Genomic DNA, 115,343 nt, shown 5'->3' on the forward strand with positions numbered 1-115,343 from the left:
TCAATGCCCTTGGCCTCGCGGATCATGTCCTGCATTTTCTTTTCAGTTTCCTGAATGTCCTTGAGGCGCTGATCCATCTGCTGGCGCAGCACAAGAATATCCTGCTGCTGGCGCGCCAGTTCCTGAGCCTTGGTATTGGGGTCGTTGGAATACGCGCCTTGCGGCTGCTGCACAGTGGGGACGGGCAGCGTGCCCGAGCTTTGCCCCTGCGGCAAGGGGGGCAAAAAGCCGTCGTTGTTGCCTGCCGCGCCGCGCGGCGGCAAAGGTGCGCCGTCCGTGCCCTGACCGCGCGGAATGTTTGCCGGGATGGGCGGTGCGCCGGGTATGGTCAGCGGGGCCGTCTGCTCCGCAGGAGCAAAGGGCGATTGCCCGCCAGTGGGCGTCTGGGGAACAGGCATGTCCAGCGCTGCCGCGTGCGCGGCCTGCACGCTGCCAAGGCCGGGGATGGGCAGATTGCTCAGGCCCAGGGCGTCCAGCCATTCGGATTCGCTGGCGCGGTTGGGGCTGGCAGAAACAATCAGGCTACCGGAGGGGGCGGATGTGCCCGGTTCCGCCTGTGGGGCAGGCAGGGCCTGCGGTTCGGGAAAACTTGGAGAAAATGTCTGGCCGGGAGCCTTGGAAGCCGCCGCAGTTTCAGGTGCGCCGCCTGAGGTCGCTGTACGGATAAGCGGGGCGGGCAGGGCGGCATCGGTCACGCTGGTGGTTTGATCTGCATGGGGTTTGACCGCTGCGGCCATGCGGGCGGCGGCAGAACCTTGCGGGTCGCTCTGGCTCTTTTCAGTTTTGTCCTTGATGTTGTCTACTACGGAATCAAGGGCCGAACCCATGGACGAAAGTGTAGAGCTGACGCTTTGCGCCAGACCAGAGGGGGCCGCATCAGCAACAGGAGCCACGGTTTCAGTCCGCTCCTGTCCATTGCGCGGCTCGTTCACGGCTACCGTGGCATCCTTGGGCGATCCGCCAAGCCAGGAGGGCACGGGCACATCCAGCAGCAACAGGCCGAGGATGGTAAGCTTCATAAAGCAGAGCACCGCCAGCCAGCGGAATAGCTTAGAGAGCCGGAGCTTTGTAGCGGAGTGTGGCTGTTTCGTCATTGACGCGTTGCTCCTTCAGTTGTTCCTCACGAATATACTGCTGGTTTTGGCGCTCCTTGAGCTTTTCCAGCAGTTTTCTTTCAATGGCGCGCGCGGCCAGCAGTTTGCGGGCTTCGTCAACAAGCTGTTCGTGCATGCGGGCCTGCAAGGCTGCATTTGCTACATCGCCGCGCAATCCTTTTACATATTGTTCCAGCAGCCAGCGTTCCGCCTGCGGCACAAGGGCTGATTCAAACAAGCGGTCTTCGGTTTGGCGCAGTTCAGCCTTCAGGCGTTCAAAAAGTGCGCGCGCTTCTTCCAGGAGTTTTTGCTTGTTGGCCAGATCAACCTTGGCTTCTTCTTCAAGCTGTTCCCGGTAGTCGAGTATTTTCTGTAACTTGAAACGAAAAGGCACGCCGCACCGCCTTGATTTTGACGCCCTGAATATCCACAGGGAGAAACTGCAAACAGCGGGCCAATCCGCCTGCCATGCGGCAGCGGAAAAGGGCCGTGCGGCTGACAGGCGGGCAAATGCCTATTTGATGTTTAAATCCGCAGCGTGGTTCACAGGGCCGCAGCCCTTGCCGGGGGCGTAGCTTTTACGCAGGGCAAGATTAAGAAATTCCTGCGCCCGGGTTACAGCAACCTGCAGGGGCAAACCGCGCCCAAGCCCTGTGGCGATGGCGGCAGAAAGCGTGCAGCCCGTGCCGTGGTTGTTTTCCGTCTCCACCTTGGCCTGCGGGAGGTGCTTGGGTTGTTCGCCGGGCACGCAAAGGCAGTCTGTAACAACAATGGAGCTTTCCATGTGCCCGCCCTTGATGAGCACGGCGCGCGCACCCATGGCAAGCAGCTTCTGGCCTGCGGCCTCTGCGTCTTCAAGGCTGTTGATGCTCATGCCGGTGAGCATTTCCGCCTCGGGGCGGTTGGGGGTCAGCAGGTCGCAGCCAGGCAGCATTTTTTCCACAAGGGCAGTCACGGCGTCTTCCTGCAACAGGCGGCTGCCGCTCTGGCTCACAGAAACAGGGTCAACCACGAGAGGAAAGTCGCGGTTGCGCAATTCGTCCGCAACAGCACGGATGATGGGCGCGGAAAAGAGCATGCCCGTTTTGGCGGCCTTGACGGAAAAGCCCTCAAGCACCGTGCGCAGTTGCAAGCGCACAAAATCGGCATCCGGCGCATGAATGCCCGTAACGCCCAATCCGTTCTGCGCGGTCAGGGCGGTGATAACGCTCATGCCGTAACCGCCGAGCGCCATGATTGTTTTCAGGTCGGCCTGAATGCCCGCGCCGCCGCCGGAATCAGAACCGGCAATGGTGAGGATGTTGGCAGGAGTATGCATAAAAAGCCTCTCATAAAATACTGCGTACGAACTTTGTTACTATACCCCGCCGCCCGCCGGGGTGCAATGCGGGCACTACCAGCCCCGTATCCAGAAACTCTCTGGAAAATGTCTTCACAGCGCAGGGAAGCAATGCTAGCATTTACGCGCAATAAACGGAAATAATGGCTTGGTATGCCGTTTTTGCGGCGCTCAGGGCTGTACCCGTTGTGCCACAGCCCCATGCCTGCCGCAGTAGGAGAATTTTATGAAATTGGAAAAAAAGCCTCTGGACGTGCCGGACATAGTGAATATGCCCAAGCCCCGTCCTGCCCGCGCTGGCGCGCGCAAGGCCGTGGTGCTGGCGTTGCTGGCGGTTCTGGCCCTGGGCGGCGCGACCTACTGGCTTACACGCGATAAATCAACCCGCGACCAGTGGAAGGATAAAGCCGCCGACATCATAAACAACGCCACCAGCGGCACACCGCTGGCCGGTGTAGGTGATGTGCTGCGCGATGCGCCGCCGCCCCCGCCCATTTCTGTTGTCAGCCCGCCCACCTCCCCCGGCACTCTGGCCGGGCAAACAGTGCAGGGCAGCGTGGGCGCGCCTGTGGACGGCTCTACGCCTGCCGGTTTGTATCCGCAGCAGAACGGGGCGCAGATGCCCCAAAAGGTGACGGAAGACAGCCACATCCGCATGGAATTTGTGGAAGATCTGGCGGCCTTTGTTGTGGCCCGTTTCAAGCCCGGCCCGCAGAGCGGTACGCTGAACGTCAGTGTGCAGGCGCTCAATCAGCGCTATGGCGCAAAGTTTGCCAATGTTACTGACGGCAAGGGCGGTCGCGAGGCCCTGCTGCGCTATGCTTTTCATCCCACCATGCTGCGCGGGCTGTACACTCTGTATGCGGACCGCTTTCTGGATGCCATTAACCGCGATGCGGCCTCAAAGGGCTTTACGCCAGAGCATATCCGCCAGTTGCACATGGCGCTGGCCGGGCGTCTTGTGATTCTGGCTGGCGCGCTTGAGGGCGTGGCCTCTGTTCCCAATCTTGATGCCCGCCTGCGCGAGCAGGACAAATCCGCGCAGGGTGTTGTGGACATCAACGCCCAGATGGCCGAAGCCGTGTTCGCGGTAGACCAGCTGCGGGAGAACAATGCTTCCGAAGCGCAGATATCTACAGCGCAACTGCGGGTGGACGGCCTGAGCGCCCGGTACCGCCGTGCGCTTGAGGAACGCGCCGCCTTGCAGCGCACCTTGGTTGCGGCCATACGCCAGAACGGCGGGCAGACGCTGGACGATGATTCCCTGCTGTTTGTGGCCCAGTGGGTTGACCGCCGCCTGCGCGCGGACGCTCAGGCCCTTGCCTCGGTGCAGGCCTCGGCGGGCGTGTTGCGCGATCTGGCGCGGCGCAGCGCGCAGGCCGGAACAGGCGCGCCGTTTCAGCCGCAGAGTCCTGCACAGGGCGCGGCTCCCACTGCCGCACAAAACGCTGGTCATGTGCAAACCTCCCCACAGCTGACCCCGCCGCAGGGGCATGCGGCCCCCGCACTGCCTGCGGAAAACGCGCATGGCGGTGCAGAACGTGCGCCAGCCCCCCGCATGGGCGGTCAGCAGTAATGGGCGCAGCAGTTTTTTTTGTTGGCGGCACACGCAGCGGCAAAAGCGGTCTGGCCCAGCGCTGGGCCGAGGCGCAAGCCCCGCAGCGGCTGTATCTGGCCACGGGCCGGGCGGACGATGAAGAGATGGCGGCGCGCATTGCCCGGCACAAGCAGGAGCGCGGTCAGGGCTGGCATTGCCTTGAAGAGCCGCTTGACCCGGCTGGCGCTCTGGCATCGCTGATGCCTGCGGCCCAACCCGGCGGCAAGGGGCCGGGGGTTGTGCTGTTTGACTGCGTGAGCCTGTGGGTAGCCAATCTTATGGCTGCGGACATGACGGAAAGGGATATTCTTGACCGCGTGGAGGCTCTGGCCGCCAGCATTGCGGCCTATCCACTGCCGCTGGCGCTGGTGAGTGTGGAGGCGGGCCTTGGCATGGTTGCCATGTCGAGCCTCGGAAGACGTTTTCAGGATACGCTGGGTCTTGCCAATCAGGCGCTGGCCCGCGTGTGCGGCACGGTACTTTTTGTAAGCTGCGGTCTGCCCCTTGTGCTCAAGGGCCAGTTGCCGGAGGAAATATGCTGAATTTTGTTGGGCTGACTGCCAGTGTGGAAGCGGGCGCAAAATCGGGCGGCAGGGTCTTGGCTCGTGTGCCTTATTATTTCGCAGCGGCCCTGCTGTTGTGGGCAGCGGTTGTGGTGCAGGCCGGCTTTGCCTTTGCGGCAAATGATCCGCGCCAGTGCATTCTGGAAGCTGGCGGCGCTGTGGACAAATCTGACGTGGCCGCTTTTGAGCGGCAGGTGGATGTGGACGCCATTCTTGAACAGGCGCTGAATCTTTTTGTGCGCCGCGCGCAGGATCCGGAGGCGGCAAAGGATCTGCCGCCCATGGTTGCACTGCTCTTCACGCAGGCGGCGTCCAAGGAGGGCAACGTGCGCTCCCTGCTGCTGAACGAAACGCGGGCCTTTGTGATCAATGGTATTTCTTCCGGCGCATTTGCTGGCCGCAAGCCCTCGGGCAATACCGCGCAGGGGTTGCTTGCCCCTTTGTTTGCCGATGCCTCAACCGGGCGCAAGGAAATCAAAAACGTGGGGCAGGCCCGACGCGATGGCGATGGCTGGCTTGTGCCTTTTGTGGTGCATGACGGCGGCAACGGCGAATCCTATGACGTGACGGGCCGGGTGACATCCGCTAACGGCGAGATGCGTCTGACCTCTGTAGCCAATATGGAATCCCTGCTGCGCAAGGTGGCGGCAGAAAGCCGCGCCGTGGAGCCGTAGCAGAATCTGCTGACTGGCGCCGATCAAGCACCAGCTAGGAATAAAAAAAGGGAGCCAGATGGCTCCCTTTTTTTATCGCTGATTTTTTATCACTGTCGCCGTGCGCTACTGCGCAGGCTGATTCTTGTCGTCATCATGTTTTTCGGGTCGCAAGATGCGGCTGATGGGCAGCGCCGTAGCCCGACCGGAGAAGATTTCTTCCGCCGTGGCGGCAAGGGCCTGGGGCAGCACTTCATCCACATGATCAACAAAAACGATCTCCAGGTCGCGCAGCACTTCGTCCGGCACTTCCTTGAGGTCTTTTTCATTATCGCGGGGCATGATCACTTTTTTGATGCCGCTGCGGCGCGCTGCCAGCAGCTTTTCTCGCAGGCCGCCGATGGGCAGCACCCTGCCGCGCAAGGAGATTTCGCCGGTCATGGCTACATCATTGCGCACGGGAATGCCCAGCAGGGCGGAGGTGATGGACGTCGCCAGGGTGATGCCAGCCGAAGGGCCATCCTTGGGCGTTGCGCCAGCAGGCACATGCACGTGGATATCTATCTTGCGGTGGAAGCGGGGATCAAGGCCCAGCACTTCGGCCCGCGAACGCACATACGAAAGGGCCGCCTTGGCCGATTCCGTCATGACTTCGCCAAGCTGACCCGTGGTCACCACATGTCCTGAACCGCCCATGAGGCTGGTTTCCACCAGCAGGATTTCGCCGCCGCGCTGATTATAGGCAAGACCAGCGCACACCCCGACCTGAGGTTCGCTTTCGCGTTCGTCATGACGGTATTTTTTCACGCCCAGCATGGAGGGCAGGCTCTGTCGCGAGATATTGACGCACTTTTCGGTATCGTCGTCTTCCACAAGCTTGATGGCGGTTTTGCGGCACAGGGCGGCAATTTCGCGCTCAAGGTTACGCACCCCGGCCTCGCGCGTGTAGGAGCGGATGATTTCGAGAATGGCGTTGTCCGACACGCGGATGTTGCCTTCCTTGAGGCCGTGCTCCTCCAGCTGTCGGGGCAGCAGGAAGCGGCGGGCAATGTGGCGTTTTTCCGTTTCAAGGTAGCTGTTGAGCTCGATGATCTCCATGCGGTCAAGCAGCGGCACAGGGATGGAGTGCAGCGAGTTGGCCGTGGTGATAAAGAAAACCTTGGAAAGATCATACTCCAGATCAAGGTAGTGATCCATGAAGGTATTGTTCTGTTCCGGGTCGAGCACTTCCAGCAGGGCCGAGGCGGGGTCGCCACGGTAGTCGGAGGTCATCTTGTCCACTTCGTCCAGGCAGAAGAGGGGATTGTTGAACTTCACCCGCTTGAGGGACTGGATGATCTTGCCCGGCAGCGCGCCCACATAGGTGCGGCGGTGGCCGCGGATTTCGGCTTCATCGCGCACGCCGCCAAGTGAGAGGCGCACAAAATCGCGCCCGGTGGCGCGGGCCACGGACTTGGCAAGCGAGGTCTTACCCACGCCGGGGGGGCCGACAAAGCAGAGGATGGGGCCTTTGAGCCCCTGGGACAGCTTCTGCACTGCAAGGTATTCCAGAATGCGTTCCTTGGGCTTTTCAAGGCCAAAGTGGTCGCCGTCAAGAATTGCGCGCGCTTTTTCAAGGTTGATGTCTATCTGCTTGAGGTCGTTCCAGGGCAGATCCAGAATCCAGTCCACATAGTTGCGCACAACAGTGTATTCCGCCGCAGAGGGCGGCATGCTGCGCAGCTTTCTGGCTTCGGAGAGCGCCTTTTCGCGCGCTTCTTCCGGCATGTCGCGGGTCTTGAGTTTTTGCTCTATTTCGTCAACTTCGGCCTGGGGGTCGTCATCGCGCCCCATTTCCTTGTTGATGGCCTTGATCTGCTCGTTGAGGTAATATTCACGCTGGTTGCGCTCCATCTGCACCTTGACGCGGTTCTTGATGCGCTTTTCAACCGTGGCAAGGGCCACCTCGCCCTGCAAAAGCTCATAGGCCAGCTCCAGGCGCTGGGTGGCATCGTCGATCTCAAGGGCTTCCTGCTTTTTGCGGTAATCAACCTTGAGATGCGGGATGATGGCATCGGCCAGGGGGCCGATTTCCTGCAAGGCAAGAATGGAGAGCACAGCCTCCTGCGAAATTTTTTTGTTGTTCTTGCCGTATTCTTCAAGCGCCTCGTGCACGGCGCGCACCAGAGCCTCGCGCTCTTCGGGGCGGCTCAGCTTTTCGGCGCGGCGGCGCACGCCAACCATGGCGCACTGCTCTTCTTCGTGCAGGTTTTCCCACGTGGCGCGGTACACGCCTTCAAACAGCACCTTGATGGTGCCGTCGGGCAGGCGCAGCATCTGAAGCACCTTGCTGACCACGCCCACAGGCGAAAGATCCTGAGCATCGGGCTTTTCCAGCTCCGGCTCGCGCTGGGCCACAAGAAATATCTGCTTGCTGTAGGTGGCCTGTGCGGCTTCGATGGCCTTGATGGAGGCCTCGCGCCCTACAAAGAGCGGCATGATGGAGCGGGGGAACATGACCACCTCGCGCAAAGGCATGATGGGCAGTTCAATATAAGCGTCAGAGCCGCGCATTTCGTCTGTCATAATTCTCCCCTGAAAAAAAGCCGGACGGCGGCTTGCGCCGCCCGGCGGAACTTAGAGCTTTTTTGCCGTGAAATGCCTTGCGTCAGGCGGGGTGCTTGCTGTTGCTCTGCGGCAGGGCTGGCCGCAACCTGGCTCAGGGTTCGCCGTGCAATCATTTCGCAGCGCGGATTTCAGGAAACCCGCACGGCGCACCGCAACAGTCGTACTGCCGGGCGCGCCATGTTTGCCTGCGGGGCCAACCGCTTGGCTGCCCCCTGTGCGCCCTGCTGCAATGGCAGACCGCGCGCAATTCAGGCGGTTGGCTAAGAGGCCTTGTCGCCCCCGGCCTGGGCCTTGGGCGTATCGGCGTTTTCAGCCTTGTCGCCAAACAGCAGCACCGGCTCCTTGCCCTTGTCGATAACAGCCTGATTGATCAGGCATTCGCGCACATTGGGCAGGGAGGGCAGCTTGAACATGATGTCGAGCATGGTGCGTTCCATCACGTTGCGCAGGCCGCGCGCGCCCGTTTTGCGCTCAATGGCCTTGGTGGCAATGGACTTGAGGGCATTGGGCGTAAAGCGCAGGTCAACATTCTCAAGCTCAAAGAGCTTCTGGTACTGGCGCACCAGAGCGTTTTTGGGCTCGGTAAGAATGCGCACCAGGTCGGGTTCGTCCAGCTCGTCCACATGGGTGATGATGGGGATGCGGCCCACAAATTCGGGGATAAGGCCGAACTTCACCAGATCCTGCGGATGCACCTTGTCGAGCAGTTCGCCAAGGGGCATTTCCTTGCTGGCGCGCACCTTGGCGCCAAAACCCATTGCGCCGCCGCTCATGCGACCGCCCACGATCTTGTCCAGGCCCACAAAAGCGCCGCCCACAATGAACAGGATGTTGCTCGTGTTCATGCGGATAAATTCCTGCTGGGGGTGCTTGCGCCCGCCCTTGGGAGGAATATTGGCCTCGGTGCCTTCAATGATCTTGAGCAGGGCCTGCTGCACGCCTTCGCCGGAGACGTCGCGCGTGATGGACGGGCCATCGCCCTTACGGGAAATCTTGTCGATTTCGTCAATATAGATAATGCCCTTGCTGGCGGCTTCCAGATCGTAGTCCGCATTCTGGAGCAGCTGCACCAGGATGTTTTCCACGTCTTCGCCCACATAGCCCGCTTCCGTGAGGGTTGTGGCGTCAGCAATGGCAAAGGGCACGCGCAGTACACGGGCCAAAGTTTTGGCAAGCAGGGTTTTACCGCTGCCCGAGGGGCCAACAAGGAGGATGTTGCTTTTTTCAAGCTCAACCTCGTCGCCCAGAGCGCTGGCGTAAAACACACGCTTGTAGTGGTTGTGCACCGCTACAGAAAGGATTTTCTTGGCATCGTTCTGTCCGATGACATACTGGTCAAGACGATCCTTGATTTCCTGGGGCGAAAGAAGGCGTTCTTCGCTCTGGGGGCTTTCCATCTGGTCGCGGGCGATAATTTCGTTGCAGGCCTTGATGCACTTGTCGCAAATGCTGGCGCCGTCCTGCACGATGAGATTGCGAACCTCAAGCTCAGTGCGCCCGCAAAAGGAGCAGCGCAGGGGTTCGCTCACTGTAGGTTTATCGTTCTTGGCCATATTACTCGCTCTTTTCCTGAGCCATTTCATTGCGCGATACAAGCACGCGGTCAATGATGCCGAGTTCCTTGGCTTCCTCAGGAGTCAAAAAGTTATCGCGTTCGGTAGCTTTGACAATATCCTTGTAGGGACGGCCCGTGTTGTCGGCCAGCATGCGGTTGAGGCGTTCCTTGAGGCGCAGCACCTCGCGCGCGTGGATTTCAATATCCGTGGCCTGACCCTGAAAACCGCCCGAAGGCTGGTGGATCATGATCTGACTGTTAGGCAAAGCAAAACGCATGCCAGGCTTGCCAGCGGCCAGCAAAAATGCGCCCATGCTGGCGGCGCGGCCCATGCACACAGTCGCCACCGGCGAAGAGATAAAGCGCATGGTGTCATAAACGGCAAGCCCGGCGGTAACAGAGCCGCCGGGGGAATTTATGTAGAGATAGATTTCTTTTTCGGGGTCTTGCGATTCAAGGAACAGCAACTGGGCGCAGATGAGGGAAGCAACGGTATCGTTGACCTCCGAGCCAAGCAAAACAATGCGGTCCTTGAGCAGACGCGAATAGATGTCATAGGCCCGTTCAGAGCGGCCTGTGGTTTCAATAACCATGGGGACAAGCGACATATGAGCCTCTTGGCACGGCGTGTGGGCCGGTTGGGTGCGGTGTTGCCGCAAAATAAAACCAAAAGGCGGCCTTAAGGCCGCCTCCCTTATACTTCAGTTAGTCCTGAGCGCTGGCGGGTGCGCCCGGCGCGGCTTCGCCCTCGGCTGGCGCCTTGGGCTCCACTTCGGTCACCTTGGACTTGGCGTAGATCAGATCCATGGCCTTGTCGGCCAGCATGCGGTCACGCAGCACAAAGATCATGCCCGAGCGTTCATAGCTTTCACGCAGGGTCTTGAAATCTTCGCCAGTGCGCATGCTCATCTGGTAGATCTGAGTGTTGACCTCATTGTCGGTAACGTCAAGTGCTTCTTTCTTGGCAACGGAGAGCAGCAGAACCTGCGAGCGGGCCAATTCGTCAGCCTGGGGCTGCACTTCAGCGCGCAGTTCGTCCATGCTCTTGCCAAGCGAATCAAGGCTGCGGCCCTGACGTTCGAGGCGGGAGGCCATGTCGCCCAGCAGGGTGCGCACCTGGGTGTCAACAAGGCTGGGCGGCAGTTCAAATTCAACCATCTTCAGCAGACGGTCAAGCAGGGTCTTCTGCGCGGCGCTCTTGTTGAGGTTGGCGCGGCTCTGGGTATAGCTGCCGGTGATGGCTTCGCGCAACTTTTCCACGCTTTCAAGGCCAACGGTCTTGGCGAGGTCGTCGTTCAGTTCAGGAAGCTTGCGCTCCTTGATGGCGTGCACGCGCACCTTCATGGTGACGGTTTTGCCTGCCAGATCCTTGGCAAGAAAATCTTCTGGGAAGGTGATCTGGCCTTCGCCTTCTTCGCCGTAGCGGATGGTCTTCACCAGGGCTTCAAAATCTTCAAGGGCCTGACGTTCGCCAAGGGCGAGGTCAAAGCTTTCGGCCTTCACGCCTTCCAGGGGCTCGCCGTTTTCAAAGGCGGCAAAGTCGATGGTGGCAACCTGGCCGTCCACAGCGGGGCCAGCGCCTTCAACGGGCACAAGCTCGCCACGGTCGCGGCGGATGCGGTCGATAACTTCCTGCACTTCCTTTTCGTCCACGACCACTTTTTCCTGCTCCACTTCCATACCTTCATAAGGAGGAAGGGTGAAGGAGGGCAGCATTTCAAATTCAACGCTGTATTCGTAGCCCTGGCCACGTTCAAAGGTGCCCTTGGCGTCCACGTCAACGCCGGCGAGGGGCGAAACGTCGAGCTTCTGCATCACGTCGTTGATGTGGACGTTGATCAGATCCTGGCGGGCTTCTTCATAAATCTTGTCGCGGAAGCGCTGTTCGATGACCGACGCCGGAACCTTGCCCTTGCGGAAACCGTCCAGCTGCACTGATGTTTTGTACAGCGCCACGGCGCCCATGATGGCTGCTTCCACTTCCTGGGCTTCGGTGGTGATGACGACCTTTTTTCTGACCGGCGAGATGTCTTCTGCGCTATATTCCACGAGGGACTCCTTTTCTTGGTGAGGTAGTTGGTGCGAGAGGGGGGACTTGAACCCCCATACCAATGGTGCTGGATTCTAAGTCCAGTGCGTCTACCAATTCCGCCACTCTCGCAAAGCGTGTTTCCATAGCACACTTGCCGGTGGGCTGCAAGCCGTGAGCAGCGCGTCTGTTGCCGTGGGCTGTGCCGGGCGGGAGGGCGTTAACCGAAAATCTCCGTCATAAATAAGTCGCAATGGCGGTACGGCAAGCAATTTTTTAAAAAAAACTGGCCGAAATCACCAACCCGGTGCGGAGCGCGCGGCGTGGGGACGGCATGCGCCGTATGCTCAGCCCTGCCTCCGGCCGTGCACGTGGGGCATCAGCGCAGCACCAGGGCTGCGCCGTCAGGCCGTGGCGCAACAACCTCGCCCACCACGCAGGCCAGATCGCCGCCAGCCAGCAGTATTTCGCGCGCCTGCGGCACCAGCTCTGGCGGCACGGCCAGCAGCAGCCCGCCTGAGGTCTGCGCGTCAAAGGCGAGGCTCGTGAGCGCTTCGTCCACGCCGTCTTCCACAAGGGTGGAGCAGGCCCAGTATTTTCTGTTCAGGTGGCTGCCTGCGGGTATAAGCCCATCGCGCGCATATTCAAGGGCGCGCGGCATGAGGGGCAGGGCCTCGGCATTCAGCACCACGGTAACGCCTGAGGCCAGGGCCATTTCAAGCGCGTGCCCGCCAAGGCCAAAGCCTGTTATGTCTGTGGCGGCGGCGATTTTGAGGTCGCGCACAACGCCCCCGGCAACGCTGTTAAGGCGGGAGCACCAGCGTGTGACCTCGGCCTCGCTTTCTTCGGCTCCGTCCCAGCGGGCCTTGACCGCAGTGGCGAGTACTCCCGTGCCCAGCGGCTTGGTCAGCAGCAGGGTCTGGCCTGCTTTCAGGCCATCGTTGCGGGCCATGTGGGAGGGATCTATGATGCCCGTGACCGCCAGGCCGTATTTGAGTTCCTCGTCCTGCACCGTGTGACCGCCAGCCAGCACGGCCCCGGCTTCGTTCATGGCGTCGAGGCCGCCGCGTAGGATGTTTTCCAGTATGTGCTGCGGGTCGTCCTCTGCCAGAGCCTGCGGGAAAAAGGCCACGTTCATTGCGCTCCACGGCTGGCCGCCCATGGCATATACATCCGAAAGCGCGTTGGCGGCGGCAATGCGGCCAAAGGCAAAGGCATCATTGACAATGGGCGCAAGTATATCCACGGTCTGCACCAGAGCGCAGCCAGGGGGAACGGTCAGCACAACGGCGTCTTCGTTCCGGGCGCGACCAGCCAGAACCCTGGCCTCAAGGTCAGGGCGCGTATCAGACGGCAGACCGCGTAAAAGTCGCTCCAGGGCCCCTGGAGCCAGCTTGGCGGCTCAACCGGCCGCGCGGGCTTTTTCCAGCAGTTTCATGCTGCGCTCCCTGGTATTTTTGTGTCCATCTGCCAAGTATGCCTTCTTGAAGGTAAAAGGTCAAAATATGACATATTGACGACCGAACCATTATAATGTGCAATACCGAACTGGTGTACTGGGTTTTGCCGTCAGCGCAGGGTGCTGAAAAAATTGAGGAGACGACCATGATTGCGCGCCGTAAATGCGATCCGCTTCTTTTTTTGCAGATGTTGGTGCTGGCCTTGGGGATGCTGTTTCCTTGGCACGCGCAGGCGGCCATGCACGATGGCTTTGTGCATGTAAGCGACCAATGCCAGAATATTATTCAGGAAATACGCTATTTTTCCTCCTACAACTTTGTGGGAGAGCGCATCAATGGATATCTTGCACCCCAGGCAATCTTGACCGAACCAGCGGCGAATGCCCTGTGCAAGGCCGCAGCGGCGGCGGAAGAGAAGGGCTATACCCTGAAAATTTATGACGCCTACCGCCCGCAATCGGCAGTGGATCATTTTGTGCGCTGGGGCATGAACGCCGCCGACACGCGCATGAAGGCGATTTTCTACCCGCAGGTGGACAAGGCGCGGGTGTTTGATCTGGGCTATGTTGCCACGCGCTCCGGGCACTCGCGCGGCAGCACGGTAGACCTCACCCTCGTTGACAGGCTGAGCGGCAAAGAGGCGGACATGGGCACCCCCTTTGACTTTTTTGGCGCGGCCTCGCACCACGGGGCCAAGGGGCTGAGCCCGCAGCAGGAGGCCAATCGGGCTGTGCTTCTGGGCCTTATGGAAAATGCCGGGTTCAAGCGTTATGAAGAAGAGTGGTGGCACTACACGCTTAAAAATGAGCCTTACACGGATACCTATTTCAATTTTGCGGTGGAATAAAATGAGGTGCCGCGCATAACCACGGTAGATTTCTTCTTTTCATGCAGGACCTTGCGGCGTAGCATGCTGGGCAATGTTCCACGAAAGGATAAGCCGTGAAAGTTGTCGTTTGCGCCAAGAAGGATCTTGCAGGATGTGTCGCCCTTAACAGACTGCTGGCAGCCATTGCCCCCAGGCACGATGTTTTTGTGGTTCTTTCAGATTACGTGCTGGACGCGGAGTGCAGCAATGCCTACGCGGCAAGCCTTGTGGCCCACGAGCGGAACATGGTGCTTGAGCACATTCTGCCCTGGCTGGAAGCCCGCTTTCCCGAGGGCAATGCGGCGCGGTGCCAGACCTACGCGGGCCTGAAAAAGAGTTACGGCATTGATATGGAGATGTGGGGGCCCATGCGGTCGCCAGCCTCCAGGCAAGCCATGCGCGACCTTGCGCCAGATGTTGTCATCTCCTGCCGGTACGACTACGTTATTCCCACGGAAGTCATTGATATGCCCCGGCTTGGCACCTATGGCATGCATCCAGGCGCGCTGCCTGATCTGCAAGGCCTGTGCAGCCCTTTTCGGGCTATGGAGCATGGCAATGAGCGCTCTGGCTGCACGCTCTTCCACCTTGATGCAGGGCTGGATACCGGCCCCATAGTGGAGATCGGCTGGTGGCCCATCAACTACGACCGCTCCTTGCTGTGGAACTTTGTGCATACCTATTTTGCGGGTATAGACGCCCTGTTGCGGCACCTGCCGGAACTGGAGGCGGGGCGCGAGCTGACAACCCATATGCAGAGCAGCGAAGGGCGAAAATACTTCAGCTATCCTACCGAAGACGAATTCCGCAGTTTTATCCAGAAGGGCGGGCATATCGTTCTGCCCGAAGATTATTACGAAGTCCTGTCCTGGTTTCTGCCCGGCGGCCTGAGTGATCCCGCCATGCCCGAGCTGCGGGCGCTGGTCAGTTCGCTGGAGTCCTGAGCCGCCACATCAGGTGGAACAGCAAGGAAAGCGCGCAGACGATGCCGCCCATGAGCAACAGCGCGCTGGCAGGAGCCATGACGGTTATGGCAATGCCAAATACCACAGGCCCCGCCACCTGCCCCATGCGCTCCAGGCCACGGTAAATCGAAGCTGTCTTTTCGCGGCCCAGAGTTTGCGCCGAAGCAAGAGTGAGAACGCAGATCATTGATGCCGGGGCAGCCAGGCACTGGGCCAGCCCAAGAGAGATGACCGCAGCGGCCGCTCCAGCCATGTTTGTGGCCGTAGACGCAATGAGCAGCGTAATGCCGGAGAGCAGGCCCGTGAGCGTCAGAAACAGGGATTTGTCTTTTCTGCGATCTATCCACTTGCCGAGCAGCGGCCCCGCCGTAATAAAACACAGGCCGTACAGCATGAATATGCGGCCAATATCCGATTGATCCACATGGGCATTTGCCAGCCTCAGCGGCAGCAGGTAGTGCAAAAATCCGGTCAGGCACATGGCGGCGGGTATGCCCACCAGCCAGAGTATCATGTGCATGCGCGGGTCTTGCAGCAATTGCATGCAGCCTGAAAACATATGCCCCTGCGCGGCGGTCTGCGCACCAGAGCCTTGACAGGCCGCGTTATCGGAACTGCTTGCTGCGTCCTCCGCGGGTTCTTTGCCAAGCATCACGGTGAACAGCGCCAGCAATATGGTGCAGGCCCCGGTCGCCAGCACCGCCTGAAACGAAACATGATCCGCCAGCATGGCCCCCGCCGCAGAGCCGCAGATGCTGCCGGAAAAAATGCCCGCGAATACACTGGTGAGCCCCGCCCCGGCATTAGCCTTGCCCAGTGTGCCGATCTGCCCTGCCATGAGCACAAGGCCAAAGCCGAAGCCTGTGGCAACGCGCCCCAGAATGAGCAGGGGCAGGCTGTTGGCCATGCCGCCCATCATCAGCCCCACAGCCGCAGCCAGAGTGCCTGCGGCAAAGACCTTTCGCCAGCCGTAACGTAATGAAAATCCCCCAGAAAACAGCAGGGCAAAGCCCGCGCTGACCATCTCTGCCGAAATGGGCAGGCCGATGGCCACATCGCGGCTCAGGCCCATGAAAGGCTCATACAACTGGCGGGCCAGCAGGGGAATGAACGATATGCCCATGTCGTAGCCCAAAAAGAACACAAAGCCCGCTGCCCGCAATGCCTGCACGGCGAGGGAATGATGGCTGCCCATAAGGGCGTTCGCCGCAGCATCTGGCGGCAGGTTGCGTTGCGCGATAAGGCCCAGCAGTTTTGAAAGCTCCAGCAGCAGCAAAAAGCTGATGAGCAGCGAGGCTCCAAGGTCAAGGGCCAGCGCCGATATGCGGGCTGTGATGGCCTGGGGCTGCACGGCCAGTTGCAGACGCAGCACTTCCTGCTTTTGGCGGAAGCGGCTGGGCCAGTAGGTGCTCAGTGATTTTTCGACAGTGAGCGATGGGTCGGGCACGTTACCGGCAGAGGCCACAGCCTTGCCTTCAGGCGTCAGCAGCTGCGCGCCCGCAAGCTCGCTGTTGGCTGCAAGCAACTGTTCAAGGGCCTGATCCTTGCCGCGCAGGCTGGCGATATCCACGCCTTTGTGGATGAGGTATTCAAAATCGCGCCCTGTGCCTTCGGCGAGGATGTCGGCCTTGGTGCGTATGGCCTGCTTGACGAAGGTATCGAACAGCACCAGCGTGCCGCAGGCGTAGAGCAATTGTGATGTGCCAATGATGACGAGCAGCATTCTGGTCATGCCCGAAAGGCTTGTGCCAACCGCGCGTTGCCCGGTCAGCAGGCCAAGACGCCCGGCCAGAATCAGACCCGCCACAAGGCAGGCCGCTGCCAGCAGCAAGCATGACAGCCGCAGAAAATCTTCTGTAGCCGCATTGATGGGTTTGCCGTCAATGTCCACCAGCAGGTGCCCCACAGGCGTCTTGTAGCTCAGGGGAATGTTCAGGCGGTAGCCATCGGCGGTTTTGATTGCGCCTTGCGGGCCGTCTTTGCCCGCGGTGGTCTGGGAGGCTGCACCGGCAGGCAACATGCTTTCCGCTGCTGAGCCCTGGGCTGGCTGCGCATAGAGCGTGGAACCCCTGGCATCAATAATGGCCACACGTTTGATGCCCGCCGCGCTCTGACCCAGTTCCGCCAGCATTTCGTCCATTCCGGCGAACGAAGCCAGCGGCTTGCCAAAGCGCATGCCGCGTTCAATATCGCGGGCCAGACGTTCAGCACCGCTGCGATAGCCGGAAAGCACCATGTCGGTTGCCAGCGTATTCAGCGTGGAAACCGAGAGCAGCACGTTGAAGCCCAGAGTAACCAGCAGAACTCCAAGCCCGAGCAGCAGGGCATTGATGCGCAGTTTGCGCGTGGCGCGGATAAGCACGGGAAATCCTTAGGGTGTACCGGGGTGCGGCTGGCTGATGGTTTCGTGCAGTTCGTCCGCCGTTACCAGCACGTCAAAGGGAAAATCAAAGCCGATGGCCTTGGCGGTGGCAAGGTTCAGGGCAATGGAAGGCTCTGACTGGTCAAGCATGGGCAATGTGCGCGGCTGCGTGCCGCCCAGTATGGCGTGGGCCTGCCCGGCCAGAGCTATGCCGCTGGGGCCGAAATTCCATGTGGAAAAGCCCATGAGCGCTCCGGCCTTGACATATTCCGACCCATCACGCGCAAAGGTGGGGATCTTCCACTGATTCAGTTTTTGCAGCAGCGGGGCCATGCCTTCGCCGCCGATATCAAAGCAGTTCAGCGGGCCGATAAAGAAGGCGTCCATGCCCTGTTTGCGCAGTTCGTCCAGCCCCTTGCGGCATTCCTCCGTACTTTCGGCAGAGGAGAGGCCATCGTAGAGCACAAGAGAAAATCCCAGCTCCGAGGCAATGGCCTGGGCATCGCCAAGTGCCGCGTAGACGCGGCCTTCCTGATTGTTCTGGAACATGATGCCCATTTTGTGAAAGCGCACCACATCGTAAAAAACGCGGAACATGGAGGACCAGCGGTCAACTTCCACCCGGCAGGTGAAGTTGTCCACGCCGGAATCCTGTGAGCTTTTGACAACGCCGGCAGCCACAGGGTCAGCCATGCCCATGCCCAGAATGGGCAAACGGCCATCGTTGACCGCCAGCAGCGCCTTGACCGCCGCCGTGCCCATGCCCACCACAAGGTCAAGGTCCTTGCGCTGCAAAAGCTGTTTTGCCATTTCAGGCAGGCGGCGCATCTGTGCTGGTTCCCAGCCGGGGCTGAAGCGCGCATCGGCAGGGTATTCGCAACGGATGTCGTCATACTTGCCCATACCGTCGCGAAAGGCGCTCCAGGTATTGTCAAACAGCCAGAACGGCCCGGCCTCAAGATAGCCGATGCGTTTTACAGGCGGATTGGCGCAGGCGGGCTGGCAGAAGACGAAAAACAGGCCGCCCAGACAGAGCATGACCAGAGTCAGCGTGCGCAAGTGTGGCAAAAGTGCGGCTGCATGGGGGCGTTGCCCCTGGTTTTGCTGCGGGCGCATCAAGAGGCTGGAGCCAGGGGCTGTAATTGGAAAAAACATGCCTACTGCGCCGCGTGAAAGAGAGCGTTCATCAAAATAGTATCCGTCTGCAGCCTAGCAGCGAGTGGGCTTTTTGGGGTTTGAGGCGATGACAAGCAGCAGACCCACCAAGGGAGTCAGCAGAACACTGGCAAAAAAGTTGCCCCAGAATCCCAGCCGGGAATTGATGCCCAAAAGCCCGATCAGCAGGCTCATGCCCAGTATGAGAGCGAACAATAGCACAGCGGGCCTCCCTTACTGTCTGACAGCGCCGCCACGGTGCGGTTGCAGCAGTGTTTTATTCAACCTCTGGATGTAATCCGATACATTTTCTCCGGGGGCGATCCAGCCTACCCCGGCGGGCGCTTGGGCTTCGGCAGACGCGGCAGAATCCTGCCTTGCGGAGTCGTTACGCGACCCGTACTTCGGCGCATACTGCGCTCCGGATTGGGATTCGTGCTGGATTTGAGGGCGCAGGCCGGAATGTGAATTGGGGCGGACCGGGGGCGTTTTGCCGGGTTCGGGCCGCATCTGCCCTGGCTGAACTTGGCCAGGCCGTACGCCATCGGGCCGCTTCTGGTCTGGGCTTTCCGCATCTGTTCCCGACATATCCGGCTTGGCAGGCGTCTGCTGGCTTCCCTGCGCGGGAGTCTTGGAGGCAGCCCCCTGATTGGGCGTTTTTGCTGTATTGGCGGCATCAGGCGCGCTTGCGCCAGTGGGCGAATCTGCATTGAGAATAACAGGCAGGCCATCCTTGCCGCCGATCACAACCACCTTGGCGTTGGACGAACCCGCAAGCTCCTTGGTGGCCTGAATGCCTTCGTAGCGCAAAAAGTTCTGCGTCATGTGCTCGTTGACAAGCGCCTGGTAGGCCTTGATGCCTTCGCCTTCAATGGTCTTGCGGCGGGCTTCCTGCTGGGCTTCAAGCAGAATGTACTTGTAGCGCAGGTAATCCTGCTCCGCTATGAGCTTGCGTTCAATGGCCTCGCGCAGCACTTCGGGCAGGGTGATGCTTTTGACCACAAAACCCTGAATAAGAACGGGGATGCGCCCCATTTCTTCCACTGCGTCCACCAGCATCTGGTCTTGCAGTTCCTGCCGCGCCGTGGAGTAGAGGTCGTCTGGCCGGTAACTGCCGATGGTTTGCCGCACGGCGGAATTCATGATGGGGATGACGACCTTGTCGCGGTAGTGCGGCCCGATTTCCTGATGCAGGTTGGGCAGGCGGTCGCGGATGATCTGAAAACGCAGCGAAATCTGCACGTTGATGGTCAGACCGTCCACGGTCAGCACATCGATGTTTTGGGTTTCTTCCTGCACGCGCACATCATAGATGTACATGATGTTCCACGGCTGGATGAAATGTATGCCTTCCTCGTAGGTGTGCTGCAACTGTGTGCCGCCGCGAAAGCGCGCATACAGAACGCCCAGCTCACCAGGCTTGATGGAAATAACGATGCTCGGCCAGAGAAAGATGAGCAGCAGCGTTGCAACAGCACCCATGATTATCAACCGCAGGCGATTGCGGCGCAACATTTCCCGTATATTTGCACAGACGCTTTTCATTGGTCCAACCGATAGGTTTGCTGTGTATATTGCGCGGAGCCGCGCCAGAACATATCAAGCGTATAGTCTATGCACTGCCTTTCAAACAGAATGCAGCGTTCTTTGTCGTCTTCCGTCTGACCCATGCAGATATTGTAAAGAATGGGGCACATATCAACATTGAGCACAAATTCGCCAAGATTGGGGCGCGAATGGATTCCCTTGCGGGCGTGGTGCACGAGGCTCTTGACGTATTTGTTATTGCAAACCTGAATGCGCTGCCCGTAATCGTGGTTTTCTTCGTAGCATTTCAACCTGTTCTGAATGGTCTGCATGTTCTCCGCAGCATTCACTTCAGAGGGCAGGGTATCGCGCACATTATTGTACAGTTCGCGCACAAACTGGATGTTTGTATTGCCTGTAAGGTCTTTGGCCTCTGCCTTGGGCGTGGCGCACAGGCACAGCAGGGCCGTCAGGAAGAGGGCAGGCCGCAGAAAATGGCTGCTCATGCCTGTGCCCCTTCGCCAAAGGGTTCTTCCACAAAGCCGCCTTCGCGCATGGTCAGTACTCTGTCGGCTACATGGAAGTAGCGGTCGTCATGCGATATGGCCAGGATTGTGCCGCCCTGGCGGATGATGTCGGGCAGCAGCTCCTCGTAAAAATAGCGGCGGAAAACAGGGTCGAAATCCGCGGCCACTTCGTCAAACAGGTAGATGTGGCGCTTTTCAAGCAGCGCGCAGGCCAGGGCAAGACGTTTGCGCTGCCCGGCAGAGAGATCAAGCGTGGAGAACGTGCCGTCTTCAAGCAGGCTCACCTTGGTTTCCATGTGCAGGGTGCGCAACACGTCCGTGAGCTGGGCCGGGGTGATGTTCAGGCCGAGGGGGCGGGAAAACAGGTGATAGTCTGTAGGCACAATGGTGAAGAGGTTGCGGTAGGATTCCATGTTAACGTCGGAAAGCATGACGTTGTTCAGGAACATTTCTCCGCTCTCGGGCGCGTACAGCCCGGCCAGCACCTTCATGAAGGTGGACTTGCCCGACCCGTTACCGCCGCGAATAAACACCAGTTCGCCCTTGCGCAGCTCAAAGTTGTCTACCGCAATGCCGAAAAGTCGCATGCCGTTGCGGTCGTGGTAGTCAAAACGCACATCGCGCAGGGCAATGGAATCAAAAGATGGCACTATGGGGTCGGCCTGCTGCCAGCGCGCCTTGACGCCTGCGTTTTCAAAGGGTTCCGTCACGGCGTCTATCTGCGCTTCCACCGCTGCAAGTTCCTGCAGGCTCATTTCTACCTTTGCCATCATGGGCACCGAGGTAATCAGGCTTATGAGCGGGCTCAGACTGAACATGCACAGCACCAGCAGCGAGGATGTTTCCGACGTTTCGAGGTTCAGAATCTTGGGCATGATAAAAAGTATCAGCCCCAGAATCAGCAGGTTGAACATGGCAAAAAATGATATGCCAAGGGCGTGTCTGTGCTCGGTAGCATCGCGGGCTTCTGATGCCACAGAAAGATCAGGGATGATCTGTTCGCCAAACAGCGCTGTAGTTTTGGGCTTGTGCATCTTGAGCTGCTGCAGACCGGCATAAAGGTCGCGCAGGCCTGCGCAAAAGCGTTGGTCGGCCTGCATGGCTGGCCCCATGTGCGCATGCACCTTGTTGATAAGGTGCAGAAAAATCCAGAACCCCATAGCAAGAAAAAGAAAAACACCCAGCGTACCGGGAATGGACACAGTTGCCATTTTGGCAAAAGAGAGCACCACCATCACCGTGTTGGCCGAGGCCGCCACCAGCATGCGGGCCGCTTCAACAACCATTTCGCGTCCGTCAAGCAAAGCGGACTGGATGCGGTTTTTGTCCAGTTTTTCATATTCCAGCAGGGAAACGCCGCGCAGCTTGGCGGCAATGCGCATGCGCCATTCCATGATGCCGCGCAGGGCAATCTGCGCCGAGCGCCCGGTTATGTAGCGGAAGAGAAAATAAAAGGAGGCGAGGCTCACCAGAAAAGCAAGAAAGGTGCTGAATTCCAGCCCGTCTTCAGAAAGCTGCTGCAAGCCCTGAAGCACCGAAAAAACGGCAAGTCCCTGCATGATGCCTGAGCCGAGGCACGCGGCGGCAATTTTTTTGCCTTCCTCGCCGGCCTGTTCCCACAGAAGTTTCAGAAAAAGCGATTCTTTCAGTTGCAGCATGTGGTTCTGTGGCCCCGGTGTTCAGGTGCGCCGCGCATTACAGCATGCCCGGCGGTCTTGTATGCGCCCCTTTGCAGTGCAGGGGCTCTGGTAAATCAATAGTCAGCGCTGCCGCAATGGCAGCCACGGCCTTTGCCAAGGCCTGGAATGTATGCTCTGACAGCCAGTTTCGACATACGCGCGGCTGGAAGCGGCGGGCGTAACAGCCAACACTTCCGTAAGGGCCAGTTACCCGGCCCATACGGAAGGTTCAGATTCCCGAAACCGTCAGAGATCGCCGGATATTAGGCCGCGTCTGTGCCCGCTTCTTTGGCGGGGGTTTCAGCTGCGGCTTCGTCCTTGGTTTCTTTTTTCATCTTGTTCTTGATCTTGCCGACGAAGGTTTTGCCTTCTTCAACTTTTTCCTTGAAGTAGGTCTTGGCTTCTTCGGCATTGAAATCAATCAGGTTGCCGCCCTTTCTGAAGTGGCGGTCAAAAACCCAGCCAAGGGCATAGGTGCTGGCGCCGCCCATGATACTGATGGTGGCCGCGCCCGCGGTGAAGCCAATGACCGGAATGCTTTTCAGCAGCGAGGCGGCCAGGGGCACGCTTGCCGTGGTCAGAAGGCCGCCGCACAGCGAAGAAATAATGGATTTGACGCGTTCCTTTTTGAATTCAACGCCGTGGGCCTTGGCCAGTGCGTGAATAAGTTCAATCTGGAGGGCGGAGAGGCCCAGAAAATCTACAAGAGGCACCGGCACAAAACCAAGGCCGATAGCGCCGTACACACGCTTGCGGATGATGGCGTCCACCACTTCTTCCGAAGGGCAGGCGCGTTCGCACGTTTCCGTTTCAGCAGCGGTTTCTGCCTGGGAGACCATCTGATCTTCAACGCCGTCGACTTTGTTTTCCAACGTATCTTTAGTCATGTGCAACCTCGTTGTGACCGGTTTCAGGGTTACGGGAATTCTATTGGGCAACGGTCGTTTTATCAACGCCCGCCAGTGTGACGTCAAAGAGTTCGTCTGCCGAAATGAGCAGAATCAGCGGCAGATCCATGCCCATCTTCTGGGCAGTCACCAGATTCAGCGCAATCTTGGGCGTGTAGGCCGCTGTTTCAAGCTGGGTATTGGGCGGCAACAGGCCAAGCTGTGCGGCAATATGGTCAGCATAAAATTTGCCAAGAGGAACATAATCAAGAGTTGAAAGCCCCATCAGCGCGCCTCTGCGCACATGTACGCTGCCGTCGCGCGCAAAGGTCTTGATGTGGTGGGCGTTGAGCGTGTCAAAGATGGCCTGAGGATTGGCCTGCGTCCAGTCAAAGCAGTTGAGGGCCGAAATGTAAAAGGCATCCACGCCCGCGCTCATCAGCTTGTCCACGCCCCTGGTGCACGATTCCATGCTCTCCGCCTTGTCCAGAAAGGGGTACTCCACAAGGGTAAAGCCGCGCTCGCGCGCAACCTCGCGCGCTTCCCGCACGTTGGAGTATGAAAGTCCCTCTGGGCTGTCGTGATACATGATGCCAAGGCGAAGAAAGGGCAGCGCCTCATGAAACAGGGCAAAGACCTTGAACCATTTGTCCTTGGTGTAGCGGATGGTCAGGTTGGCGGCGCCCTTGCCGGTGGCGCGATCCACAATACCAGCGCCTGCCGGGTCGGCCACGTCAACGCTCATGATGGGCGTTTTGCCGTTGTTTTCGGCAAGCAGGGCCTTGGTGGCCTCTGTTCCCATACTGATGATGACGTCGATATCCGGATTTTGCATCAGTTTGCGGGCCTCTGCGCGGTAGACGCTCTCAGAGGCATCCCAGCCGGGGCTGATGTACAGTTCGCCCGGCAGAGTAATGCGGTCGGCAACCCCGCGTTGCCGCAGGGCTTTGATGATTTCTTTTTGCAGCAGGGTAAATTCCCAGTACGGTCCGGCTTCAAAATAGGCCGCGACCTTGGGGCGCGAGGGTTTGGGCTGGGAGGGCGCCGGGGCTGACGCTGTCATCTGTTCCACAGGCTCGCGCTGGGGGGCCGCCTGTACGTTTGCGCACAGGCATACTGCGCAGCAAAGTGCTGCGGCAAGTGTGGCGAAGAACGATCCGAGGCGGCTGCTCATGGAACAAAATACCCTATGATGCGTTCTTGGTGACACAGTGTGTCCGCCGCTCGGCGGTTCTGCCCAAAAACTGGAGTGGATTTTTTCCAAAATCCGTGTGGAGCAGACAATCTTTTTTATGGCAATCTGTGCTATTGGCGGCGTTGGGCCACACGAATTTTTACGCGGGCGCAAAGCATGCGCGCAGGTTTTAACATATCAGAGGAAAAGCGGTATCGTCCACATGAATTTGGGGCGCGCATCGGCATTTCTGCATGTTTTTTGGCGGGTTGTAGGGATCAACAGGCAAGGCAGACCACGACGTCACGGCAGGGGCTTTGAGCCGCCACGCTGCACAGGTAGCCGTCTGTTGTTCTGATGTCGCGGCTTGTCCACTGCCCGCCCTCATCAAGCATTGTAGCTGTGCCTTGGGCAGGGTTTGCAGTGAAGGATGCTATCCAGCCGCTCTCTTGCGGCCCGGTGTGCACGCTAAAGCTTTGCAAGGGCATGCTCAGGCCCATGCCTACGGCCTTGATTACGGCCTCTTTGCGCGTCCAACAGCGGTAAAAGGCCGTTTGCAGCTCCGCCGGGGGCAGGGACAGCAGGTCTTTTTGCTCCTGCGGGTGCAGCTGGCTGGTCAGTTCCGCCGCATCGGGCAGAGGGCGTATTCTTTCAACATCAATGCCCACGCTTGCGCATCGGCAAAGGGCCACCCACACCATGCTGCCTGAATGGCTGATGGAAAAATCAGCGGGTATTCCGGGGCAAAAGGGCTTGCCGTAAGGGGAGCGGGCAAACTCTGCGGCACTGTCCTGCCCAAAGGCGGCGCGCAGCAGACGCCGCGCCAGCGCCCTGCCAGCCAGATGCCGCGCCGCATCTTCGATGTGCGCATAGCGCCCGGCCTCCTGCTGCTCCTGCGGGGTGGTGTGGGCTCCGCAATGGCGGGGCCATTCAGTAATATTATCAAGTTCCAAACCAACGCACAAAATGGACTTTTCTGGGGCGGAAGGCGCGCGCCAGTTGTAAAAATGTTGCGCCAGCACCGCCTAATCCGCAGGCTGGAGGGTGTGCGTCATGTGGTCTGCCAGTTCCTGCCAGTGATCCTGAACGTAAAAATGGCCGCCGCTGAAGGTGCGTACCGTGCATTGCGCATCTGTCAGGGTTTGCCAGTGCAGGGCGTCAGCCTCGGTAACGAGATCATGGCTGCCAATGGTTGTGTGGATGGGCAAGGGTAATGGGCTGTAGGGGGCGGGCTGCCATCCTTCTATGGCCATAAAATCAGCGCGGAGCATTGGTTCAAGGTAGTTTCTGAAATCCTGCGACTGCGCAATCTCGGGCGGAATGCCGCCCATGCGGGCCACGTAGTCCCACAGCGCGCCTTTGGGAAGCTGATCGACAGGGCATGAAATCCCGGTGCGCATCCGGCATGGCGTGGTGGCGGACGAAATGAACAGGGCCGAGGGCAAGGGCAGCGCCGCATCGCAGGCAAAGCGCGCGCAAAGAAAGGCCAGCAGCCCGCCCATGCTGTGGCCAAACAGGGCATAGGGGCCAGTGTGGGCGGCAGAGCGGATCTGCTCCAGCAGGTCGCGCCCCATGCTTTCCATGCTGGTAAGCAGCCGTTCCCGGCAGCGGCGGCCTTTGCCTGGCAGTTCGAGAGGTCTTATGGTGATCCATGCCGGAAAAAATTCGTTGAACCTTGCATAAAAGGCGGTATTGCCTCCGGCGTGGGGAATGCAGAAAAGAGTTGTAGCCGTGTGTTGCATGTGTTGCGCCTACAGTTCAACCCATCCGGCATCGTCATCAAGCTTTTGGATGATGATGCGCGAGGCCTGTTCTTCGTGTCCGATGCGGGCATGCATCTGCTTGAGAACAATGTTGCCCTCGCTGATGCCGCAGATTTCCAATTTACCGATGTCATGACCGATTATGTACTTGAAACGCTTGCCATAGCCGCTGAGTTGCGCCTTGGCCTTGTCCACAATGGCAATGCCCTGCTTGAGCGGCAGTTGAAAATGGTGCCTTACCCGCGAAACAGGCATGCACTGGTACAGATAATACGGGTTCACCCCAATGGAAAGCAGGCGGTTCATCAGTTCGACAATGTCTTCCGCACTGTCGTTGACGCCGCGCAGCAGCACCGCCTGATTGTTGATGGTGGCCCCGCACAGGCGCAGCCTCTTGATGGCCTCGGCCGAGGTAAGCGTGATCTCGCGCGCATGATTATAGTGCGTGGCAATGTACAGAGCCTTGCGCTCGGCAAAGGCGCGCAGGGCATCCATGAGGGCATCGTCAAAGATGCGCAGCGGGTAGGTGACGGGAATGCGCGTACCGATGCGCACAAAATCCACATGGTCGATCTCGGCCAGCCCCTCCAGCATTTTTTGCAGCACCGGGGTTGCCAGGGTCAGGGGGTCGCCACCGGAAAGAATGACGTTGTTGATCCTGGGATGGTCGGCAATGTATTGCAGCGCCCCGGCAAAGTTGCGCAAGGTCTGCTGGCTGGAGTGCCCTACAATGCGGCGGCGAAAGCAGTGGCGGCAGTGCATGGCGCAGCATTCTGTCGTGACCAGCAGCGCAGTGCAGTCGTATTTATGCAGTACGCCATTGCCCTTGTCGTGCTTGTCATCACCATAGGGGTCGGCAGTTGTCGCGCCCATGGATCCGGCAACCACCAGTTCTTCCGCATCAGGGAAGCACATACGGCGTATGGGGTCGCTGGGATCGTTTTTATCTATAAGGCTCAGATAATAGCGGGGAATGTTGACCGGGTGCACCTTGGCAACTTCACGAAGCGTTGCTTCCTCCTGAGGACTGAAGGTGGCGTATTGCTTCAACTGGTCGATGGTGACGACATTGTTGGCAAGTTCCTTTTTCCAATCAAGGCATTTCCAGCAAGGTTCAGCGTCCATTATCCCGGCCTCTGTTTGCGGATGGATTTTCTGTTGTTCAGGTGTTTTGGACATGCCTGATCACCCGGATACAGGTTATTGCTGAGGAAATGCATTCAATATCCGGGTTTCGGTCTGTTCGTGAATTTACGGCAAAAACTGTCCAAAGTATATGTAAAACTTGCTAATATGCAGGCTGTGAGCTATTTTGCCCACCATGTTGCACTAAGCGCATTAAAGCCGCAGTGGGGGACGGAATGGCAAAGATTGTGCCTTTAACCGGGTGTCAAAAAGAACTGTGGCTCTCTGCAAAAGCGGCGCTGTCCGACTATGCCGAAACCTCCATTCGGGGCTGTTATCGCATTGACGCCCTGCTCGATCCCGATCTGTTGCGTCAGGCCATCAAGCGCACGCTGCATTTCACGCCTCTGCCCGCCGCCTCCCTGTGCCAGGATGAAGCCGAACCGTATTTTCTTGTGGGCGAACCGCAGGAGCCTGATTTCAGGGTTCTGGACGCCGCTGCGCAGCCAAATCCCGCCGCCGCTGCCGACCGCATGATCGACGAGTTTTTTGAAGAACCGGTCGAAAATCCCCTTATGCGCTACGCCCTTGTCATCACTGGCGAGGCAAGCTGCATCGTAGCCATGAAGTGCTCGCACGTGGTGCTGGACGGGCTGGCGTTCTTTTTTCACATAGCTGTTATTGCGGACGTTTACACAGCCCTCGCGCGCGGTGAAACGCCAGACCTTGGCGAGCCGTGCTCCTGCGAAGAAGCCTACCTTGAAGATCAGGCGCACTGCGCCTCGCCGCGTTTTCAGAAAGACATGGCCTTTTGGCAAGAACACCTCTCCCGCCTGCCAGAAAAACGTTTGCTGCGCGCCCTGCCGGGGCGGCCCGATGTGCTTGGCGAGAGCCGTCACCAGAAGTTTGTGCTGTCAGAAAAAGCCTCGCGCGAAACATCTGCGCTCATTGCCGCCCACAAGGTCAGCCCCGCAGTGTTTTTTACGGGCATCTACGCACTCATTGTATCGTTCATGAGCGGAGAAAAGGACATTGTGGCTCTTGCCCCCGTGGCCTACGGGGAACGCAAGGTGCTGTACCGGCGGCAGGGGGCCATGATGTCGCTGCCGCCCCTGCTGGTGAACGTGGCCGCGCACGATACCTTTGCCGAACTGCTGGAAGCCGTCAGTGCGCAGAACGGCTCGTTTTACCGCCATGTGCGCACGCCTTACCAACTGGCTGCCCGCCAGCTTGAAGGCAAAAATTTTGCCTTTCTGGCAGACACCTTTGTCAATTTTCTGCCCAATACGCCTCCCGGCACACCGGAATTCCCCATTGTCGAGGCGGAGCAGAGGCACAGCGCCAAGGAGCCGATTCTTTTCGGCACACTGGTTATGCAGGAACTGCGCTCGGGCTGCTTTTCGCTTACGGTGCGCAACAGCCGCAACCACCTGAGCGACAGGGATGTGGAGCGTTTTGTCGCCCGCGTTGAGAGCGTAGTGGCCCAGCTTGCCGCTGGCATTGAGCCGCCGCAGCTTGACTACCTGCTGGATGAAGAAAAGCGGGAACTCGCGCAATGGCGCAGCGGCCCTGCCAGAATGTACGATATCCGTTCCTTGCCGGAACTTTTTGACGCGGCTGCGGATGCCTTTGCCGAGCGCGTTGCCGTCAGGGACGAATGGGGCAATGCCCTTTCGTACGCGCAGGTGCGGGAAAATTCCCTGCGTTGCGCCTCGTGGCTGGCTGGGCAGGGCGTTACCCGGGGCGGCATTGTGGCGGTGGCGGCGCAGCGCACAGCCAATCTGCCCGAAGTTGTGCTTGGCATACAGCGGCTTGGCGCAAGCTATCTGCCCATCGACCCCAAGGCCGCACCCGACCGCATGGCTTATATTGTGGAAGACGCCGGGGCAGACATCACTCTTGATCTGGCCGACCTTACCTACCGCCAATCCCCAATAACGCCCTTGCCGCAAGCGCCCCGGGTAGAGGATGGAGCCTACCTGATCTACACCTCCGGCTCCACGGGCAAGCCCAAGGGTGTGCTGGCCCCGCACGGCGGCTTTGCCAACATGATTCAGGGGCAGATCGAGCTTTTTGGCGTACAGTCCGATGACCATGTGTTGCAGTTTGCGCCGCCCATTTTCGACGCCTCGTTGTCGGAAATGTTCATGGCTCTGCTGGCTGGGGCCGCCCTGTATCCGGTGAGCGACCAGTGCCGCAACGCGCCCTGGACGCTGCGGCAGTACATGATTGATAACGACATAACCGTTGTCACCCTGCCGCCCTCGTACCTCAATCTTTTTGAGGGCGAGCCCTTCCCTGGCTTGCGAGTGCTCATAACGGCGGGCGAGCCGCCGGTGGTGGGCGATGCCCTGCACTATGCCAAGGGCCTGCGTTATTTCAACGCCTACGGGCCCACGGAAACCTGCGTCTGCGCGGCCATGAAGGAAGTTTTGCCCTTTGAGCCGCAACCCATCAGCGTGGGCAACCCCATCCCCAACGTGACGCTTTCCATCCGTAATGGCGAGGGGCGCGAGATGCCCGCAGGCATGGCGGGCGAACTGTGGATAGGCGGGGCAAGCCTTGCCATCGGCTACCACAACAAACCTGAAATGACGGAGCAGCGTTTTATCCACCTGCCGCAGGAAGGAAACACCCGCTTTTACGCGTCCGGCGATCTGGCCTTGTGGTCGGACAGGGGCGAAATCCTGCTGCTGGGCCGCGCTGACGATCAGGTGAAGATTCGCGGCAACCGGGTGGAGCTGGCCGAGGTGGCCTGCCTGCTTGAAAGCTGTGAAAGCGTCAGTCAGGCGGCGGTGCTGGCCATCAAGGATGCGGGCGGTCAGGCCAGCCTTGCGGCTTTTTTTGTGCTGCGGCCCGGCGCATCCATAGAAACGGTGGTTTCGTGGAGCAGAACAAGTTTGCCGCCCTACATGGTGCCCTCGGCCTGGCACGTGCTGGAAGCCATGCCCCTTGCCCCCACAGGCAAGATAGACCGCAAGGCTCTGCAAAATATTGCACGGCGCGGCGAAGCGCAGGGCGGCAGTGACCGTAAGCCCCATGCTGGGCTTCTGGAGATTTTTGAGCGCGTCCTTGGCCGGGCCTATGATCCCGAAAAAAGCTTTTTTGCCCAGGGCGGCAACAGCCTTAACGCCATGTCGTTGCTGCATGCCATCCGCAAAACTTTTAACGTCGATATCTCCTTCCGCAGTTTTGTCAGCTGCGAAACGTTGTTTGATGTGGAAGCCCTGCTTGGCGGTGTTCGTGCGGAGTCGGCCCTTGCGGGCATTGAAAGCGCGCCGCTCAGCACCGGGCAGTTCCGCATCTGGGCCTACCAGCAGGTGAACGAAGGTTCCATTGACTACAATATGCCCCTGCTGCTTGAACTGCGGGGCGACAGAACAGCGGATTTTCTGGAAGGCCTGCGCAGGGCTGCCAACGCGCAGGAGCTTTTTCACTGCACGGTGGCGGGCGATATAGACAATCCCCATTTTGCGAGGGGCAAGGGCGAGGTCTACCTGTGCAGCGTGGCCATTGCCGATGCGCGCGAAGCAGCGGTATTTTTTGACCAGCAGATACACACGCCCTTTGATCTGCGTGTGGAGCCGCCCGTGCGCCTTGTGGCCGCAGTTTTGCCGCAATGCGTTCAGGTGCTGGTGCTGGTGCACCATGTGGCGGGCGATGGCGAAACCCTTGAAATTCTGTTGCAAAATGCCTTGCGTTATTTGCGCGGCGAACCTCCCGTGCGCGGTCTGCTGGCTGTGCAGGAGGCTTTTTGCCGCAGGCAGGCCGCCTATGCAGCATCGCCAGCCTGCGCAGATGATGCGGCCTACTGGCAGGAGGTGCTCACGCCGCCAGTGCCCACGGTGAATCAGGCGGCAGGAGCCGCCAGCCGCAAGGGCGCCATGATCGGCGTTGATCTTGAGGCGGAAACCGCACAGGGATTTGAAATTCTGGCAAAAAATTCTGGCGCGAGCGTGCTGGCCTGCTTTGTGGCCTTGGCGGGGCGCGCGCTCTGCCGCCGTTTTGAAAGAAAGGAACTGTTGCTGGGTGTGCCCATGGGGCTGCGCGAAACGCAGGACGAATTCTGCGCTGCCGGGTTCTACGTCAACACCGTCCCCCTGCGTGTGCGCCTTGACGCCCTTGAAGACAGCGCCGCCGTGGCCGATGCCGCCCGGCAGATGCGCCAGGCCATTGAACACAGCCGTTATTGCGCTGCGGATATCGTACCCGAATTTTTGGCAACACATGCGCATTTTGAACCTGTGGGTGTTCCGGGGCTTGAACTGAACCGGCTGGAGCTGGAATTGCGGGCCAGCAAGCTCACAGCCAGCTTTACCCTCGTAACGGGCACGGCTTCGCGCATTGTGCTGGAGTACGACGCGGGTTGCATAGCCGATGCCCCGGCCCTGCTGGATGATCTGGCGCAGAGCATGCGCCGCGCCTGCGAAGGCCTTGCCCGGCGCAATCCCCGGCAGGTATTGGCCGATGCCTGGCGCGAGATTCTGCACCCCGGCAGTTCCAGCGCAGTGCAGGAAGAAAGCGACTTTTTCCGCGATGGCGGCGATTCCATCAAGGCTATCCAGATAACGGGCATTCTGCGCCGCAGCGGCATAACCGCCCTGAGTGCGCCGGATTTTTTGCGCAAGCCCCACTTTGGCGATCTCTGCACCCTGCTGGAAAGCGCCGACAGCGAGCTTTCTGCAGCGCAGGCGATGGACTACACACCTGTTATCCCCGGCGAACGGGTTCCCCTGCTGCCCTTTGCCCGCTATTTCCTGAGCGCGCATCCCAGCCACTGGCGGCAGTTCTTCATGATGCTGCCGCTGGAAATCCGCGCGGATGTGCCAACGGCGACCATTGAAGCATGGCTGCAAACCCTGCCGGAAAATCATGAATCCCTGCGCATGGCCTTTGCGCCGGATCATGCCGTGCTGCTGGCTGAGCCGCAAAAAATAATCCTGCACTGCCGCGATTTCTCCGACACTGTGGAGCAGACAAGCCTGCTGCGCGAGGCGGTGGGGGAGATCACGGCGGGCCTTGATGCAACATGCGGCAAAACTCTGGGGGCCATGCTGGCCCGGCACGGCGAGAGGCGCTTCTTGCTGCTGGTGGGGCATCATCTTGCACTGGATGCGCTCTCGCTTGAAACCCTGCGGCAGGGCTTGCTCCATTATTGCCGTACCGGGAAAGTCCAGCGCGAAGCGCACGGCCTTGCCCTGCGCGCCCGCGAGGTTGAGCGCTTACGCGCTGGCGGGGTATTCCCTTCTGCGGCGCAGCGCGCCTTGTGGCAGGCTGCCTGCGCCGAACCATGTGTACCCTTGCGCGCCCTTTTGTCCCAGAGCCGAAACAGGAGCCGGGACAGGGCTGCCAGCCGTGCCCGTCTGGCGGCGCAGCTTGAGGGCTTCCGGCTGGAATACAGCACCGATGCCAAGGCCGATCTGCTGTCCGCTCTTGCCTGCGCCCTGCATGCTCAGGGGCAAAAGGGGGCGGTGCGCGTAACGCTTGAGAGCCATGGGCGCGATGAGCTTTTGCCGGGCTTTGACGCCAGTCGCAGCCTTGGCTGGTTTACGGCAGTCTGCCCCATGTCGCTTGAGCCTGCCCTGAACTACGCGCAGGCCCGCGAAGTCCTCGGCCCATGGCTGGCGCAGCATTTCAGCCCGGAAAACTGCAATGCCTATGGATATTTGCGGCAGGAAAACCCGGCTGAATTTGGATATACGGCCCACATTGCCTTTAACTATCTGGGGCGTGTGACGGGCCATCCTGACGAAGAGGCCTCCCTGATGCTCTCGGCTCTGGCCCCGGGGCTTATCCCTGAACTTGTCCACGCCGATATGGAGGCGGATGCCCCGCTGGAGCTTTCGGTCTTCTTTGATCAGCAGGGTGTCCTGCACCTCGGGGCATGGTTCAGCCCTCACTGTCTCCCGTATGATTGGGTTTTCGGCTTGCTCCAGAGCTGGCTTGCCGCCCTGAAGACCCTGCCCGCCTATCTGCCGCAGCAGACCCTGGACGCCATTTTTGCCGCCTGCGGCTGCCATGCGGACGAAGTGGAGCGCATCGCGCAGCCGGATGCCGGACATGCGCCCTTGCTGTATCAGTCCCTGCTTGCGCAATCAGGGGTTTACACCCAGCAGGTGGAATTTCATTTTCGCGGCCCGGTGGATATTTTTGCGCTCATGCACGCGTGGGAAGCGCTCACTGCGCGGCACGAAAGCCTGCGTTCGCTCTTTCCCATGCCTGTGGAGGGCGAATTTTACCGCGTGGTGTTGCTCAAGGGCCGCACCAGCCTTGAGTTCCACGACTTCTCCCATTTGCCGGAGGCCGAGGCCGAGGCGGAAGCGCAGGCCCTGCTGCGTGCGGAGCGGCAGCGCGGCTTTGACGTGCAGCGCGGCCCCCTGCTGCGGGCGCGGTTTTTCCGCCGGAGTGGCGATCGCGTGGTCATGAGCTGGTGCTTCCACCATCTGCTTATGGACGGCTGGTGCATGGGCGTACTGCTGCGGGAGCTTTTTGCCCTGGCCGGGGGCAAGGCCGGGCCGGAGAACAGCCGTTTGCCGGAGCCTTTCCCGCTGGAAATCTATTCCCGCTGGCGCGCGCAGTTTGATGAACGTGCGGCGCGGGCCTACTGGGCCGGATTGTTGCAGGATTTCAACGGGCCGACCGGGGTTGAGCTGGCCCAGCCGATTTCCCGTGCTGCCGCCTCCGGGGAATTTGACGAGCCGCAGACAGTGGAACTGGATCTGGACGCCGCCCTGAGCGCCAGCCTGCAAGAACTGGCAAAAACGGAGGCGGTGACGCTCTCCGCCCTTGTTCAGGCCCTGTGGGCCATTGTGCTCGGCAATGCCAACAATGGCTGCCGCGATGTGGTCTTTGGCGTGGTTACTTCCGGCCGCCCGGCGGAGCTGGCGGGCATTGAGTCCGCCGTGGGGCTGTTTATCCAGACCTCGCCACTGCGCGCGCGCTGGGCAGCCAGCGATTCCCTCTGTGCGCTGTTGGCCCATGTGAAAGAGCAGAGTCTGCAACAGATGCGCTATGGCTATGTGCCCCTGGCTACACTGGGCAGAAATCTGCTCGACCACCTGATGGTCTTTGAAAATTATCCTGTGGATACGAGTTTTGATCACAATCGTGTTGAACTGTGCGACATGCGCGGTTTTGAAAAGCTGCCTTACGCTCTTGGCATTTCGGTTATTCCCGGCGTGAATCTGCGTTTCCGCTTTTTATATGATCCCGAGCGGTTGCCAGAGGAGAGGGCGCTTGCCCTACGCAACGCGCTGCATGCCGTGCTTGCGGCAACGGCTTCAGGGGCCGCGCGTACTTGCCTTGCGCTGGAAGAAGCGGCGAACAACGCGTTGGCGGACGCAGAAAGGCCCGTCGGAGAGCAGGACGGAGCAGAGCAGTGCGTTGCAGAAAATGCGCCTGATAACGCTGCCGCCACAGCCGTGCAAGCCCAGGCCCCGCAGGCGCTGGATGTGGTGGATCTTGCGGAAACCGTGCGCGCGGCCTATGTCGCCGTGCTCGGTTGTCCTGTGGATTCTGTGGATGCGGACTTTTTCCAGCTTGGCGGCCACAGCCTGATAGCCATGAGCTTGCTCTCGCAGTTGAGCAAAAGCCTCTCTGTGGCGGTGGGCATAGAGGATGTGATGGGCTATCCCAGCCCGCGCGCCTTGGCCTCCCGCATTGGCAGTCTGGCAAAGTCGGATGCTGTTATTCCGCGAGTGGAAGGGCTTGCAGCCTACCCCCTGTCGCCGGCCCAGCAGCGTATCTGGTTTCTGCAAAAGCTGCATGAGGGCGGTCAGGTTTATGTGATTCCCTTTGCGGCCCGGTTGCGCGGCCTCGTGGATGCCGTGGCCCTGCAAAAGGCTCTTACCCTGCTTGAAGAAAGGCACGACGCCCTGCGCCTGCGCGTGGCGCTGGATGCGCCGGAGCAAAGACTTGCCCCTGCTGGCGGCCTGCGGCTTGAATGCTACGACACTCCCCTTACCGATGCCGCCTATCTGGGCATGAGCCTGCCTCTGGGGCCGGAAAGGCCCTTGGTGCGCGTGGCCCTGTTCCGGCAGGAGGACGGCAGCCATGCGCTGGTGTTTTGCTTCCATCACATCATTTTTGACGGCTGGTCGGCGGAAGTTATCACCCGCGAACTCAACGAAGCCTACGGCGCTGTGCTGCAAGGCAGCGTGCCGCAGTGGCGGCCCCTGGAGCTGGATTTTGCAAGCTACGCCCTGTGGGAATCGCAGCGGGAGGCGGAAGGTCTTGAGCAGATATGCAGCGACCTCGCGCCGCTGCCGGAACGGCTGCGCCTGCCGCTGGATTATCCCCGCCCGGCGGTACAGCGTTTTGAAGGGGCAGTGCAGAGCTTTGATCTTGGGCTTGAGCGCAGCCACGGCCTCAAGGACTGGGCCTTGCGGGCCGGGGTAACGGTATTTCCCGTGCTGCTTGCGCTGGTGGATGCCTTTTTGCTCCGCCATACCGGGCAGGACGACATTATTGTGGGCTGCCCTGCGGCAAACAGGGAGCATGAGCAGGTTCAGGGAGTTGTGGGCCTCTTTGTCAACACCCTCGCAGTGCGGGCGCGCATGAACGCGCAGGGCGACTTTGCCGAACTGGCGCGAACAGTGGATGCCGCGTTCAGAAAATCATTGTCCGCGCAAAGCTGTCCCTTTGAAAAAGTCATCGAAGCTGTGGGAGTAGAAAGGAACGCCGCGCGCAACCCCCTGTTTGATGTATTTGCCGCGCTGGAAGGCGCAAGCTGGAATGATTTTGACCGTCCCCCCCTGTGCATGGAGCCTCTGCCCCTGCCGCACCAGTGCAGCAAGTTTGACCTGAGTTTTTACTTCAGGGAGCGGGCAGACGGCGGCTATACGGTGGATGTGGAATACTGCACCGAGCTTTTCAGCCCGCAGACAGTCCGCCGCATGACCGAGCGCCTGCTGACCCTTGCGGACGCCGTGCTGGCTGATGATGCAAAGCCTCTGGTCGAGCTGGATATCCTGCCAGCGCAGGAGCGCGCAGAACTCGCCAGTTTTAACGATACGGCAGAACCGCTGGATATCGCCGCCGACATGGACAGCCGTTTTCGCGCTCAGGCTGCCCGCACCCCCCAAGCCCCGGCAGTGCTGGACGCCGCAGGCACGGCTGTTTCCTACGCGCAGTTCAACGCGCAGGTGGATGCCGTGTGCGCGTGGCTGCAAGGGCATGGCGTGGAGCGCGGTCAGTATGTGTGCGTGTGCTTTGAGCGCTCGCCCGCAATGATGGCCTGCATTTTTGCCGTGTTGCGGCTTGGGGCCGTCTATGTACCGCTTGCCGCCACCTTGCCCGCCGAGCGCATGCGGTCTGTGTTTGAAGACCTCGGGCAGTGCGCGGTGCTGTGCGAGGCGCGCTTTGCGGAAGCCTTCTGCCAGAATGGGCAGAATGGGCAGTACGGGCAGCGCGTACTCTCGCCTGATTTTGAGGCGCTGACCGCTGGCGCGCAGGTGCCCGGCGGTGTTCCTCATTATGAAGCGGAACCGCTGCCGCCGGATTCCCCGGCCTACGTGATCTTTACTTCCGGTTCCACCGGGCAGCCCAAGGGCGTGCCTATCGAACACGCCAGCGTTGCCAACCGTCTGTTGTGGATGCAGTCGCGCTTTCCCATCGGGCAGAGCGATGTGGTGCTGCAAAAAACCACTATTACCTTTGACGTGTCGGTGTGGGAACTGTTCTGGTGGGCGTGGCAGGGCGCGGGCATTGCCCTGCTGGAGCCGAATGCGGAGAAGAATCCCGCCCTCATCGTGCAGGCCATTGAGGCCCGCCGGGTCACGGTGCTGCATTTTGTGCCGTCCATGCTGCGGGCTTTTCTGGATCATCTGGAGGCGCACCCCGGCGATGTGCGCAGGCTGCGGTCATTACGCTATGTGTTCACCAGCGGCGAGGCTCTGCCACGTGAACTGGTGGCGCGGTGGAACGCCCTGACGCATGCGGATCAGTTGCAGGTGGAACTGCACAATCTCTATGGCCCCACCGAGGCTACCGTGGACGTGTCGTGGCAGCCCTGCCTGCACACGCCGCCCCAAGCTGTGCCCATTGGCCGCCCGGTCAGCAATACCCGGCTGTATGTGCTGGATGCCTGCAAGTTCCCTGTGCCGCTGGGCGTAACGGGCGAGATCTATATCTCGGGCATTCAGGTTGCCAGAGGCTATCTGAACCGGCCAGACCTCACGGCCCAGCGTTTTATGGATGATCCCTTTGCCCCCGGCAGCCGCATGTACCGCACGGGCGATCTGGGGCGCTGGCTGGCCGATGGCAGCATTGAATACCTCGGGCGCAACGATGATCAGGTGAAAATTCGCGGCTACCGCATTGAGCTTGGCGAGGTCGAGGCTGCACTTGGGCGCTGCCGGGGCGTGTCGCAGGCCGTGGTGCGGATGGGGCGCATTGGCGAATACGCGGCGCTTGAGGCATTTTTGCTGCCGCAGGGCGGCGCACGCCTTGATCTGGTTGGCATCCGCGGGGAGCTTGCTGCCCTGTTGCCCAACTACATGTGCCCGTCCCGCTTTTTTGTGGTGCAGGATATCCCGCTGAGTCCCTCGGGCAAGGCCGACCGCAAACGTTTGCAGGGCCAGCCCCTGCTGGCGGGTGGAGAAAAGAGCGCCGCCCCCGCTGCACACGGCCCGGATGCATTGCAGACAGGTTCGCGAACAGGCGAGGAAACTGGCTCGGAATCCGGCGTCTCCACCACGCAGATCGAGGCCGTGCGCGAGGTGTGGCGGCAGGTCATGCCGGAAGTGGAAGCGGGGCCTGATCTGGGATTTTTTGACGCGGGCGGCAATTCGCTCCTGCTGGTGCGGCTGCACACCCTGCTGGACAAACAGTGGCCGGGAGTATTCACGCTGGCGGGGCTTTTTTCAGAAAGCACCATCCGCGCGCAGGCCGCCTTTATTGCGCGGGCGCAGCATGCTGGCAGCAGCATTGCAACTTGCCGCGCAACCACTGCGCCCATAGCCATTATCGGTATGGCCGTGCGCCTTGGCGACTATGCCGATGTGCAGAGTTTCTGGCGTGATCTTGCCAGAGGCGCGGACATGAATATCCCCATGCCCGAAAAACGGCGCGGCGAAACGCGGCAGATATTTGATGCCGTGGGTCTCGCCTTTGACGATGCCCGCCTGCGCGAGGCGGCCTATCTTTCGGATATTTCATCCTTTGATTACCGGCGGTTCGGGCTTTCACCCAACGATGCCAGCCTGCTTGACCCGGCGCAGCGCGTGTTTCTTGAAACAGCCCTGCGTGCCCTGGACGATGCGGGCTACGGCGGCAGCGCACTGGAAAACGCAGATGTGGGCGTTTTTGTGGGCGCAAGCCCGGTGCGTCTGTTCCAGACTGCCGTAACGCGGGCCTTTCCCGATTTGGCGGAGCAGACCTACCTGCTCAATGTGCCTTCCAACGTGCTGGCCCGCCTGAGCTACATGAAAAACTGGCACGGCCCAGCGGCCAGCGTTGATACGGCCTGCTCGTCCGTGCTTGCGGCCCTGCATCAGGCCTGCCGCAGCCTGCACGAGGGCGAGTGCGCCGTGGCCCTTGTGGGCGGCGCGCATGTTATTGATCTGCCTGTAAAGGCCGATGCGGCCTTTGCCATTGAGTCTGTCTCTGGTCGTACCAGAACCTTTGACGCCGGGGCCGAAGGCGTTGGCGCGGGCGAAGGGGCGGCGGTATTCCTGCTCAAGCCGCTGGATGCCGCACTGCGCGATCATGATGCCATACATGCGGTGATCCCCGGCAGCGCCGTCAATCAGGACGGCAAGTCCTCCAGCATGGCCGCGCCCAATCCCGAGGCGCAGGCCGAGGTCATTGACCGCGCTGTACGGAACGCGGGCGTCTCGCTGGCGGACATCCAGTTTTTTGAGGCCCACGGCACGGCGACGGTTCTGGGAGACCCTGTGGAAATCGAGGGCCTGCGCAGGGCCTTTGCCCGGCAGGGTGCGCGGCGGGAGCAAAAGGCGCTTATCGGTTCAGTCAAGGGTAATCTGGGGCATCTGGATGCCGCCGCTGGCGCTGCTGGCCTTGCCAAGGCCGTGCTCTGTCTTGAAAACGGCCTTGTGCCGCCGCAGCCGCATTTTGAACGGCCCAATCCCCATATTGATTTTGAGGCCGCGCCCGTGCGCGTGGCGCAGATGCTTGAGCCGCTGCCCCCGCAGGAGCGGCCCTGGCGTTGCGGCGTCAGTTCCTTTGGCCTCAGCGGCGTAAACACCCATGTGATTGTGGCGGAGCATCAGGCGGAACCTTTGCCGCAGGACGACGGGCACTGGCAGTGCGTTGTGTTTTCCGCCCCGGACGAAACCTCGTTGCAGGACTACGCCAGGGCGGTCGCGGCGGCTGTGGCGCGCAACGAGGGCTGGCCCCTCCATGCCGTTGCCGCCACCCTCATGACCGGGCGGGATGCCCTGCCTGTGCGCGCGGCGCTTGTGGCGCGTTCCCGGCAGGAACTGCTTGAACAGCTGGACGCAGGGGTCACGGGTATTGCCGTGGGCAATGCGGCACGCCATGACAGCCGGGACGGCATGGAAAATATGCTCCCCGGCGCATTCTTTGTTTCGCAGGAAGCGGCGCAAGCAGCCGCCAGCGCCTATCTTGCCGGGGAAAATCTGGCGTGGCCCGCAGAAAGGCCCGTCTACAGGGTACATCTGCCCGCAGCCCCCCTCGCCGCCGCTACATTGTGGCCGCGTTTTGCCGCGCACTTTCTTTCCGAGCCTGTCATGACGCCTGCCGGAAAGGCCTTTGCCCTTGCCGTGGACAGGCCGGATTTCTGGCCTGCGGCGGAGCACAGGCTTGAAGGCACTCCCTTGCTGGTGGGCATGAGCCTGCTGGATTGTCTGGGATGGATTGGCGGAGCCGCCCCTCTGAGCCTTCACGATCTGCGCTGGCGCAAACCCGTAACCTGCGGCCCCGGCTGTCGCGCGGTATTGTTGGCGCAGGAGCAGGGCGATACCCTTGCCGTGGAATTGCACCACTTTGAGCCTGCCTCCAACAATGTTGGCGGAGTTTCCACTAAAGGACAGACCACAGGCACATGGAGCGTGGCCGCCAGCGGTCTGGTGCGCAGCGGGATTGCCCGACCTGCGGCGTTGAACCTGCTCACTTTGCGCGAAAGCCTGCACGAAATAGCGCAGCAAGATACGCCGGAAGATTCGCCGCTCATGGTCAGCGGGCGGTGGCAGTGCCGCAAGGCGCTCTGGGGGGCGGAGGACGGCAATACTCTGCTGGCAGAGCTGTGCCTGCCCGAGTCCTATCGGGCGGATTTCAATACCTTCCGCTGGCATCCGGCCATGATGGACATTGCCGCAAGCCTTGCCCTGCGCGGCGCTTACGGTTTTGTGCCCGCTGGCTGCCGCATGGTGCGACTCCACAGCCCCCTGACTGCGCAGGCCTTTGCGCTGGTGCGCATCACCGACCGCCAGCAGGGCATGATTGTGGCCGACTGCACGGTGACGGACGCCTCCGGCCAGATTGTTGCGGAACTTGAAGGGATGACCTTTATGGCCCTGCGCAAGGGGCAAACTGCTGGCAAATCCGGCCCGGATACGCCGCAGAGGCATCCTTTGCATCGTGACCAGCCGCAGCCGGAACTGTACGCCATTGGCTGGAAACAGGCCGATCTGGAAGGTTGTGTTGCCGGGCCGCAAAACATCATGCTGCTTGGCGGTCAGGGTAGCCTTTTGGGTGAAGCCCTGGAGCCGCTTGCCCATGCGCACCGCCCCTTGCCCTTGCAGGCGGATGAAGCCCGCGCTCTGGCGCATGAAATTCTGGCTGGCCCCACAGATCATCTGCTTTGGCTGCCTGCATCACAGTCCGGTGTGCAAAACGACACGTGGCCGCTCTGCGCCCTGCTGCAAGAGATTTGCAGCGGCGGGCTGCGCCGCCCCCTGCGCGTCACTGTTGTGGGCCGCGGGGCTTTTGCGCCGGATGCCCCTGCCCATGAACCGCATCAGGAGTCTTTGCCGCAGGGCGCATTGTACATGGGGCCGCTGCTCTGCCTGCCGTGGGAAGAACCCAGGATTTCCTGCGCCTATGTGGAGCTTGAGGAGCAGAACGCAGCTTCCGTAGCGGCCCTTGCGGCCAGCCTCGGGCTGGTTGACGGGCCGTATGTGGCGGCTTGCAACGGCACTGTGCGTGTGCGTGAGCTGGTCAAGCTGCCGTCTGCGCCTGCCGCAACTGCCACGCCTGCCATCACAAAGAACGGTTGCGTGGTGATTACCGGCGGCCTCGGAGGCATGGGCCAGACGCTGGCGCGCCAGATTCATGAACGCCACGGCGCGCACGTGGTCTTGCTGCACAGAAGCAGCCAGTTGCCGCCCCATGCGCTGGAGGGCGTGCCCTTTGCCGCCTTCCGCTGCGATGTCACGGATGCCGCGCAGGTTGAAGAGGTTTTTGCAAAAATCCGGCGCGAGGTCGGCCCTGTGCAAGGCGTCATTCATACGGCTGGCGTGGCTGGCAGGGGCTATCTGCTGACCAGCGACAGGCAGGGATACGAATCCGTGCTGGCCCCCAAGGTGGCTGGTGCCTGGAACCTGCACAAGGCGACCCTTGCCGATGATCTGGCCTTCTTTGTGTTGGCTTCATCGCGCACCTCCCTTGTGGGCGCGCCGGGGCAGAGCGACTATACCGCCGCCAATGCCTTTTTGAATGCCTTTGCCCGGTATCGCCGTCGCCTTGGGCTGCCCGCACTTTCCATCAACTGGAACACATGGTCGGGTGTGGGCATGGCCGTTCGCGAGGGGCTTGGCAACGGGCCGGAGGCCGCAACCATGCTTGCGCCGCAGCAGGCCCTTGCCGTGCTTGAGGCCGCGCTTGCCAGCGGCGAGGAGCTTGTGGCTGTGGGCATGACGGGCGAAAATGCAGCGGATTTTGCCCTTAACGGTCTGCCCAGGAGCGAGTTGCCCGGCAGCATGTTGGGCGGCGCGTCAATCAGCGGCGGAGCGGCGCAAGGTAATGCCCCGCAGGCGCAGCCCATGGGCAATGCCGATCATTTCGATGGGGCAGCCCTGCTTGAGATTATCCGCGATTGCCTTGGCTATGACAGGCCCCTGACCAGAGAGGACGACTTTTTTGATCTGGGCGGTGATTCCATTGCCGCAACACGCATTGTGAACCGGTTGGACAAGGAGGCGGGGCTTGCCCTCGCTGTGGCGGATCTGCTGGAAAGCGATACCCTCGGCGATATTGTCGACTGCGCCCTTGCCTCGCGCAAACCAGCGCAGCCGCTGCAAAAAGCCGAGGAAACAACGCCAGTTCTGGATAAGTACCCCGTGGGCAACGAACAGCTTGCCATCCTGTATGCCGACATGGTCAGCGAGGGCGATCTGGGTTTCAACCTGCCAGCATTCCTTGTGATGCCGCCCGATGCGGATGCGGCGCGGCTTGAAAGGGCCCTTGCCCAGCTTGTGGAGCGGCACGAGGCGCTACGCACGAGCTTTTGCGATTTTGAGGCCGAGCGCCCGGCCATGATTATTCATCCCTTCACCGGGTTTACCCTTGAAGAAAGGCGCATCCCCGATCTTGCGCACAAGGATGACATTATCCGGCCCTTTAACCTGCGGAACGAAACGGGCTTTCGCGCCAGTCTGCTTGTGACTGATGCGGGTGAAAAAGTGCTGTTCCTCGATGTGCACCACGCCCTTGGCGACGGCAGAACCATGTCGCTGCTCAATGTGGAATTGTACCGCCTGTATCATGGGCTGGAGCTTGCGCCTGTGACCGCGCAGATGAAGGATATCGCCTGGCAACAGGTCACGCATCCCGATGCCGAAGCCGCAGCCTACTGGCAAAATATTTACAAGGGTGAATTACCCCGGTTGGATCTGCCCGCATCGCATGCCCGCCCCCGGGTGCATACGGGCAGGGGCGGCACGTATGAATTTGACCTCGCGCCGGCGCTTGTGCAGGCCATCAAGAGTTTGGCCCGCAGGGAAGGGCTGACCAACTATCAGGTTTCGCTCTGCGCCTGGAGCCTGCTGGCACATGCCTATACCGGCTCGCAGGATATTGTGGTCGCTGTTTCAATGGACTCGCGCGGCGAACATCTCAACACGGCGGGCATGCTGGCATCAGTGCTGCCGCTGCGTTTCAGCGTGGACCCCTGTCAGCCGCTTTCCGCCCTGTTGCGCGCTACGCGGCAGGTAAGCAACGAGGGTATGCGCCACCGGGCGTACATCCTTAACAGCCTGCTGGCCGACCTCAGGCAGACCGCATGGCCAGACAGATCGCCCCTGTCAGAGATCATTCTCTCGTACATGAACTTTGAATTTGCCGCCGAAGGGCAGGGCCTGTTTGAATCCCTGCGGTTCAGCAAATTCTCCAGCAAGACGGATCTTTCCATCTTTGTGAGCGATATTGGCGAGAGCATAAGCATTGCCCTTGAATACTACGCAGACCTGTTCAGCGAGGCCGACGTGCTGCGCATGGCCCGCGATTATGTGTGCATTCTTGAACTCATGACCACCGCGCCTGCGGACGCGCCGCTGCGCTTTACGCCCACCGACCTGCCGTGCGCCGCTGGCGGCAGGGTCAGCCTTGAGCAGTGCGAGGCCTTGGCCCCGGCAGCCGTGCGGCAAGGCATTGAGGCAGTGGCGACGGGCAAGGGCGCATCTGCCGAGGCTGTGCTGCTTGCGGTGTTTGCTGTGCTGATGGGCAGGGTGACCCAGCAGGAGCTATTTGTGGTGGAGGTGCCGCCAGAGCGCGCCATCAGGTTCAGCATTGACGACAATATGGAGTTTGAAGAACTGCTGGCCTTCACGCAAAAGGGGCTGACGGATAAGGCTGGTATGGGTGATGCTGACCACGGGGACTCTGGCCTTGCTGATGATGGCATGCCCCTCATGCAAAGCGCCCTGCGTTTGGGTTTTGCATTTGCGCGGGGGGGTGCCCCCACACCCGATGCGCAAGGCAATGGTTACGGCCTGTTCTGCTCGGTTCGGGAACAGGAGGAAGGTCTGGCCCTGTATTTTGCGTATGATCCACAGCAGGTTGTAGCGGAAACCGCTCAGGACTGGCTGACCTATTACGGGAATTTTCTTGAAGGCATAATTGAAGGGGCGGCATGATGAAGTTATCGGATTTTTCCTTTGCTGTTCCTGCAAAAAAGTCTGCAACACACGAATCTGCCAGTATTTCCGGCTCCAGCTCGCTAACTGCGGACGGCATGCAGGCGGGAGGGGAGTTTGCCAGCCTTGAGCACCTGTTCCGCAGCATTGCTGACGCACGGCCAGAAACCCAAGCTCTGACCGGGGGCGGCCCTGGGCTGAGCTTCAGGGAGCTGGACGTTTTTTCGGAGCGCATTGCCCGTTTCATCCTTGCGCAAGGTTATGGGCATGAAGCTGTGGTGGGCGTGTTGTGCGCGCGCGGTGCGGTGTATCTGGCTGCGGCCATTGGCGTCATGCGGGCTGGAGCAGTGTATCTGCCCGTGGAGCGCGAGCAGCCGCAAAGCCGCAAAGAGGCCATGCTGCGGCCTGCAAGCCTGATTATTGCCGACAGTGCCTGCCTGCGCGAGGCCGAGTATTTTCACTACAGAAATCCCGGCATCCGGCACGTGCTCTGCCTTGATGCGCAGGACTATGACGATGCCGCCGAAAAAGGCACAGGCCTTGTAAGCACGGAATACTGGGAGCAGGTGGCGCAGGCAGGCAGCGACATGGGCTGGAAGAGTGACTTTGACGCCGCCCCCTGCCCGCAAAGCGAACTCGCGGCCTTGGCCGCTGCCGTGCTTGAAAAATGCGGGCTGGCTCACAGTGCAGAGGCCCATGGCGCGGAGGATTCCCGCGCAGGCCGCAAGGTGCTGGATGTGGGCAGCGGGTCTGGCTGCGTAGCGCAGGCGCTTGCCGGGGCCGCGCAGGAATATGCGGCGGTGGATCTGGCCCGCAATGAACTCAGCCGCCTTGCCCGTTTTGACGCTGCCGCCAGGGTGACGCCGTATCGTATGGAAGCGGCGGACATACATTTTCTTGAAGGTCAGGCCTTTGACGTGGTGGTCATAAACGGCGTGGTGGAAAATTTCCCCGGCTACAACTATCTGCGCAGGGTGCTGAATCACGCCGTGGAGATGCTCACGCCTGACGGCCTCGTTTTTGTGGGGGCGGTGCGCGATCTGGATTGCCGTGATGATCTGCGGGCCGCCTTGCAGGCCCATGCCCTTGCCACTGGCGATCAATCCGGCCTGCTGCGGCTTGATGCCTCTGCCGAGCTGTTTGTTCCCCGCCAATTCTTTACCGAGTGGGCGGCGCGCTGCCCTGTGCCGGTGCAAGTGACGTTCTCGCCCTGCGTGTTGGACCAAAACCATGAGCAGAGTCGAGTAGATGGCGGCGAGCAGCGCGGGCCGCAGGCCTTCCGCTATGATGTGGTCATCCGTCCCGGCGGCAGTTGTCCTCAGGTTCCGGTTTCGCGGTTCGGGGCGCAGTATCTGCCGCCTGTGGGCGGACAAGCCCTGCCTCCATGCGAGCCATCTCAGGCTGCCTACATCGTGTATACCAGCGGTTCAACAGGCACTCCCAAGGGGGTGGTGGTAGAGCACCGCAACCTCATGCATATTTTGCGCGCCCTGCGGCCCTATGCGGCGGGCTGCGAGAGCGTGGGGCTGGTTGCGCCCCTGTCGTTTGACGCCTCGGTGCAGCAGTTGGCTGTGTCTGTCTTCAGCGGCAAAAGCCTGCACGTGCTGTCGGACGAAGAACGCAAGAACCCCTCGCTTTTCTGCGCCTGCGCGCGTGAGCGCGGGCTTGACCTGTGCGACATGACGCCCGCATTTTTCAACGTGCTTACAGACTGGCTTGCCGAGCAGCGTCAACCCTTGCCGCTCAAGGCCCTGCTGCTGGCGGGCGAAGTGCTGCGGCCCGATGTGATCCGCAAATTTTACGCCATCCCCGGCAACGAGGGCGTGGTGCTGTTCAATGTGTACGGCCCCACGGAATGCACGGTGGACAGCAGCGCCTTTCGCATAGATATGGGCAACCATCAGGATTTTACCGCCTATCCCATTGGCAGGCCGCTTGAAGGCGTGCGCATCTGCGCGATGGACAAAAATTGTCAGGAGTTGCCCGATTCCGTCACTGGCGAACTGTGGATTTTTGGCGATGGCGTGTCGCGCGGCTACCTGAACAACGCCAGCCCCGGCGCGTTTGTGGAAAAAGACGGCCAGCCCTGCTATCGCACGGGTGACAACGGTTATGTGCAGAACGGCCTTGTTTTTTACCGTGGGCGCGAAGACCAGCAGGTGAAAATACGCGGCAACCGCGTGGAGCTTGGCGAGGTGGAAAAGGCCGTGGCGGGCTTTCCCGGCGTGCGTCAGGTGGCGGTGGTGGCGGATATCTTCCGCGCCGGGGAGGAAAAGACCCTCGCCGCCTATGTGGTGGGCGATGTGGATATGGCCCTACTGCGCGGATACCTCGAGCAACACCTGCCGCCGTACTGCGTGCCCGCCTATTTTGTCCCCATGATGGAGCTGCCGCTTTCGCTCAACCGCAAGGTAGACAAAAAGGCTCTGCCGTCACCCTTGGGCGGGGTGGAAATTCAGCGCGGACGCGTGCCTGCCGGGCCTGTAGAAGAAAAACTGGCCGGGATATGGAAGCGCCTGCTGGGCTTTGAAATCACCGATGCCGATGCTGGTTTTTTCAGTCTGGGCGGTCACAGCATTCTTTCCATCAGGCTTATTGCCATGATTGAAAAGGAAATGGGCGTGCATGTGGCTGTGAATGAGCTGGTCACGCATTCGAGTATTGCGCAGCTTGCGGCCCTGCTGGCCGGAAAGACCGAAAAGCGGGAAAGCCCTGTTATCCAGCTGCAACACTGCGCGGGCGGCAAGAATCTTGTGCTGTTTCATCCTGTTGGCGGCAGTGTGTTCTGCTACAGCGACCTCGCGCGCCTGCTTGGCGGCAAATATACGGTCTATGCTGTTGAGGCTGCTGGTTTCAGCCAGCGCCGCACGTCGCTTACCACAGAGCTGCACACGGTTGAAAGCCTGGCGGAGTATTATCTGGACGAAATACTCAAGGTCGAGAGCCGCGATATCATCTGGGGCGGCTGGAGTTTTGGCGGTCTGCTGGCCTATGAATGCTCCCGGCGGTATGCGGCACTGGGCAACTGCAGCGAGCCTGTCATCATTCTTGATACCGTGGCCGACAATACCCGCGCAAAACAGATGGCGGCCAAGGACGACATCGAACTGTTGCAGCTCATTTTGCAGCAAGGTATGGCCTTTGACCCCGTAAAGCTGCGCGCCATGTCGCGCGATCAGCAACTGGGCTACCTTGTGGAATGCGGGGAGAAAAGCGGATTGTTGCCTGCCGGGTTCAGCGCCGTGCAGATGGACAACCTGCTACTGACCTATCGCGGCAACACCCTGGCGGCTGCGCGCTATGAGCGGCCAAACCCTTCAGACTGTAAACTGCTGCTGGTGCGCGCGCTGGATTTTGCAAGCAACCCCCAGATAATAATGAATGATGACTACCAGGGCTGGGGCCGCTTTTTGAAAAAGGAAAACATTACGTTGCGCTGGACGCAAGGCACCCACGAATCCATGCTTTCTGCTGGCCTCGCCGCAAACGTGGCACAGCTCATTCTGGAGTATCTTGAAGGTGAAAAATAGCCGGAAATGTTTTCTATAAAAAGTCTAGATATCATCTTGGAGAATTTCTTAACAATGTTGTAAAACTGTTGTCTGTGAAAAATGAGAGTTGTTTCTATTTAGAGCAGGTGCGATACCCATTTTGCAAACTGCTTTTGCACGTCATTTGCGCCAAGAAATGCTTTTTCTGATTCAGTGAAATTTTTTTTTCATTTTCCCCTAAAGTTTTTGCTTGAATTTTATGTTCCGGAATGAAACAGTCGTCCTTACGCTTGCAAGGCTGTTTTTTTCCGGTATTTTTTTTATTTTGCCGCCCCAGGCTTGGGTGGCGTGCGGCAACGCGCAGAAGTTGCCCCTTGAACTCCAAAAGTCTGTTAAGGCAACAGCCTGTCAGGCAAGCAGAAGGGCGCTGCTGTGTTTTGTCGCCCCCATTTTGCTAAGTGCGCATTGGGGACTTGCTTTGCTGGTACATGTGCAGCGTTGAAGTAGTGGCTGTATATATTGGTGCGTAATTGTAATTATTTATTCTTGCACAACAGTATTCATATAATCGTTTTATGTGTGTTGTGGGGTTTGCCTTTTATTTTGCATCAAGGCTCTTATTTTTATTCAGTTCTTTTGCCTGATTATTGTAGGATATGGCATTGCGGAGTGTGGTCTCGTGTTGATACCTTCTTGTTGCCAATAAATAAATATCTGATTTCATATCAAGCTGCGCCGATTTTAAGGTTCATTTGGTATTAGTTATTAAAGATTACAGGCTATTGTCTTTGTTCTGGGTTTTCGTATATGAGAGGCTTTGAGTTCAGGCATCTGCCTGGGCAAGTTGTGTTACCGTGCGCAGGGGCAGTGCAAACCCTAGCTCAGGATTTTGCCATGCAATCTCAAAAAGAGTCCAGGCTGTTTTTGCAAAAGCTTTTGCAAAATCCGCCGACGCTTCCGTTTGAACCCAAGCTGCTCCCCCTGCTGTTTGCGGTTACCCAGGAAGGCTCCAATGCCTCGGTGCGCTCGGTCGTTGCACTGATTGAAAAAAGCCCACGGCTCGCAACACGTGTGCTCACTGTGGCCAATTCGGCTGCGTATGGGCTTGAATTCAAGGTTTCTACCCTGCAAAGAGCCATCAGCATCATGGGCCTGCGCGAAGTGCGTCTGCTGGTGCTTATGGTGGGCATGTCGTCGTTTATACGCGAGGCCCAGCTTCCCAAAAGTTTTGATACTGCTGCGTTCTGGAAGCACCTGCTTTCTGTGGCAACCATTGCCCGAACCCTGGCGGATGTGCTCGGCGGAGATAACGGCGTATGCGGAACCTCTGCCTGCGCTGGCGAGCGCCTGGTTATGGTGCCGGACGAGGCATACATAGCTGGCTTGCTCCATGATGTAGGCAAGATTTTTTTTGCTGCCGCACGGCCAGACCTCTGGGAAAAGACGGCAGAAATGGAACAGGCCGAAGATTGCGGCAGTTCCGAGGCTGAAACAGCGCAGCTCGGCATGGACCACGGGCTTATTGGGGCGGCAGTGATGCACCAGTGGAAGCTGCCTCTGGTGCTTACCGAACCCATAAACCTGCACCATTCGCCCGAACTTGCCACAACGTATAAAATGGAGGCGCGCCTGCTTGCTGCGGCCAACGCCCTGGCGCATTGCAGCCATGATGCGCTCATGCTGAGGAGCAAGGCGGGCGAACACCTGCCCGATGGGTGCGATCTTGATGCCGTGAGCGCGGCTGTGCTTGAAAGTATGGTCAGAATACAGGAAGCCGGTTTTGCTGAGCTTGATGCATAGCCCGTGCGTGGGCCTGATGCCGCATTTGTTTTTTTCAACTTTTCTTGAGGCTCACATTTGAGGCGCGCACATGGATATTGAAACCGGCCTTGATAATCTGCTGCGCGGGCAATTCGACGCTGCGCTGGCCGAATTTGAAGGCTGCGGGCAGCAGCCCACAGCAGAGAAACTGTGCGAGCTCACGCGGGCCTGCGCTGATCTTTCTGCCTATGCGGCGGCACTGGCAGAGGGGGATCTGTCTGTCCGCCCGCCCAAATCCTGCCGTCACTTTTCCACGCACCTTGAAAGCCTGCACGCCAAGCTCAAACGTCTGGCGCGGCAACTGCTCATATTCAGCGCGGGCTACCCCATGCCTGCGGTTGACGATATGGGCGACCTCTCTGACGGGCTGACCTTTCTTATCAATCAGGCGCAGACGTGCAAAAAGCAGGTCGAGCACGACCAGAATCATGATGTGGAAACCGGCCTCATGAACCGCCGGGCCTTTGTGCGCGGCGTGCGCGAAGCCTTGCAGATGCAGCCCGGCAAATTTGGCGTACTGCTTTCGTGCGGTCTGGACAATCTCAAGTACGTAAATGAGTCGCATGGGTACGATGGGGGCGATCTGTACATAAGCAAGGTGGTTGAAGCCTTGCAGATGTGCGAAAATGACGCAGTGCTGCTGGCTCGCACGGCAGGCAGCGAATTTGCAGTGTTTGCCCACGGTTTTGATAATGAAGAAAGCGCCTTGCGTTTTGCGCAGGATAACCGCAAAACCCTGCTGAACACCACCATTGAACTGCCCAATGAAGTTGTGCGTATACGCGCCTCGCTCGGGGTGGCCGTGTATCCCAGCGATGCCATGACCGGTGATGTGCTCATGAATTATGCCAGCCACGCCATGTTTGAAGTGCAGAACTTCAATCGCGGCACGCTCATGCGGTTCAATCCAGAAGTTTACCGGGCCAAGGCCAATATCCTGAGCCGGCAGGAACGTCTGGACGAATTGCTTGAAGGCCAGCTGATCCGCTTTGCCTTTCAGCCCATTGTGAGCCTGAAAGATGGCTCAATTTACGGTTATGAGGCGCTCATGCGCTCCACAACCCCGCATTTTGCCTCGCCGCTTGATGTGCTGCAACTGGCAGAGGCGCAGTCAAAACTGCCCCAGCTGGAGTATATGACCTTCAGGATGATTTTTGACTGGATGGGCAAAAACCTCCCTTCGCTCGGCGCCAGAAAGATATTTTTCAACGCCATTTCCGCGCAGTATCTGGATGCTCGGGAGCTGCGCAATCTGCACCCGCGCTATGAAGACATAAGCCGCAACATGGTGTTTGAAATCATAGAAACCGCCAGCAGCGAGGAGGGCCTTGCCCAAAAGGTGCGCGAGCTGCGCACGGAGCTGGCGGCCTTTATCGCCATTGACGATTTTGGCTGCGCCCACTCAAATGCGCTGCGGCTTTTGAATATTTCGCCCGAGATTCTCAAAATCGACAGTTTTTTTATCCGCGCCATCCACAAGGCGCCCGCATCCAAGAGGGAATTTCTTTCCAATATTCTTGTATATTGCCGTTCAAAGGGCATTCTCACCGTGGCGGAGGGAGTGGAAACCCACGAGGAACTTGCCAGCGTTGTTGCTCTGGGTTTTGATCTTGCTCAGGGCTTTTATCTGGCAAGGCCGGAATTTGCTCTGCAAGAGCTTGCACCAAGCCAGATTGAAGAAATCACCGCGCTCAAGCGCACTGTCTGATTCTACTCTTTTCTTTTTCCTCTTTCCTTTTTCTCTTCTTCATTTTCCCGTTTCCTGCCTGCTCCGCCTGCAAGCTGACTACCCCCCCGTCCGCTCTCATTCCTCTCATTCCGTTATGCCCAAAAGGCGCGGGATATCCCAGTCTTCCGTCTCTTTGAATGAAAGCGCGCGGCTCACGCAAATCTTGCTTGCCGCCGACAGGTCAAGCCTGTCTTCCATGTAGGCTACCCCTCTGGATTTTCTGACAATGATCACAGTTGGCCGGGTTGGAAAATCGGGGTTGCTGCTGCTTATGAGACCCATGCGCCCATCTGAAAGCTTGACCGCCGTTCCTAGCGGGAAGACCCCCACCATCCTTATGAAAGAATCCGCAAAGCCGCGCGGCCATGCCGTTCCGTTCATTTTGTACATGATTGCCAGCGCATGACTGGGGCAAAGGGCCTCTTTATATACGCGCCTGGATGAAAGCGCGTCATACACATCGCAGATAGAGATGATACGTCCAAAAAGGCCGATGGCAGAGCCTTTGAGTCCGTAAGGATACCCCAGGCCATCGTACATTTCGTGGTGCTGGGCTGCGCCCACCAGAATTTCTGGTGCGATATTGGGTATCTTGCGCAAAGCGTCATAGCCGAGCAGCACGTGCGAACGCATAACGGCAAATTCTGGCGGGGAAAGCGTGCGCGGCGCATTGAGGATTTCTCCCGGCACTAGGGCCTTGCCGTAATCATGAAACAGCCCGGCCATACCGGCAAGTTGCTGCTGCTGATCCGTGAGGCCCAGATGCCGGGCGAAGGCAACGGCGAAAATGGCCACGTTGACGCTGTGTCTGTAGGTGTATTCGTCACGCCCTTTCAGGTTGGCGAGTGTCAGCATGGCGTTGGCATTACGCTTGAGGGCAAGGATGATGGATTTAACGCAGGGCTCCGCCCCTGCAATGTCGGCACTGCCGCACACGCCGGAAGTCATGGTGGCTTTTACATGAGCGTAAGCGGCAGCGTGCGCTCTTTGCGCCTGCGCAAGATGGCGTGAAAACACGCGCGGTAGCCCGCAGCTTGGTTCGTAGGCGGGAACGGCGCTCTCCGGATCGTGAATTACTTCGGTAAAGCCTTGCTGGATGATCCCGTCAATTTCTGCCTGATCGGCCACAAGACCCTCGCGCATGTAGAGCAGCGGGGCATTGATCCAGGAAATGCCCGGATTGAGCACGTACATTCCCGGCTTCAGGTTGGCTATAGGTATCCGTTCCGCAGGCATGCTGGTGGATCCTTTGGCAGGCATTTGCGTTGATTTTCACTACAATAATATAACACTTCAAAATTTTAGGAGTAAAGGGATAAAACGCGCCGTTTTTGCAACTGACTGATTGGATTGTTCAAAATTTCTTTTCGCGCCAATTCTCAATTTGATTGGTAGTACCGCACCAATGTGAAATTAATATTTTATCACTCTTGTATAAAAAATGTGATTTCCAATAGATTGAAATTATAAATAAAAAAAATTGAGTATGCACTCAAGTTATAAAAACTACAATTAAATTAGGGTTTAAAGAAAGTGTGTGAAAACAGGAACCTGGCTGGAAATTAAAAAAAAACTGTGCTAGCGACAATGCTTCCTAATTAAATTACCAGACAAGATTAGTACAGTTGCGGTGGCTTGGAAATGTTTGCAACGGCACAACTGAAGAATTTTTCACTTCAGGCTGATTGCTGGATTGGCGCGACGTGCCGCAGACAGATGGCAATATCCCTTACTCGCACGAGAGAAGCACTATGGGCAGTATGCAGTTGGTTCAGAGTGTATGCGGAATGTGCACCGCAAGGTGTCCAATTTCTGTAGAAATAAAAGATGGTGCCGTGGGTATGATTTACGGCAATCCGCACAGTCCCCTCAAGGGTGCCTTGTGCGCGCGCGGCGTGGCCGGCAAGGCCCTTGAGCGCGAGTCGGAGTGCCCGCAGAGCCCGCTTATTCGCGTGGGTGAGCGGGGCGAGGGCAAGTGGAAAAAGGTTTCGTGGGAAGAAGCCTTTGACTATGTTGCGCAAAAAATTGCCGCAGTGCAGCAGCAACACGGCAGGGAATCCGTGCTGTGGTCTGACCGCGACGGCCCCTTTACCGACCTGTACCGCGCCTTCATGCGCGGCATAGGTTCGCCCAACGTCTGTACGCACAGCACCTCGTGCGACCTCAATACCCACCACGCCTGCAAGGCCGTCATGGGCCTCGGGCGCGGCATGGCCGTCAACGATTTTGCCAACTGCAAGCACATCGTGCTGCAAACGCGCAACATTTTTGAAGCTATCAACCTTGGCGAGGCCAGAACCGTCATGCAGGCCCTGCGCAAAGGCTGCAAGCTGACGGTCATTGACATCCGCCACAACGTTTCGGCCTCCAAGGCCAATGATTTTCTGCTTGTCCGCCCCGGTACGGACTATGCCTTCAATCTGGGCATCATCAACACGCTTATTACCCGCAAGCTCTACAACAAGGATTATGTGGACGCCCACACCACGGGTTTTGCCGAACTGGCCGAATTTGTGGCTCCTTATACGGCGGAATGGGCAGCAGAGCAGTGTCAGGTCGATGCGCAGGCCATTGTGCGCCTTGCGCAAGCGCTTGCCGCTGCGGCTCCCCATGTGATCTGGCATCCCGGTTGGATGACCTCGCGGTATGGGGATTCTTTTCAGGTTGCACGCACGGCTCTGGTCATTACGGCCCTGCTGGGCGGCGTGGGCGTCAAGGGCGGCATAGTGCCGGGCTGTACCCCCAAGGAATGCGACAAGGCCGGGCTCAAGAAGTTTACGGATCTTTTCCCCGCGCCCAAGGGCTTGCGCGCTGATGGCCTTGGCGTTGACAACAAGGCATTCGACCCCGGTAAGGGCTTGCTGCACAAGGCTTTTGAAGCCATCAGCAATTCTCCGCAGGGGGCAGCTCCGGTCAAGGCTTACATGTGCTGGCGGCACGACCCCTTGCAGGGCTATCCCGATCCCGATGCGCTGCGCAAACGCTTTGACGGCCTTGACCTGCTTGTGAGCGTCACGTTCTCCTGGTCAGACACCGCCTGGTATTCAGATGTGGTGCTGCCGCTTTCCACCTACCTTTCACGCGAGAGCATCATTGCCACCAAGAACGGCCTCAAACCGCAGTTCTTTGTGCGCAACCGCGTCATCCCGCCGCGCTACGACACCAAGGCCGACTGGGAAATCATCGGCGGTCTGGCAAAGCGCCTCGGGCTTGATCCTCTGGTTTTTGAAAGCGCGGAGGACGTGTGGCGTTTTCAGCTTGAAGGGACAGGCCTCACCAGCGCGGACTTTACCGAAAAGGGCTTTGTTTCGCTTACCAGCGAGCCTCTGTATGTAGATCTGGCAAGTTATTCCTTCCCCACTGCCTCGGGCAAGGTTGAGCTGACCAGCGAGGGCTACGGCAAGGGCTGCGGCGAAAATATGCTCCCCCCCTACACGCCGCCCGTTGCGCCGCCCGAGGGGGCCTACCGCATTACCTTTGGGCGCGTGGCCGTGCATACCCAGGGCCATACCATCAATAATCCTCTGCTGCTTGAGCAGGTTCCTGAAAATACGGTGTGGATCAACAGCAAAAAGGCCAAGGCCGCTGGCATCAACCCTGGCGACAGGGTGCGCGTGCGTGATGCTGCGGGCAATGCCATGGGCGAGGCCGGGGTCAAGATCACCTCTGCCATCCATCCTGAGGCCATCTTTGTGGTGCATGGCTTTGGCCACGATCTGCCTTGCGAAAGCCGGGCTTTTCACAAGGGAATCTCTGACAGCAAGTGCCTGCGCGGCGGCTTGGGCATGCAGGATATGGGCGGCGGCGGTCTTGCCATGCAGGAGCATTTTGTCACGCTGGAGAAGGTGGCCGGTTCCGGGGCTGCCTAGGCGGACTTTGCCTAGGATATTGTCAAAGGCATGGCCTGATACTGCAAAGAAATTTACGGGAACAACCCACCGAGCCGCGTGGGAGGATGGTTATGAGCAAATATATTGTCATGCACAATTCGGCGGATTGCATAGGCTGCAAGGCCTGCGAGGTTCAGTGCCGCAGCCTGCACAACGGCGGGCCGGGGGCTTTTTTCTGCCGTGTTCTTTCCGTGGAGCAGACCGAACCCAAGCCCGCGCTGGGTTTTGTGTACACCTCGTGCTTTCACTGTGAAAATCCCTGGTGCGTCAAGGCCTGCCCTACAGGGGCCATGCGCCGCAGGGACGATGGCATTGTCTATGTGGAAACCTCGGCCTGCGTGGGCTGCAAAGCCTGCATTACCGCCTGCCCCTGGGCCGCGCCCCAGTGGAACGCCCAGACCGGCAAGGTGGATAAGTGCGACCTGTGCCGCGACCGCATTGATCAGGGCCTCAAGCCTGCCTGCGTAACGACCTGCGCCATGAGCTGTCTGCAATTCTCCACGCCGGATGCGGCCAGTCAGGAAAAGCGGCAGGAATTTGCCGAGCAGTTGCAGCGCAACAGGCCTGTTGTCCGCTAGAAAGTGTTTTTGTTCACTGCCGTGTCCGACAGGGCTTGCGGCAGAATGTTCAGGTTGATTGGCGGCGGCTCCAACAGGAGACGCCGGTGACGGAGTAGGGTCGTGCGATTGTTCGGCCCTGTCCGCCCGGAATATGACGAAGACATTCAACAAGGTGGCTTTTTATGGTGCCTACGGTTGCCGGAGAAGAGTATCTTGCCATTCTGCTGCTGCTTGTTATTGCGCTGCTTTTTGGCGTGCTTACGTTGTTTTTCGGGCGGTTTTTCCGCATGCGTCGGCCCTACCGCGAAAAGCTCATGCCCTATGAGTGCGGCAACGAGCCAACCGCCGAGCCACGCACGCGTTTTTCCATCAAATTTTATTACGTTGCCATTCTTTTTGTCATCATCGATGTGGAAGCCATCTTCCTCTACACCTGGGCAGTGGAGTTTGTGCGTCTGGGCAGCCTTGGGCTGGCGGAAATGCTGACCTTCATGACCCTGCTGGTGCTGGCCTATGCCTATGCCTGGAAAAAGGGGGCCTTTGAATGGGTGAAGTAGGAACTCGCGCCGCCGCGCATGGCGACCAGCCGCTTGTGGTGCACAAGGACGGCCTGCGGTTTTTCCCCGGCGCCAACGCCGTGCTTGGGCCGCTCAACGCCCTGGTCAACTGGGGCCGTTGCGGCTCCATCTGGCCAGTGACCTTTGGCCTTGCCTGCTGCGCCATCGAAATGATGGCTACAGGCGCGTCAACGCACGATCTTGACCGCTTTGGCATCATCTTTCGCGCCAGCCCCCGACAGGCAGACTGCATGGTGGTGGCCGGAACCCTGAGCAAAAAAATGGCCCCGGTGCTGCGCAGGGTTTATGACCAGATGCCCGAGCCGCGCTATGTGCTCGCCATGGGCAGTTGCGCTTGCAGCGGCGGGCTTTTCCAGTCGTATGCCGTAACGCAGGGCGTGGATCAGATTATTCCGGTGGACGTCTATGTTCCGGGCTGCCCCCCGAGGCCGGAAGCGCTTTTTGACGGCTTTATCAAGTTGCAGGAGAAAATTAACAAGGAGCAATTTCGATGGAGTCCCTGGAGATAGCGCGTCTGCTGCGTGAGGCTTTTCCGCAGGAAGTGCTCGACATACAGGAGTTTCGTGGGCAGACGGCAGTGCTGCTGCGCCACTGTCGCATCCTTGATGTGCTGGTCTACGTCAGGGAGCATTTTGACATGATGCACCTACGCTCGCTTTGCGGGGTGGACAACAGCCGCCGCAAGCAGGAGGGCCTTGGCGCGTTTGAGGTCGTCTACAACCTGTATTCCGTGAATCAGCGCAGTGCGTTGCGGTTGCGCGCCCAACTGGACGATCCCGATGCGGGCATTGATTCCGCCGTGCCCTTGTGGCCTGTGGCCAACTGGCTTGAGCGCGAAGTCTTTGACCTCATGGGCATACACTTCAAGGGGCACCCTGACCTTCGCCGCATCCTGTTGCCTGATGACTGGCAGGGTCACCCCCTGCGCAAGGCCTATCCTGTGCGCATCCCCTCGCGCGGTGTACCTGAATGGTCTGGCCTGACCGAATTGCGCGAACACGCCAGGGCGGCGGACGCCCTGAGCTGGCAGGGGGGAGAAAAGCATGAGTGAAATCCGCAAGCAGAGCCTTGAATGCCCTGTGCGTCACGGTCAGCCTGTGGGGCGTCAGAACGTGCAGGAACTGCTGGGCAGGGAACTGCCAGAAAACGCTGACGACTTTGACTGCTTTGACGAAAGCGACGAGGACCGCACCAGCCTGCGCCTCGGGCCGCAACATCCCGCCACGCACGGCGTGCTGCGCCTCGACCTTGAGCTTGAGGGCGAAACCATTTTGAGCTGCGACCCGCAGGTGGGTTATCTGCACCGTGGCTTTGAAAAAATGGCCGAAACCTTCACCTACGCGCAGGCCCTCACCCTCACCGACCGGCTGGACTACATCGCCGCCATGTCCAACAACACGGGCTACTGCCTTGCGGTGGAAAAGCTGCTGGGCGTGCAGGCTCCGCTGCGGGCGCGTTACATCCGCACCATTGCCTGCGAGATGTCGCGCCTGTGTTCGCATCTGCTCTGGCTTGCCACCCACGCGCTGGATATCGGGGCCATGACCGTCTTTCTGTACTGCTTCCGCGAACGCGAAATGCTGCTGGATCTTTTTGAAGACCTCTGCGGCGCGCGCCTCACCCTGACGTATCCGCGCATCGGCGGGGTGCGGCAGGACGTGACAGGGCGCTTCATGGACGGCTTGCAGGATTTTCTCAATATCTTCCCCAAGCGCATACTTGAGTACGAAACCCTGCTCGATACCAACCGTATCTGGTTGCAGCGCACGGTGGGCGTGGGCGTGCTGAACGGCAAGGAAGCCCTGGCCCTAGGCCTCACCGGGGCCTGCCTGCGCGGCTCGGGCGTGGATTACGATGTGCGCAAGCACGAACCCTACGATGCCTATGATCTGGTGGATTTTGAAGTGCCGCTGGGCAGCGATGGCGATATTTACGCCCGCTACCGCTGCCGCATGGAAGAAATGCGCCAGTCTGTGCGCATTCTGCAGCAGTGCGTGGATCAGCTCCCCCCCGGCGCGACCCTTGCGGCAGACGCCCCCGACCTGCTCATGCCCTACAGGGCGTGGCGCAGCGAGGCTGAAACAGCGCTTTTTGGCGGCAGTCTGCGGCAGGTCATGCACGACAATAATATCTACATGCCCGGCGATGTGTACGTAGCCACCGAGGCTCCCAAGGGCGAGCTTGGCTTCTACTTTGTGAGCGACGGCAGCAGCAGGCCTTACCGCATGCACGTGCGCGGGCCGTCGTTTATCCATATCGGCGCGCTGGCAAGCATTGCCCCGGGCGGGCTTATTGCCGACCTTATCGCCAATATCGGCAGCATGGACGTGGTGCTGGGAGAATCTGACCGGTAAACCAAGGGGCAGACTGCAAGGCCGATGGCTGCGCAGGGCAACCGGGTTTACGGCTACAACCAATCTGGCAGGGAAACCATGAATGTTCTGGTAATTGTACTGCAACTTCTTGTGCTTCTGGTGGTCGTGCTGCTGCATGTGGCCTATGCCACATACTTTGAGCGCAAGGTCATCGGCCATATGCAGATGCGCATGGGCCCCACCCGCGTGGGCTGGCTTGGGCTGCTGCAACCCATTGCGGACGGCATCAAGAGCTTTTTCAAGGAAGACATCATCCCCTCCGCGGCAGACAAGCCCATTTTCATGCTTGCTCCCATCATTTGTCTGGTGCCTGCCTTTGCCTCGCTGGCGATCCTGCCGTGGGCCGAGGGATGGGCCTTGTCCAACATCAATATCGGCCTGCTTTTTGTGTTCGCCATGAGTTCCCTTGGCGGCTACGGGGTTGTGCTGGCGGGTTGGGCCTCAAACTCCAAGTTCAGCTTTCTTGGCGGGTTGCGGGCCTCGGCGCAGGTAATCAGTTATGAAATCGCCATGGGCCTCAGCCTTGTGGGCGTGATGCTGCTCTCCGGTTCGCTCAATCTGGGCGACATTGTGGCCGCGCAGGGCGATTCGTTTTTTGGCATGTTCGCCTTCCGCCAGTGCATCGGCTTTTTTATCTTTTGCGTTGCCATGCTGGCGGAAACCAACCGCGTGCCCTTTGACCTGCCCGAGGCGGAAAGCGAGCTTGTTTCCGGCTATTGCACGGAATACAGCGGCATGCGCTACGCCCTGTTTTTCATGGCCGAATACACGTCCATGTTTGTGATGGCCACGGTGGGCGTGGTCTGCTTTCTGGGCGGCTGGCGCGGCCCGGTGGAAGTGGACTTTTTCCCGCCGTTCTGGCTGGTGCTCAAGGTGTATGGCGTCATGTTTTTCTTTTTCTGGGTGCGGGCCACGCTGCCGCGTTACCGCTACGACCAGCTCATGGCCCTTGGCTGGAAGGTGCTTATCCCCCTGGCGCTCTTCAATATTGTGATTACGGCTCTGGGCAAGGCCCTAGCCTCTTGATGAGGAGAGCAGACATGCAGATTCAGTACAAAGCGCCCCGCAACTGGCTGCAAACCCTGTTGCAGACAGAAATAGCCCAGGGCATGGCCCTGACTTTGCGGCGCATGTTCAACCGCCCCATCACGCGGCAGTACCCGGAAGAAAAACCCGTAGTCGCCGCGGGTTTTCGAGGGCGTCACGCCCTGGTGCGCGATGCCGCAACCGGCGAGAGCCGTTGCGTGGCCTGTATGCGCTGCGCGCGGGTATGTCCCTCGCACTGCATACGCATTCGCTGGAGCCGCGCCGCGGATAACAGCCGTGTGGTGGAAGCCTATAATATCGATGCCCTGCGCTGCATTTTTTGCGGATACTGCGCAGAGGTTTGCCCGGTGAACGCCATTGTGCTGACGGAAGTCTATGCTTACGCGGCCAACGGACGTTCAGCCTTCAAGTTTGACAAGCAGGCCCTGCTGGACAACTGGGACGACTTTGCGGCGCAGAAGGGCGACATGAAAGGCTATGCGAACCCCCTGTGCCGCCCCCGCAATATGCCCGAAGGCGCGCTTGCCCATGCCAAACGGGTAGCGGTGGATGCGGAATGGAGCGGAGCGGAGCAGTGGGTGGGCAAGAATCACCGCGCTGCGCATGCGCAAGGCGCAGAGCCGACCCCGAGCGCGCCCGGCCATGGTCAGACGAATCAGGACGGTGCTGCGCAATGATCTGCCAAAAACCTGTGTTGATCTGCGGCAATGCCCGTACGTTGCAGGCCTCCTTGCCCGTAGCGGAAAAGGTATGCACGGCAGGACGGGCGGTGAGCGTGGATGACAGGCCTCCTTGCGGAGGCATCCCGGAACAGAGCGCAAGTCCACTGCGGAGGTGGAACGGTGTTTGGTGAAATATTTTTTCTATACTGCGCCTTTGTCATAACCGTGTGCGGCGTGCTGGCTATCAGCCTGCGCAATCCCATTCACTGCGTGTTGCTGGTGCTGCTGCTGTTCTTCCACATGGCGGCGGTCTACCTGACCTTGCAGGCCGAATTTCTGGCAGCCATACAGATCATCGTCTATGCCGGGGCCATCTTGGTCATGTACCTTTTTGTGCTCTTTCTGGTGAACCTGCAACGCGAGTTGCGGCTGCCTGCCCTGACCCCAAAACCCATTGTGGGCTATGCGCTGGCTGCTGCCCTGTGCGGCGGCATGCTCTGGGGCGTGGCTGGCTTTGTACCGGGCGGCAAGGGCCAATGGCCCCTTGAAGCCCTGCGCGAGGTCACGCACACCAAGGCCTTGAGCCGTGAGCTGTTCACCAACCATTTTCTTTCGCTGGAAATTGCGGGCGTTCTGCTGCTGGTGGCTCTGGTGGCTGCCCTGACCCTTGCGCGCAGGCAGCCGGTGTGCACACCCGCCCCGGCGCAGGCCCAAGACAATGCCTGCCCTTGCGCGAGCGGCAACAAAGACCAAGGAGGCGCGGCGTGATTCCCCTTTCCTGGTACATGGCGCTGGCAGCAGTGCTTTTCTGCATAGGTGTGGCCGGGTTTCTGACGCGCCGCAACATCATTGTGATGCTGCTCTCGCTTGAATTGATGCTCAACGGCGTCAACCTCAATCTGGTGGCCATGAGCTATTTCATGGACGCTCTGCGCGGGCAGGCTTTTACCATTTTCATCATCACCGTTGCCGCCTGCGAGGCCGCAGTGGGGCTTGGCATTGTCATCTGTCTGTTCCGTAGCCACAAAAGCGTGCGCAACGAAGACATAACAACGATGCGGGGGTAAACATGCCAATATACTTGCTGCTTATTCCTCTGTGCCCGTTGCTGGCCTTTGTGCTCACCCTGATCTGCGGCCGCCAATGGGGCGAGCGCGCCCACTGGCTGCCCATTGCGGCCATTGGCATCTCCCTTGTCTGCTCCTTGCTTGCCCTGCGGGATGTGCTGGCGGGCAATATCGTCAATGCCGATGTGCATACATGGATAGCCTCCGGCAACCTGCGCGTGACCTTTGGCTTTCTGGTGGACCAGCTCACGGCGGTCATGCTGGTCGTGGTTACCAGTGTCAGTAGCCTGGTGCACATTTATTCCGTGGGCTACATGCGGGGCGAAAAGGGCTATTACCGCTTTTTCGCCTATCTTGGCCTGTTTTCCTTTTCCATGCTCATGCTGGTCATGGGCAACAACTTTTTGCAGCTCTTTTTTGGCTGGGAGGCTGTGGGGCTTTCGTCCTATCTGCTCATCGGCTTTTATTATGAAAAGGATTCCGCTTCGGACGCGGGCAAAAAGGCCTTTATCGTCAACAGGTTTGGCGACTTTGGCTTCCTGCTCGGGCTGTTCTGCATCTTCACCATTTTTGGCAGCCTGCACTATGCGGATGTGTTGCCCCAGGCTGGAATGCTTGAGGGCATGACCTTTACCCTGTGCGGCTATACGGTCAGCGCGCCCACGCTTGTCTGCCTGCTGCTGTTCTGCGGCGCGGTGGGCAAGTCGGCTCAGTTGCCCCTGCATGTGTGGCTGCCCGACGCCATGGAAGGCCCAACCCCGGTGAGCGCGCTTATCCACGCGGCCACCATGGTGACGGCGGGCGTGTTTATGCTGGCGCGCTGCAATGCCCTGTTTGCGCTGTCGTCCACGGCCTTGGCCGTCATCACCGTGGTGGGCGCGGTCACAACGCTCTTTGCCGCCACCATCGCGCTCACGCAGACCGACATCAAGAGGGTGGTGGCCTATTCGACCATCAGCCAGCTGGCCTACATGTTCATTGCCTGCGGCGTGGGAGCCTACGGCGCTGGCGTATTCCACCTGTTTACCCATGCCTTTTTCAAAGCCTTGCTCTTCCTCGGTTGCGGCTCGGTAATTCTGGGCATGCACCACGAGCAGGACATGCGCTCCATGGGCGGGCTTGGTAGGTACATGCCCATTACCAGCGCCACCTTTTTGTTGGCCTCGCTCTCCATTGCCGGTGTGCCGGGGCTGGCTGGCTTTTTCAGCAAGGACGAAATTCTGCTCATGGCCTTCAACGCGGGCACGCTTACGGGCTATCTGGCCTGGGGCGTGGGCGTGCTGGTGGCCTTTATGACGGCTTTTTACTCCTTCCGTCTGTATTTCAGCGTGTTTACGGGCCAGTTTCGGGGGACGGAGCACCAGCGCGAGCATCTGCACGAATCGCCGCGCGTGGTCATTGTTCCCTTGCTGGTACTGGCCGTGGGGGCTGTGACCGCGGGCTGGCTGGGCATTCCGCATGTTCTGGGCGGCTCCAACCACTGGGCGGAGTTTCTCGCTCCGGTGACGGGGCACCCGCACGTGCATGTATCCGGCGCGGTGGAGCTTGGGCTGATGGCTGTTTCCGTAGCTGCTGGCTTTGCGGGCATCGGCCTGGCCTGGCTCATGTATTGCCGCAGGCCGGAACTGCCGGGCAAGGTGGCGGGGGCTTTCAGCGGCCTGTACCGACTGTTTTCGCGCAAGTACTGGGTGGACGAAATCTATGTGGCCTGTCTTGTGCGGCCCACGCTGTGGCTGGCGGATAACCTGTTGCTGGGCGTGGTGGACACGCGCGGTATTGAAGGCGTGGTCAACGGTGTGCCGCGCGCCATCGGCAGACTGTCCACAAGCCTGCGCAGGCTTCAGGACGGGCAGGTGGCGCATTATCTGACATGGCTGGCCGGGGGCGCGGCAGCGCTCCTGCTGGTATTGCAACTGGGCTTTTTTTCCTAACAACGGCGGGGAGATCGCATGTCTGTACCTGTTCTTTCCTTGCTCATCTTTGTGCCTCTGGCGGGTGGGCTTTCCCTGCTGGCTGTTGCGCGCCGCAACGAAGAAACCATCAAGCTGGGCGCGCTTGCCGTATGCCTGCTTGAGCTGTGCCTGAGCTTTGTGGCCTTGGGCCGCTTTGATAAAAGCCTGTGGCAGATGCAACTGGTGGAAAACTGCGCGTGGATTGAGAGCCTGAACATCAATTACACTCTGGGCGTGGACGGCATAAGCGTGTTGTTTCTGCCGCTGACGGCCCTCATAACCCTGATGGGCGTGGCGGTGTCGTACAAAAGCATCAAGGTCAAGGCCAAGGAATTTTTCATCAGCCTGCTGCTGCTTGAAAGCGCCATGGTGGGCGTGTTTTGCGCCACTGACCTCATGCTGTTTTACATTTTCTGGGAAGCCATGCTCATTCCCATGTTCCTGCTCATTGGCGTGTGGGGCGGGCCGCGCCGCATTTACGCCACGGTGAAGTTCTTTCTGTACACCCTGCTGGGCAGTTTGCTGATGCTGCTGGGCATCATCCTGCTCTACCTCAAGGGCGGGCATACCTTCGACATCATGGCGCTGGCGCGCAACGACTTTGACCCCCGGCTGCAACTGCTGCTGTTCTGGGCCTTTTTTGCCGCTTTTGCGGTCAAGGTGCCCATGTGGCCCGTGCACACGTGGCTGCCAGACGCGCATACCGAAGCGCCCACGGCGGCCTCGGTCATTCTGGCTGGCGTGCTGATCAAAATGGGGGCATACGGTTTTTTGCGCTTCTCGCTGCCGCTGTTTCCCTATGCCGCATGGGTGCTGCTCAAGCCCATGCTGGTGCTTTCCGTCATCGCCATCGTGTACGGAGCGCTGGTCTGCCTTGCGCAGACGGACGTTAAGCGGCTCATCGCCTACAGTTCCGTCAGCCATATGGGCTTTGTGACTCTGGGGCTTTTTGCGCTGACCCAAAAGGGCGTGGAAGGTTCCATTTTGCAGATGATCAACCACGGCATAGTGACGGGCGCGCTCTTTCTGGGCGTGGGCATGCTCTATGACCGCACCCACACGCGTGAGATCAAGGTCTACGGCGGGTTGGCCTCGGTCATGCCCTTACTGGCGGCCTTTTTCATGGTCTTTACCCTTGCGGCTGTCGGCTTGCCCGGCACCAACGGTTTTGTGGGCGAATTCCTGATTCTGCTCGGCGGCTTTGAACGCGCGCCCTGGGCCGCGGTGGTGGCGTCTTCGGGCCTGATATTGGGCGCGTGGTATATGCTCTGGCTGTATCAGCGCGTGTTTTTCCGTCAGGTGTCTGAAACCGTGCGCGGCCTGGTCGGGGAAAAACTTGACGGGCGCGAGATAGCCATTTTGCTGACCATGAGCCTGCTTATTGTGGGCATCGGCATCTTCCCCAACGCGCTGCTGGAATACATGCACGTAACGGTGGAACATCTGGTGGCAGATACCCAGCAGGCCTTTGCGGTTTTTGCTGCAAACTAGAGCATTTCAACTTTGAAAAGGTTAAATGCTCTACCGCTGCACGAGAGTGCAGCGCGCCACAACGTGGCGTGGATTCTGCCGAAAATCGCATTTTTCGGCAGAATGACACCTTTGAAATGTGAAGCATTTCAAAGGTAATCTGGTCTAGACGACATCGCGGGCAGGGCGGCACGACGCTGTTTCGGCCCGCGCACAGGCAATAAATGTTTGCGCCCCCGCCGCAGGCCAGCACATGGCCTATACAGTTGGCGGACAACGTGCCTTGCGGCACAAGGGCAACACCATAGGAGCTATCATGACAGCCATATCCGTAGCGCCTCTTTCTGCCCTGCCATTGCTGAAAGAACTTTCGGCCCTGCTGCCGGAACTGACGCTCTTGGTCACGGCCATTGGCCTGCTGTGCGCCGACATGTTTTTTCCAAGGGCGCGGGCTTTTCTGCAATGGCTGACAGTCGTTGGTGCAATAACGGCTTTTGCAGCAATTGTAGCAGTTTCTGCGGGCGGCGGGAGTGTTTCTTTTGACGGAATGTTCCGCGCTGACGGTTTTGGAGCGCTCTTTAAAGCGATTTGCGTAGTAGCACTTGCTTTTACGGCGTTAATGAGCGAAAGTTTTTTTTCACATGCCCAAATGCGTCAGGGCGAATATTACTGCCTTGCAGTATGTTCAACACTGGGCATGTGCGTAATGGCCTCGGCTGGTGATCTCATTGTGCTCTATCTGGGGCTTGAGCTCATGGCCCTGCCCATTTACGCGATGGCGGCCCTGCGCACTGGCGATCCGCGCAGCAGCGAATCGGCCATCAAATATTTTTTGATGGGCAGTTTCGCGTCGGCTCTTTTGCTTTTTGGCATGTCCCTGCTGTACGGGCTTACCGGGCATACCGAGCTTGTGCAGATCGCTGCGGCACTGCCTGTTGCCGCAACCGGGCAGACCTTGCCCGCCCTGGTAGTTGCTTTGGCGCTCATGCTGGCAGGCATGGGGTTCAAGGTGGCTGCCGCGCCCTTCCACGTGTGGGTGCCTGATGTGTATGAAGGCGCGCCCACAACCGTGACCGCCTTTATGTCTGTGGCGGCCAAAACAGCCAGTTTCGCCGTGCTTGCGCGCGTACTGGTCATGGCCTTGCCGCAACTGGGCGCTCAGTGGAGCGGGGCGTTGGCCTTGATGGCCGCATTGACAATGCTTCTGGGCAATATCGCTGCCGTAATGCAGACAAGCCTTAAACGCATGCTGGCGTACTCGGCCATAGCTCACGCGGGTTATGCCCTCTTGGGACTTGCCGCGTGCACAGCCGACGGCCTGCGCGCCACGGCGGCGTATTTGACCATTTACCTGTGCATGAACATGGGTGCCTTTGCCATCATGGGCTACCTTGCCGTGTACGGGAAAAAACAGGGAAATAATCCTCTGGCTGATGCGGGTGAAGACCTGGATGACTATACAGGTCTTGCCACAAGGCATCCCACCCTTGCTGCGGCCATGCTGGTTTTTCTTTTTTCCCTGACGGGCATTCCGCCGACTGCGGGCTTTATGGGCAAATTCATGCTCTTTAAAGAAGCCTTTTCGGCAGGGTATACGGTAACGGTGCTTGTGGCTGTGATCAGCAGCACCATTTCCGCCTGGTATTATCTTGGAGTGGCACGACGCATGTACATGCAGGAGGCCCCGGCAAATCACCCCGCACCCATACAGGCAGCTTCGGGCGGTGCGGGCGTGAGGGCTGTACTTCTGTGCTGTCTGACAGGTGTGGTGTTGTGGGGCGTGTTCCCGCAGACGCTGCTTTCGTGGGTGCATGTGTTTTTTTAGGAAGCCGCCCCAACAGGGCACTTCCAGGCATTATTATCCGTTCGCTTGTGCGACGTTGATCGGGAGGAGTTGGAATGAGAAACAAGTGGGTACTTTTCGGCGTGGTGGCTTCACTTCTGGTGTTGACCGCCAGTGTCGCCTTTGCTGCTGACAGCAGCGTGCTTGCCAATGCCATCGCCAAACAGGTGGAAACGGCTCCCAATACCCTCAATATGCAGGCTGAACCCGGCTATCTCGGCATCCCCGGCGGCCCCAAGGTCAACATGATTCTGGCCTTTGGCTGGGCCTTGTGGGTGGGCTGGATTTTCTCCACCGTGGGCGCTTTTGGCGGCGTTATGGCTGGCGTGGGCCACATGACCGTGCACGGCCTTGGCGCGTATGCCAAATCTTTTGGCAAGACGCCCCTTAACAAGTCCGTCACCGACTCCGTGCGCGCCTCCAACCAGATGCTCGCCGGTCTTTCCGCTGTTATCAGCACGTTCAGCTACTACCGCATGAAGCGCCTTGTGCTGCCCCTGGGTTTTGCTCTGGGCCTCGGCTCCATCTTGGGCGCCTTCAGTGCTGTTTCTCTGACTGCCGGCAAGCTGAACTTCTCTCCTACCAGGGCTATTTTGGCCTCTTCGTGCTGCTGCTGGGCCTGTACCTGATGTGGGAAACCTCCCCCGCCGGTCAGCGTTCCAAGGCCAAGGCCAAGGAAGCCGCCAAGGCTTTTGAAGCTGCCGCCAAGTCCAAGGGCGAAGGCGTTGCTGCCCCCACGGGCGTGAAGCTCATCAAGTTCTCCCTTACCAGCTGCCAGTTCACCTTCTGCGGCGTGGAATTTGCCTTCAACCCCCTGCTGCCCTTTTTCGGCGGCGTGGTTATCGCCAGCATCGCGGCCTTTTTGGGCGTGGGCGGCGGCTTCCTGTTGGTGCCTTTCATCACCAGCGTGACCCAGCTTCCCATGTACCTGGCTGCCGGTACCTCCGCTCTGGCCGTGCTGCTCAGCATGATCACCGGTATCACCACCCTCATGCTGCACGGCGCGCTGGTGGACTGGAACCTGGTTGGTCTTGAACTGGCCGGTATTGCCGTGGGCTCCATCGTTGGCCCCTACACCTCGCGTTTCTTCTCCGAAATCTGGTTGAAGCGCCTGTTCATCGTGCTGGCCCTGTATGTCGGCACCGACTACATCCTGCGCGGCTTCTTCAACATCAAGATGTTCGGCTAGTATTTCCGGCAATGTCCGGAACATGCTGAAAACATGAAAAACACTGCATCCCCCAGGCCTGCCCACGGGGATGCAGTGTTTCCTTTTTACAACAGAATGCTAATCTGTCCGTGCGCAAGGGCGTAGAATCGCCCTGTGCGAAAAACGGAGCCGCTGAGATATGGAACAACTTCTGGTCTGGCTTGATCCTTTTTTTGTGCTGCCGTACCGCATGGTGCCGCAGCCCGAGGCAGCCTACTTTTGGGGAACAGCTATTCTTGCGCTGATTGCGGGCCTCATAGGCATTGCCACCCTGCGCATGGCCCAACGTATGCACCGCAAGCGTCTGAAAAAATTGCAGGATGACATGCGGCACTACCATGAACTGAGCGAATCAGCCTTGCAGAACTCTGGCAAGGAAGCCTTCAAGGCCGTGAACCGTCAAGGGCATGAGGCGTTTGGCTATTATTTTTCGCTCAGCAACGCCCTGTTTGTGGCTTCGCTGTGGCCTGTTCCCATTATGCTGGCCTGGATGCAGCTGCGTTTTGGCATGATCAGCCCTGAGCTGCCTTTTTCTTTGCCGCTGTTTGGCAATCAGCCGAGCATGGTCTTCTGGTTCATTCTTTTTTATATCCCGCTGCGGATGTTCAGCACCAAGACCATCACTCGTTGGCAGTTGCGTCACGGGGCGGCACCGTTGGAAACCCAGATCGTAAACAGCCCCGAGGCCAATACCGGAGCAGAACCTCAGGCCCAGCCGCAAGCGCAGGCCCACAAGGTGGACACTCCCTAGTCGGATATGTTCCGAGATTCTGCGCCGGGAGCAATCCCCGCGCGGCATTGATCTGGCTGGTCAATGCAGAAGGCCCCGCATCAAATAAAGATCGCGGGGCCTTCTGTTTTTAAGCATGCAGGTTGCAGAAATAAGGCCTACACAAAGAGTTCCTTCACGTTGTGCGGCTTGCTGCGCAGATAGGGCGACGGCCCGGCAATGGTCTGCCCCAGAGCGGCAGCGGCATGCCAGGGCCAGCGCGGGTCGTACAGCATTGCGCGGCCAATGGCCACCATGTCGGCCTGCCCTGTAACCACAATACTTGAGGCCAGTTCCGGCTCTGTGATGAGGCCCACGGCAATAACAGGAAGCTCGCTCACTGCGGCCTTGACCGCAGCAGCCAGCGCCACCTGATAGCCGGGCGCAAGGGTAATCTTCTGGTCGGGCGAAAGGCCGCCCCCGGAAACGTGTATGTACGCGCCACCAGCCTTTTCAACAGCCCTGGCAAAGACAGCGCATTCTTCCACATTCCAGCCGCCTTCGGCAAAGTCGGTGCCTGAAACGCGTACTCCCACCGGGTAATTGGCCGGAACAGCAGCGCGCACTGCCGCCAGCACTTCCAGCGGAAAGCGCATTCTGTTCTCGAGGCTGCCGCCGTAGGCATCGGTGCGGGCATTGCTGAGGGGCGAGAGGAATTCGTGCATTAGGTAGCCGTGGGCCGCATGCAGCTCAATGGCGTCATACCCGGCGCGTACGGCGCGTTTGGCCGTAGCTACAAAAGATTCTGTAAGGCGGGCAATGTCTGCCGCCGTGAGTTCTGTTGGTGTTTGATGGCCCGGCGCATAGGGCCGGGCGGAAGGAGCGCATATTTCCCACCCGCCATCTGCGGGCATGAGCGGCTTGCCACCTTGCCAAGGTAGGCCCGTAGCGCCCTTGCGTCCGGCATGTCCGATCTGAATGCCGATGGGCGTGGAAGAATAGGCACGGATGGAATCGAGCATGGCCTTGTGGGCGACTTCCTGCTCCTCATTCCACAGGCCGAGATCCTGCGGGGATATACGCCCCGGCGCTTCCACTGCCGTAGCTTCCACAATGAGCAGCCCGGCTCCGGAAACGGCAAGAGTGCCGTAGTGCATGGCATGCCAGTGCACGGGGCGGCCCTCTTCTGCCGAGTATTGATCCATGGGGGGGACGACTATCCGGTTGGGCAGTGTCAGCCCTTTGAGTTTGATGGGAGAAAAAAGTGGATTCATGGTGTCCTCCTGCTTGATTTTAATCCTAGCGGAATGCTTTTTATTTGTTAAGCGCCGAATGTTTGTGAAAAGACTGCCCGGTATTTACATCTGTGAGCAAAAATGGCTCTATCAGCAGAAATAGGGCAGGGCAGATTTGCCTGAGGGGAGGATGCGTGCAGAAGATAAAAAAAATAATGAATTTGTTTGCGGGCAAACTGGCGTCCCGGTTTGTTGCCCTGCTGATTGTTGCCCTTTGCGCCTTGGTTCCGGCTGGCAGCAGCGCGGCCAGCGCCGAAAAACCCGCCGATGCGGCTTTGGCCCAGCGGCTTGATGCCGTGCTGAACAAGGCAGTGGCCGAGGGCCGCATCGTGGGGGCTGTGGTCATGGTTGCCCGTCAGGGGCAGGTGGTCTATGCGCGGGCTGTGGGCATGGCCGATGCGGAAAAATCCACTCCCATGAGCCCGGATACGCGCTTTCGGCTGGCCTCCATGAGCAAGCCCATTGCGAGCGCCGCAGCCCTTGCTCTGGTGGAGAAGGGCATGATCGCTCTGGACGATCCCGTAACCCGCTGGATCCCCTCCTTTACCCCCGCGCTTGCGGGCAAGGCGGATACTGTCATTACCGTGCGGCACCTGCTCACGCACACTGCCGGGCTTTCTTATGGATTTTCGGAGCCGCCCGATGGCCCCATGGCGCTGGCCGAAGTTTCCGATGGACTGGATGACCCGCCCATCACGCTGGAAGAAAACGTCTGGCGGCTTGCCACGGTACCGCTTTATTATGAGCCGGGTACGGACTGGAAATACTCCCTTGCCATTGATGTGCTGGGCGAAATCGTATCACGGGCTGGCGGGGATAAGCTGCCCAACGTGGTGCGGGAGCTTGTAACCGGGCCGCTGGGTATGACGCACACGGGCTTTATGGCAGATGATCCTGACCTGCTTGCCACACCCTATGTGTGGGCCAATGGCAAGGCCCAGCGCATGGCGGAAACTGAAATTGTGCCCAACGCTGTTTCCGCAACGCGCTTTCAGCCGGGGAGGGCGCTGGACGAACAGGCCTTTCCCTCCGGCGGGGCAGGGATGGTTGGAACAGCGGCAGACTACCTGAAATTTCTCGAGGCCGTGCGAGAAAACGGCGGCTCCATCCTCAAACCGGATACCGCGAAGGCCATGACTGCCGATCAGGTCTGTCCCATATTGTCGCAAAGGCTGAGTGTAACCGCAGGTAAAACCAATGAGGTTGTTGCGCCGGGCTGGGGATTTGGTTTTGGCGGCGCGGTGCTGCTGCGCCCTGAAAAGGCGGAATACCCCGCGGGCCAGAACACCTGGAGCTGGAGCGGCGCATACGGGAGCCATTTTTTCATGGATCGCGCCAACGGGATATCCTTTGTGGCGCTTACCAATACCACGCCTACGGGTATGGCTGGGCCGTTTGCGGTTGACCTCGCACGGGCAGTGTACGGCAAAAAGTAGCCAGGGTATGAAGCCAGGGGCATGCACGCTGGCGCAAGTATTTTTGCTACTGAGTTTTCCCTTTTTTGTAATACAGCATCCTGCATTGACACATCTTTTTAAAGCCCCTTCGTCCATTCCGGCATGCCGATGGAAGAAGGGGCTTTTGTTGCTTGCGGATTGTTTACCCTTGGCCTTACATGCGGTTCACGGGCAGCTTTACAAATTGCAGGCCATTGACGGCCTTGCCGAATTTTCCTGTGCGCATGTTGGCCTGAAGGGAGGGCAATATGAGCGGCGGCACGGCCTTGCCGCTGTCGTCTGCCTTGCGTTTTGCCACAAATTCGGCCTTGCCCACTTGCAGGTTCAGCCGCACGTTGGCGGTTTTCTGCTCGCCAACCGTTGCCATGCATTGCGGGCCGCGCACGCCCTCCGGCGGGTAATCGTGCCCCACATAGATGCGCAGGTCGTCTGGCAGTGCAAAGAGCTTGCGGGAGGAATCATACGAATCCTCGGCGCTGCCGCCAGGAAAGTCGCACCGGCCCGAACCCACATCGGGCAAAAAGATTGTATCGCCCACAAAGGCCGCATTGCCCACAATATAGGTGGTGTCTGCGGGGGTATGCCCCGGCGTGTGGATGATTTTTGCGGGCATGTCGCCAATGGAGAATTCTTCATCATTTTCAAACAGATGGTCAAAGGCAGAGCCGTCTGCGGGTGTGTCATCCTGCGTTTGGAAAATGGGCGTCCAGGTGGAAATGATATCCAGCATGTGTTTGCTGATGGCTATTTTCCCACCCATTTTTTCCTTGATATAACTGGCTGCGGTGACGTGGTCGGCATGGATGTGGGTTTCAAGGATCCACTCCACCACAAAGCCCTGCTGGCGGACAAAATCAATAACTGCATCGGCAGAAACAGTGGATGTGCGGCAGGCGTGGAGGTCAAAATCCAGCACGCTGTCTATAATGGCGCAACGCTTCTGGGCATCGGTTGCAGACCAGACCACATATGTCCAGGTAGCGGTAACGGGATCAAAAAATCCGCGCACATTGGGTGCAGACATGGCGAACTCCTTTGCAAAAAAGCTAGGGTGAAAGTTCCGGCACCAAGCGAAGGCGCATTACTGGCAGCTTGCGCCGGGGCTTTTGCCAGCTCCAATGGGGCAAGCGCCGCCAGAGCAGCCCCTTTTGTTCCAGGGTGCGCGCGTGAGCAGAAGGGCCAGGCCGCACCAGTTGGTAAGGCCGGAAAATACCTGCCCGCAGCCAATAAAGAGCGCGCCGAGCAGAAAAGCCTTGTGTACAAAAAAACCCAGCAAAACGAACAGAGCCGTGAGCGCCCCGGCCACAAGGCGCACCTGCCTGTCCAGCGTGGGTGAGGTTTCGCCTGTTTTGGGCAGCGCCTGCCCTGCCGTGGGGAAGCCAGCTTCCTTGCAGGCCGCAAGGCCGCCTTCAATAACGGTTATGTCCGCAAATCCGGCTTCGGCAAATTTGGCCGCCGCCGTTTGCGCACGTCTGCCGCTGGCGCAAAGGGTATAAATGGGGGTATCTGCCAATGCCCCGCTGCGCAGGGCAACCATGTGAGGATCAAGCTCCGTCACCGGGGCCAACGTGGTCGGAAGGACGAGGCGTTTTTCCGCAAATTCCATGGGGGTGCGCACATCCACAATGAGCGCCTGCTTGAGGTCTTTTTGCCGCAGGGCTTGCGCGCTGATGCTCTTGATAGTTGTCATTATGGCCTCCTTCGGTGGATAGCCTCCGGTTGGAAGGGGATGAAGAGCCGTTCATAGCCGTATCTGTGGCTTGCCGCATATGGTGCAGTCCTGTACATGATACCTCACCATGGGCAGACTGCAAAGCAGCAAGAAGAGTGCACATAGTAGTTAGCTAACGTAAGTTCTTTTCAGGTAATCATGTTTCCGGCGGGTGCAAGGCCTGCTTGGAAAGGTTGCATTTATATAATGCGCCCTGCGGGGCTGTGATATTTGCAACAAGGTCATTTACTGTTGCGTTGCTGGCGGAAAACAGTTCAGGGGCAAGGTGTAAGGGAGGAATGAAGAATTCTTTCTGAAAAGAGGGCTTCTGACGGTCTGGCGAATTTTTAATCCGGCCCCTGCGAAGGTGAGTCCGGCGTGGTGGAAAGAAGCTGACCAAAGACTGAAAACATCTTGCTCATAATAACCGGTTTTTCCAGAAATTCGTCCATGCCGGATTCAAAGGCGTTCTGTATTTCATCGGCAAAAACATTGGCGGAAAGCGCCACAATGGGGGTGTCCACATCAAACTCCCGTATCTCGCGGGTAGCCTGATAGCCGTCCATCACAGGCATGCGGATGTCCATCATGATGATATCGTAATTGCGGCTTCTGGCTTTCTCCACTCCCTCGCTGCCGTTGAACGCCTGTTCGCACACCATGCCTTCACTTTCGAGCATTTCTTTCAGGATTTCACTGTTGATGACGTTGTCTTCGCAGATGAGGATATTCCTTCCCTTAAGTGAGACGGCGGCGCGCTGTGAGCAATTTTTTTTGTGGAAAGCGGCAATATCTGCGGCGGTAGCTTTTTTGTGGGGCAAGATCACCGTGAATGTTGTTCCCTGGCCCGGCGCAGACTTGCAGGTAATGTTGCCCCCCAAAATATCGACCAGCTTTTTCACAATGGCCAGCCCAAGCCCGCTGCCAGAGCTGGACACATGATCTTCCTGCGTGAACGGTGAATACATGCTGGCTTGAAATTTTTTGCTGATTCCCGGTCCGTTATCAGAAATGACATGGGTTACAACCAGACTGTCGTCATTTTCACCGCAGATGTCATTGCGCCATGTTATGGTGCCGCCGGGTTGCGTGTATTTAACGGCATTGTTCAAGAGGTTGACGATGATCTGCTGAACCTTGCGCGTATCGATCTGCGCATAGCAGTTGGTTGCCGTGCAGTTAAAATGCGTTATGAATGTGATGTTTTTTGCCTCCGCCTGAGGCCTGATGATGGATTCAATAATTTTTGCACTATGCGCGCCAGTACAAATTGTCGGTACAACGTCCATCTTTCCGTTGGAAAGCTTTTGCAGGTCAAGAATGTCGGAAAGAATGGCAAGCAGAAAGTTTGAACACGCCTTTATGGTGGAGAAGACCTTGGTGAGGTCAGGATCCTGGTGTTTTTTCAGTTCAAGGTCTGAAAAGCCCACAATGGTGGCAAGGGGAGTGCGCATATCGTGGCTCATGCGCAAGAGAAAGTCAGACTTTGCGCGGTTGGCCTGGCGTTCTTTCTTCAGCGCTGTATGTAGCTTGGCATTGAGATCCACTACGTCTTTGCGCAGCATGTATTCACTTGTGACATCTTCAAAACTGCCCACAAGGCCTACAATTTTACCGTCTTCATAAAGCGGGCTTTTACTGGCTACAATGTGGCGGTTTTCGCCCTTGCAAAAGCACATGCCGGGAACCCGCGTGGTGCTCTCGCCCCGCAACACTCGCAGTTCATCATTTTTGTACGGGTCAGGGTCGCTATGCCAGCCCATGTCTTCATCATTCTTGCCCAGGAGCACCTGCTCGGAATCAAAGCCGTAATACTCCAGAAATGCCTTGTTTACGCCGATAAAACGCCTTTCAGCATCTTTCCAGAAGATTGCAGCCTGCGTAGTGTCCAGAATTTTTTGCAGCAGAACCTGGTTTTGCCGGTTGTGCGCTAGGGTCTCTTTCTCCTTGGAAATGTTGACAAATGCCAGTTGCAGAACTTGTTGGGGAATAACCCAGGAGAGACTGACGCGAATCCATCTGACGTGGCCATCTTGCGAACGCAGTCTGCACTCCAGAGGCTGCACCGTCTTGCCGGATATGAACATTGCCAGCACGTGTTCTACCCTGCACACGTCGGCACTGTGCACATGCATGAGCTCACTGACGTGGAAGCACTTGCTCGCCTCGCGCCCCGATGTGCCTGTCATGGCCAGCGCCTCGCTGTTCATGTAGGTGCAGTGAAGCGTGGCAGGCCCCTGCGTGACCTTCATGCGAATGATGCCAATTGGAATATCAGACAGAGCATCGATTGGTTGCTGCTCTGCGAAAGAAATCCACAATACGCAAGCGTTGTCTTCAACGCGCTGGCAGCGGCAATCAAGGAAGCAATGCATGGTTGCGCAAAATACAGTCCATTCTTCCGCAAAATTCTGGGAGAGCGATTTGTTCAGATGCTCCCTGTTTTCGATAATTTTTTCTAATTCTTCAAAACTATTGGTTTTTATGAGTTCAGTAAATCTTGTGTTGGCGGCACTGATGGAAAATGCTTTGCCTTCAATCCGAGTTAAAAGACAACATACAATATTTGTTGAACTATTCCACTTCATGAATTGATCTGTCAGATTTTTGTTCATGGAAGTAGTCCCTTGATTGAGGCTGACTAGCTTGGAATGTATTTCAACTTAGTTAAATATAAAATTTATCTGGTGTAAATGTGAATTTTTCTTATAAATCAATATCTCTGTATCGTTGTAAAATTATAAATATATGACTGCGATTGCTGACAGGTACGCCTCAATGGTGAAAAAAAGGCATTGCGCTACGCCTTCAATACAGATCACGGATATATTGCGAACAAGTGGGCGCGTATTTGGCACATGGCATCAATGCTTGCATCCACATCGCACGATGCGAAATACTAGAACATGCATAAAAAACAGCGGATTTTCCATGGTTGGAAAATCCGCTGTCAGAGCACGTCGCAACACAAATCAGCGCATTGGCTTGCACGCTGGCCGTTATTTTTTCAGGGCCAGAAAATCGTGCTCGTCAGGGTCGTAATATTTGATTTCGCCAGATTCAATATAGTAGAGCCAGCCGTGAACGTGCAGATCGCCCGATTTTACTCTGTCGCGCACACACGGGTAAGTCATGAGGTTTTCTATCTGAAAAATGATGGAGAGTTTCTCTGTCAGGCGCAGCAGTTTATCCTGTTCAACTTCCTTGCCAAGTGCCAGTGTGGCAAGTTCCTTGGCTTTTTTGCCCAACGAAAGCCATCTTTGCGTGTGCACAAAGGCCTCGTCGCGAATGTCCTTGTACAGGGCTGCGATAGCGCCGCAATAGGTATGGCCGCAGATGATGATTTCTTCAACATTCAAGGCTGTTACGGCATATTCAATGCCTGCGGCCATGGCGTGATAGTCCTCGTCCGGCTTGTAAGGAGCCACAAAGTTTCCCACATTGCGCAGCACAAAGAGCTGGCCGGGAGGAGTGTTGGTGATAAGCGATGGAATAACCCTGGAATCGGCGCAGCCGATATAGAGCACCTTAGGGTGCTGGCCGCTGGAAACCAGTTCCAGAAGCTCATTTTCATGCTTGCAGAAGTAGTTTTTTTGGAAAAATTCATTTCCCTGAAGCAAACGTTCAACGTTCTTCATCAAATAACCTCAATGAGCCTGATGGGTTGGGGCGTGCGCAGTTGCGGGATTTTTTTTTGGCTGCTGGATTGTCTGCAATCGGAGTAGGGATTCTTTGCTTTGGCTGCTCGGCTGGCAGTTGCTGCCCTGGTCAGCGCTGGTGTCTGGTAAGGCTGGCGCTTGAACAAGCCCTTGCCGCAAACGCTCCATAGCCAGTGGGTAGGGCATCTTGTGCCAAACGTCAAGAAGAGGGTACAGGGCCCGCAAACAGCATGACTGATGCGGGCCCTGTGATATCTGAGCCTGTTCGGAGTCTACGGTAACTTATCTTTGCGACAATGCTTTCAACTCCGCTGCAAGGCGTGAAAGTTCGGCAACCGTGCCGTGCATTTCACGCGTCAGGGTATTGGTGGTTTCTGCAACATGCTTCACATCTGTAATGGCGCGGTTGATTTCTTCGCTTGTGGCGGATTGCTGTTCCGCTGCCGTTGCGATGGATTGCACGCTGTTGCTGGCACTGGCGACAATTTCCACTATCTGGGAAAGTGCGGCGCCGCTCTGGTTGGCCATTTCAGTGGCCCTGCTGACAGTGTCGGCGGTGTCGCGCATTTCCTGCATATTGCCCTTTGCCACAGATTGAATGGTGGTAATGGCCTCTGTGACTTCCTTGGTGGCCTGCATGGTCTTTTCTGCGAGTTTGCGCACTTCGTCCGCAACTACGGCAAAACCGCGTCCGGCATCGCCCGCGCGGGCAGCTTCGATAGCCGCGTTAAGGGCCAGCAGATTGGTCTGATCGGCAATATCCGAGATAACTCCCATGATTCTGCCAATGCCCTCGGTGTGGGTTTCAAGGGATTCCATTTCCTTGAGCAGGGCGCCAGTGTGACTACTGACCTCTGCAATGGCAGAAACAGCCTCATCAACAATTTCTGCGCCATGCCGGGCCTTTTGCCGTGCGTCCTCCGTCTGGTCAGCTGCGGAAGAAGCATTTTGCGCCACCTCGCGCACGGTGGAAGTCATTTCTTCCATGGCGGTGGCGGTTTCCTGCGCGCGGCCGTTTTGCGCATCCGCACCGTCCGAAACCTGCTGGAAGCGATCCTTCATCAGGCCTACGGCTTCTGTCAGGCTGTCAGCCGCCGAGCTTATGGAGGTATTCACTTCCTGCATATGCTTCATGGTGGCTTCAATTTCGCGCTCTTTCAGTACCAGGGTGGTCACATCGCGCGCAATTTCCACATAGCCGATTTTATTGCCCTGGTTGTCGCGCAGCACATCACTGAATGGCTGAATATAATGCGGATTTTCCGCAGTGCCGATATCAAGTATACGCGCCACCACAGATTTGCCGCTGCACTTGGACTGCGCAATGGGGCAGTCGTCGCTCTGGCACACTTCGGTATTGAAGTTGTCGTGGCAGAACTCCCCGCGAAGTTTTTTGATATCCTTTTCGAGCAAGGTTTCTGTGGCTTTGTTGGCGATGATAATGCGGTAGTCGTCATCCACGCCAAAGATGGGATCGGGCACGGAATCCAGCAGATTTCTGTACCCCTGCACCTCTGTGAGCATACTTTCAATCTTGTCCAGCAGCCGGTTGAACCATGACGCCAGCGCGCCAATTTCGTCCTCGGAGGAATACTTCAGGCGATTGGCCAGCACGGCTCTGTCTTCTGCAATTTCCTGAATGGTCTGGCGGATGCTCTGCACAGGCCGCAGCACTGTTATGCTGAGCACAAAGAACGTCATGACCAGCGGCACCACAAGCAGGGTAAGGAAGGCCGCCGCAAGGATGATCCCCGCGCGGCTCATTATGCCCTGCTGTTCAGACAGATCAGTGCTGAACACGAGTACGCCGATCTGCTTGTCCTTGAAATCTGTAATGGGCATGCCGGAAAGCAGAGTGGAGCCGACAATTCGGGTAGTCGATCCCTTGCGGGTTTCGTCCAGAAAGCTCTTGTCCAGTAATCCCTCAACCTTGCCGTCCTTGGTGCCGCTCACAAGAACATATGAATCGGCGACAATGGGGTGCTTTTCCTTGTTTTGCAGGCCCGTTGCAACCTTAAGGTGTTCGGCATTCATGTACAGCAGCGAGGATTCTCCCTCTCCAGAACTCAGGCCGCTCAGCACGTGCGTAAAGCTCACCAGCACTTCAACAGAGCCCAACTGGCTGCCCGTAAGGCTTGTGACAGGGGCAAGCCCCCGGATTTCAAAACCGCCGCTGCCGATTTCGACCCCGCAAAGGGCTTTGCCGTTCTTGTTTACGTCAAGCACGGTGGGTCGGAAGGTCGAAAGATCGTCTGAAATATCAACCCACTTGTCCCCACGTTTGGTCTGTTTGTCGCGCCACAGGCGCGCAAAGCTCCGGGCCGGGGGAAAGTGGTAGTGTATCTGCGGCTTTTCGCCGATAACCGCCTTGAATCCGTCCAGCATGGGAGCGAGGGATGCGCGCAGCATTTCCCGCCCTCGTTGGGCGGCGGCGCTGTTTTCATCGTTAATGTCGCCTTCCATGGCTGTTCTGTAGGCGGCCTCAACCTCGGGCAGCCTGCTCACCAGCGCTGCCATGCGCATGGCCTGTTCGCTGCACAGTTCAATGGCCTGCGTCATCTGCGAGGAGCGAGCTTCGACCAAAGTCTGTATATTCGTTTCGTTAAGTCTTTCAAATTGCTTTTGAATGACAAAATAACAACAAATGCCGATAGCAAGTGTGATGCCAGCTATGGGGATGCAGACTTTTGCACGTAATTGCATCAGAGTTCTCCATATGCAATAGTTTAACATACTATCGCGTGCTTGTGAAAAAACTTTAGGCTTGTGACAGGTTGTGTAAAAAGACAAAGATCCAAGCGCCATTATTTGCTAACAAATAGCATAAGGCGGAGTATCTTTGCTCAGAACACAAGACGAAATGATACCATAACAGTGTGAAAAAAACAAGTTCCCAGATGATATCGTTTAATAATGAGAAATTATTCTCAAAATTGCCATTCCGATAATTTTGCGGGATCGTTTTTTTTGAAAACAGGGAGTGTAAATCTAAAAGCAGGAAACTGATAGTCGAAGATTCCAACTGGTGGCAGCGGCTCGCTGAGAAAGCAGAGAAGGCAGCAGGGGCGCAAGTTCTATCTGTGTCCGCGCTGCGGGCAGAGCCATGGGCGTGCAGGCAGATTTTTGCCTTTTGACAGGCATTACCGTAGTATTCGCACCTGCGGCAGCCTGTAACCCGCCGCTTTTATGTACAGGATACAAGCCCCTGAGCAGGCCCATGCCTGCAAAGGCGGCATTTTGCATTTTTGACCACGCGTTATAGCGCCAGGGAGCCTATGAATTCTTTTATAGTAGATACAGAATTGTGCCGCAAGGACGGAATTTGCGCCAAAGTGTGCCCCATTCAGATTATTGATGGCAATGTTGGCGAATACCCCTCCATATCTTCGCACAAGGTCAGGGTATGTATTGGGTGCGGGCAGTGCATGGCCTTTTGCCCAGCCAATGCCTGTTCTGCGCCGGGGCTTTCATCGCAAGACAGCCGCCCCTTGCGGCGTGAACTGATCCCTTCGGCCGAGCAGGTTGAAGAACTCGTATTTTCACGGCGTTCTGTGCGGAATTTCAAAAATAAACCTGTTCCGCGCGACCTGCTGCACAGGATCCTTGACGGCGCGCGCTTTGCCCCTACGGCTAAAAACACGCAGGAGCTGCGCTGGATTGTTTTGGAAACTCGCGAACAGACGGAAAAGCTGGCAGCTCTGGTCATTGACTGGATGCGCGCCCTGCCGGAAATTGACCCTGCCACTGCCAGGGACGTGCATGCCGAAAGCCTCGTGCGGGCATGGGAAGCCGGCTATGACGTCATCACACGTACGGCCCCTCATCTTGCCCTGATTATTGCCCCCAAGGGACACTGGGGCCCGTCAGATGCCTCCATTGCCGCTGCCTATCTGGAGCTGCTGGCCCACGGACACAATGTGGGCTGTTGCTGGGGCGGCTACGTGTGCTTTGCCATGGGGCATCCCTCTGCCCACGTTCTGCGGGCCTTTGCGGGCGTTAAGGACGATGAGCAGGTCTATGCCGCGCAGATGATGGGCTTTCCACTGCTTGCCCCCCATTTCAGGCCGCCGCGCAAGGCGCTGGATGTCACCTGGCTGTAAGGCATTATCCCCGTAGCAAAAAATAAAGGCGGCGACCCGGATTTCATGCCTGGGCTGCCGCCTTGCTTATCATTTGCTGGCTGTTACTGTTTGCGTCGGCGTACTGTAACGCTTTCGCCGCCGATGCCCCAGTTATCCGTGGAGAGTTCTTCAATAAGAACCACGGTGGTTGCGGGGTTTTTGTTCAGTACCCTTTGCAGCAGTTCCGTGACGCCGCTGATGAGTTCTGCTTTCTGCTCCGCAGTGGGGGCTTCTGCACCGCCTGTTACCTTGATATTTACAAAAGGCATCTGTACCTCCGCGATTATTGCCCTAGGGGGCCTTTTCCATAACGACCTTGATGTCTGCCGGTTTGCCAAAGTAGGGCCAGGTTGTGACCAGCACGTCAACGCCTGTGGCCGCATACTGGGCGGCGTTGCCGCCGTTGACGCCGCCAGCGGCCAGAATGACGATGTCGTCACGCAGGGCGCGCACTGCGCCCACAGTTGCGGCAAGAGTCTCGCAATCGAATTTTTCGCACTGAACAATATCAATGCCTGCTTCTGCCACCAGCAGGGCATCGTCAAAGGTATCCACCTCGGCGCTGATCTTGCGCTCAGGCGCTCGCGCGCGCAATTTGTCCATCATGGCTGCCACGCTGCGCAACGAGGTCTGTTGCTCACCGGGCAGAAAAACTCTGTGCTGGTCAAAAATGAGGATACTGTCCGAGAGGTTTTGCCGATGAATGATGGCCCCGCCGTTCATGGCCGCCTCCAGGCAGATGGCCTTGGCACCGGGAAAGTTTTTACGTGTCACGGCAACGCGCACGGCGGGGTTTGCGGTGTGGGCCTGCTCCACCATGTGCGCCGCGCGCGTGGCAATGCCTGTCATGTATTCCATCAAGGTCTGGGCCAGCTTCCAGCCTCGGTGCAGGGCGGCGGCGGGGCCTGTGGCCTCCAGACATTGCTGGCCCGCTGCAAGCCTGCCGCCGTTGGCGGCGGTGCGGCTGACAGAAAGGCCGCATTTGCGCAGGAGCATTCCGGCTTCTTCCACGCCGCTGATGGTGCAATCCACCTTGGGCGCAAAGCGCATGACGCCAGAAGTCGCGGCAATGCCGAGCAGTTCTACCGTAAGGTCAAGGCCGGGGCAGTCGTCTGCCAGCAGGCCTTCCAGCCATGTATCGGAACAGGGAAAGTGCATGACATGCTCCTTGTAAATGCAGAACACTATACAGGCTAGAGCAATGTCGCTTGAGAATGTTCCGTCAACGGCGCAGAACCGTGCATTTGCGCTGAAGCAGCGGAGTGCTAATGCTCTAGAATGACCGTTTTTGACACCAGTCGATGCCAAGGTACAGCAAAAGACTGATTGTCGCCAGTATGGCGCAGAGCAGGGCTGCCCGCTGAAATTCGCCTGTGGATACGGCGTTGAACACTTCCAGCGAGAGCGTATTGGTGCGCCCCGCGATGTTGCCGCCGAGCATGAGGCTGATGCCCACCTCGCCCATGGCCCGCGTGATGCCCAGCAGCAGCCCGGCGGCAAGGCCATGCCGGATGAGCGGCAAGGTCACAAGAAAAAAACATTTGCGGGGCGTTGCGCCGCACACCCGCGCCGCCTGCTCAAAGCGCAGCAACTCGGGATTGTTCAGCGCTGTTTGCACGGGCTTGACCACAAGGGGCAGCCCGGCCAGCCACGAGGCAAGAATGATGCCCCCCTGCGAAAACACCAGGCTGACGCCCAGTGTCTCCCGCAGGGCAATGCCTCCCCAGCCGTTGCGGCCAAAGAGCAGGAGCAGCAAAAAGCCCAGGGCCATGGGTGGAAAAACCAGCGGTAGCGTGATGACAAAGTTGACCACCCGCCGCAGATGCGGATTTTTCGCCATGCCCAGCCGGGCAAGAGGAATGGCCGTCAGCGCGTGCAATATCAGGCAGGCGCTGCAGACCCGCAGGGTCAGCAGCACAGAAAAGCTGACCTCAGGCGCGCACAGGGCGCGCCCCAGTTCATGCAGTTCATGAAGCTGCATGGCTACAGGCGCAGGCCGCTGCCGGCAAGGATTCGCTGCGCTTCAGGGGTTTTCAGAAACTGCATGAACGAGCGCACTTCGGCCTTGTTCTCCTGTCCGGCCACGACACCCGCCACCAGCAGCATGGGCGTATAGCCCTCGTGCACCTCCATCCAGCCGCCAACGCTGTCGCCCTGCTTGCGGGCAATGGCCTCGTTCACAAAGGCGGCGTCAAGATCGCCGGAAACAAGGTAGGAAAAGACCTGCGGTACAGTGGAAAGCATGGAAAGCTTTGCCTTGAGCGGCTCCAGCAGGTTGTTGCCCTTCATGAAGGCCACTGCCGCTCTGCCGTAAATGGCCGCCTTGGCATCGGGATAGCCGATTTTGGCAAATTCCGGCTTGGTGAGATCCTGCGCCGAGGCAAGATGCAGCCCTTTGCGCCACGCCAGCACGAGCACGGCTTCGCCAAGAGGTTCATAGGCGGCAAAGGCCAGGCCGGAATCCTGCAAGGTGCCTTTTTCCGAAACAATAATGCTGACGCCGCTCCCCGCCTTGGCCTGCTCGATTATCTGCCCGATGTTGCCGCTGTACATTTCTGTGGGTTTTACGCCCGATTGCTGTGCGTAGGCCGCGCACAACTGCTGCACCATGGGTTTGTATCCAAGCCCGGTGGTGATGGATGGCCCGTCGGCATGGGCCGACTGCGCAAAAACAAGGATGCATGCAGTCAGTATCAGCAAAAGGCGAAAACGTTCAGGCAATACCAGAGGCTTCATGTGCGGCTCCTGACAGATAAAAGGTGGGGTAAGGCAACAGGCCCAGATTGTGCGCTTTGCGTAGGGTATCCTCAACCACGCCTTGGGCTTCAAGGCGGCCCTGACGCAACAACAGCATGCTGCTGCCAAGGGCCAAGGCCTCATCGGGCGAATGGGTGACGTACAACACTGGCACGTTCCACTGCTGCGGAATGCGCGCAATGTAGGACATAAGACCATCCTTGAGGCTCATATCCAGCGATGAAAGGGGTTCGTCCATAAGAAGAAGGCTCGGACGGCAGAGCAGGGCGCGCCCAATGGCTACGCGCTGCTTTTCGCCGCCCGAAAGATGTGCCGGGCGTCTGTGCAGCAGCGGAGCAATTTCGAGCAGATCGGCAACGTCATCAATGTTGGGCGCATCCTTGCTGGCGTGAACGGCATGGAACCGGAGGCCGAAACGCAGGTTCTCGCGGACAGAAAGGTGGGGAAACAGGCGGGCGTCCTGAAAAACATAGCCCAGGCGTCTGGCTTCTGGCGGCAGGTTTATGCCTTGATCCGCGTTAAAGCAGGTGATGCCGTGGCAGAGTATCTGCCCTGCATCTGGTGTTTCCAGCCCTGCGATACAATTGATAAGACTTGTTTTTCCGGAACCTGAAGGGCCAAAAATGACAGCAATGCCGCACTCCGCAAGCGTAAATGCAAGTTGCAATTCAAAATCGCCGTGTTTTTTATGGATATCTACGTGCAGCATGTCTGTCCTGAAGGCGGGGTGGGGCATGACCAGACGCCTTGTGCGGCTAGTTGCGTCATATCCAGCGATCATTAAGACCATACGGAGAGTGAAGCCATGTATCAATAAATACACGGTTTATATCATAAGCGTGAATGTTGGGGCGCGATCGCAGGGACAGGCTGCATGTCCTGAGGGATGAAGCGGAGCAGACTTGTGCGTTTGCTGTGTTGCACACAGCTAGAGGCCTGCAAGGCCAGGGGCCTCACTTCAGGCAAGCATGCGAAACGAAAAAATTGGGTATGGAAGGCAGAAGATGTTCTGCGCCCCCAGACGGGGCAGGAGGAAAGAGGGCGTCAGCAGGGCCAAGGGCGCTTATGCGCCCATGCCTGCATTGCGTTCGATAAGTTTGACGGCCCTGGCAATCTGGCGGCCAAGGCTGGTTTCTTTGGAAAGTTCACGTTCCACACTGGTGATGCCCTTGATAACCGTGGAATGGCGGCGGTTGAATTTTTCGCCGATTTCTTCAAGAGTCAGTTCTGTGTGTTTGCGCGCGAGATAATACACTGTGTTGCGGCCCAGCACGCATTCCTTGCGGCGCGAGCGGGAGCTGAGCTGGCGCTCGTTGAGGCCGTAGCTTTCACAGACCAGACGCACGATGGTGGGCATGTCCGGCCCGCAGCTGATCTCGGCATACTGGCTGAGCACTTCCATGGCCAGATCAAGGTTCAGACCGCAATTGAGCAGACGCGCCTTGAAGATGAGGCTGTTCAGGCACGATTCCATCTGGCGCACATCGCCGTCAAGGCGGCAGGCCAGCAGTTCGCAAACGGAGTCGGGCAGCAGCACCTGATAACTCTTGGCCTTGCGCTCAAGAATGTGGCGGCGCATGTCTTCTGTGGGGCGGCCAATATCGGTGAGGATGCCCGAGCAGAAATGCGACACAAGCTGGCTGTCCACTCGTTGCAGTTCGCGCGGCGAAAACGATGAGGTAAAAATGACGCGTCCGCCCTTGGCTTGAAGGTTTTTAACCACGGCAAGCGCCATGTCCTGCATTTTTTCCTTACCCTGGAAAAAATGCACGTCTTCAAGCAGCAGCACGTCAAGATCACGGAAACGGGTTTTGAAATTTTCGATGTCGTGGGTGCGCAGGGCAGCCACAAAGCGCGAGGCAAAATCTTCTGCCGTCAGGTAGCCTACGCGCGCACCGCTGCGTTCTTCTGCAATGGCGCGGCCAACGGCCTGTGCCAGGTGGGTTTTGCCAAGGCCAGGGGCAGAGTTCATGAACAGGGTGCGTACGCAGCCGCTGCTACGGCTTACATCCTGAGCTGCCGCAACAGCCATATTATTGGTGGGGCCAACTACAAAGTCCGCAAAAGCATAGCGCCAGTTGGTCGCCAGACGATAGGCCGGGGTGCTGCTGATGGGCAGGGTGGCCTGCAACGGCGGGCGCGCCATCTGCTGTGCGGCAGTGTCCTGACGGTTGGCAGCTTCCGTGGCGTTGGCCGCCAAACCGGAAAATGTCGCGTTCAGTATGGAAGATGAGTGTGCGAACTGCTCTGCCGTGTCAGCTTGTTTGGCGTGGGCTTCTGCATTATGGGCCAGGGCAAAAGAAGCGGGCTGTTGCACAGGGCTGGCCGCAAAGGCCGATTTATCTCGGCTGTCACGGGCTGGCAGGTTAGCCGCAGGCTTGCTGCTGTGGGCGGTATCGCCTGCAGCGGTAATGCGCACGTCAACAGAAGCTGGGTCAAGTCCCAGCACCGGGGCTGCTGCTTCACGCAAGGTGGAGAGCATCTTGCCTTCAAGCCAGCTGGCCACAAAAGCATTGGGCGCGGTAAGCAAAAGCCCCCCCGCGTGCACTTGTGCCTGCAAGGGTGCAATCCAGACCTTGAAAACGCCGGAATGCAGCATTTTCTTGAGATTTTCAGAAATTTCAGACCATTGTTCGCGCATGCAGCCTTGTAGCCCAAAATCAGATTTTGGGGCAATTGATGATTCCGAGCTGTTTGAGACATGAGGCCAATTTCTTATCCCCAACTTTGTTTATATCTAATAGGCCTGAATTTTAATGTTTTTTAGTTACTCGGCCTGTAGTCCCTATGATGGGATATCCTTTGAACGCACGGCTTTCATGGGATGTCTTGGCGTTTTAAACATGTTGTCAAAAAGTTTTGCACAAATATAATTTGTTTTTACTCTGTTTTTCTCATGTATTCTTCATTTTTTAACTAGGCATCAGCAAACTATGCGCACTGTAAGGCAAGGCAGATTGTCAAGGGGGAAAAAGAAATTTTCGGTGGTTTCAGGTCGCATATTTGGACCGGAATTTCCACGAAAATTATATAAAAACTGTTGATATTAAAGAAAGTTAAGAAAATATCCAGGCATGCCCGGTGCATGCGGGCAGCAGGTGAATGCGCCTGACGCCAGAATGCAAAAAACCCCGGCCTGAGCCGGGGTTTTGTTCCTGAGGGACGGGCAGCGCAAGCAGGGCCCGCGCTGAAGCTACCGTCCACAGCACGTTGCTGTGCCTCCTAGGAGGCCGCGGTGCTTATCTGCGGCTTAGAAGCCGTAGCGCAGGCCGAGCATGAACTCGTTTTCGTAGGGGCGGTTGCCAACGTTGTACTTGTTGCCAGCAGAGGTGACACTCACATCGTTGTAGCCAAGGCTCACAAAGCGGTAGCCAGCATCAATGGCGAAGTGCTCGTTGATGTTGAAGGCAACACCAGCGCCCAGGTTCCAGGCAAAGTTGGTGGTGCGTTGGTCGCCGCTGAACTTGTCGCCGTTGTTGGCGGTAAAGTCATAGCCAGCGTAGTTGAAGGCCATGCCAAGACCACCACCCACATAAGGGGTCATGATGCTGTCGTTGTGGAAATCCCAGAACAGGTTTGCAAACAGGGTCGAGGAGTTCCAGGTGCCCTTGACCTGCTTGATGGCCGCGCCGCCATCGCTCCAGGTCTTTTCATTGTTGCCGCGCATGGCGAATTCAAGTTCGGCACGCAGGGGCAGCATCTGCTGGGGCCAGAAGTCATAGCCCAGGGCCAGGGCGCCACCAAGGGTGAACTGGCTGTACTGGTCTACGCCTGAGCCAGCCAGGGCGCGGGAGCGTTCAATTTGGCCGGTATTTTGAAAGCTCATCAGGAATTTGGGGGCCAGATACATGCCGTTGCCTTCAGCAGCGGCAATGTTGGGCAGTGCCAAACTCAGCACCAGCACCAACGCAAGAATAAAGCGTTTCATGACAGTCCTCCTAGGTACTTTCCTCCAAAAAAATGAAGGCAGCTTTAAAGTTGAAACAATCATTAGAAAATGTCAATATTTTTTCTATATTGGCAGCAGTAATGACGCATATTAACTGTATTAATATTTCAAAACAGTTTGTTGCAACGTGCTGATTCGGCTGAAAACAGAATGTACTCTGTACAAAAAAGAAAAACCCGGCTGTTTTTTTAACAACCGGGTTCATATGTTTTTGCGGCAAACGCTCGCCGCCTACGCAACAACAGCTGCGCGTATTTGGGCAATGTGGCTTTTTAGAAGGTGTAACCCACTGAAAGCATGTAGATGTTTGCAGACACATCCTTGGAGTTGCCGCCCGTAATGCCCACATCGGGTGATATGCCCTTGGCATCGGTGTTGCCGTAGTCAAGCGAATTGATCCACAAGTGGGAGTACGCGAGATCCACAGTCCAGTTATTCCAGTTAAAGCCGGTGCCCACGCTGAGCGTTTTGCGGCCATTGGTGGGGATCATGAAGTCGGCGTGGCTTTCATTGACCACGGGCGTCTCATAAGAAAAACCTGCGCGCAGGGTCCACCAGTCAAGGGGCTTGTATTCCACGCTGCCGTTGAAGTTCCAGCCGTCGCGCCATTCTTTGTTATTGATGGAACTGTAACCGTTATCCATATAGATATTCAGGGCATTGTAGGTGGACCAGCGGGTCCAGACCGTGCCCACTTCAAAGCTCAGATTGTCCAGCGGCTTGTAGGTAACGCCCAGCGCGGCCGAGTCTGGCAACTGAAGCACGGTGTTTGCGCCACAGTTTCTGGCCTCGGGCAGGTGTTTGGTGGCGCTGATGGCGTTGTCGCCCTGATAGGCGAATTCCACATCGCCATTGATGTTCATGGTCACCTGGCTCTTGTAGGACAGGCCAACCGACCACTGGTCGTTGAGGTGCATGTGCAGGCCAAGGTGAGCGCCGTAACCCCAGCCGTTGCCCTCGATCTGCATGTCGTTGTCAAATTTTTTGCCGTTGTTGTAGGTAGGAATCTTGTTGCCCATGTACATGTGGGCGTTCATGGCTTCCACGCCTACGGAGAAGGAAACTGTATCGTTGAGCTTGATGGCAAGGGTAGGCACGAAGGAAATGGTCTGCACGCCGATGTCATAGACATTGTACCTGCCCGCCCAGTCGCCCGCATAACTGTTGCCAAGGCCGAAACGCGAAAAAACGCCCAGACCGACCCAAGCGTTGTCGCTGAGCTGATGGCTCAGATAGGCATGCGGAGCATTCCAGAGCGCGGGTTTTGTGTAGGTATCGGTCTGGCGGCTGCCAGCATTGGTGGTTATGCCGCCTGAGGGGCTGATGAGGGCAAAGCCGCCCATCATGCGCGTGCCGGGCAGTTGCGTGATGCCAGCGGCATTATAGGCAATGGCCGAAACATCATCAGCGCGGCCCACCATGCCGCCAGCCAGGGACACACCTCTGGCGCTCCATTCATTCAGGGCGAAACCTTCGCCCCAGGCTACGGGCGCGCAGCAGGCCACCAGAGCCAGCGCCAGACATACAGCACGAAAAACCTTCATCACCCCTCCACTAAGATGCAAAAAAAGCGCACAACAGCCCATCCCGGCATACCTTAGCACGCTGGTACGGTTGCGATGTCGCAGAAACGGACGCGGCTGTATGGCCGCCCTCGACAACAGTAATGGGCTGTCACAACATATTTATCGGATCAAGGTCAAGGAAAAGTCGCAAGTGTCTTGAAGCTTTTTGTGACAAAGCAAAGAAATAGAGCGAGCGCAGCGCCTGCCAGTCCTGCCCTTTTACCAAGCATGTAAAACGTTTGCGTCCACGCAGCAGGGACAGTGGGGCAGGAGCGGGGCCAAGAAGCTGCACGCCCAGTTCCGCAGCCTTGCCGCGCAGCGCCTGAGCCAGATCGTTGAGAGCAGGGGGGCCGCCCTGTTCGTTCAGGGCGTAGGATATGCGAATGAGCGCCAGACGCACAAAGGGCGGGTAACGACGCAGTCGCCGTTTGGCAAGCTCAGCCTGATAAAAGCCCTCATAGTCTGCGGTGCGCACGTACTGCCAGCAGTAGTGCTCCACATCACGCGTCTGGATAAGCACCCGACCCGGCTTGTCGCCCCTGCCCGCGCGCCCGGCAGACTGCACCAGCAATTGGAATGTGCGCTCGGCGGCGCGGTAGTCCGGCAGATTCAGGCCAAGGTCAGCATCCGCGATGACGGCCAGCGTCACCAGCGGAAAATGATGCCCCTTGGAGAGCATTTGCGTACCCACCAGTATGGGGGCCTCCTGCCGGGAAAAGGCCGCAAGGATTTCTTCCATGCGTCCAGGCCTGCGGGTGCTGTCCCTGTCAAGCCGCAGCACTGGCCCCCCGGCCAGTACGCTCAGGCGCTCGGCCAAGCGTTCCGTGCCTTCGCCCATGGGCAAAAAGTTCATGCCCCCGCACTCTGGGCAAGGCGAGGGAAAGGGACGGCTATAGCCGCAATAGTGGCAGACGAGTTTTTCCAGCCCCTTGTGGTAGGTGAGCCCAATTTCGCAGTGCGGGCAGCGCAGGGTGCGGTTGCAGTCAAGGCAGTACATCAGGGGGGCGTAGCCGCGCCTGTTCAGCAGCACCACGGCCTGCTCGCCGCGTTCAATGGTCTCGCGCAGTGCGGCTTCGCTTTGTGGGGCCAGCAGGCCGTCCATGCTGGTTGAGCCGGGCGCGAGGGAGCTGATGTCCACCAGCTCGACCGGCGGCAGTTCGCGTCCGCCCACGCGGTGCGGCAGCCGCAGGATAGGCAGGTGGCCGTTTTCAGCCGCATAAAAGGTTTTGAGGTCTGGTGTGGCAGAACCAAGCACCAGCAGCCCCTTTGCCTGGGCAACACGGAACCACGCCACTTCCTTGGCCTGATAGGCCAGGCTTTCGTCCTGCTTGAAAGAGCCGTCGTGCTCTTCATCAAGCACAATGCAGTTCAGATGCGGCACAGGCAGAAACAGTGCCGAACGCGTACCCACGACGATGCAGGGGGTGTCGCTTTGCGCCATCTGGCGAAAGGTCGCTTCCCGCCGTGCGGGCGACTGGTAGCCGTGGTAGAAAAATAACGGAGCATCGGGCAGCGCGCAGGTGGCATCTCGCCGCAGTTTGTGGGCCAGCGCCACCTCGGGTGCGAGCAGCATGACGCTTTTGCCCGCCGCAAGGCAGGCCTTGGCAAGTTCAAGGTATACTGCTGTTTTGCCGCTGCCGGTCACGCCAAAGAGTAGGCGGGAGGAAGCCTCGTCTGCCCGCAGGGCTTCCAGCATGCTTTCAAGCGCACGTGCCTGCTCATCGTTGAGGGTAAAGGGGGCAGGCGGGGGCGGCAACAGGCTTTGCTCTGTGGCGTCCAGGGCGTCATCATCGTCAACGCCGTTATCGCGCGCAAGGTTGACGTGCCCGGCTTCCAGCAGGGTATGGAGGGCTGGTGTGACGGCCTGCCCAAGGGATTGCACCAGCCGCCTGCGGCTCACGCTGCCGTGCTGGTGCAGATAGTCCAGAACTTCGATCTGGCGTTTGGCCGAAGGCCGCACAGGCCAGGGCGGATCAACGCGCAGCAGGCAAAATTCTTCACTGGCGGCGTCTGTGCCGGGGGGCAGCATGCGGGCCGTGCCCTTGCAAAGGGCCGCTGCGAGCGCCTGACGCTGTTCTGGCAGAGCTTCGCGGATGCGGGACAGAGTCCAGGCTACAGCCTTGCCCGATTCAATATTGCGCAGCCGCACCCGCGCAAGGCGCAGGCCCTGTGGCAGCACATGCCCCAGAATATGACCGGGGTGCAGCCCCTGACGGCGGGCCAGATCTTCAGCCAGTTCCAGCAGCACAGCGGGGAGCAGGGGGGCGTTTTCCAGCGGCCAGCCAAGGCTTTTGCAGTCAACGCCTTCCGGCACATCGGCGGTTGGGCTGACGCGCAAAAGCACTGCGGCGCGCAGGGCGGTGCGCTCGCCCCGGCCCAGCGGCACGGCCACGCGCAATCCGGGCTGCCAGAAATCGGCGGGAAATTCGGGCGGCAGCGTGTAGGTAAGGCTGGCGTAGGGCGGAGTGAGCAGGGCGACTGTGGCGTACATGTAGGGCAGAGTTACGTAATACGGCCCCAATGGCAAGCCTCCTCTGGCGAACCAGAGGAGGCTTGGGGCAATACGTATGCGCAGCGGGTTTTAATGGAACTGCACAAAATTCTTGAGCAGCTTGAGCAGATCGTAGCGCAGTTCTTCGTCCTGAAGGGCAAAGTAGATGTTGGCGGTGAGAAATTCCGCCCAGTCGCCAGCGTCAAAGCGCATGCCGGACATGCGCACAGCCATCATGCCCCTTTCCTGTGCCATGGCCTGGAGTGCGTCAGTGAGCTGGATTTCGCCGCCGTGACCGGGTTCGACCTTTTCAAGATAGTCAAAAATATCAGGCGTGAGTACATAACGGCCAACAATAGCCATGCGCGAGGGAGCGTCTTCACGGGCGGGTTTTTCCACCATGTTTTTGACGCGGAACACGCCGGGGGTCACTTCGTCGCCATCAATGATACCGTAGCGGCTGACCTTCTCCCACGGTACTTCCATCACGCCGATGATCGGCATTTTTTCGGCCATTGCCACTTCAATGAGCTGGCCGATGCCGGGAGCGCCGCCAAACATGAGGTCATCGCCCACCATGATGGCAAATGGATCATCACGCACAAGTTCGCGCGCGCACAGCACCGCATGCCCAAGGCCAAGCTGGCGCTTCTGCCTCACGGACATGATGTTGACCATCTCGGCCACCTTGCGCACTTCAGCCAGCTTATCGAGCTTGCCAGCGCGTTCAAGCACGGCCTCAAGCTGGAGGTTGTAGTCAAAGTGGTCTTCAATAACCGTCTTGTCGCGGTTGGTGACGAAAATCACGTCTTCGATATTGGCGCGCTGCGCTTCTTCAACCACATACTGGATAACGGGCTTGTTGTAGATGGGCAGCATTTCCTTGGGAATATTCTTTGTTGCAGGCAAGGAACGGGTGCCCCATCCGGCCACGGGAATGACGACTTTACGAATATCCTTCATGCATGCCTCCAAGGGGGGTAGACAAAACAATTTTTACTAGCGGCAAACCGATGTAAGCAATAAACGGATAGCAGCCATACTGCAAGCAGTACCTGCCCGATCCGGGAGTGCCGCCGCGAAGTTCAACAGTCAAATCAGCGCAGCTCGCGCTCAACCACAACGGCCAGATCTTCAGCGAATGTTTTGACCTTTTCGGGGTTTTCGCCTTCCACCATGACGCGGCAAAGAGATTCCGTGCCGGAATACCGCAAGAGCACACGCCCGCGCCCGGCCAGTTCCGCCTCGACCTTGGCAACAGCCTCGCCAATGGCGGGGCGTTCCTCGAAGGGCAGGCGTTTTTCCACCCGCACGTTGATAAGCTTCTGCGGGAAGGGTTTGAGCCTGCCTGCCAGTTCGGAGAGAGGCTTGTCCTTTTCGCGCATGATGCGCAGAATTTGCAGGGCCGCCAGCAGGCCATCGCCAGTGGTGCTGTACTTGTGGAAAATAAGATGGCCCGACTGCTCGCCGCCCAGCATGGCGCCTTCGCGCCGCATGGCTTCCATAACGTAGCGGTCGCCAACCTTGGTGCGCAGCAGCGAACCGCCGTGATCCTTCATAAAAATTTCCAGGGCCATGTTGCTCATGGCGGTTGCCACAAGCAGATTGCCCGGCAGTTCGCCCCTGGCCATCATGGCCTGGGCGCACATGGCCATGAGCTGGTCGCCGTCAATGATGTCGCCGTGCTCGTCCACAACAATGAGGCGGTCGGCGTCGCCGTCCAGCGCAAGGCCCACATCGGCCCGAACCTCGCGCACCTTGGCTGCCACCACTTCGGGATAGAGCGAGCCGCAGTGCTCGTTGATGTTGGTGCCGTCAGGGCTTGTGCCGATGCGGAAAACTTCGGCTCCAAGTTCTTCAAGAGCCAGAGGGGCAACTTTGTAGCTGGCGCCGTTGGCGCAGTCAATCACAATGCGAAGGCCCGAAAGCGTCAGCTGGGGAGGGAAGCAGCTCTTGGTGTAAACAATATAGCGGCCCCCTGCGTCTTCAATCTTGGTGGCGCGGCCAACGCCGCGCGCTTCGGGGTAGGGCCATTTGAAGTCCGAATCCAGCACCATGGCCGATATTTCGTCTTCAGTCAGGTCGGGCAGCTTGTAGCCATCGGCGTCAAAGAACTTGATGCCGTTGTCGTGAAAGGGGTTGTGCGAGGCGGAAATAACCACCCCGAGGTCGGCCCGCATGCTGCGGGTAAGAAAGGATATGGCCGGGGTGGGCAGCGGGCCGGTCATGATCACGTGCATGCCGGCGGCGCACAGGCCGGAAGTGAGCGCAGATTCAAACATATAGCCTGAAAGGCGCGTATCCTTGCCGATGACCACCTTGTGCTGGTGGTCGCCGCGCCGAAAGCGCACACCCGCCGCCAGACCAAGTCGCAGGGCTACATCCACGGTCATGGGATAGTTGTTGACCGTGCCGCGCAGTCCGTCTGTGCCGAAAAGACGCTCAGCCATGAAAACTCCTTACCTCTAATTCTTTTGCAGCACGCAGACGCGTTTCGTGGGCGCTGTTGCTGGGTTTTGCCGTATGTGCCGTGCCCGGCCGCAAGGGGCAATGCTCGGTTGCGTTCCGTTCAGGCTGCCGGATGCGGCAGCTGAAGGGCGGCGCTTATTTCTTTTTCCTTGTTACCGTAACTTCTTCCGTAACCGGGTTCAAGAGAGTCATTCCTTCCGGCAGTTTGAAGTGCAGGGGCGTTTTAACGCTCTCTCCCGGCTGGATCTCAGGCGTGACGAAAGAAACTTCCATCTCGCCAAGGTAATGGCTGTTCTTTGCCAGAGCCTCGGGCACCTCCACCAGCACGGCAATTTCATCGGGATTCACCGTATAGGCCAAGCGGCTTTCCTTGGCAATTTCCACTTTGCAGCGGCGCGAGATGACGGTGCGCCCACTGGTGATGGTGTACTGCACCTTGACGGAAGGCGGCGTGGCCGTGACCATGCCCGGCGTGTCCAGCGTGATGGTCTGCTGCGATGTTGTGCCTGCCGCCTTGGGATCAAGCATGATGGTCAGCGGCACGCTGGCAATGGCGGATACAACGGATTCCGGGCCGCGCAAAACCACGGTGGCCGGGGTTACGCTGACATTTTCCACAGTCAGGGCGCCGCTGCGCAGGGGCGAATCCACAACCGCCTTAACGGGCACGCTGCGCTCCTGCACGTTGTCGGCCTTGACCACAATGCGCGGGGGCTGCACATCAATGAGCTCAAAAGCGCGGAAACGCGCGCCAAGATGCTCCGCCGAGAGCGGCACCACTGTGGTGCCTTTTTTTATGGAAGAAAGATCCACCGCCTGAATGATCTTGCGTTGCGTGACCGAGCGCAGCAGAGTTTCCGGCCCCCGCAGGCGCACAACAGCCTTGTTGATGAGGCCGTCAGTCACCACAAGATTGGCGGGGATGCCAAAGTAATCGAGGTTTACTTCAATCTGCGCTTCCAGCCTGTCGCGAACGCTGACCATGTACCACATACTCACGGCGATAAACATCGCCAGCAGCATGGAGAGCAGGTGCGGGGGGCGGCGCGAGGGATCAGAGGATTTCATTAAGCACCTGCCTGAGGCGGGTAGCGTCAAGGGCGCGCATCAGCTCATCCTTGAGGGCCACGGAAATTTCGCCTCTTTCTTCAGAAACAACAATGACCAGAGCATCACTTTCACGGGCGATACCCAGTGCCGCGCGGTGCCGTGTGCCGAAGTTCTGCCCCTTGGCTTCGGCCAGCGGCAGAATGCAGGCCGCAGCGGTGATTCTGCTTCGGCTGATGATTACTGCGCCATCGTGCAGGGGGGCCTTGGGGTAAAAAATATTCATGAGCAGTTGACGTGAAAGCTGCGCATCAATACGCACGCCTTCGCGTTTTATCATGTCGCCAAGGCGCATGCTGCGCTCAATAACAATAAGTGCGCCCACCCGCAGCCGGGCCATTTCAACACATGCGGTCACCACTTCTTCCACGCCGATATTCTTTATGTTGGATCGGCGAAAGATAGGCCGTGCGCCCATTTCGCCCAGAGCCTGACGGATGTCGGCCTGAAAAATAACGACTATGAGAATGAACAGGGAACTGAAGATGTGCTGCAACAGCCAGGTAAGCGTGTACAGGCCGAGAGCGTTTGAAAAGAAATACAGCAGCGTAAGCAGGCCCAGCCCCGTAAGGACTGTCAGCGCCCGCGAACCCCGCAGCATCTGGATAACCTGGTACAGCAGAATGCTGACCACGGCTATATCCATTACATCGCGCCAGTCTATGGCAATATGGTCAAACACGGTGTGTTCCTTGCAGCAAAGTGTATCGGGCAACCGCAGCGCTGTCAGCCGAGGGCCTTGGCGCGTTCCTTATCTTGGTACATGGCAGTGTCCGCGCAGGAGATCAGCGCATCCACTGTGAGGGCCGTATCAGGGTACACTGCACTGCCCATACTGAACGTGATCGGCCCGGGTATGTTCAGCTCGGGCAAACCCTTTGCAAGATCGGCGCGCATTCGGGCAAAGGCTGCCTTGTCCCTCTCCTTGGACGGGTTGCCGTTGAGCAGCAACACAAATTCATCGCCGCCCATACGCCCCAGAATATGCGTCACCGGGGCATGTGCGCGAACAACCTCTGCGAAGAATTGCAATACTCGGTCGCCCGCCTCATGTCCATAGGTGTCGTTAATGCCTTTAAAATTATTTAAGTCAACGTAATATAAAGTAAAATTTTTTGAAATTGGTGCGGCCATGCGCCGTTGAAGCTCCTCAAAGAGTCCACGTCTGTTGAGCGCTCCTGTAAGGGCGTCTCTATAAGCGATGGCCTCAAGATAGGTGCGAATTTGCGTAAGATCATGATTCCTTTGAACAAGAGTTGCAAGAAAGAGGCTGAGAAGAACGCTCGTGCCCACATAGAGCCATGACTCCAGCGATTTGTACCACGCAACGCCCGTCGACATGCGGATCAGCCAGTGAGCATTAAGAATTGTCACAGGCATATCTATGCTGCCTGCATCTTTTTCTGAATCTGCACTGCCAGCAATAAGCAACGCCCCGCCTTTATGGGGAGATGTGCGCCAAAGGCCAAAATCGATATTCATGCTGTCCAGCATGTAAAGGTCCGAGGCTGTTATTACGTCAGGAAAACGCAGCAATATTGCGGCAATACCCCAATAACGCGGAAGTCCATGAGCATCGGGAAGAAATATGGAAAGTCGCCCCACCAGAGCCGCGTCCCCGTTGGGGAGCAGTATCGGCCCGGCCAGAGTCAGGGGGGCGCCGTGGCGGGCCGTGACAGCCTCGTGGCTGCCCAGATTTCCGTCCAGCATATCTTGCCCCACCAGCAGGCTGTTGGCAGGCGTATATGGGTACACCTTGTCTATGGTGCCGCCGGGGGCGAGCACAAAGGCCTGAATGGTATCTTCATCGCGCAAGGCAGCGGCAACACGCTCGAATTCCTGAATGTTCCCGTTATTGTCAATAACAAGCGCGTTCAGAGTTTCCGTTTTGAATATCAGGCGCAACAGATCGCTTTGGAGGTTATCGCGCTGTGAACGGGCTATGCTCTCAAGTTTGACCCGCTCAATCTGCTGTTTGCGGTCAATCAAAACCCAGGTCAAAAGTAAGTTGAAGGCCAACGTGATGAGCAGCATTCCAGTGAATGGGCGCGTTGAAAAAGATCGCACCATACCGGCAGACTCGCAATCGTTGACGTTTTGAATCCTTAGTTGGCTTCAAGAGCCAAAGCAACAGTCATGGCCTGACGGGCCGCAACAACATCGTGCACTCTATGCCAGAACACGCCCTTGCCGCGCAGTATTGCTGTGGCCGTGGCTGTTGCCAGACCGCGCTCCTGCGGCGGCAGGCCCAGAAGCCCGCCAAAAACGGATTTCATGGACAGCGCCATGAGCACGGGCCGCCCAAGCGCGAGCCAGTCTTCCGGGTGGGCCAGCAGGGTGAGGTTGTGCTCAAGCGTCTTGCCAAAACCTATGCCGGGGTCAAGCACAATGCGGTCTTCCGGCAGGCCCGCCCGCACCAGACGCGACATCTCGTGCTCAAAAAATTCCAGCACTTCACGGCGTACATCTGTGTAGCGCGGATCGCGCTGCATGGTCTGCGGGCGGCCTTGACTGTGCATCAGCACATAGCCAGGCTTGTACTGCACAAGCACATCCAGCAGGGCGGGATCAAAGGCGCAGGCCGAAATATCATTGATGATGGCAGCCCCCATGTCCAGCACAGCGGCAGCCGTGGCGGCATGGTAGGTATCAACAGAGATTACGGCCCCGGGAGCAGCCTGACGCAGTCCTGTCAGAACTGGCAGCAGGCGCTCGGTTTCCTGCTGGGGGGGCAATTCCGCGGCTCCGGGCCGCGACGATTCCGCGCCAAGGTCAAGAATATCTGCACCCTGGTTGCGCAGGGTCAGCGCATGGTTGAGGCCCGGTGCCGGGGCATTGTGGCGGCCCCCGTCATAAAAGGAATCCGGGGTCAGATTTACAATGCCCATGACGCCAAAGGGGGAGGGCGTCTTCAACGCCCGCCCCCCAAGAATATGCCAATCTGCGCCCCTGGAAAGAGCGGCTGGGCAAATGCTATCGGTCATTTTCTTTACTGTTGTTCCGAGTGCTCTCGGCTTCGGACGGCTTGGATTCCGCCTGCGCCGATTGCTGCTCCGGCTTCTGCTCTGCCTTCTGTTCTGGGGCCTGAGCGTCCGTATCTGGTTCAATTACAAATTCAGCACTGGATTTGGCAGCCTTGCCACCCTTGGCGGCAGTGCTGGCGGGTACGGGTTTGCCGTTGCTGTCGAGCGGAGGCAGCTCCTTGTTGTCCATGAGCAGCTCAAGATCCTCGCCAGTGATGGTTTCGCGATCAAGAAGGGCCTGGGCAATGCGGTGCAGGGCATCCAGATTTTCCTCAAGCAGCTTGCGGCAGCGGCTGTGCGCGTCTTCCACAATGCGCTTCACTTCCGAATCCACAAGCCGTGCCGTGTCTTCGCTGAAGTTCTTGTTCTGAACCCATTCGCGGCCAATAAAAACTTCTTCGCCGGTTTCGCCGATGGCCAGTGTACCCACGGCTTCGCTCATGCCCCACTCGCAGACCATTTTGCGGGCCATGCGGGTGACGCGTTCGATGTCATTGGAGGCACCAGTGGTGATATCGTCAAAAATAATTTCTTCCGCCACGCGGCCACCCAGCAGCACCACCAGATTATTGCGCAGGAAGGTGCGCGAATAGCCGTGGCGGTCTTCTTCCGGCAGCTGCATGGTCACGCCGAGGGCGCGGCCACGCGGAATGATCGTAACCTTGTGCACGGGGTCGGAACCGGGCAGCAGGCGGGCAGCCAGGGCGTGACCGCCTTCGTGGTAGGCGGTGATGCGCTTTTCTTCCTCGGAAAGAATCAGGCTGCGGCGTTCGCGGCCCATGAGAACCTTGTCCTTGGCATACTCGAAATCTTGCATGTCCAGGCGATCCTGATTGAGCTTGGCGGCCTGAAGAGCAGCTTCGTTGACCAGGTTTTCAAGGTCGGCACCAGAAAAGCCCGGTGTACCGCGCGCCAACACTTCCAGATCAACATCGCCAGCAAGAGGCGTGCGTTTGGTGTGCACTTCAAGGATGCGGCGGCGGCCACGCAGGTCGGGCGTGGGCACCATCACCTGACGGTCAAAACGGCCAGGACGCAGCAGGGCCGGGTCAAGCACATCGGGGCGGTTGGTGGCGGCAATGAGGATAACGCCTTCATTGCTTTCAAAGCCGTCCATTTCCACAAGCAGCTGGTTTAGAGTCTGTTCGCGTTCATCATGTCCGCCGCCAAGGCCAGCGCCGCGCTGACGGCCAACGGCGTCGATTTCGTCAATAAATATCAGACAGGGCGCGTTTTTCTTGCCCTGAACAAAAAGGTCGCGAACGCGCGAAGCGCCCACGCCCACAAACATTTCAACAAAGTCGGAGCCGGAAATGGAGAAGAACGGCACCCCGGCCTCGCCAGCAACGGCGCGGGCCAGAAGGGTTTTACCCGTGCCTGGAGGGCCCACGAGCAACACGCCCTTGGGGATGCGCCCGCCAAGGCGGGTAAACTTTTTGGGGTTGGAGAGAAATTCCACAACTTCCGAAAGTTCGTCCTTGGCTTCGTCAACACCAGCCACGTCAGCAAAGGTAACGCGGGTGCTGTCCTGATTGAGCAGGCGGGCGCGCGACCGGCCAAAGCTCATGGCCTTGCCGCCACCGCTCTGCATCTGGCGCATAAAGAAAATCCACACGCCCACCAGCAGCAGCATGGGGAACCATGAAACCAGCAGGGTCATGTACCAGGGTTGTTCTTCCGGCGGCTCGGCCTTGATTTCAACCTTTTTTTCGATAAGTCGGTTTACAAGGCCGATGTCCTGCGGAGCATAGGACTGCACGGTTTTGCCGTCAGCAGTGCGCCCGATGAGGGTATGGCCCTGAATGGTCACGGACAGGAGCTGCCCGTTGTCCACCTGACTGAGAAAATCTGAGTAGGGCACCCGCTGGGTGATCCCCTGCGGCTGCTGGAACATATTGAAAAGCATGACCATCGCCAGGACGATTATCGCCCACAGCATCAGGTTGCGACTTATCTGATTCAACACTGCCTCCGTTACGTTTTCCGCGCGCGGGGGCGCACGGCCAGGCCGGATATATGGCCAGCACAGTTAAGAAATTACTACCTGTATGTGTCTGGTGTCAAATGTTTGTGGGCATTTGCAGTTCAGGCAACAGGGTTTCGGCTGCGCTTGTCTTGTTCATAATAATGCGCAAAAAACACTTGGCAATGGAGGTTTGACGTTCAGAAGTCAAAACAGCATGCCAGGTACGTGTTGCGCATGCTCAAACTGTGCTGCGGGCTTTGCTGCTTTTGCTGTGCTGCAGAGGCCAAATGAGTTTGCCCTATTGCGGGCAAGGGGCTTTTGCCCTATGGTGCGCCCATGCGGAGACGTTTCGTCACCGGTGTGGCGCCCGGTCTTCAAAACCGGTGGCAGGCCTTGCGGTCTGTGGTAGGTTCGACCCCTATACGTCTCCGCCATTCAAACGCTTTTAGCTAGGCTCATTTGGCTTGCCGTCTTTTGCAGACTGACGTTTTGTCCCCCGATTTGACCGGGGGATTTTTTTTGCTCAGTGGGCAGCCTGGTTTCAGCCAGGCCTGCCGCTATTTTTCAGATTTTTTCTTGTGGCTTGAACGCAGGTGCAGGCGCATGGGGGCGTGCGTGATGCCAAATATTTTGCGCAACGCGCGTTCAAGATAGCGGGTATAGCTTTCAGGAACACGGGTGGCATCGCTCACAAAGCACACAAAGGTCGGCGGCGAGGTTTCCGCCTGGGTCAGGTAGAAGAACTTGGCGCGCACACGCTTGACCACCGGCGGCTGGTGCTTGTCGAGCACTTCTTCCATGGCGCGGTTGAGCTTGCCGGTAGAAATGCGCACGCTGCATTCTTCGTGAATCTGGGTTGCCAGGGGCAGGATCTTTTTCAGGCCGGTTCCCTTGAGGGCAGAAACATTCAGGATCGGCACATGCGGGCAGAAGGCCAGCATTTCGGATATGTTCTTTTTGAGCCTGTCCAGAGAGTCGCGGGGGGCCAGATCGCACTTGTTGATAAGCACCATAAAGGGCGTTTTGCGTGTGTTCAGCATGTCCATGAGGCGCTTGTCCTGCTGGCTCACGCCTTCGGCGGCGTCCAGTGTCAGCAGGGTCACGTCGGCCTTGGTACTCGACTTGATGGCCGAGTTGACGGAATACTTTTCCAGGCTGTCGCTGATCTTGGTGCGGCGGCGTACTCCAGCCGTGTCCACAAATACATAGTCGCGCCCACCGCTCGCAAAGCGCACGTCAACGCTGTCGCGCGTGGTGCCTGCCACATCGGAAACAATCATGCGGTCAGTGCGGGAAATGGCGTTGATGAGCGATGATTTGCCCGCATTGGGGCGGCCAAGCATGGCAAGCTTGAGGGTCGGCGGCGCGGGCGGTTCGGTGGAGGTTTCTTCCGGCAGCAGAGCTACCAGATCTTCCACCAGGGCGGTGATGTTGTGCCCATGCTCGGCGGAAACCGCAAGCAGCGGAAAGCCCAGAACGTGAAATTCGGCCATGAGCTCATCTTCGCGCTCCACGCCGTCAACCTTGTTGACCACGCAGATGGTGGGCAGGCCCTTGCGGCGCACATGGGCTGCAAGATGCTCGTCCAGGGGCAGCAGACCATCGCGCGAATCCACCACAAAGGCCACGGCTGCGGCGCCGATCAGCGCCGTCTCGGTTTGCGCAAGAATGTCGCGCTCAAAGCCGCGAATGCCTTCGGGCCCTTCCACCACGGCGGAGTGGGCGTCAAGGGTGATGCCGCCCGTGTCCACGATACCGAAAACGGGGGTGTCCTTGCGGCGCACCACGCCGTCCATACGGTCGCGGGTCACGCCGGGGCGGTCATGGGTGATGGCCCGATTGCTGCGGATAAGCCTGTTGAACAGGGTGGATTTGCCCACATTGGGGCGACCCACCAGAATGACGCGGGGCAATGTATCTGCCATGAGAATACCTTAGTGTACGCCTGGGATTTGCCAGGCGAGATTGCAAGCGTGAAGCGGAGTGCGCCGTCATTCGGTCATGCACTCCGATGAAAAGAAAGCGCCCGGAGCATATGCTCTCTGAGGCGTCTGGCGTGTAGTGCCGCGCAGACCGCGCGGCAGCCAGGACAGCTGGGTTTTAGGACTGTTTTACTGGCGTAAAAATTTATTTTTAGCACGTTGTTCCGCCAAAGGGAAGACCCCGCACCCGTCCCCATGTTCCGGGGTTGCCATGGCGGCGACAGGCTCTGGCATCTGCTCAAGGGCATGCGTGCCAGACCACGGCGGAAGACATGAAAACACGTGTCCGCAGGGCATGGTTACGCGCAGGGCATGCAGCATCAAATTTTCCGGCTCCGGGGCCGATTTTTCTGTAGTGCCCATGCGGGCCGGGGCCGGGAGGGCGTAGGCCCCGCGCGGCACATGGCGGCGCGTGGGCGCAGCCTGCCCGTACTTGGTGTCGCCAATCACAGGATAGCCCACAACGGCAAGCTGCACACGGATCTGATGCGTGCGGCCTGTCAGCAGGCGCACAAGCAGCAGGCTTTGCGCTTGTTCCACCCTCAGGGGGCGTACCATGCACAACGCCTCGCGGCTGTCGGCCTCGCCGGGCGCGACCGGGCGCACCTTTTCGTAGCCCTGGGCTGTATCCTTGCGCAGAAAGTGGCGCAGCATCTGCGTTTCGGCAAATGGCCAGCGCCCCTGCACCCAGACCACATATTCCTTGGCCAGCGTTCCATCGCGTATGGCGTCCTGAGCCTTGGCAAGGGCTTCGTACGAGGCAGCCACCAACAGTACGCCCGATGTTTCCTTGTCCAGCCTGTGCACGGGCGTGGGCTTGAAGGGCGCGTTTGCAAAGTAGGCGGCCAGCCGAGAGCTGAGGCTGTCGTCATGCCCGGTGCCGGGATGTGTTGGCAGGCCTGCGGGTTTGTTGAAAGCCCACAGGTAACCGTCTGTGCCGATCATGGGCGGCAGCGGAGGCGAATCGCCAGGCTGCGGGTCAAATACTGTATCCGCCGGCGGCTGGGGGGCCATTTCTGACGCGCTTTCTTCCGCCATTTTGAAGGCAAAGGGAGGAAGGCGAACAATGTCGCCTGTCTGCACACGGGCAAAGGGCTTGCATCTGCCGCCGTTAATGCGCACCTGTCCAGTGCGCACCCAGCGGTGGAGCAGGGTGGGGGGCAAGTTCAGCCGCCTTTGCAGGAACTGTAACAACTTTTGGCCGCTTTCGGTCTCCTGAACTATCGGCTGTTCCAGCGGCGATTGCCTGCTGATGCCGATGCCAGAGTCCTGGGCCTGCGTAGGGGGAGGGTTATCGTCCGACATGCAAATACTCTGGCGCAAAGCCTGCCTTGCGTCAAGAGCGGCGGGGGCGCGGTCTGCCTGCTGCGTATTACAGATAGCGGCAGTCGTTCATGGAAACCTTGGCAAAAGTGTGTCTCTCAATCCAGTCCCGAACGCGCTGGCGCGACTCAGCCCTTGTGGTCAGTTTGTTTCGCAGCATGGCCCGGTCTGCATCCACCATGGCGCTGGCAATGCTGGTCTGCATGTCTTCTGCGCAGGCGGAACCCATTGCCAGCAAGACCGGGGGGCGGTTTTGCTGGCTGTTGTGTCTTTCAAAGCGCTGCATGAGTTCATGCAAAATCTCGGCAACCTTCAGTCTGTCGCATCCGGGCAGCAGCACGGTGTATTCATCGCCGCTCATGCGTGCCACGCAGGCTGCGGAATCCAGCCCGCCGCGCAGCAGCAGGGCCGCCTGGCAAAGCACGGTGTTGCCCTCTTCGTGCCCGAGGTAATCGTTAATCATTTTCAGGCCGTTGACATCGGCAACGATTATCCCCACTGGGCGAACGGCGTTTTGCTCCAGTTCGTCCACGGTCATGGTAAAAAAAGTTCGGCTGCGCAAACCTGTAAGCGGGTCGTTGCGCACCATGTCCTCAAGGTGGGCTCTGTCGGCCTGGCTTGCGCTGATGTCGGTATGCAGGCCCACCACACGCGTGGCCTTGCCGCTGGCATCGCGCTGCGTCACGTTGCCGCGGCCAAGAATCCAGGCCCAGGTATTATCTGCCCTGCGCATGCGGTAGGTGCATTCAAAGGTATCTCCGTGGGAGGGCGAGGCTATGATGTCTTTTTGTATGGGCACCACATGGGCGTAATCTTCCGGATGAATTTTTTCTTCCCAGCTTCGTAGCGTTGCGGGGAACGTCTCGGCCGTGTAGCCCAGCATTTCGATGTAGCGGGAGCTGTAGTAGACGGTATTGGTATTTGCGTCCCAATCCCACAGTCCATCGCCGGAAGCATTGAGCGCCAGCATCAGGCGGGCTGCATCCTGTGTGGAGTGCGGCGTGGCAAGGTGCTGCATGGAAAAGCGCGCGGACGGCAAAATCTGCTGCGCCTGACGTTCCACCGCGCTGATGCAGCCAACCACATGCTCTGCCTGCCCTGCACTGTTGCGCGCAAGGGTTATAAGCTGGGTTCGCGCTACAAGACCGTTGATGGGGAAGCATATTTCCATATGCGCGCCGATGTGGCCTTCGAGAAACGTCTGCAACGATTGTCCGAGTATATCCCTTTTATCTTTATGGCATGCGTCAAGGAATGCCGCCATGCTGCAAGGAATATTTGCCTCAATGCCAAGCAGCCTCCCGGCCCCAACGCTGAAGCGGAGGAGGTCTGAGGCAACGCGCCATTCCAGCACGGCATCGGTTGTGTCCGTCTGAATAAGCGGCAGGGGGAGGCTGGGATGGGGTTCGCGCATGGCAATCCTTGGGAGGCCAAGATATGGTGCCAAAAGATAGGAATCTGACGCAGAGCATAAATTGCTGCGCGACCTTACTACTGTTCAGGAAAGAATGCTACTATCATTTTATATATACAAATAGATATTAGGTGCGGAAATTAAAACGCGGGGCTGCCGGAGGCGAGCCAGCGGGCAACGCCTGCGCGGCGTTACAGAAGGGAGGGGCGAGGCGGCAGGCTGGAAAATTATTTTATAGCAGATAGCTGCGGGCGTATTGCCCTTGCATTGTTGAAGATTGCCGCCAGAAAAATTGTGTGTGGCTAATGCTCGTGGGGTTCGTTGCCCAAGGGGTGGGCGTGCATGTGGGCATGGGCAAAGGAGGGGGCGCAGGCGCTCAGCTGATTGTTGGTGATGGTGAGGTACTGGGTGGATGTTTGCGCCAGAAAATCCCAGTCATGGGAAATGGTTATGCGCGCCGTGTTCAGGCTGCCCAGAATGTCGATGATGCGCTGGCGGGCATCGTTGTCGAGGCCGTTGGTGGGTTCGTCAAGCAGCAGCGCCTCGGGCTTCATGGCCATCACTGAAGCCAGGGATACGAGCTTTTTTTCGCCGCCGGAAAGCCGGTGGGTAAGGCGGTTTTCAAACCCGGCAAGGCCGAGATCGCGCAGGGTGTCCAGGGCGCAATCTCTGGCATCATCGGCTGAAAAGCCGAGATTCAGAGGGCCAAATGCCACGTCCTCCAGCACGGTGGGGAAAAAGAGCTGATCTTCTGCGTGTTGCAGCACAAAGCCCACCTTGCAGCGCAGATCGTAGAAATCCTTTTCTTCCTTGAGGGGGGTGCCGTGAAATAGTACCTGACCCGCCTGAGGCCGTGCCAAGCCCGTGATGCAGCGGAAAAGCGTTGTCTTTCCGCTTCCGTTGGGTCCATAGAGGCCGATGCGCTGACCAGGATGCAGTGAAAAATCCACATCGCACAACACCGCGCGCGGCGAGTTGCCCTGCCCGTAAGCAAAGCAGATGCCCTCAAGGCTGAAAATGGCAGCATCGTGATGGTGGTCAGACATTGAGGCCTCCCAGGCATTCAACCGCGATGATCCCCGCCATGCACAACAGCAGGCACAGTGCAAAAAGACAGTCGCCCCTTTGGGCATGGAATACCGTCACCGATCTGAAATGGCCGGAAAATCCCCGCAAGACCATGGCTTCGCGCACCCGTAGCGAGCGTTCGTAGCTGCGCACCAGCAACAGGCCCAGCAAGGATGCCAGGGTGCGGTAGGTATGCATGCTGGTGCGCGGGCGAAAACCGCGCAACCGGGCAGCCACCAGCAGGGTCTGCCATTCCTGGGCGATGACGTGAACGTATCTGGCGGTGAAAAGAAAGAGGAAAACGAGCTTGGGCGGGCAGTGCAGCCGCTCCAGAGCATGACCGGCGGTGGGGGCGTTCATGGTGGCGACAAGCGCCAGAAAGACGCAGGCAATGGCATTGGACTTGATGCTTACCAGCATCGCAAGGCGCACGCCTTCAGCGCTCACTGTAAGCATTCCCCATTGTGCAAGAGGAGTTCCCGGCGTGGTCAGGGGCGTAACGCACCACAGAAAAACAATGAAGAGATTGGTGGCGCCAAGGCGTTGCAGCAGTGCGCGTACAGGTGGATTAGCCGCCGCCAAGAGGGCCAGACCCAAGGTGAGCGCCATGCCGCACGCGATCAGGCTGTGCAGCAGCGATATGCATATCGCAAGCCCCCCTGCGAAGGCCATGCGAACGCGGGGGTCAATGCTCTGTATGAGCGAGGGGCGAACAAAGGGCTGGTCAAACACTCCCAGCCATTACCCCCGACGCCCCTTGAAGTAAAGGGCAATGCCCGCCAGACCCACCAGCCAGCCGATGCCGCCGAAGATTTCAGAAAAGCTGGGGCGGGACACGCGCATTTCGGCAAGTTCTCGGCGGATGGGTCCAAGCTTGACGTCCAGCGCCGCGTTGACAATGGTTTGCAGCTCCCCGGAGCTGACGCCGACAGCACTTGGGGTGGGCGCAGCCGCGCCTTTTGCTCCTGGGGTTGCCGTGGATACTGCGTGTGCAGCCGGAGACGTTTTTTCCGCAGCCTGCGCCGTGTCTTTTGCTTCAGGTGCACTGGCGGGTATGGTGGGCGTCTGGATAGCCGTCAGTTCGGCGGCATCCATCATCCATTCATTCTGATGGCCTTCACCAGCCTTGACGACAATGCGCAGGCCGTGGGCCTTGCCCGCAGCGGGAACGGGAAAACGGTACACGCCCTGATCATCGGTGCGGCCTTCCTGTAGTTTTGCGCCAGTGGCAGCATCGTACACCACCACCTGTCCCTGCTTGACCTTGCTGCCGCCGTTAAAGCCGCATTCCGCAACAACCTGATCCCCTTCTGTCCAGGCAAAAATATTGACTCGGTGGGCCTGAGCCGCATGGGGCAATGCCAACGTGAAGAGCAAAAACAGCGTGGACAACAGTGCGGGCAGTGTGGGCGAGAATGCCCTGCGCGAACAAATGGAAAGCATGGAGCCTCCTTCTAGCCTCAGGCCGCGCTCAGACGCAGCATTTCAGGGCGTACCCTGGCGATAAAACCTACGGTCAGCATGGTGATAAGCCCTTCGGCCAGCATGATGGGCAGATGCGCCAAAAACAGCAGCCGTGCAGCCGTGGCAAAGCCTTCATCGCTGGAGGCCAGAGCCACCGCCGTCAGCAGGCCCGCGCCCAAAACGCCCAGCGCACCGCCGCAGAAAGCGGCAATTTTTTGCCCTGCTGGTGTGGGCCACGCACGGCACAGGCCGCGAAACACATAACCCGCCACAACAGCTGAAAATCCCATGGTGAAGGTGTTGACCCCAAGCACCACAAGGCCGCCAAACTGGAACAGTAGCGCCTGTAGCGCCAGAGCCGCCAGAATGGCCGGAAAGGCCGCCCATCCGAGTACCACGCCCAGAAGGCCGTTGAGAATAAGATGCGCGCTGGTAATGCCGATGGGCACATGGATAAGCGAACCCACAAAAAAAGTCGCGGCCAGAATGGCCACGGTCATGAGCCGGTCATAGTCGAGTTTTTTCAAGCCCAGGGCCGTACCGGCGGCGGTAAGGGCGTAGCCCGTGGCAAGCACGGCAGGGGAAAGAACGCCTTCGGCAATATGCATGATCAATCCTTTGATGGGCCTTTGCTTGCCCTTTGCCTGGCTTCACCTTGCGGGGCCGCTGGCGCAGAGGCCGAACCGGAAGGGGCAATTTCCGGCCCGGCCTGCCGCAGCCATACTTGGCGCAGTATTACTTGGTCTTGGGTGCGGCAAAATTCACCCACATCACAGCGCCCAGTTCCACTTCCTTGGCTTCACCCTTGTATTCCATTTTTTCGGCGGAGGTGTTCAGGGCCGCAAAACCCCACCATCCCGCCCAGGGAATGCCATAGCTGAAGACGCCGTTTTCATCGGTCTTTACTACCTGGGTGACATAAAAATCGTTGGGGGCGGTGTGCGCCTTGCCCTTGTTGTAGCACTCCACTTCCACGTCCGCTCCGGCAACGGGCTTGCCGTCAAGCAGAACGCGGCCACGGAATACATTGCCTGTGTAGTTGGCAAAGGGGCGGGTAAGGGGCACGATTTCCGTTTTCAGGCCAAGGGGGGCATCCCAACCTTCTTCTTCGCCAAAGGCGGCTACCACGGTCTTGGTATAATGGATGATGAACTTGTCTTCCGCAGGTTCAAAATAGGGGGCGGGCTCAACGGCAAACTGGTACACGCCGGGCTTTTTGATGCCGTAGGTGGTTTGCCATGCCTTGTGGCCCAGCACCGTGGCGGGTTTGAGCGTTGCCTTGATGTCTTCTGTTTTTCCGTCATGGGTGACGGTAGCCGCAGCAGGCGCGGCCATATCCATGCCCTGCATCTCCATGGGGTGGACAAAGGAAATCTCCAACTGCACGTTGGCGTCCTTTTTGTCGGCAACCGTGGGGGTAGAGGGAATGACCATGCCGAAATGGGCCTGGGCTTGGGTTCCCCACATGAGCAGCAGAGCAAGGCTGGCGCAGCAAATTTTCCACATAGAAAGTTCCTGTTGGTTGAGGTGGAGGGGGTTGCCGCTGTGTCATGACGTGGCTGAATGTTTAGTAACAAAAAAAATAAATTTGTAGCAAGATGTTTTTGCCGGGCAGGCAGCGGCATTCTTGCACTTCATCCACAAGCTGCGTACTATGCGAGATGGAAAATTGCTGGTGCAGACTGTTGGCCTGGCTTATTCAGGGCAGAGGTGTTTTGCAATTGCCCTGAATATTGTGCGGGTAGACGCAGCAAAAAAGCACAGGCGCAGTATGATTACGTGTGCGCCGTGGGTCTGCGCTGCGGAATGTTGAGCCTGTGCACGTTCTGCTGCACTGCTCGAAGTTGGTTTCCTGGGCGCGTACAACTTCCCCCCGTGGCGTTCAGAATGCCCGCAGAGTGGCGGGCGCAAGCGCTGCTTGCCGTATTTGTCCATATGGCATTCAGTGTAAAAGGTATTTCAGCATCGGGAGAAAGCATGAAGCGTTGCGTTGCTATTCAGCATGTGGCTTTTGAAAATCTGGGTGTGTTTGTGCAGCCGCTTGAAGAAGCGGGTTTTGCGATCAGCTATGTGCAGGCCGGGGTTGTGCCCCTGGAGCCGGAACTGTGGAAGGATGCCGACCTTGCCATGGTGCTGGGCGGCCCCATTGGCGTGTATCAGGAAGATTTGTATCCCTTCCTTGCCGATGAAAAGGTGCTTGTGGCGAGCCGTCTTGCTTCGGGCCGTCCGCTGCTGGGTATCTGCCTTGGCGCGCAGCTTATGGCCAGCGCCCTTGATGCTGACGTGTACCCCGGAACCGCCAAAGAGATTGGCTGGGGCCAGGTTGAACTCACCCCGGCGGGATTGAGCGGCCCTCTGGCAGAGCTTGCGGGCGCGCCTGTGCTGCACTGGCATGGCGATACGTTTGATCTGCCCCGGGGCAGCGATCTGCTTGCCTCAACGGCCATCGCGCCGCATCAGGCCTTCCGGCCCGGGCCGGGGCAGCTCGGTTTGCAGTTTCATGCGGAAATGGACCCGGCCTTGATGGAAACATGGCTTGTGGGCCATTGCTGCGAACTTGGCGTCAACGGCTTTGACCCCCGCGCCATACGCGAAGACGCCCAGAGGCTCGGCGCTCAGGCGCGGGCCGCAGGGCTGGCCTTTATACGCCGCTGGTTGATGGAAGAGGTTCGCTAGAGTAAGTCCGCACATCATTCTGAATCACTGTCGGTACAGGAGTGTTCAGATGGCCAATCCTGTTGTAAACATCACCATACCTGTTTTTAACAGGTATCATCTTACGCAGAAGACGCTGCTGGCCCTGCGCAAAACTGCGCCCGGCATTTCATTCACGGTTACGGTGGTTGATAACGGCAGCGAGCAATCCCTGCGTGATCGGCTGGTGGAACTGCACAAAGACGGGATTATCGACAATCTCTTTCTGCTGCCGCGCAATATGGGCATATCCTGCGCCTGCAACATCGGCTGGCGCGCTGTGGACGCCCCCTATTACATGAAGCTCGACAACGATATGGCGGTCATAACGCCCCACTGGCTTGAGAATCTTTTCAGGCTGTGGGCGCACGGGGCCCCTGTTTCTACACTGGGGCCAACATTCAAAGCGCATGACATGGTGAAAAATCCAGGCACGATCACCAGTGAAGACGGCATACTTGGCATCTGCACATCCACGCTTATGGGAAGCGCCATGATCATCCCCAAATGTGTTTCAGACATGCTGGGCTACTGGAGCGAAGATTACGGCCTGTATGGAGCGGATGACGGGGATTACGGCTCACGCGTGAACTGTGCCGGGCTAACGCAATACTATTATGACGCCAATGATTTTTTTGTAAACGGCGGCAAGTACGACAATTCGGAATACGAAGATACGGATCTGAATAAGGGCAAGGAACATGCCCGTCTTTTCAAGGATGAGTCCGGCGGCATGGGATTGTTTGTATTGAATTATTATCTGTACAACATGTGTGTTCGCAACTGGAAAGTGCCGCTGCGCTACCGCATCAAGGATATGGATGGCTATAACGTGGTGCTGGAGGAAGATCCCGCCTATGCGCCCATTCAACATGCCCTGAGCCGCAGCAAGGATATGTTGAACAATCTGGTTGCGGCAGGTCGCAATAACGACATGTATTCAGATGCCGTGGTGAACCGCCTTAAAAGAATCTGGAAGGATTGCGGGCAGGAATGCGCCCCCTTGTGAATGCACGTTGGGGGCGTCAGTAAATAACATCAGGGGCTGTCAGCAATGCCGACAGCCCCTGATGTTTTATCAACGCTTAAAATTGACCGGGAGAATTTGCCTATTTAGGCAACAGGCTGGCGTATTCCGCACTTTTTACATACTTTTTGATAAAAGCCAGGCCAAGCTTGCGGTCGCCGGTGATTGTTGTGACCATAAAAATATCGCCAGACGCCGCCACCCAGGACTGGCAGGGGGTCTGTTGCTGGGTGAAGGCAAAGGTGTATTGTCCGTTTTTTTCCACCGGGGGCTTGGGCGCCTTGAACTGGTTGGCGAACATTTCGGCAACAGTTTTGGTGTCCGCGCCGCCGTTGGGCCCGGTCACAAAACCCACCGTGGAATTGCCCGAAGCATTTGAAAAGATAACGGTGGTTGTTCCCTGATTTTCTGTGGGAGCCATAACGGCTTTCCAGTTGTCGGGAAGGTCAACGGAAATATACTTTGTACTCACCTCATCTGCCAGCACGGGCGTGGCCAGGAGCATGACAAAAAGAAGAACCGCAAATTTTCTGAACATGAAAATTCTCCTGCTTGAGAGCGCACAGTTAACGGCGGGCGGCTTGCCCAGAGGGGGCAGGCTGTCCCATTCGCAGAGCATTACAATGTATCAGCCAGTTGTATGCAATGGCCCCTGAAAAGACAATGCCTTTTACTCGAGGCTGCATGTTAAAAAGGCCCCGCCGCGTGTAGCGGCAGGGCCTTTGAAACAGTGCTGCGGTTCCGGGCGCGCTGTGCGCGCCGTGCAGCGGGCGGGCTTAGCCCAAGGCCTGTGCAATGTCTTCAATAATGTCATCCACGTGTTCAATGCCAATGGAGAGCCTGACCGTGTTGGGTCGGATGCCCGTTTCGGCAAGTTCTGTGGCGGTGAGCTGCGAATGTGTGGTGGAGGCGGGGTGAATGACCAGCGATTTTGCATCCGCCACGTTGGCCAGCAGGGAGAAGACCTGCAACCTGTCGATGAATGCCCTGGCCTCTGCCGCGCCGCCCTTGACCTCAAAGGTAAAGATGGAGCCGCCCCCCCTGGGGAAGTAGCGCTGATACAGTGCATGGCTGGGGCTGTTGGCGAGGCACGGGTGGTTGACCCGCTCAACCTTGGGATGCTTGGTCAGATACTCCACCACTGCCAGCGCGTTGCTGACGTGGCGCTCAACCCGTAACGAAAGGGTTTCCAGCCCCTGAAGCAGCATAAAGGCGTTGAAGGGCGAAAGCGTCGCGCCAAGATCGCGCAGCAGGATGGCCCGGGCGCGCACTGCATAGGCCGCCGCGCCCACTGCCTTGGTAAAGCTCAGGCCGTGGTAGCTCGGTTCCGGCTCGCACAGCCGGGGGAACTTGCCCGAGGCCTCCCAGTCAAACTTGCCGCCGTCCACAATCACGCCGCCAAGGGTTGTGCCGTGGCCGCCAATAAACTTGGTTGCCGAATGCACAACAACGTCCGCCCCGTGTTCGATGGGGCGCAGCAGCCAGGGCGTGGCAAAGGTATTGTCCACCACCAGGGGGATGCCGTTTTTATGGGCCAGATCCGCCAGCGCTTCAATATCCACAATATTGCTGTGCGGGTTGCCGAGGGTCTCAATAAAGATGGCCTTGGTGCGTGGTGTGATGGCGCGCTCAAAAGCGCCGGGTTCATCAGGGTCCACAAAGGTTGTGTCGATGCCCCAGGCCTTGAGCGTGTGCGCCAGCAGGTTGTAGGTGCCGCCGTAGAGGGTTTTTTCGGCCACAATGTGGTCGCCCGCTTCGGCCAGGTTTTGCAGGGCATAGGTAACGGCTGCTGCGCCGCTGGCCGTGGCCAGGGCCGCAACGCCTCCTTCAAGTGCTGCAACGCGCTGCTCAAAGGCGTCCTGCGTGGGATTGGTCAGGCGGCTGTAAATGTTGCCGGCATTGCTGAGGTTAAAGCGCGCCTCAGCGTGTGCACAGTCGTCAAAAACAAAGGATGTTGTCTGATAGATCGGTACGGCGCGCGCCCCGGTAGCCGGATCCGGCTGTTCCTGCCCTGCATGAACTTGCAGGGTTTCAAAACGTGGTTTCTTTTTTTCGCTCATTTCAGTCCCCTGATTCTTTTGCAGTTTATATGTATCTAGTCGACAAATCATTTCTTAGTAAATTGGTAAGAAATGATTGGCCCAGATATTCGGGCTTGTCAAGCGATCGTTGCCGGGAAATCTCGTGCGCACGGTGGGTCGGTCTTGCGCCGTGCAGGCTGTGAGACTAGGATGCTCAATGGCACGTTCCACGTCTTTGCGGGCGGGACGCGCCTCAAGCACAACGGAGGCCGCATGAAGGCGGAAATAATATCGGTCGGCACAGAACTTCTGCTGGGGCATACGGTCAATACGGATGCAACCCATGTGGCGCGGGAGCTTTCTGCACTGGGTATGGATCTTTTGCAGGTGCATACCGTGGGCGACAACCCGCAAAGGCTTGAAAAAGCCCTGCGCGAGGCTCTGGAACGCGCGGAGGTGGTTATCACCACCGGTGGCCTTGGCCCCACGGAAGACGATCTTACCAAGGAAACCGTAGCCCTGGTGGCCGAAGCGCCGCTTGCGGAACATGCGGACAGTATGGCGCGGCTGCGGGAATATTTCGGCACGCGCCCCATGTCGGGCAATCAGGCCAAACAGGCCATGCTGCCGCGCGGGTCCGTGGCTTTTCCAAATCTGGCGGGCACCGCCCCCGGCTGCGCCACGCCTGCTGGCGAGGGGCGCTGGGTGCTCATGTTGCCTGGACCTCCATCCGAACTGCTGCCCATGCTGCACGACAGCGCCGTGCCCTTTTTGCGGCGCATGAGCGGGGCGGCCATCTCATCGTTTATGGTAAAGACCTTTGGCATAGGCGAGGGCGTGGCGGCCTTGCGCATTGCGGGGCTGACCGGCGGGGCCAACCCCACGGCGGCAACCTATGCGGGCGATGCGGAAATGTTTGTGCGGGTAACGGCCAAGGCGCAGGATGCCGCCGCTGCCGAGGCCCTGGCTGCCCCAATGGTGGCGGAGGTGCGCAAACTGTTGGGGCACTTTGTGTACGGCGTGAATGTTGCGGGGCTGGAGACGGTGGTGGTGCAGGAACTGGTGCGTCAACGCAAAACCCTTGCCACTGCGGAATCCTGCACTGGCGGCCTGCTTGCAAAGCGCATCACTGACCAGCCCGGCGCATCGGATGTTTTTGGTTACGGCATGGTAACCTACGCCAACGAGGCCAAGGAACGGCTGCTCGGCGTGTCGCACGATGTGCTGTGTGCGCAGGGGGCCGTCAGCCCGGAGGTGGCGCGGGCCATGGCCCAGGGCGTGCGCGAGTACAGCGGCGCTGATTACGGCATTGGCATCACTGGCGTGGCCGGCCCTGGCGGAGGCACGCCGCAAAAGCCTGTGGGCCTTGTGTACATTGCCCTGAGTGATGCGGAAAACGTCTGGCTGCGCATCATGCGCCCGCAGGGGCGTTATCTTGGGCGCGAATGGACGCGCCGCCTGGCCTCAAGTCATGCGCTGGACATGTTGCGCCGCCGTCTTGCCGACCTGTCGGTGGAAGACCAGTGGAGTTTAGATCAGGCCTAGTTTTTTGCCTGCCTAAACTGTGAACCCCCGGCGGATGCGGTCTGAGAGGCCGTTTCCACCGGGGGATTTTTTATTGGGGGGACGTGTTCCGCCAGCGGTCAGGCGGGCTGATTTTTTCCCGAGCAGGTGATACCGAATTCCACAGGGATTTTCATGTAGAAGATCTGCAAATTTTCCTGCTCAATGCGGGCAAAAAGCTGTTCGCTGTGCTCCGGGCTCACGGCCATGGTCACTTCCATGGGCTGCTCGCCCACATCAAAAAACCGTGCGCTGTGGTATTTGCCGTCGCGCCCGTAACCGCCCTGCGCAGCGGCAAAGGTTGCACCCTCAACGCCAAGGGCTTTTGCTTCCTTGAGCAGCCATTCCGCAATGCTCATGTGCCCGTGCGAGCGCCCCTGCTGCGTATAAAATGTCAGTCTGTAACCGTCCATGGCCTGCTCCTAACGAAAAAGGGATTTGAGAAGCGAAACCGCGCCAAGGCCCATGAAAAAACAGATCAGCGAGCCGCAGACATGCAGGGTTATGGCCCCGGCGGCCATGCCGATGCGTTGTTCCTGCAGCAGGGTGCCGATCTCCGCCGTGAAGGTGGAAAAGGTGGTGAGGCCGCCAAGAAAACCGGTGATGATAAGCAGCCGCCATTCGGGGGCCAGACCGGGCAGCGAGTTGAACACGCCCAGCGAAAGCCCGATGCCAAACCCGCCGATAAAATTTGCCGCCACCGTGCCAAGCGGGATAGCCGGAAAGATGGAATTGAGCAGCATTGAAAGCACCCAGCGAAGGCAGGCCCCGGCCCCGGCCCCCAATGTGATGACAAGAACGTTTTTGACCATGCGTCAATCCGTTATGCG

At 58.5% G+C, this 115,343-nt stretch carries 83 protein-coding genes, 2 tRNA genes and 1 pseudogene (1 of these 86 cut by a window edge); 31 read left to right on the top strand and 55 right to left on the bottom strand.

Annotation, left to right across the window (positions count from 1 at the left end):
- The 3 genes from ACUZ9P_RS08880 to thiD form a co-directional block, all read right to left on the bottom strand.
- Window positions 1–1,094, bottom strand: partial view of a hypothetical protein gene (locus ACUZ9P_RS08880; protein WP_449249428.1) — the 5' portion only. It extends 211 nt beyond the left edge of the window; only the first 1,094 of its 1,305 coding nucleotides appear in the window; its start codon is at window positions 1,092–1,094; the stop codon falls past the left edge of the window.
- The gene (fliJ, locus tag ACUZ9P_RS08885) at window positions 1,051–1,488 is read right to left on the bottom strand and encodes a flagellar export protein FliJ (RefSeq protein WP_298996813.1); all 438 of its coding nucleotides are present in this window, start codon (window positions 1,486–1,488) and stop codon (window positions 1,051–1,053) included. Before fliJ ends, ACUZ9P_RS08880 begins: the two co-directional genes overlap by 44 nt.
- 120 nt (window positions 1,489–1,608) lie before the next feature.
- Window positions 1,609–2,412 carry a bifunctional hydroxymethylpyrimidine kinase/phosphomethylpyrimidine kinase gene (thiD, locus tag ACUZ9P_RS08890; RefSeq protein WP_449249429.1) on the bottom strand — a complete coding sequence of 268 codons (804 nt, stop codon included), beginning with the start codon at window positions 2,410–2,412 and terminating at the stop codon, window positions 1,609–1,611.
- Window positions 2,413–2,659: 247 nt separating this feature from the next.
- Here thiD and ACUZ9P_RS08895 point away from each other — a divergent pair, with 247 nt between their 5' ends.
- Genes ACUZ9P_RS08895 through ACUZ9P_RS08905 form a run of 3 tightly spaced genes read left to right on the top strand, consistent with a single transcriptional unit; the run spans window position 2,660 to window position 5,267 of the window.
- The gene (locus tag ACUZ9P_RS08895; RefSeq protein WP_449249430.1) at window positions 2,660–4,009 is read left to right on the top strand and encodes a hypothetical protein; all 1,350 of its coding nucleotides are present in this window, start codon (window positions 2,660–2,662) and stop codon (window positions 4,007–4,009) included.
- Entirely contained in the window at window positions 4,009–4,572 is a 564-nt protein-coding gene (locus tag ACUZ9P_RS08900) for a bifunctional adenosylcobinamide kinase/adenosylcobinamide-phosphate guanylyltransferase (RefSeq protein WP_449249431.1), read from the top strand. Before ACUZ9P_RS08895 ends, ACUZ9P_RS08900 begins: the two co-directional genes overlap by 1 nt.
- Window positions 4,566–5,267, top strand: coding sequence for a hypothetical protein (locus ACUZ9P_RS08905; protein WP_449249432.1), 702 nt, complete (start codon window positions 4,566–4,568; stop codon window positions 5,265–5,267). The genes ACUZ9P_RS08900 and ACUZ9P_RS08905 overlap by 7 nt, the downstream gene beginning before the upstream one ends.
- Before the next feature lie 105 nt (window positions 5,268–5,372).
- Here ACUZ9P_RS08905 and lon read toward each other — a convergent pair whose 3' ends face one another.
- From lon to selD, 6 genes are all read right to left on the bottom strand, one after another.
- On the bottom strand, window positions 5,373–7,811 hold the full coding sequence (lon, locus tag ACUZ9P_RS08910) for an endopeptidase La (RefSeq protein ID WP_449249433.1): 2,439 nt from the start codon (window positions 7,809–7,811) through the stop codon (window positions 5,373–5,375).
- Between the two features lie 302 nt (window positions 7,812–8,113).
- The gene (gene clpX / locus ACUZ9P_RS08915; RefSeq protein WP_298996824.1) at window positions 8,114–9,406 is read right to left on the bottom strand and encodes an ATP-dependent Clp protease ATP-binding subunit ClpX; all 1,293 of its coding nucleotides are present in this window, start codon (window positions 9,404–9,406) and stop codon (window positions 8,114–8,116) included.
- 1 nt (window position 9,407) lies between these two features.
- Entirely contained in the window at window positions 9,408–10,016 is a 609-nt protein-coding gene (gene clpP, locus ACUZ9P_RS08920) for an ATP-dependent Clp endopeptidase proteolytic subunit ClpP (protein WP_022658344.1), read from the bottom strand.
- A gap of 97 nt (window positions 10,017–10,113) precedes the next feature.
- Window positions 10,114–11,457 (bottom strand): trigger factor, encoded by a 1,344-nt coding sequence (gene tig / locus ACUZ9P_RS08925; RefSeq protein WP_449249434.1) that lies wholly within the window; start codon window positions 11,455–11,457, stop codon window positions 10,114–10,116.
- Window positions 11,458–11,485: 28 nt separating this feature from the next.
- Window positions 11,486–11,569, bottom strand: a tRNA-Leu gene (locus ACUZ9P_RS08930).
- Window positions 11,570–11,816: 247 nt separating this feature from the next.
- Entirely contained in the window at window positions 11,817–12,875 is a 1,059-nt protein-coding gene (gene selD, locus ACUZ9P_RS08935) for a selenide, water dikinase SelD (protein ID WP_449249435.1), read from the bottom strand.
- 167 nt (window positions 12,876–13,042) lie between these two features.
- Here selD and ACUZ9P_RS08940 point away from each other — a divergent pair, with 167 nt between their 5' ends.
- On the top strand, window positions 13,043–13,744 hold the full coding sequence (locus ACUZ9P_RS08940) for a M15 family metallopeptidase (protein WP_298993204.1): 702 nt from the start codon (window positions 13,043–13,045) through the stop codon (window positions 13,742–13,744).
- A gap of 95 nt (window positions 13,745–13,839) precedes the next feature.
- Window positions 13,840–14,709, top strand: coding sequence for a formyltransferase family protein (locus ACUZ9P_RS08945; RefSeq protein ID WP_449249436.1), 870 nt, complete (start codon window positions 13,840–13,842; stop codon window positions 14,707–14,709).
- Here ACUZ9P_RS08945 and ACUZ9P_RS08950 read toward each other — a convergent pair.
- The 11 genes from ACUZ9P_RS08950 to ACUZ9P_RS09000 all read right to left on the bottom strand — a co-directional run bounded on the left by ACUZ9P_RS08950 (window position 14,690) and on the right by ACUZ9P_RS09000 (window position 26,983).
- A complete protein-coding gene (locus ACUZ9P_RS08950) occupies window positions 14,690–17,092 on the bottom strand; it encodes an MFS transporter (RefSeq protein WP_449249437.1) in 2,403 nt (800 codons plus the stop codon). The genes ACUZ9P_RS08945 and ACUZ9P_RS08950 overlap by 20 nt on opposite strands.
- 9 nt (window positions 17,093–17,101) lie before the next feature.
- The gene (locus ACUZ9P_RS08955) at window positions 17,102–18,247 is read right to left on the bottom strand and encodes an ABC transporter substrate binding protein (protein WP_449249438.1); all 1,146 of its coding nucleotides are present in this window, start codon (window positions 18,245–18,247) and stop codon (window positions 17,102–17,104) included.
- 54 nt (window positions 18,248–18,301) lie between these two features.
- A complete protein-coding gene (locus ACUZ9P_RS08960) occupies window positions 18,302–18,469 on the bottom strand; it encodes a hypothetical protein (protein ID WP_298993190.1) in 168 nt (55 codons plus the stop codon).
- Window positions 18,470–18,481: 12 nt separating this feature from the next.
- Complete coding sequence (locus ACUZ9P_RS08965; RefSeq protein ID WP_449249439.1) at window positions 18,482–19,729, bottom strand: SPFH domain-containing protein; 1,248 nt, start codon at window positions 19,727–19,729, stop codon at window positions 18,482–18,484.
- Window positions 19,730–19,788: 59 nt separating this feature from the next.
- Window positions 19,789–20,280 (bottom strand): hypothetical protein, encoded by a 492-nt coding sequence (locus ACUZ9P_RS08970; protein WP_298993184.1) that lies wholly within the window; start codon window positions 20,278–20,280, stop codon window positions 19,789–19,791.
- The gene (locus ACUZ9P_RS08975) at window positions 20,277–21,959 is read right to left on the bottom strand and encodes an ATP-binding cassette domain-containing protein (RefSeq protein WP_449249440.1); all 1,683 of its coding nucleotides are present in this window, start codon (window positions 21,957–21,959) and stop codon (window positions 20,277–20,279) included. Before ACUZ9P_RS08975 ends, ACUZ9P_RS08970 begins: the two co-directional genes overlap by 4 nt.
- 284 nt (window positions 21,960–22,243) lie before the next feature.
- Entirely contained in the window at window positions 22,244–22,867 is a 624-nt protein-coding gene (locus tag ACUZ9P_RS08980) for a YcjF family protein (RefSeq protein ID WP_449249441.1), read from the bottom strand.
- Window positions 22,868–22,907: 40 nt separating this feature from the next.
- A complete protein-coding gene (locus ACUZ9P_RS08985; RefSeq protein WP_449249442.1) occupies window positions 22,908–24,041 on the bottom strand; it encodes an ABC transporter substrate-binding protein in 1,134 nt (377 codons plus the stop codon).
- A gap of 278 nt (window positions 24,042–24,319) precedes the next feature.
- Complete coding sequence (locus ACUZ9P_RS08990) at window positions 24,320–25,063, bottom strand: 4'-phosphopantetheinyl transferase family protein (RefSeq protein WP_449249443.1); 744 nt, start codon at window positions 25,061–25,063, stop codon at window positions 24,320–24,322.
- A gap of 3 nt (window positions 25,064–25,066) precedes the next feature.
- Complete coding sequence (locus ACUZ9P_RS08995; protein WP_449249444.1) at window positions 25,067–25,783, bottom strand: thioesterase II family protein; 717 nt, start codon at window positions 25,781–25,783, stop codon at window positions 25,067–25,069.
- A 9-nt stretch (window positions 25,784–25,792) separates the two neighbouring features.
- Window positions 25,793–26,983 (bottom strand): KamA family radical SAM protein, encoded by a 1,191-nt coding sequence (locus ACUZ9P_RS09000; protein WP_449249445.1) that lies wholly within the window; start codon window positions 26,981–26,983, stop codon window positions 25,793–25,795.
- 182 nt (window positions 26,984–27,165) lie between these two features.
- On the opposite strand from ACUZ9P_RS09000, the gene ACUZ9P_RS09005 reads away from it, so the two are divergent.
- From ACUZ9P_RS09005 to ACUZ9P_RS09020, 4 genes are all read left to right on the top strand, one after another.
- The gene (locus ACUZ9P_RS09005; RefSeq protein ID WP_449249446.1) at window positions 27,166–43,983 is read left to right on the top strand and encodes an amino acid adenylation domain-containing protein; all 16,818 of its coding nucleotides are present in this window, start codon (window positions 27,166–27,168) and stop codon (window positions 43,981–43,983) included.
- Window positions 43,983–47,513, top strand: coding sequence for an alpha/beta fold hydrolase (locus ACUZ9P_RS09010; RefSeq protein WP_449249447.1), 3,531 nt, complete (start codon window positions 43,983–43,985; stop codon window positions 47,511–47,513). The genes ACUZ9P_RS09005 and ACUZ9P_RS09010 overlap by 1 nt, the downstream gene beginning before the upstream one ends.
- Before the next feature lie 855 nt (window positions 47,514–48,368).
- Window positions 48,369–49,274 carry an HDOD domain-containing protein gene (locus ACUZ9P_RS09015; protein WP_449249448.1) on the top strand — a complete coding sequence of 302 codons (906 nt, stop codon included), beginning with the start codon at window positions 48,369–48,371 and terminating at the stop codon, window positions 49,272–49,274.
- 70 nt (window positions 49,275–49,344) lie between these two features.
- Window positions 49,345–51,003 (top strand): EAL domain-containing protein, encoded by a 1,659-nt coding sequence (locus ACUZ9P_RS09020; protein ID WP_449249449.1) that lies wholly within the window; start codon window positions 49,345–49,347, stop codon window positions 51,001–51,003.
- A 105-nt stretch (window positions 51,004–51,108) separates the two neighbouring features.
- Here ACUZ9P_RS09020 and ACUZ9P_RS09025 read toward each other — a convergent pair whose 3' ends face one another.
- Complete coding sequence (locus ACUZ9P_RS09025) at window positions 51,109–52,260, bottom strand: HD-GYP domain-containing protein (protein ID WP_449249450.1); 1,152 nt, start codon at window positions 52,258–52,260, stop codon at window positions 51,109–51,111.
- Between the two features lie 515 nt (window positions 52,261–52,775).
- Here ACUZ9P_RS09025 and ACUZ9P_RS09030 point away from each other — a divergent pair.
- From ACUZ9P_RS09030 to ACUZ9P_RS09100, 15 genes and pseudogenes are all read left to right on the top strand, one after another.
- Entirely contained in the window at window positions 52,776–54,893 is a 2,118-nt protein-coding gene (locus ACUZ9P_RS09030) for a molybdopterin-dependent oxidoreductase (RefSeq protein ID WP_449249451.1), read from the top strand.
- A gap of 92 nt (window positions 54,894–54,985) precedes the next feature.
- On the top strand, window positions 54,986–55,492 hold the full coding sequence (locus ACUZ9P_RS09035) for a 4Fe-4S dicluster domain-containing protein (RefSeq protein WP_209817768.1): 507 nt from the start codon (window positions 54,986–54,988) through the stop codon (window positions 55,490–55,492).
- A 164-nt stretch (window positions 55,493–55,656) separates the two neighbouring features.
- Window positions 55,657–56,031: an NADH-quinone oxidoreductase subunit A gene (locus ACUZ9P_RS09040; protein WP_209817766.1), complete on the top strand. Its 375-nt coding sequence runs from the start codon at window positions 55,657–55,659 to the stop codon at window positions 56,029–56,031.
- On the top strand, window positions 56,019–56,561 hold the full coding sequence (locus ACUZ9P_RS09045) for an NADH-quinone oxidoreductase subunit B (RefSeq protein WP_449249452.1): 543 nt from the start codon (window positions 56,019–56,021) through the stop codon (window positions 56,559–56,561). Before ACUZ9P_RS09040 ends, ACUZ9P_RS09045 begins: the two co-directional genes overlap by 13 nt.
- Window positions 56,543–57,103 (top strand): NADH-quinone oxidoreductase subunit C, encoded by a 561-nt coding sequence (locus ACUZ9P_RS09050; protein WP_449249453.1) that lies wholly within the window; start codon window positions 56,543–56,545, stop codon window positions 57,101–57,103. The genes ACUZ9P_RS09045 and ACUZ9P_RS09050 overlap by 19 nt, the downstream gene beginning before the upstream one ends.
- Window positions 57,096–58,406 (top strand): NADH dehydrogenase (quinone) subunit D, encoded by a 1,311-nt coding sequence (gene nuoD / locus ACUZ9P_RS09055; protein ID WP_449249454.1) that lies wholly within the window; start codon window positions 57,096–57,098, stop codon window positions 58,404–58,406. Before ACUZ9P_RS09050 ends, nuoD begins: the two co-directional genes overlap by 8 nt.
- A 78-nt stretch (window positions 58,407–58,484) precedes the next feature.
- Window positions 58,485–59,453, top strand: coding sequence for an NADH-quinone oxidoreductase subunit NuoH (gene nuoH / locus ACUZ9P_RS09060; protein WP_298993125.1), 969 nt, complete (start codon window positions 58,485–58,487; stop codon window positions 59,451–59,453).
- 14 nt (window positions 59,454–59,467) lie between these two features.
- Window positions 59,468–60,151: an NADH-quinone oxidoreductase subunit NuoI gene (nuoI, locus tag ACUZ9P_RS09065; protein WP_449249455.1), complete on the top strand. Its 684-nt coding sequence runs from the start codon at window positions 59,468–59,470 to the stop codon at window positions 60,149–60,151.
- A 165-nt stretch (window positions 60,152–60,316) separates the two neighbouring features.
- Entirely contained in the window at window positions 60,317–60,904 is a 588-nt protein-coding gene (locus ACUZ9P_RS09070; RefSeq protein ID WP_449249456.1) for an NADH-quinone oxidoreductase subunit J family protein, read from the top strand.
- Window positions 60,901–61,203 carry an NADH-quinone oxidoreductase subunit NuoK gene (nuoK, locus tag ACUZ9P_RS09075; protein ID WP_022658373.1) on the top strand — a complete coding sequence of 101 codons (303 nt, stop codon included), beginning with the start codon at window positions 60,901–60,903 and terminating at the stop codon, window positions 61,201–61,203. Before ACUZ9P_RS09070 ends, nuoK begins: the two co-directional genes overlap by 4 nt.
- A 2-nt stretch (window positions 61,204–61,205) precedes the next feature.
- Window positions 61,206–63,134, top strand: a complete 1,929-nt coding sequence (gene nuoL, locus ACUZ9P_RS09080; RefSeq protein WP_449249457.1) for an NADH-quinone oxidoreductase subunit L — start codon at window positions 61,206–61,208, stop codon at window positions 63,132–63,134.
- An 18-nt stretch (window positions 63,135–63,152) separates the two neighbouring features.
- The gene (locus ACUZ9P_RS09085) at window positions 63,153–64,646 is read left to right on the top strand and encodes an NADH-quinone oxidoreductase subunit M (protein ID WP_449249458.1); all 1,494 of its coding nucleotides are present in this window, start codon (window positions 63,153–63,155) and stop codon (window positions 64,644–64,646) included.
- A 295-nt stretch (window positions 64,647–64,941) separates the two neighbouring features.
- Window positions 64,942–66,450, top strand: coding sequence for an NADH-quinone oxidoreductase subunit N (locus ACUZ9P_RS09090; protein WP_449249459.1), 1,509 nt, complete (start codon window positions 64,942–64,944; stop codon window positions 66,448–66,450).
- A gap of 74 nt (window positions 66,451–66,524) precedes the next feature.
- Window positions 66,525–67,657 (top strand): annotated as a pseudogene (locus ACUZ9P_RS09095) (sulfite exporter TauE/SafE family protein).
- Between the two features lie 160 nt (window positions 67,658–67,817).
- Complete coding sequence (locus ACUZ9P_RS09100; RefSeq protein ID WP_449249460.1) at window positions 67,818–68,429, top strand: hypothetical protein; 612 nt, start codon at window positions 67,818–67,820, stop codon at window positions 68,427–68,429.
- 137 nt (window positions 68,430–68,566) lie between these two features.
- Here ACUZ9P_RS09100 and ACUZ9P_RS09105 read toward each other — a convergent pair whose 3' ends face one another.
- Window positions 68,567–69,661, bottom strand: a complete 1,095-nt coding sequence (locus tag ACUZ9P_RS09105) for an NADH:flavin oxidoreductase/NADH oxidase (RefSeq protein ID WP_449249461.1) — start codon at window positions 69,659–69,661, stop codon at window positions 68,567–68,569.
- A gap of 155 nt (window positions 69,662–69,816) precedes the next feature.
- Here ACUZ9P_RS09105 and ACUZ9P_RS09110 point away from each other — a divergent pair, with 155 nt between their 5' ends.
- Window positions 69,817–71,118 carry a serine hydrolase domain-containing protein gene (locus ACUZ9P_RS09110; RefSeq protein ID WP_449249462.1) on the top strand — a complete coding sequence of 434 codons (1,302 nt, stop codon included), beginning with the start codon at window positions 69,817–69,819 and terminating at the stop codon, window positions 71,116–71,118.
- Window positions 71,119–71,293: 175 nt separating this feature from the next.
- Here ACUZ9P_RS09110 and ACUZ9P_RS09115 read toward each other — a convergent pair whose 3' ends face one another.
- The 5 genes from ACUZ9P_RS09115 to ACUZ9P_RS09135 form a co-directional block, all read right to left on the bottom strand.
- Window positions 71,294–72,163: an MBL fold metallo-hydrolase gene (locus ACUZ9P_RS09115; RefSeq protein ID WP_449249463.1), complete on the bottom strand. Its 870-nt coding sequence runs from the start codon at window positions 72,161–72,163 to the stop codon at window positions 71,294–71,296.
- A gap of 57 nt (window positions 72,164–72,220) precedes the next feature.
- Complete coding sequence (locus tag ACUZ9P_RS09120) at window positions 72,221–72,829, bottom strand: rhodanese-like domain-containing protein (protein WP_449249464.1); 609 nt, start codon at window positions 72,827–72,829, stop codon at window positions 72,221–72,223.
- 368 nt (window positions 72,830–73,197) lie between these two features.
- Window positions 73,198–75,102, bottom strand: a complete 1,905-nt coding sequence (locus tag ACUZ9P_RS09125; RefSeq protein ID WP_449249465.1) for a response regulator — start codon at window positions 75,100–75,102, stop codon at window positions 73,198–73,200.
- Window positions 75,103–75,849: 747 nt separating this feature from the next.
- Entirely contained in the window at window positions 75,850–76,488 is a 639-nt protein-coding gene (locus ACUZ9P_RS09130; protein ID WP_449249466.1) for a carbonic anhydrase, read from the bottom strand.
- Between the two features lie 303 nt (window positions 76,489–76,791).
- A complete protein-coding gene (locus ACUZ9P_RS09135; RefSeq protein ID WP_449249467.1) occupies window positions 76,792–79,212 on the bottom strand; it encodes a methyl-accepting chemotaxis protein in 2,421 nt (806 codons plus the stop codon).
- A 572-nt stretch (window positions 79,213–79,784) separates the two neighbouring features.
- Here ACUZ9P_RS09135 and ACUZ9P_RS09140 point away from each other — a divergent pair.
- Window positions 79,785–80,609 carry a nitroreductase family protein gene (locus ACUZ9P_RS09140; RefSeq protein WP_449249468.1) on the top strand — a complete coding sequence of 275 codons (825 nt, stop codon included), beginning with the start codon at window positions 79,785–79,787 and terminating at the stop codon, window positions 80,607–80,609.
- 83 nt (window positions 80,610–80,692) lie between these two features.
- Here ACUZ9P_RS09140 and ACUZ9P_RS09145 read toward each other — a convergent pair whose 3' ends face one another.
- From ACUZ9P_RS09145 to ACUZ9P_RS09210, 14 genes are all read right to left on the bottom strand, one after another.
- Window positions 80,693–80,899 (bottom strand): tautomerase family protein, encoded by a 207-nt coding sequence (locus ACUZ9P_RS09145; RefSeq protein WP_192111341.1) that lies wholly within the window; start codon window positions 80,897–80,899, stop codon window positions 80,693–80,695.
- 22 nt (window positions 80,900–80,921) lie between these two features.
- The gene (gene modD / locus ACUZ9P_RS09150) at window positions 80,922–81,788 is read right to left on the bottom strand and encodes a ModD protein (RefSeq protein ID WP_449249469.1); all 867 of its coding nucleotides are present in this window, start codon (window positions 81,786–81,788) and stop codon (window positions 80,922–80,924) included.
- A gap of 115 nt (window positions 81,789–81,903) precedes the next feature.
- A complete protein-coding gene (locus ACUZ9P_RS09155; protein WP_449249470.1) occupies window positions 81,904–82,611 on the bottom strand; it encodes a molybdate ABC transporter permease subunit in 708 nt (235 codons plus the stop codon).
- Window positions 82,612–82,613: 2 nt separating this feature from the next.
- Window positions 82,614–83,366, bottom strand: coding sequence for a molybdate ABC transporter substrate-binding protein (modA, locus tag ACUZ9P_RS09160; RefSeq protein WP_449249471.1), 753 nt, complete (start codon window positions 83,364–83,366; stop codon window positions 82,614–82,616).
- On the bottom strand, window positions 83,344–84,123 hold the full coding sequence (modC, locus tag ACUZ9P_RS09165) for a molybdenum ABC transporter ATP-binding protein (protein WP_449249472.1): 780 nt from the start codon (window positions 84,121–84,123) through the stop codon (window positions 83,344–83,346). Before modC ends, modA begins: the two co-directional genes overlap by 23 nt.
- 327 nt (window positions 84,124–84,450) lie before the next feature.
- Entirely contained in the window at window positions 84,451–86,028 is a 1,578-nt protein-coding gene (locus ACUZ9P_RS09170; protein ID WP_449249473.1) for a DnaA ATPase domain-containing protein, read from the bottom strand.
- A 609-nt stretch (window positions 86,029–86,637) separates the two neighbouring features.
- Window positions 86,638–87,315 (bottom strand): outer membrane protein, encoded by a 678-nt coding sequence (locus tag ACUZ9P_RS09175; protein ID WP_449249474.1) that lies wholly within the window; start codon window positions 87,313–87,315, stop codon window positions 86,638–86,640.
- 293 nt (window positions 87,316–87,608) lie between these two features.
- Entirely contained in the window at window positions 87,609–88,880 is a 1,272-nt protein-coding gene (locus ACUZ9P_RS09180; RefSeq protein WP_449249475.1) for an OmpP1/FadL family transporter, read from the bottom strand.
- A gap of 130 nt (window positions 88,881–89,010) precedes the next feature.
- Complete coding sequence (gene priA, locus ACUZ9P_RS09185) at window positions 89,011–91,392, bottom strand: replication restart helicase PriA (RefSeq protein ID WP_449250249.1); 2,382 nt, start codon at window positions 91,390–91,392, stop codon at window positions 89,011–89,013.
- A gap of 90 nt (window positions 91,393–91,482) precedes the next feature.
- Window positions 91,483–92,355 carry a UTP--glucose-1-phosphate uridylyltransferase GalU gene (gene galU / locus ACUZ9P_RS09190; protein ID WP_298993046.1) on the bottom strand — a complete coding sequence of 291 codons (873 nt, stop codon included), beginning with the start codon at window positions 92,353–92,355 and terminating at the stop codon, window positions 91,483–91,485.
- Window positions 92,356–92,489: 134 nt separating this feature from the next.
- Window positions 92,490–93,842: a phosphoglucosamine mutase gene (gene glmM, locus ACUZ9P_RS09195; RefSeq protein ID WP_192111350.1), complete on the bottom strand. Its 1,353-nt coding sequence runs from the start codon at window positions 93,840–93,842 to the stop codon at window positions 92,490–92,492.
- 154 nt (window positions 93,843–93,996) lie between these two features.
- Window positions 93,997–94,929: a CdaR family protein gene (locus tag ACUZ9P_RS09200; protein ID WP_449249476.1), complete on the bottom strand. Its 933-nt coding sequence runs from the start codon at window positions 94,927–94,929 to the stop codon at window positions 93,997–93,999.
- A complete protein-coding gene (gene cdaA, locus ACUZ9P_RS09205) occupies window positions 94,916–95,650 on the bottom strand; it encodes a diadenylate cyclase CdaA (protein ID WP_449249477.1) in 735 nt (244 codons plus the stop codon). Before cdaA ends, ACUZ9P_RS09200 begins: the two co-directional genes overlap by 14 nt.
- Window positions 95,651–95,694: 44 nt before the next feature.
- Window positions 95,695–96,462, bottom strand: coding sequence for a GGDEF domain-containing protein (locus tag ACUZ9P_RS09210; RefSeq protein ID WP_449249478.1), 768 nt, complete (start codon window positions 96,460–96,462; stop codon window positions 95,695–95,697).
- Between the two features lie 168 nt (window positions 96,463–96,630).
- Here ACUZ9P_RS09210 and ACUZ9P_RS09215 point away from each other — a divergent pair, with 168 nt between their 5' ends.
- Window positions 96,631–96,903: a hypothetical protein gene (locus ACUZ9P_RS09215; RefSeq protein ID WP_449249479.1), complete on the top strand. Its 273-nt coding sequence runs from the start codon at window positions 96,631–96,633 to the stop codon at window positions 96,901–96,903.
- A 170-nt stretch (window positions 96,904–97,073) separates the two neighbouring features.
- On the opposite strand, the gene folP is transcribed toward ACUZ9P_RS09215, so the two are convergent.
- On the bottom strand, window positions 97,074–97,952 hold the full coding sequence (gene folP, locus ACUZ9P_RS09220) for a dihydropteroate synthase (RefSeq protein ID WP_298993033.1): 879 nt from the start codon (window positions 97,950–97,952) through the stop codon (window positions 97,074–97,076).
- Complete coding sequence (ftsH, locus tag ACUZ9P_RS09225; protein WP_449249480.1) at window positions 97,942–99,954, bottom strand: ATP-dependent zinc metalloprotease FtsH; 2,013 nt, start codon at window positions 99,952–99,954, stop codon at window positions 97,942–97,944. The genes folP and ftsH overlap by 11 nt, the downstream gene beginning before the upstream one ends.
- A 343-nt stretch (window positions 99,955–100,297) precedes the next feature.
- On the opposite strand from ftsH, the gene ACUZ9P_RS09230 reads away from it, so the two are divergent.
- Window positions 100,298–100,391: transfer RNA gene (locus tag ACUZ9P_RS09230), tRNA-Sec, on the top strand.
- Window positions 100,392–100,514: 123 nt separating this feature from the next.
- Here the strand turns inward: ACUZ9P_RS09230 and der are convergent.
- The 8 genes from der to ACUZ9P_RS09270 form a co-directional block, all read right to left on the bottom strand.
- Window positions 100,515–101,882, bottom strand: coding sequence for a ribosome biogenesis GTPase Der (der, locus tag ACUZ9P_RS09235; protein WP_449249481.1), 1,368 nt, complete (start codon window positions 101,880–101,882; stop codon window positions 100,515–100,517).
- A gap of 186 nt (window positions 101,883–102,068) precedes the next feature.
- Complete coding sequence (locus tag ACUZ9P_RS09240; protein ID WP_449249482.1) at window positions 102,069–103,244, bottom strand: pseudouridine synthase; 1,176 nt, start codon at window positions 103,242–103,244, stop codon at window positions 102,069–102,071.
- A gap of 67 nt (window positions 103,245–103,311) precedes the next feature.
- Complete coding sequence (locus ACUZ9P_RS09245; protein ID WP_449249484.1) at window positions 103,312–104,676, bottom strand: diguanylate cyclase domain-containing protein; 1,365 nt, start codon at window positions 104,674–104,676, stop codon at window positions 103,312–103,314.
- 302 nt (window positions 104,677–104,978) lie between these two features.
- Entirely contained in the window at window positions 104,979–105,722 is a 744-nt protein-coding gene (locus tag ACUZ9P_RS09250) for an energy-coupling factor ABC transporter ATP-binding protein (RefSeq protein WP_449249485.1), read from the bottom strand.
- A complete protein-coding gene (cbiQ, locus tag ACUZ9P_RS09255) occupies window positions 105,715–106,476 on the bottom strand; it encodes a cobalt ECF transporter T component CbiQ (RefSeq protein WP_449249486.1) in 762 nt (253 codons plus the stop codon). The genes ACUZ9P_RS09250 and cbiQ overlap by 8 nt, the downstream gene beginning before the upstream one ends.
- 9 nt (window positions 106,477–106,485) lie before the next feature.
- The gene (locus ACUZ9P_RS09260; protein WP_449249487.1) at window positions 106,486–107,187 is read right to left on the bottom strand and encodes a cobalamin biosynthesis protein CbiL; all 702 of its coding nucleotides are present in this window, start codon (window positions 107,185–107,187) and stop codon (window positions 106,486–106,488) included.
- A 17-nt stretch (window positions 107,188–107,204) separates the two neighbouring features.
- Window positions 107,205–107,816 carry a cobalt transporter CbiM gene (cbiM, locus tag ACUZ9P_RS09265; RefSeq protein WP_449249488.1) on the bottom strand — a complete coding sequence of 204 codons (612 nt, stop codon included), beginning with the start codon at window positions 107,814–107,816 and terminating at the stop codon, window positions 107,205–107,207.
- Between the two features lie 127 nt (window positions 107,817–107,943).
- The gene (locus ACUZ9P_RS09270) at window positions 107,944–108,714 is read right to left on the bottom strand and encodes a DUF4198 domain-containing protein (RefSeq protein ID WP_192111359.1); all 771 of its coding nucleotides are present in this window, start codon (window positions 108,712–108,714) and stop codon (window positions 107,944–107,946) included.
- A 471-nt stretch (window positions 108,715–109,185) separates the two neighbouring features.
- Here ACUZ9P_RS09270 and ACUZ9P_RS09275 point away from each other — a divergent pair, with 471 nt between their 5' ends.
- Window positions 109,186–109,884, top strand: coding sequence for a glutamine amidotransferase (locus ACUZ9P_RS09275; protein ID WP_449249489.1), 699 nt, complete (start codon window positions 109,186–109,188; stop codon window positions 109,882–109,884).
- Window positions 109,885–109,933: 49 nt separating this feature from the next.
- Entirely contained in the window at window positions 109,934–110,911 is a 978-nt protein-coding gene (locus ACUZ9P_RS09280) for a glycosyltransferase (protein ID WP_449249490.1), read from the top strand.
- Between the two features lie 100 nt (window positions 110,912–111,011).
- On the opposite strand, the gene ACUZ9P_RS09285 is transcribed toward ACUZ9P_RS09280, so the two are convergent.
- Together ACUZ9P_RS09285 and ACUZ9P_RS09290 are read right to left on the bottom strand one after the other, a co-directional pair.
- Window positions 111,012–111,467 (bottom strand): hypothetical protein, encoded by a 456-nt coding sequence (locus ACUZ9P_RS09285; RefSeq protein WP_449249491.1) that lies wholly within the window; start codon window positions 111,465–111,467, stop codon window positions 111,012–111,014.
- Window positions 111,468–111,705: 238 nt separating this feature from the next.
- Window positions 111,706–112,989, bottom strand: a complete 1,284-nt coding sequence (locus ACUZ9P_RS09290) for an O-acetylhomoserine aminocarboxypropyltransferase/cysteine synthase family protein (protein WP_449249492.1) — start codon at window positions 112,987–112,989, stop codon at window positions 111,706–111,708.
- A 234-nt stretch (window positions 112,990–113,223) separates the two neighbouring features.
- Here ACUZ9P_RS09290 and ACUZ9P_RS09295 point away from each other — a divergent pair, with 234 nt between their 5' ends.
- Window positions 113,224–114,495, top strand: coding sequence for a competence/damage-inducible protein A (locus tag ACUZ9P_RS09295; RefSeq protein WP_449249493.1), 1,272 nt, complete (start codon window positions 113,224–113,226; stop codon window positions 114,493–114,495).
- A 98-nt stretch (window positions 114,496–114,593) separates the two neighbouring features.
- On the opposite strand, the gene ACUZ9P_RS09300 is transcribed toward ACUZ9P_RS09295, so the two are convergent.
- The gene (locus ACUZ9P_RS09300; RefSeq protein WP_324836161.1) at window positions 114,594–114,926 is read right to left on the bottom strand and encodes a DUF190 domain-containing protein; all 333 of its coding nucleotides are present in this window, start codon (window positions 114,924–114,926) and stop codon (window positions 114,594–114,596) included.
- Window positions 114,927–114,935: 9 nt separating this feature from the next.
- Window positions 114,936–115,325, bottom strand: a complete 390-nt coding sequence (gene crcB, locus ACUZ9P_RS09305) for a fluoride efflux transporter CrcB (protein ID WP_449249494.1) — start codon at window positions 115,323–115,325, stop codon at window positions 114,936–114,938.
- Between the last annotated feature and the right edge of the window lie 18 nt (window positions 115,326–115,343).

It is taken from the genome of Desulfovibrio intestinivivus (genome assembly GCF_053570665.1).

What these genes read in the sequence shown, in the direction of transcription:
- ACUZ9P_RS08980 (WP_449249441.1), bottom strand. Translation starts at nt 22,867, where the DNA reads ATGACTAAAGATACGTTGGAAAACAAAGTCGACGGCGTTGAAGATCAG.
- thiD (WP_449249429.1), bottom strand. Translation starts at nt 2,412, where the DNA reads ATGCATACTCCTGCCAACATCCTCACCATTGCCGGTTCTGATTCCGGC.
- ACUZ9P_RS09040 (WP_209817766.1), top strand. Translation starts at nt 55,657, where the DNA reads ATGGTGCCTACGGTTGCCGGAGAAGAGTATCTTGCCATTCTGCTGCTG.
- ACUZ9P_RS09010 (WP_449249447.1), top strand. Translation starts at nt 43,983, where the DNA reads ATGAAGTTATCGGATTTTTCCTTTGCTGTTCCTGCAAAAAAGTCTGCA.
- ACUZ9P_RS09175 (WP_449249474.1), bottom strand. Translation starts at nt 87,315, where the DNA reads ATGAAACGCTTTATTCTTGCGTTGGTGCTGGTGCTGAGTTTGGCACTG.
- ACUZ9P_RS09085 (WP_449249458.1), top strand. Translation starts at nt 63,153, where the DNA reads ATGTCTGTACCTGTTCTTTCCTTGCTCATCTTTGTGCCTCTGGCGGGT.
- ACUZ9P_RS09200 (WP_449249476.1), bottom strand. Translation starts at nt 94,929, where the DNA reads ATGAAATCCTCTGATCCCTCGCGCCGCCCCCCGCACCTGCTCTCCATG.
- modA (WP_449249471.1), bottom strand. Translation starts at nt 83,366, where the DNA reads ATGAAGCCTCTGGTATTGCCTGAACGTTTTCGCCTTTTGCTGATACTG.
- ACUZ9P_RS09130 (WP_449249466.1), bottom strand. Translation starts at nt 76,488, where the DNA reads ATGAAGAACGTTGAACGTTTGCTTCAGGGAAATGAATTTTTCCAAAAA.
- ACUZ9P_RS08905 (WP_449249432.1), top strand. Translation starts at nt 4,566, where the DNA reads ATGCTGAATTTTGTTGGGCTGACTGCCAGTGTGGAAGCGGGCGCAAAA.
- ACUZ9P_RS08995 (WP_449249444.1), bottom strand. Translation starts at nt 25,783, where the DNA reads ATGCAACACACGGCTACAACTCTTTTCTGCATTCCCCACGCCGGAGGC.
- ACUZ9P_RS09155 (WP_449249470.1), bottom strand. Translation starts at nt 82,611, where the DNA reads ATGCAGCTTCATGAACTGCATGAACTGGGGCGCGCCCTGTGCGCGCCT.
- ACUZ9P_RS08985 (WP_449249442.1), bottom strand. Translation starts at nt 24,041, where the DNA reads ATGAGCAGCCGCCTCGGATCGTTCTTCGCCACACTTGCCGCAGCACTT.
- ACUZ9P_RS09245 (WP_449249484.1), bottom strand. Translation starts at nt 104,676, where the DNA reads ATGCGCGAACCCCATCCCAGCCTCCCCCTGCCGCTTATTCAGACGGAC.
- ACUZ9P_RS09090 (WP_449249459.1), top strand. Translation starts at nt 64,942, where the DNA reads ATGACAGCCATATCCGTAGCGCCTCTTTCTGCCCTGCCATTGCTGAAA.
- lon (WP_449249433.1), bottom strand. Translation starts at nt 7,811, where the DNA reads ATGACAGACGAAATGCGCGGCTCTGACGCTTATATTGAACTGCCCATC.
- nuoL (WP_449249457.1), top strand. Translation starts at nt 61,206, where the DNA reads ATGCCAATATACTTGCTGCTTATTCCTCTGTGCCCGTTGCTGGCCTTT.
- ACUZ9P_RS09105 (WP_449249461.1), bottom strand. Translation starts at nt 69,661, where the DNA reads ATGAATCCACTTTTTTCTCCCATCAAACTCAAAGGGCTGACACTGCCC.
- cbiM (WP_449249488.1), bottom strand. Translation starts at nt 107,816, where the DNA reads ATGCATATTGCCGAAGGCGTTCTTTCCCCTGCCGTGCTTGCCACGGGC.
- clpP (WP_022658344.1), bottom strand. Translation starts at nt 10,016, where the DNA reads ATGTCGCTTGTCCCCATGGTTATTGAAACCACAGGCCGCTCTGAACGG.
- ACUZ9P_RS09250 (WP_449249485.1), bottom strand. Translation starts at nt 105,722, where the DNA reads ATGTCTGACCACCATCACGATGCTGCCATTTTCAGCCTTGAGGGCATC.
- ACUZ9P_RS09135 (WP_449249467.1), bottom strand. Translation starts at nt 79,212, where the DNA reads ATGCAATTACGTGCAAAAGTCTGCATCCCCATAGCTGGCATCACACTT.
- ACUZ9P_RS09290 (WP_449249492.1), bottom strand. Translation starts at nt 112,989, where the DNA reads ATGAGCGAAAAAAAGAAACCACGTTTTGAAACCCTGCAAGTTCATGCA.
- der (WP_449249481.1), bottom strand. Translation starts at nt 101,882, where the DNA reads ATGGCAGATACATTGCCCCGCGTCATTCTGGTGGGTCGCCCCAATGTG.
- ACUZ9P_RS09020 (WP_449249449.1), top strand. Translation starts at nt 49,345, where the DNA reads ATGGATATTGAAACCGGCCTTGATAATCTGCTGCGCGGGCAATTCGAC.
- folP (WP_298993033.1), bottom strand. Translation starts at nt 97,952, where the DNA reads ATGACCGATAGCATTTGCCCAGCCGCTCTTTCCAGGGGCGCAGATTGG.
- nuoI (WP_449249455.1), top strand. Translation starts at nt 59,468, where the DNA reads ATGCAGATTCAGTACAAAGCGCCCCGCAACTGGCTGCAAACCCTGTTG.
- modC (WP_449249472.1), bottom strand. Translation starts at nt 84,123, where the DNA reads ATGCCCCACCCCGCCTTCAGGACAGACATGCTGCACGTAGATATCCAT.
- nuoH (WP_298993125.1), top strand. Translation starts at nt 58,485, where the DNA reads ATGAATGTTCTGGTAATTGTACTGCAACTTCTTGTGCTTCTGGTGGTC.
- ACUZ9P_RS09035 (WP_209817768.1), top strand. Translation starts at nt 54,986, where the DNA reads ATGAGCAAATATATTGTCATGCACAATTCGGCGGATTGCATAGGCTGC.
- galU (WP_298993046.1), bottom strand. Translation starts at nt 92,355, where the DNA reads ATGAAGGATATTCGTAAAGTCGTCATTCCCGTGGCCGGATGGGGCACC.
- priA (WP_449250249.1), bottom strand. Translation starts at nt 91,392, where the DNA reads ATGTACGCCACAGTCGCCCTGCTCACTCCGCCCTACGCCAGCCTTACC.
- ACUZ9P_RS08940 (WP_298993204.1), top strand. Translation starts at nt 13,043, where the DNA reads ATGATTGCGCGCCGTAAATGCGATCCGCTTCTTTTTTTGCAGATGTTG.
- ACUZ9P_RS09280 (WP_449249490.1), top strand. Translation starts at nt 109,934, where the DNA reads ATGGCCAATCCTGTTGTAAACATCACCATACCTGTTTTTAACAGGTAT.
- ACUZ9P_RS09240 (WP_449249482.1), bottom strand. Translation starts at nt 103,244, where the DNA reads ATGTCGGACGATAACCCTCCCCCTACGCAGGCCCAGGACTCTGGCATC.
- crcB (WP_449249494.1), bottom strand. Translation starts at nt 115,325, where the DNA reads ATGGTCAAAAACGTTCTTGTCATCACATTGGGGGCCGGGGCCGGGGCC.
- ACUZ9P_RS09125 (WP_449249465.1), bottom strand. Translation starts at nt 75,102, where the DNA reads ATGAAGGTCACGCAGGGGCCTGCCACGCTTCACTGCACCTACATGAAC.
- ACUZ9P_RS09275 (WP_449249489.1), top strand. Translation starts at nt 109,186, where the DNA reads ATGAAGCGTTGCGTTGCTATTCAGCATGTGGCTTTTGAAAATCTGGGT.
- ACUZ9P_RS08965 (WP_449249439.1), bottom strand. Translation starts at nt 19,729, where the DNA reads ATGGGTGCTGTTGCAACGCTGCTGCTCATCTTTCTCTGGCCGAGCATC.
- ACUZ9P_RS09015 (WP_449249448.1), top strand. Translation starts at nt 48,369, where the DNA reads ATGCAATCTCAAAAAGAGTCCAGGCTGTTTTTGCAAAAGCTTTTGCAA.
- ACUZ9P_RS09270 (WP_192111359.1), bottom strand. Translation starts at nt 108,714, where the DNA reads ATGTGGAAAATTTGCTGCGCCAGCCTTGCTCTGCTGCTCATGTGGGGA.
- ACUZ9P_RS09170 (WP_449249473.1), bottom strand. Translation starts at nt 86,028, where the DNA reads ATGCGCGAACAATGGTCTGAAATTTCTGAAAATCTCAAGAAAATGCTG.
- ACUZ9P_RS09140 (WP_449249468.1), top strand. Translation starts at nt 79,785, where the DNA reads ATGAATTCTTTTATAGTAGATACAGAATTGTGCCGCAAGGACGGAATT.
- ACUZ9P_RS09300 (WP_324836161.1), bottom strand. Translation starts at nt 114,926, where the DNA reads ATGGACGGTTACAGACTGACATTTTATACGCAGCAGGGGCGCTCGCAC.
- ACUZ9P_RS09050 (WP_449249453.1), top strand. Translation starts at nt 56,543, where the DNA reads ATGGAGTCCCTGGAGATAGCGCGTCTGCTGCGTGAGGCTTTTCCGCAG.
- ACUZ9P_RS08975 (WP_449249440.1), bottom strand. Translation starts at nt 21,959, where the DNA reads ATGCTGCAACTGAAAGAATCGCTTTTTCTGAAACTTCTGTGGGAACAG.
- ACUZ9P_RS09145 (WP_192111341.1), bottom strand. Translation starts at nt 80,899, where the DNA reads ATGCCTTTTGTAAATATCAAGGTAACAGGCGGTGCAGAAGCCCCCACT.
- ACUZ9P_RS08895 (WP_449249430.1), top strand. Translation starts at nt 2,660, where the DNA reads ATGAAATTGGAAAAAAAGCCTCTGGACGTGCCGGACATAGTGAATATG.
- modD (WP_449249469.1), bottom strand. Translation starts at nt 81,788, where the DNA reads ATGCACTTTCCCTGTTCCGATACATGGCTGGAAGGCCTGCTGGCAGAC.
- ACUZ9P_RS08970 (WP_298993184.1), bottom strand. Translation starts at nt 20,280, where the DNA reads ATGAGCAGCCATTTTCTGCGGCCTGCCCTCTTCCTGACGGCCCTGCTG.
- ACUZ9P_RS09180 (WP_449249475.1), bottom strand. Translation starts at nt 88,880, where the DNA reads ATGAAGGTTTTTCGTGCTGTATGTCTGGCGCTGGCTCTGGTGGCCTGC.
- ACUZ9P_RS09005 (WP_449249446.1), top strand. Translation starts at nt 27,166, where the DNA reads ATGGCAAAGATTGTGCCTTTAACCGGGTGTCAAAAAGAACTGTGGCTC.
- clpX (WP_298996824.1), bottom strand. Translation starts at nt 9,406, where the DNA reads ATGGCCAAGAACGATAAACCTACAGTGAGCGAACCCCTGCGCTGCTCC.
- nuoD (WP_449249454.1), top strand. Translation starts at nt 57,096, where the DNA reads ATGAGTGAAATCCGCAAGCAGAGCCTTGAATGCCCTGTGCGTCACGGT.
- ACUZ9P_RS08900 (WP_449249431.1), top strand. Translation starts at nt 4,009, where the DNA reads ATGGGCGCAGCAGTTTTTTTTGTTGGCGGCACACGCAGCGGCAAAAGC.
- ACUZ9P_RS08955 (WP_449249438.1), bottom strand. Translation starts at nt 18,247, where the DNA reads ATGTTTTTTCCAATTACAGCCCCTGGCTCCAGCCTCTTGATGCGCCCG.
- ACUZ9P_RS09285 (WP_449249491.1), bottom strand. Translation starts at nt 111,467, where the DNA reads ATGTTCAGAAAATTTGCGGTTCTTCTTTTTGTCATGCTCCTGGCCACG.
- ACUZ9P_RS09120 (WP_449249464.1), bottom strand. Translation starts at nt 72,829, where the DNA reads ATGACAACTATCAAGAGCATCAGCGCGCAAGCCCTGCGGCAAAAAGAC.
- ACUZ9P_RS09025 (WP_449249450.1), bottom strand. Translation starts at nt 52,260, where the DNA reads ATGCCTGCGGAACGGATACCTATAGCCAACCTGAAGCCGGGAATGTAC.
- ACUZ9P_RS09100 (WP_449249460.1), top strand. Translation starts at nt 67,818, where the DNA reads ATGGAACAACTTCTGGTCTGGCTTGATCCTTTTTTTGTGCTGCCGTAC.
- ACUZ9P_RS09115 (WP_449249463.1), bottom strand. Translation starts at nt 72,163, where the DNA reads ATGTCTGCACCCAATGTGCGCGGATTTTTTGATCCCGTTACCGCTACC.
- ACUZ9P_RS09260 (WP_449249487.1), bottom strand. Translation starts at nt 107,187, where the DNA reads ATGCTTTCCATTTGTTCGCGCAGGGCATTCTCGCCCACACTGCCCGCA.
- glmM (WP_192111350.1), bottom strand. Translation starts at nt 93,842, where the DNA reads ATGGCTGAGCGTCTTTTCGGCACAGACGGACTGCGCGGCACGGTCAAC.
- ACUZ9P_RS09030 (WP_449249451.1), top strand. Translation starts at nt 52,776, where the DNA reads ATGGGCAGTATGCAGTTGGTTCAGAGTGTATGCGGAATGTGCACCGCA.
- ACUZ9P_RS09045 (WP_449249452.1), top strand. Translation starts at nt 56,019, where the DNA reads ATGGGTGAAGTAGGAACTCGCGCCGCCGCGCATGGCGACCAGCCGCTT.
- ACUZ9P_RS09210 (WP_449249478.1), bottom strand. Translation starts at nt 96,462, where the DNA reads ATGCTGGACAGCATGAATATCGATTTTGGCCTTTGGCGCACATCTCCC.
- ACUZ9P_RS09000 (WP_449249445.1), bottom strand. Translation starts at nt 26,983, where the DNA reads ATGTCCAAAACACCTGAACAACAGAAAATCCATCCGCAAACAGAGGCC.
- ACUZ9P_RS09295 (WP_449249493.1), top strand. Translation starts at nt 113,224, where the DNA reads ATGAAGGCGGAAATAATATCGGTCGGCACAGAACTTCTGCTGGGGCAT.